Annotated in this window: 97 protein-coding genes, 1 tRNA gene, 2 pseudogenes and 3 riboswitches; of the genes and pseudogenes, 41 read left to right on the top strand and 59 right to left on the bottom strand. The window is 73.6% G+C overall.

All coding sequences use genetic code 11. The annotated features are described in order from the left end of the window. Positions 1-257: 257 nt before the first annotated feature. From ACIPSC_RS13740 to ACIPSC_RS13750, 3 genes are read right to left on the bottom strand one after another with little or no spacing between them, the layout of a single operon-like run. Positions 258-1337: a threonine aldolase family protein gene (locus ACIPSC_RS13740; RefSeq protein ID WP_400826080.1), complete on the bottom strand. Its 1080-nt coding sequence runs from the start codon at positions 1335-1337 to the stop codon at positions 258-260. Further along, positions 1334-2092, bottom strand: a complete 759-nt coding sequence (locus tag ACIPSC_RS13745; protein WP_400825542.1) for an SDR family NAD(P)-dependent oxidoreductase — start codon at positions 2090-2092, stop codon at positions 1334-1336. Before ACIPSC_RS13745 ends, ACIPSC_RS13740 begins: the two co-directional genes overlap by 4 nt. After that, positions 2089-3489, bottom strand: a complete 1401-nt coding sequence (locus tag ACIPSC_RS13750) for a DUF6421 family protein (RefSeq protein WP_400825544.1) — start codon at positions 3487-3489, stop codon at positions 2089-2091. Before ACIPSC_RS13750 ends, ACIPSC_RS13745 begins: the two co-directional genes overlap by 4 nt. Before the next feature lie 635 nt (positions 3490-4124). Here ACIPSC_RS13750 and ACIPSC_RS13755 point away from each other — a divergent pair. Next, complete coding sequence (locus ACIPSC_RS13755) at positions 4125-4682, top strand: DUF5134 domain-containing protein (RefSeq protein ID WP_400825546.1); 558 nt, start codon at positions 4125-4127, stop codon at positions 4680-4682. Positions 4683-4887: 205 nt separating this feature from the next. Further along, positions 4888-5835, top strand: coding sequence for a M56 family metallopeptidase (locus ACIPSC_RS13760; protein WP_400825548.1), 948 nt, complete (start codon positions 4888-4890; stop codon positions 5833-5835). Between the two features lie 46 nt (positions 5836-5881). On the opposite strand, the gene ACIPSC_RS13765 is transcribed toward ACIPSC_RS13760, so the two are convergent. Further along, complete coding sequence (locus tag ACIPSC_RS13765; RefSeq protein WP_400825550.1) at positions 5882-6304, bottom strand: MarR family winged helix-turn-helix transcriptional regulator; 423 nt, start codon at positions 6302-6304, stop codon at positions 5882-5884. An 87-nt stretch (positions 6305-6391) separates the two neighbouring features. On the opposite strand from ACIPSC_RS13765, the gene ACIPSC_RS13770 reads away from it, so the two are divergent. Further along, positions 6392-7909 carry an MFS transporter gene (locus tag ACIPSC_RS13770; protein WP_400825551.1) on the top strand — a complete coding sequence of 506 codons (1518 nt, stop codon included), beginning with the start codon at positions 6392-6394 and terminating at the stop codon, positions 7907-7909. A 215-nt stretch (positions 7910-8124) separates the two neighbouring features. Beyond that, entirely contained in the window at positions 8125-8730 is a 606-nt protein-coding gene (locus ACIPSC_RS13775; protein WP_400825553.1) for a TetR/AcrR family transcriptional regulator, read from the top strand. Between the two features lie 76 nt (positions 8731-8806). Here the strand turns inward: ACIPSC_RS13775 and ACIPSC_RS13780 are convergent, their stop codons facing one another. Beyond that, positions 8807-9673: a helix-turn-helix domain-containing protein gene (locus tag ACIPSC_RS13780; RefSeq protein ID WP_400825554.1), complete on the bottom strand. Its 867-nt coding sequence runs from the start codon at positions 9671-9673 to the stop codon at positions 8807-8809. Positions 9674-10090: 417 nt separating this feature from the next. Between ACIPSC_RS13780 and ACIPSC_RS13785 the strand changes: the two genes are divergently transcribed. Further along, positions 10091-10624 (top strand): ATP-binding protein, encoded by a 534-nt coding sequence (locus tag ACIPSC_RS13785; RefSeq protein ID WP_400825556.1) that lies wholly within the window; start codon positions 10091-10093, stop codon positions 10622-10624. A gap of 282 nt (positions 10625-10906) precedes the next feature. Here ACIPSC_RS13785 and ACIPSC_RS13790 read toward each other — a convergent pair whose 3' ends face one another. Next, positions 10907-11152 carry a DUF397 domain-containing protein gene (locus ACIPSC_RS13790; protein WP_400825557.1) on the bottom strand — a complete coding sequence of 82 codons (246 nt, stop codon included), beginning with the start codon at positions 11150-11152 and terminating at the stop codon, positions 10907-10909. A 512-nt stretch (positions 11153-11664) separates the two neighbouring features. On the opposite strand from ACIPSC_RS13790, the gene ACIPSC_RS13795 reads away from it, so the two are divergent. Next, on the top strand, positions 11665-12582 hold the full coding sequence (locus ACIPSC_RS13795) for a hypothetical protein (protein WP_400825559.1): 918 nt from the start codon (positions 11665-11667) through the stop codon (positions 12580-12582). A gap of 106 nt (positions 12583-12688) precedes the next feature. Here the strand turns inward: ACIPSC_RS13795 and ACIPSC_RS13800 are convergent, their stop codons facing one another. Next, positions 12689-14785, bottom strand: a complete 2097-nt coding sequence (locus ACIPSC_RS13800; RefSeq protein ID WP_400825560.1) for a hypothetical protein — start codon at positions 14783-14785, stop codon at positions 12689-12691. Positions 14786-15168: 383 nt separating this feature from the next. Then, positions 15169-15339, top strand: a riboswitch (cyclic di-AMP (ydaO/yuaA leader). On the opposite strand from ACIPSC_RS13800, the gene ACIPSC_RS13805 reads away from it, so the two are divergent. Then, positions 15326-16591 (top strand): transglycosylase family protein, encoded by a 1266-nt coding sequence (locus ACIPSC_RS13805; RefSeq protein ID WP_400825562.1) that lies wholly within the window; start codon positions 15326-15328, stop codon positions 16589-16591. (Overlaps the previous riboswitch by 14 nt.) A gap of 248 nt (positions 16592-16839) precedes the next feature. Continuing rightward, positions 16840-17040 (top strand): hypothetical protein, encoded by a 201-nt coding sequence (locus tag ACIPSC_RS13810; RefSeq protein WP_400825564.1) that lies wholly within the window; start codon positions 16840-16842, stop codon positions 17038-17040. 95 nt (positions 17041-17135) lie between these two features. On the opposite strand, the gene ACIPSC_RS13815 is transcribed toward ACIPSC_RS13810, so the two are convergent. The 7 genes from ACIPSC_RS13815 to ACIPSC_RS13845 form a co-directional block, all read right to left on the bottom strand. After that, the gene (locus ACIPSC_RS13815) at positions 17136-18155 is read right to left on the bottom strand and encodes a LacI family DNA-binding transcriptional regulator (protein WP_400825566.1); all 1020 of its coding nucleotides are present in this window, start codon (positions 18153-18155) and stop codon (positions 17136-17138) included. A 25-nt stretch (positions 18156-18180) separates the two neighbouring features. Further along, the gene (locus tag ACIPSC_RS13820) at positions 18181-19881 is read right to left on the bottom strand and encodes a glycoside hydrolase family 13 protein (protein ID WP_400825567.1); all 1701 of its coding nucleotides are present in this window, start codon (positions 19879-19881) and stop codon (positions 18181-18183) included. Positions 19882-19919: 38 nt separating this feature from the next. After that, a complete protein-coding gene (locus ACIPSC_RS13825; protein WP_400825568.1) occupies positions 19920-20831 on the bottom strand; it encodes a sugar ABC transporter permease in 912 nt (303 codons plus the stop codon). Positions 20832-20868: 37 nt separating this feature from the next. Further along, positions 20869-21873: a carbohydrate ABC transporter permease gene (locus tag ACIPSC_RS13830; protein WP_400825569.1), complete on the bottom strand. Its 1005-nt coding sequence runs from the start codon at positions 21871-21873 to the stop codon at positions 20869-20871. A 112-nt stretch (positions 21874-21985) separates the two neighbouring features. After that, positions 21986-23263 carry an extracellular solute-binding protein gene (locus ACIPSC_RS13835; RefSeq protein WP_400825571.1) on the bottom strand — a complete coding sequence of 426 codons (1278 nt, stop codon included), beginning with the start codon at positions 23261-23263 and terminating at the stop codon, positions 21986-21988. 488 nt (positions 23264-23751) lie between these two features. Further along, positions 23752-24834: an aldose epimerase family protein gene (locus ACIPSC_RS13840; protein ID WP_400825572.1), complete on the bottom strand. Its 1083-nt coding sequence runs from the start codon at positions 24832-24834 to the stop codon at positions 23752-23754. A 255-nt stretch (positions 24835-25089) separates the two neighbouring features. Continuing rightward, positions 25090-28095 carry an ATP-binding protein gene (locus tag ACIPSC_RS13845; protein ID WP_400825574.1) on the bottom strand — a complete coding sequence of 1002 codons (3006 nt, stop codon included), beginning with the start codon at positions 28093-28095 and terminating at the stop codon, positions 25090-25092. Between the two features lie 379 nt (positions 28096-28474). Here ACIPSC_RS13845 and ACIPSC_RS13850 point away from each other — a divergent pair, with 379 nt between their 5' ends. The 3 genes from ACIPSC_RS13850 to ACIPSC_RS13860 all read left to right on the top strand — a co-directional run bounded on the left by ACIPSC_RS13850 (position 28475) and on the right by ACIPSC_RS13860 (position 31819). Beyond that, a complete protein-coding gene (locus ACIPSC_RS13850) occupies positions 28475-29335 on the top strand; it encodes a terpene synthase family protein (protein ID WP_400825576.1) in 861 nt (286 codons plus the stop codon). 351 nt (positions 29336-29686) lie between these two features. Then, positions 29687-31210: an aldehyde dehydrogenase family protein gene (locus ACIPSC_RS13855; RefSeq protein WP_400825578.1), complete on the top strand. Its 1524-nt coding sequence runs from the start codon at positions 29687-29689 to the stop codon at positions 31208-31210. Between the two features lie 285 nt (positions 31211-31495). Then, entirely contained in the window at positions 31496-31819 is a 324-nt protein-coding gene (locus tag ACIPSC_RS13860) for a nuclear transport factor 2 family protein (protein ID WP_400825579.1), read from the top strand. A 96-nt stretch (positions 31820-31915) separates the two neighbouring features. Here ACIPSC_RS13860 and ACIPSC_RS13865 read toward each other — a convergent pair whose 3' ends face one another. Beyond that, positions 31916-33139: a serine hydrolase domain-containing protein gene (locus tag ACIPSC_RS13865; RefSeq protein WP_400825580.1), complete on the bottom strand. Its 1224-nt coding sequence runs from the start codon at positions 33137-33139 to the stop codon at positions 31916-31918. A 150-nt stretch (positions 33140-33289) separates the two neighbouring features. On the opposite strand from ACIPSC_RS13865, the gene ACIPSC_RS13870 reads away from it, so the two are divergent. From ACIPSC_RS13870 to ACIPSC_RS13885, 4 genes are all read left to right on the top strand, one after another. After that, positions 33290-33808, top strand: coding sequence for an NUDIX hydrolase (locus ACIPSC_RS13870; protein ID WP_400825582.1), 519 nt, complete (start codon positions 33290-33292; stop codon positions 33806-33808). A 167-nt stretch (positions 33809-33975) separates the two neighbouring features. Beyond that, positions 33976-34896, top strand: a complete 921-nt coding sequence (locus ACIPSC_RS13875; RefSeq protein WP_400825584.1) for a TetR/AcrR family transcriptional regulator — start codon at positions 33976-33978, stop codon at positions 34894-34896. A gap of 172 nt (positions 34897-35068) precedes the next feature. Beyond that, positions 35069-37054: a hypothetical protein gene (locus ACIPSC_RS13880; protein ID WP_400825585.1), complete on the top strand. Its 1986-nt coding sequence runs from the start codon at positions 35069-35071 to the stop codon at positions 37052-37054. Between the two features lie 319 nt (positions 37055-37373). Next, on the top strand, positions 37374-39659 hold the full coding sequence (locus ACIPSC_RS13885) for a glycoside hydrolase family 18 chitinase (RefSeq protein ID WP_400825586.1): 2286 nt from the start codon (positions 37374-37376) through the stop codon (positions 39657-39659). Between the two features lie 139 nt (positions 39660-39798). On the opposite strand, the gene ACIPSC_RS13890 is transcribed toward ACIPSC_RS13885, so the two are convergent. The 11 genes from ACIPSC_RS13890 to ACIPSC_RS13940 all read right to left on the bottom strand — a co-directional run bounded on the left by ACIPSC_RS13890 (position 39799) and on the right by ACIPSC_RS13940 (position 50876). Beyond that, on the bottom strand, positions 39799-40509 hold the full coding sequence (locus tag ACIPSC_RS13890; protein ID WP_400825587.1) for a spermidine synthase: 711 nt from the start codon (positions 40507-40509) through the stop codon (positions 39799-39801). A 70-nt stretch (positions 40510-40579) separates the two neighbouring features. Continuing rightward, positions 40580-41623 (bottom strand): YeiH family protein, encoded by a 1044-nt coding sequence (locus ACIPSC_RS13895; RefSeq protein ID WP_400826081.1) that lies wholly within the window; start codon positions 41621-41623, stop codon positions 40580-40582. Between the two features lie 13 nt (positions 41624-41636). Continuing rightward, complete coding sequence (locus tag ACIPSC_RS13900) at positions 41637-42203, bottom strand: cysteine dioxygenase (RefSeq protein ID WP_400825589.1); 567 nt, start codon at positions 42201-42203, stop codon at positions 41637-41639. A 167-nt stretch (positions 42204-42370) separates the two neighbouring features. Next, positions 42371-43285, bottom strand: coding sequence for a LysR family transcriptional regulator (locus ACIPSC_RS13905; protein WP_400825590.1), 915 nt, complete (start codon positions 43283-43285; stop codon positions 42371-42373). 138 nt (positions 43286-43423) lie between these two features. After that, positions 43424-44290 (bottom strand): amino acid ABC transporter permease, encoded by an 867-nt coding sequence (locus tag ACIPSC_RS13910; RefSeq protein WP_400825591.1) that lies wholly within the window; start codon positions 44288-44290, stop codon positions 43424-43426. Beyond that, positions 44287-44931 (bottom strand): amino acid ABC transporter permease, encoded by a 645-nt coding sequence (locus ACIPSC_RS13915; RefSeq protein WP_400825593.1) that lies wholly within the window; start codon positions 44929-44931, stop codon positions 44287-44289. Before ACIPSC_RS13915 ends, ACIPSC_RS13910 begins: the two co-directional genes overlap by 4 nt. A gap of 10 nt (positions 44932-44941) precedes the next feature. After that, on the bottom strand, positions 44942-45838 hold the full coding sequence (locus ACIPSC_RS13920; protein ID WP_400825594.1) for a glutamate ABC transporter substrate-binding protein: 897 nt from the start codon (positions 45836-45838) through the stop codon (positions 44942-44944). Positions 45839-45976: 138 nt separating this feature from the next. Next, positions 45977-46705 (bottom strand): amino acid ABC transporter ATP-binding protein, encoded by a 729-nt coding sequence (locus tag ACIPSC_RS13925; protein ID WP_400826082.1) that lies wholly within the window; start codon positions 46703-46705, stop codon positions 45977-45979. A 41-nt stretch (positions 46706-46746) separates the two neighbouring features. Then, positions 46747-46992: a LapA family protein gene (locus ACIPSC_RS13930; RefSeq protein WP_400825595.1), complete on the bottom strand. Its 246-nt coding sequence runs from the start codon at positions 46990-46992 to the stop codon at positions 46747-46749. A 292-nt stretch (positions 46993-47284) separates the two neighbouring features. Continuing rightward, complete coding sequence (locus ACIPSC_RS13935; RefSeq protein ID WP_400825596.1) at positions 47285-49057, bottom strand: ABC transporter ATP-binding protein; 1773 nt, start codon at positions 49055-49057, stop codon at positions 47285-47287. Between the two features lie 46 nt (positions 49058-49103). Continuing rightward, complete coding sequence (locus ACIPSC_RS13940; RefSeq protein ID WP_400825598.1) at positions 49104-50876, bottom strand: ABC transporter transmembrane domain-containing protein; 1773 nt, start codon at positions 50874-50876, stop codon at positions 49104-49106. 423 nt (positions 50877-51299) lie between these two features. Between ACIPSC_RS13940 and ACIPSC_RS13945 the strand changes: the two genes are divergently transcribed. Then, on the top strand, positions 51300-52163 hold the full coding sequence (locus ACIPSC_RS13945; RefSeq protein WP_400825599.1) for an aldo/keto reductase: 864 nt from the start codon (positions 51300-51302) through the stop codon (positions 52161-52163). Between the two features lie 159 nt (positions 52164-52322). Here the strand turns inward: ACIPSC_RS13945 and ACIPSC_RS13950 are convergent, their stop codons facing one another. Then, entirely contained in the window at positions 52323-53219 is an 897-nt protein-coding gene (locus ACIPSC_RS13950) for a MarR family winged helix-turn-helix transcriptional regulator (RefSeq protein ID WP_400825600.1), read from the bottom strand. Between the two features lie 446 nt (positions 53220-53665). Between ACIPSC_RS13950 and fabG the strand changes: the two genes are divergently transcribed. After that, complete coding sequence (fabG, locus tag ACIPSC_RS13955) at positions 53666-54433, top strand: 3-oxoacyl-ACP reductase FabG (protein WP_400825602.1); 768 nt, start codon at positions 53666-53668, stop codon at positions 54431-54433. Between the two features lie 231 nt (positions 54434-54664). Further along, positions 54665-55474: a phosphatase PAP2 family protein gene (locus ACIPSC_RS13960; protein WP_400825604.1), complete on the top strand. Its 810-nt coding sequence runs from the start codon at positions 54665-54667 to the stop codon at positions 55472-55474. On the opposite strand, the gene ACIPSC_RS13965 is transcribed toward ACIPSC_RS13960, so the two are convergent. Further along, complete coding sequence (locus tag ACIPSC_RS13965; RefSeq protein WP_400825607.1) at positions 55425-55613, bottom strand: I78 family peptidase inhibitor; 189 nt, start codon at positions 55611-55613, stop codon at positions 55425-55427. The genes ACIPSC_RS13960 and ACIPSC_RS13965 overlap by 50 nt on opposite strands. Positions 55614-55678: 65 nt before the next feature. Here ACIPSC_RS13965 and ACIPSC_RS13970 point away from each other — a divergent pair, with 65 nt between their 5' ends. Continuing rightward, complete coding sequence (locus tag ACIPSC_RS13970) at positions 55679-55951, top strand: DUF6343 family protein (protein WP_400825609.1); 273 nt, start codon at positions 55679-55681, stop codon at positions 55949-55951. A gap of 96 nt (positions 55952-56047) precedes the next feature. Here the strand turns inward: ACIPSC_RS13970 and ACIPSC_RS13975 are convergent, their stop codons facing one another. The 15 genes from ACIPSC_RS13975 to ACIPSC_RS14045 form a co-directional block, all read right to left on the bottom strand. Beyond that, a complete protein-coding gene (locus tag ACIPSC_RS13975; protein WP_400825611.1) occupies positions 56048-57454 on the bottom strand; it encodes an aspartate aminotransferase family protein in 1407 nt (468 codons plus the stop codon). Continuing rightward, positions 57444-59354: a 1-deoxy-D-xylulose-5-phosphate synthase gene (gene dxs, locus ACIPSC_RS13980; protein ID WP_400825614.1), complete on the bottom strand. Its 1911-nt coding sequence runs from the start codon at positions 59352-59354 to the stop codon at positions 57444-57446. The genes ACIPSC_RS13975 and dxs overlap by 11 nt, the downstream gene beginning before the upstream one ends. Positions 59355-59475: 121 nt before the next feature. Continuing rightward, complete coding sequence (gene hpnH, locus ACIPSC_RS13985) at positions 59476-60501, bottom strand: adenosyl-hopene transferase HpnH (RefSeq protein ID WP_400825616.1); 1026 nt, start codon at positions 60499-60501, stop codon at positions 59476-59478. Between the two features lie 2 nt (positions 60502-60503). Then, a complete protein-coding gene (locus ACIPSC_RS13990) occupies positions 60504-61193 on the bottom strand; it encodes a 1-hydroxy-2-methyl-2-butenyl 4-diphosphate reductase (protein WP_400825618.1) in 690 nt (229 codons plus the stop codon). Then, positions 61190-63280 (bottom strand): squalene--hopene cyclase, encoded by a 2091-nt coding sequence (shc, locus tag ACIPSC_RS13995; protein ID WP_400825621.1) that lies wholly within the window; start codon positions 63278-63280, stop codon positions 61190-61192. The genes ACIPSC_RS13990 and shc overlap by 4 nt, the downstream gene beginning before the upstream one ends. A 7-nt stretch (positions 63281-63287) precedes the next feature. Further along, on the bottom strand, positions 63288-64376 hold the full coding sequence (locus tag ACIPSC_RS14000; RefSeq protein WP_400825622.1) for a polyprenyl synthetase family protein: 1089 nt from the start codon (positions 64374-64376) through the stop codon (positions 63288-63290). Positions 64377-64513: 137 nt separating this feature from the next. Then, positions 64514-65947, bottom strand: coding sequence for a hydroxysqualene dehydroxylase HpnE (gene hpnE, locus ACIPSC_RS14005; RefSeq protein WP_400825624.1), 1434 nt, complete (start codon positions 65945-65947; stop codon positions 64514-64516). A gap of 175 nt (positions 65948-66122) precedes the next feature. After that, positions 66123-66980, bottom strand: a complete 858-nt coding sequence (gene hpnD / locus ACIPSC_RS14010; RefSeq protein WP_400826084.1) for a presqualene diphosphate synthase HpnD — start codon at positions 66978-66980, stop codon at positions 66123-66125. 41 nt (positions 66981-67021) lie between these two features. Further along, positions 67022-67951: a squalene synthase HpnC gene (hpnC, locus tag ACIPSC_RS14015; protein WP_400825626.1), complete on the bottom strand. Its 930-nt coding sequence runs from the start codon at positions 67949-67951 to the stop codon at positions 67022-67024. 367 nt (positions 67952-68318) lie between these two features. Continuing rightward, positions 68319-69128, bottom strand: a complete 810-nt coding sequence (locus tag ACIPSC_RS14020; protein WP_400825627.1) for an ABC transporter ATP-binding protein — start codon at positions 69126-69128, stop codon at positions 68319-68321. Beyond that, positions 69121-70062 (bottom strand): ABC transporter permease, encoded by a 942-nt coding sequence (locus tag ACIPSC_RS14025; RefSeq protein WP_400825629.1) that lies wholly within the window; start codon positions 70060-70062, stop codon positions 69121-69123. The genes ACIPSC_RS14020 and ACIPSC_RS14025 overlap by 8 nt, the downstream gene beginning before the upstream one ends. Positions 70063-70245: 183 nt before the next feature. Further along, complete coding sequence (locus ACIPSC_RS14030) at positions 70246-71091, bottom strand: glycosyltransferase family 2 protein (RefSeq protein WP_400826085.1); 846 nt, start codon at positions 71089-71091, stop codon at positions 70246-70248. 53 nt (positions 71092-71144) lie between these two features. Next, entirely contained in the window at positions 71145-71882 is a 738-nt protein-coding gene (locus tag ACIPSC_RS14035; protein WP_238862672.1) for a CDP-alcohol phosphatidyltransferase family protein, read from the bottom strand. Positions 71883-71973: 91 nt separating this feature from the next. Next, positions 71974-73035 carry an iron-containing alcohol dehydrogenase family protein gene (locus ACIPSC_RS14040; protein ID WP_400825630.1) on the bottom strand — a complete coding sequence of 354 codons (1062 nt, stop codon included), beginning with the start codon at positions 73033-73035 and terminating at the stop codon, positions 71974-71976. After that, positions 73023-73778: a sugar phosphate nucleotidyltransferase gene (locus ACIPSC_RS14045; RefSeq protein WP_400825631.1), complete on the bottom strand. Its 756-nt coding sequence runs from the start codon at positions 73776-73778 to the stop codon at positions 73023-73025. The genes ACIPSC_RS14040 and ACIPSC_RS14045 overlap by 13 nt, the downstream gene beginning before the upstream one ends. Before the next feature lie 531 nt (positions 73779-74309). On the opposite strand from ACIPSC_RS14045, the gene idi reads away from it, so the two are divergent. Then, entirely contained in the window at positions 74310-74966 is a 657-nt protein-coding gene (gene idi, locus ACIPSC_RS14050; protein ID WP_400825633.1) for an isopentenyl-diphosphate Delta-isomerase, read from the top strand. A gap of 90 nt (positions 74967-75056) precedes the next feature. Here the strand turns inward: idi and ACIPSC_RS14055 are convergent, their stop codons facing one another. Continuing rightward, positions 75057-75560: an ATP-binding protein gene (locus ACIPSC_RS14055; RefSeq protein ID WP_400826086.1), complete on the bottom strand. Its 504-nt coding sequence runs from the start codon at positions 75558-75560 to the stop codon at positions 75057-75059. Positions 75561-75897: 337 nt separating this feature from the next. Here ACIPSC_RS14055 and ACIPSC_RS14060 point away from each other — a divergent pair. The 3 genes from ACIPSC_RS14060 to ACIPSC_RS14070 all read left to right on the top strand — a co-directional run bounded on the left by ACIPSC_RS14060 (position 75898) and on the right by ACIPSC_RS14070 (position 78556). After that, positions 75898-75982 (top strand) — tRNA-Leu (locus tag ACIPSC_RS14060). Positions 75983-76387: 405 nt separating this feature from the next. Beyond that, complete coding sequence (locus ACIPSC_RS14065) at positions 76388-78073, top strand: APC family permease (protein ID WP_400825635.1); 1686 nt, start codon at positions 76388-76390, stop codon at positions 78071-78073. A gap of 105 nt (positions 78074-78178) precedes the next feature. Continuing rightward, positions 78179-78556 (top strand): DUF559 domain-containing protein, encoded by a 378-nt coding sequence (locus tag ACIPSC_RS14070; RefSeq protein ID WP_400826087.1) that lies wholly within the window; start codon positions 78179-78181, stop codon positions 78554-78556. Positions 78557-78666: 110 nt separating this feature from the next. Here ACIPSC_RS14070 and ACIPSC_RS14075 read toward each other — a convergent pair whose 3' ends face one another. Further along, positions 78667-79095 carry a hypothetical protein gene (locus ACIPSC_RS14075; protein ID WP_400825636.1) on the bottom strand — a complete coding sequence of 143 codons (429 nt, stop codon included), beginning with the start codon at positions 79093-79095 and terminating at the stop codon, positions 78667-78669. Between the two features lie 59 nt (positions 79096-79154). Between ACIPSC_RS14075 and ACIPSC_RS14080 the strand changes: the two genes are divergently transcribed. Continuing rightward, on the top strand, positions 79155-79622 hold the full coding sequence (locus ACIPSC_RS14080) for a MarR family winged helix-turn-helix transcriptional regulator (protein WP_400825638.1): 468 nt from the start codon (positions 79155-79157) through the stop codon (positions 79620-79622). 244 nt (positions 79623-79866) lie between these two features. Here ACIPSC_RS14080 and ACIPSC_RS14085 read toward each other — a convergent pair whose 3' ends face one another. Further along, on the bottom strand, positions 79867-80856 hold the full coding sequence (locus ACIPSC_RS14085) for a class I SAM-dependent methyltransferase (protein WP_400825639.1): 990 nt from the start codon (positions 80854-80856) through the stop codon (positions 79867-79869). A 441-nt stretch (positions 80857-81297) separates the two neighbouring features. Here ACIPSC_RS14085 and ACIPSC_RS14090 point away from each other — a divergent pair. Then, a pseudogene (locus ACIPSC_RS14090) lies at positions 81298-81576 on the top strand (aldehyde dehydrogenase family protein); the annotation flags it as partial. Positions 81577-81623: 47 nt separating this feature from the next. Further along, a pseudogene (locus tag ACIPSC_RS14095) lies at positions 81624-81740 on the top strand (aldehyde dehydrogenase family protein); the annotation flags it as partial. A 51-nt stretch (positions 81741-81791) separates the two neighbouring features. Here ACIPSC_RS14095 and ACIPSC_RS14100 read toward each other — a convergent pair. Next, complete coding sequence (locus ACIPSC_RS14100; protein WP_400825641.1) at positions 81792-83252, bottom strand: glycine hydroxymethyltransferase; 1461 nt, start codon at positions 83250-83252, stop codon at positions 81792-81794. Between the two features lie 29 nt (positions 83253-83281). Next, positions 83282-83378, bottom strand: a riboswitch (ZMP/ZTP riboswitch). Between the two features lie 291 nt (positions 83379-83669). On the opposite strand from ACIPSC_RS14100, the gene ACIPSC_RS14105 reads away from it, so the two are divergent. From ACIPSC_RS14105 to ACIPSC_RS14115, 3 genes are all read left to right on the top strand, one after another. Then, on the top strand, positions 83670-84272 hold the full coding sequence (locus ACIPSC_RS14105) for an EF-hand domain-containing protein (RefSeq protein ID WP_400825643.1): 603 nt from the start codon (positions 83670-83672) through the stop codon (positions 84270-84272). A 244-nt stretch (positions 84273-84516) separates the two neighbouring features. Then, entirely contained in the window at positions 84517-85581 is a 1065-nt protein-coding gene (locus ACIPSC_RS14110) for a PhlD (protein ID WP_400825645.1), read from the top strand. A gap of 195 nt (positions 85582-85776) precedes the next feature. Then, positions 85777-86280: a flavoprotein gene (locus ACIPSC_RS14115; RefSeq protein ID WP_400825647.1), complete on the top strand. Its 504-nt coding sequence runs from the start codon at positions 85777-85779 to the stop codon at positions 86278-86280. Between the two features lie 107 nt (positions 86281-86387). Here the strand turns inward: ACIPSC_RS14115 and ACIPSC_RS14120 are convergent, their stop codons facing one another. Both ACIPSC_RS14120 and ACIPSC_RS14125 read right to left on the bottom strand, forming a co-directional pair. Beyond that, on the bottom strand, positions 86388-86963 hold the full coding sequence (locus ACIPSC_RS14120; RefSeq protein ID WP_400825649.1) for a TetR/AcrR family transcriptional regulator: 576 nt from the start codon (positions 86961-86963) through the stop codon (positions 86388-86390). 110 nt (positions 86964-87073) lie between these two features. After that, positions 87074-88108 (bottom strand): EamA family transporter, encoded by a 1035-nt coding sequence (locus tag ACIPSC_RS14125; protein WP_400825651.1) that lies wholly within the window; start codon positions 88106-88108, stop codon positions 87074-87076. Positions 88109-88382: 274 nt separating this feature from the next. Between ACIPSC_RS14125 and ACIPSC_RS14130 the strand changes: the two genes are divergently transcribed. The 6 genes from ACIPSC_RS14130 (at position 88383) to ACIPSC_RS14155 (ending at position 92877) form a co-directional block, all read left to right on the top strand. Then, positions 88383-88796: a gamma-glutamylcyclotransferase family protein gene (locus tag ACIPSC_RS14130; RefSeq protein ID WP_400825653.1), complete on the top strand. Its 414-nt coding sequence runs from the start codon at positions 88383-88385 to the stop codon at positions 88794-88796. Positions 88797-89011: 215 nt separating this feature from the next. Continuing rightward, on the top strand, positions 89012-90265 hold the full coding sequence (gene cbiE / locus ACIPSC_RS14135) for a precorrin-6y C5,15-methyltransferase (decarboxylating) subunit CbiE (RefSeq protein ID WP_400825655.1): 1254 nt from the start codon (positions 89012-89014) through the stop codon (positions 90263-90265). Next, entirely contained in the window at positions 90262-91023 is a 762-nt protein-coding gene (gene cobM, locus ACIPSC_RS14140) for a precorrin-4 C(11)-methyltransferase (RefSeq protein WP_400825658.1), read from the top strand. The genes cbiE and cobM overlap by 4 nt, the downstream gene beginning before the upstream one ends. Further along, positions 91023-91790 carry a cobalt-precorrin-6A reductase gene (locus ACIPSC_RS14145; RefSeq protein WP_400826089.1) on the top strand — a complete coding sequence of 256 codons (768 nt, stop codon included), beginning with the start codon at positions 91023-91025 and terminating at the stop codon, positions 91788-91790. Before cobM ends, ACIPSC_RS14145 begins: the two co-directional genes overlap by 1 nt. 41 nt (positions 91791-91831) lie before the next feature. Next, on the top strand, positions 91832-92335 hold the full coding sequence (locus ACIPSC_RS14150; RefSeq protein ID WP_400825659.1) for a DinB family protein: 504 nt from the start codon (positions 91832-91834) through the stop codon (positions 92333-92335). Between the two features lie 35 nt (positions 92336-92370). After that, positions 92371-92877, top strand: coding sequence for a protein phosphatase (locus ACIPSC_RS14155; RefSeq protein WP_400825661.1), 507 nt, complete (start codon positions 92371-92373; stop codon positions 92875-92877). A 32-nt stretch (positions 92878-92909) separates the two neighbouring features. Here ACIPSC_RS14155 and ACIPSC_RS14160 read toward each other — a convergent pair whose 3' ends face one another. Continuing rightward, a complete protein-coding gene (locus tag ACIPSC_RS14160) occupies positions 92910-94439 on the bottom strand; it encodes a UDP-N-acetylglucosamine 1-carboxyvinyltransferase (protein WP_400825663.1) in 1530 nt (509 codons plus the stop codon). 139 nt (positions 94440-94578) lie between these two features. Then, the gene (locus tag ACIPSC_RS14165; RefSeq protein ID WP_400825665.1) at positions 94579-95718 is read right to left on the bottom strand and encodes a cobalt-precorrin-5B (C(1))-methyltransferase; all 1140 of its coding nucleotides are present in this window, start codon (positions 95716-95718) and stop codon (positions 94579-94581) included. A gap of 131 nt (positions 95719-95849) precedes the next feature. Here ACIPSC_RS14165 and ACIPSC_RS14170 point away from each other — a divergent pair, with 131 nt between their 5' ends. Continuing rightward, the gene (locus ACIPSC_RS14170) at positions 95850-96113 is read left to right on the top strand and encodes a type II toxin-antitoxin system Phd/YefM family antitoxin (protein ID WP_400825668.1); all 264 of its coding nucleotides are present in this window, start codon (positions 95850-95852) and stop codon (positions 96111-96113) included. Then, complete coding sequence (locus ACIPSC_RS14175; protein ID WP_400825671.1) at positions 96110-96370, top strand: type II toxin-antitoxin system RelE/ParE family toxin; 261 nt, start codon at positions 96110-96112, stop codon at positions 96368-96370. The genes ACIPSC_RS14170 and ACIPSC_RS14175 overlap by 4 nt, the downstream gene beginning before the upstream one ends. Positions 96371-96435: 65 nt before the next feature. Here the strand turns inward: ACIPSC_RS14175 and ACIPSC_RS14180 are convergent, their stop codons facing one another. The 3 genes from ACIPSC_RS14180 to ACIPSC_RS14190 are packed head-to-tail and all read right to left on the bottom strand — an operon-like array spanning position 96436 to position 99787. Then, positions 96436-97953 carry a precorrin-2 C(20)-methyltransferase gene (locus tag ACIPSC_RS14180; protein WP_400825673.1) on the bottom strand — a complete coding sequence of 506 codons (1518 nt, stop codon included), beginning with the start codon at positions 97951-97953 and terminating at the stop codon, positions 96436-96438. After that, a complete protein-coding gene (locus ACIPSC_RS14185) occupies positions 97950-98576 on the bottom strand; it encodes a precorrin-8X methylmutase (RefSeq protein WP_400825676.1) in 627 nt (208 codons plus the stop codon). Before ACIPSC_RS14185 ends, ACIPSC_RS14180 begins: the two co-directional genes overlap by 4 nt. Continuing rightward, positions 98573-99787, bottom strand: coding sequence for a hypothetical protein (locus ACIPSC_RS14190; RefSeq protein WP_400825679.1), 1215 nt, complete (start codon positions 99785-99787; stop codon positions 98573-98575). Before ACIPSC_RS14190 ends, ACIPSC_RS14185 begins: the two co-directional genes overlap by 4 nt. Positions 99788-99931: 144 nt before the next feature. Continuing rightward, positions 99932-100017, top strand: a riboswitch (cobalamin riboswitch). Positions 100018-100129: 112 nt separating this feature from the next. Between ACIPSC_RS14190 and cobN the strand changes: the two genes are divergently transcribed. Next, positions 100130-103744 carry a cobaltochelatase subunit CobN gene (gene cobN, locus ACIPSC_RS14195; protein ID WP_400825682.1) on the top strand — a complete coding sequence of 1205 codons (3615 nt, stop codon included), beginning with the start codon at positions 100130-100132 and terminating at the stop codon, positions 103742-103744. Between the two features lie 177 nt (positions 103745-103921). Next, the gene (lnt, locus tag ACIPSC_RS14200; protein WP_400825685.1) at positions 103922-105541 is read left to right on the top strand and encodes an apolipoprotein N-acyltransferase; all 1620 of its coding nucleotides are present in this window, start codon (positions 103922-103924) and stop codon (positions 105539-105541) included. On the opposite strand, the gene ACIPSC_RS14205 is transcribed toward lnt, so the two are convergent. The 5 genes from ACIPSC_RS14205 to ACIPSC_RS14225 form a co-directional block, all read right to left on the bottom strand. Next, a complete protein-coding gene (locus ACIPSC_RS14205) occupies positions 105517-106281 on the bottom strand; it encodes a VOC family protein (protein WP_400825688.1) in 765 nt (254 codons plus the stop codon). The genes lnt and ACIPSC_RS14205 overlap by 25 nt on opposite strands. A gap of 15 nt (positions 106282-106296) precedes the next feature. After that, complete coding sequence (locus ACIPSC_RS14210; protein WP_400825690.1) at positions 106297-107205, bottom strand: NADP-dependent oxidoreductase; 909 nt, start codon at positions 107203-107205, stop codon at positions 106297-106299. A 198-nt stretch (positions 107206-107403) separates the two neighbouring features. Beyond that, positions 107404-107907, bottom strand: coding sequence for a DinB family protein (locus ACIPSC_RS14215; RefSeq protein ID WP_400825693.1), 504 nt, complete (start codon positions 107905-107907; stop codon positions 107404-107406). A gap of 66 nt (positions 107908-107973) precedes the next feature. Further along, the gene (locus tag ACIPSC_RS14220) at positions 107974-108843 is read right to left on the bottom strand and encodes a GyrI-like domain-containing protein (RefSeq protein WP_400826090.1); all 870 of its coding nucleotides are present in this window, start codon (positions 108841-108843) and stop codon (positions 107974-107976) included. Positions 108844-108990: 147 nt separating this feature from the next. Continuing rightward, positions 108991-110265 carry a hypothetical protein gene (locus tag ACIPSC_RS14225; protein ID WP_400825696.1) on the bottom strand — a complete coding sequence of 425 codons (1275 nt, stop codon included), beginning with the start codon at positions 110263-110265 and terminating at the stop codon, positions 108991-108993. Positions 110266-110484: 219 nt separating this feature from the next. On the opposite strand from ACIPSC_RS14225, the gene ACIPSC_RS14230 reads away from it, so the two are divergent. Continuing rightward, complete coding sequence (locus tag ACIPSC_RS14230; protein ID WP_400825698.1) at positions 110485-111315, top strand: hypothetical protein; 831 nt, start codon at positions 110485-110487, stop codon at positions 111313-111315. A gap of 238 nt (positions 111316-111553) precedes the next feature. Further along, complete coding sequence (gene ribA / locus ACIPSC_RS14235; protein WP_400825701.1) at positions 111554-112198, top strand: GTP cyclohydrolase II; 645 nt, start codon at positions 111554-111556, stop codon at positions 112196-112198. The last annotated feature ends 144 nt before the right edge of the window (positions 112199-112342 follow it).

Here is a 112342-nt window from a genome sequence, read left to right on the forward strand (position 1 = left end):
CGCTGTTGAGTTCTCAAGGAACGGACACTTCCTTCAGGCGGCTTTCACACCGGCCCTCCGGGCGCTTCGTTCTTTCGTGTTTCCAGCTTATCAGACGATTTCCGCTCCGTTTTCCGGAGTTTCACTCACCCGACTTCGCTTTCCGCTTGTCCCCGCTCTCTCGCGGCGACTCCGGAACTGTACGGGGATCGACCTGCCACATGCAAATCGTCCCGCCCTGCATCAGCAGGACGGGACGATCCGCGGTCGAGGCGGCGTCAGCCGCGGCCCATCTCCTCGGAGATGGCGGCCGCGAAGGCGTCGATGTCGGCCTCGGTGGTGTCGAAGGCGCACATCCAGCGGACCTCACCGGTGTGCTCGTTCCAGAAGTAGAAGCGGTAGCGCTTCTGCAGCCGCTCGCTCACCTCGCGCGGGAGGATCGCGAAGACCGCGTTCGCCTGGACCGGGCGGACGACGGTGACACCGTCGATGTCCCGGACCGCCGCCTCCAGCCGGCTGGCCATGGCGTTGGCGTGGCCGGCGTTGCGCAGATAGAGGTCGCCGGCCAGCAGCGCCTCGAACTGGACCGAGACGAAGCGCATCTTCGACGCCAGCTGCATCGAGGTCTTGCGCAGGAACTTGATGTTCCGGACCTTCTCGGGGTTGAGCACGACCACGCACTCACCGAAGAGCAGGCCGTTCTTCGTGCCACCGAACGACAGCACGTCGACGCCCACGTCCGTGGTGAAGGCACGCAGCGGCACGCCCAGCGAGGCGGCGGCGTTGGCCAGGCGCGAGCCGTCCACGTGCACGAGCATGCCGTGCTGGTGGGCGTGCTCGACGATGGCCCGGATCTCCTCGACGGTGTAGAGGGTGCCGAGCTCGGTGCTCTGGGTGATCGAGACCGCGCACGGCTGCGCGCGGTGCTCGTCGCCGAAGCCCCAGGCCTGCTGGTCGATGAGCTCGGGCGTGAGCTTGCCGTCCGGGGTGGGGACGGTGAGCAGCTTGATGCCGCCCATCTTCTCCGGTGCGCCGCCCTCGTCCACGTTGATGTGGGCGGACTCGGCCGCGATCACGGCGCCCCAGCGCGGGAGCAGCGCCTGCAGGGCGACGACGTTGGCGCCGGTGCCGTTGAAGACGGGGTACGCCTCGGCCTTCTCGCCGAAGTGGCTGCGGAAGACGTCCTGAAGGTGGGCGGTGTAGTCGTCCTCGCCGTAGGCGACCTGGTGGCCGCCGTTCGCGAGCGCTATCGCGGCGAGGACCTCCGGGTGCACGCCGGCGTAGTTGTCGCTGGCGAAGCCGCGGACGGCGGGGTCGTGCCGCCGCACCGCGTCGGTACCGGGGGTGGGGTCGGTCATCGGGCTGTCAGCCACAGGTGCTGTCCGTTCAGTTCTGCTGCGGGGCGGTCCCAGAGGCCCGCCAGGGACACGGCGAGGTCAGCGGTGTCGGTGAAGCCCGGGAACTTCGCGTCCGGCTTCTCAGCCCGCATCTCGGGACTGACCAGCGCCTTGATCACCAGGATCGCAGCCGCGGCAGTGGGCTCGCCATCCTCGGCGGTGGTCTCCTTCTTGAAGGAGTCGGCCATCGCGAGGGTCCACGCCTCGGTGGCGGCCTTGGCGGCCGCGTAGGCGGCGCCGCCGGCGGTCGGCTTGTGGGCCGAGGCGGCGGAGATCATCGCGTAGCGGCCGGACTCGCTGCGGACCAGCGCGGGCTGGAAGGCCAGCGAGGTGTGCTGGAGGGTGCGCACCACGGTGTCGTGCAGGAAGTCCCAGTCGTCGATCCGGGTGTCGAAGAACTTCTTGCTGCCGCGCCAGCCGCCGACGAGGTGGAAGAGGCCGTCGACGTGGCCGTGCTCGGCCTCCAGGTGGTCGGCCCAGTCGTGGACCTCCTGCGGGTCGAGCAGGTCGATGACCTGGCCGCTGACCCGAGCGCCGGGGACGGCGATCCGGGTGGCGTCCAGCGCGGCCTCCAGGCGCTGGGCGTCGATGTCGGCGCCGATGACGGTGGCACCGTCGGCGGTGAGGCGGCGCAGCACCGCCTGGCCCGCCGGGCCGCTGGCGCCGGCGACGGCGATGACCTTGCCGGTCAGCGGCTTGTTGTCGGTGCTGGTCATGCGGCGACTCCCTGGGTGCTCGCGCCGGTGATGCCGGTGGTGGAGGCGATGACGCCACTGAGCTTCTTGTTGAGGGCCTCGTAGAACATGCTCAGCGGGAACTCGTCCGGGAGCACGGCGTCGCACAGCGCCTTGTTGAGCGCCTTGCCGTCGGTGATGTCGAGCGGCAGCGCGTCGGTGCCCTTCGCCCAGGTCGAGGCCGGGTGCGGGGTGAGGTAGCGGGAGACCAGCTCGTAGGCGGCGATCCAGTGGGCCGGCTTCGGGCGGTCGATGCCGTCCCGGTAGAGGGTCTCGATCTCGCCGCAGAGCGCGTTGGTGACCTGCGGCGCGCGCTCCCAGTCGATGCTGAGGCGGTTGTCGCGCCAGCGCAGCGCGTCGTGCTTGTGCAGGTACGCGAAGAGCAGCTGGCCGCCGAGGCCGTCGTAGTTGCGCACGCGGTCGCCGCTGACCGGGAAGCGGAACATGCGGTCGAACAGGATCGCGTACTGGACGTCGCGGGCGTGCTGGTTGCCCTCGGCCTCCAGCTTCACGGCCTCCTTGAAGGTCGTGAGGTCGCAGCGGAGCTCCTCCAGGCCGTACATCCAGAACGGGCTGCGCTGCTTGATCATGAAGGGGTCGAACGGCAGGTCGCCGTGGCTGTGGGTGCGGTCGTGCACGAGGTCCCACAGGACGAAGGTCTCCTGGGCGCGCTGCTGGTCCTGCAGCAGGCCCGCGGCGTCGGCCGGGATCTCCAGGCCGAGCTGCTGGACGGCGCTGGTGGTGACGGCGCGGAAGCGGGCGGCCTCGCGGTCACAGAAGATGCCGCCCCAGGTGAAACGTTCCGGCGCCTTGCGCACGGCCACGGTCTCGGGGAAGAGAACGGCGGAGTTGGTGTCGTAGCCGGCCGTGAAGTCGGTGAAGGTGATCGGCACGAACATCGGGTTGTCGAAGCGGGTGCGCTCCAGCTCGGCCAGCCAGTCCGGCCAGACGACCGTCAGCAGGACGGCTTCCAGGTTGCGGTCCGGGTTCCCGTTCTGGGTGTACATCGGGAAGACCACGAGGTGCTCCAGGCCGTCGACGCGCTGGTCGGCGGGCTGGAAGGCGAGCAGCGAGTCCAGGAAGTCGGGCTCCCGGTAGCCGGTGTCGGCCCACTTCGCGAGGTCGGCGTCGACGGCGGCGAGGTACTCGGCGTCGTGCGGGAAGTTGGGGGCGAGCTCCTCGACGGCGCCGCGGACCGTGGCGACCAGCGGGTCGACCGTGTGGCGCTGCACGGCGGCGAGGTCGATCGAGCCGTCCTTGGACTGGAGCGGGCGCAGGGCCTCGACGGCTTCCTTCAGGCGCAGCCAGGCCGGGTGGCCGGCGAGGTCGGAGACCGGGGCGTCGGCCGCCACGGCGAGCCTTGGCGAAAGATTCTGCATCGGGGACTCACTTCGACAGGAGGGTTTTCAACGGGACCACCATAAGTACGAAAGGTTCTCCTGTTCAAGGGGGGGCCTGGGCGAAGATGTCCCGCGGCCAGGGCCGATGGCCGGACGCTCCGGCCGGGGAGGCCGTTCGAATCTTGGGGACAGCGGCACTGTGGCGATGCGAACCTCCCGCCCTGCGCCCGGCGGTGGGCCTGGCGGCCCTCCCGGCCCTCGGCCCTTGCGAGCCTCGTGGGCCGGTGGCCCTCGTGGCCGCCGTGGCCCTCATGGGCTCGTGGCCCTCATGGCCGTCGAAGCCCACGCGGGCTCGTGGCCCGGGTGCACCGGCGGCCGCGGCGGAGCCGCCGGTCCCCGGCGCGCCTGCTCCGGTTCGGGGGCGTCGCGGACAGGCCCCCGTATGCCGACCATGCCGCCTGTGTTCCGGTGGCGCCACCGGGGAGGAGCGGAGCCGGCGGGGAAGGAGGTGACGGCGGAGGTCCGGTCCGGCCGGCGTCGCCCGTCACCGGCGTCCTGCGGAGGTCTCCACTCCGGCGCCCACCACCATGCGCCCCCGTGCGCGCCCTACTAGCCGTAGCCCCGAGCGGTGATCGTGGACGGTACGCACGTCCGCGCCGTCGGGGAGGCCTCCGTTGCACGGGCCAGTCCTGGTCAACTCGCTGCTGGCCGTCCTCACCGCGGCCGCCGGCGGCTACTGCCTCAGTCGGCTGCGCCGGGCCCCCGGCACCGCCGGGCCCGGGACGCACCGGCGCCACTCGCACGAGTCCGACGCCGCGGAGGCCCTGATGGGCTTCGGGATGGCGGCGATGGCCGTCTCCGGGGACGCCGTGCCGGCGGTCGTCTGGGCCTGGGTCTTCGGCGTGCCGGCGGCGGCCTTCCTGCTGGCCGCGGCGCTCGCGCCGGACCGCCGGGCGCACCGGCTGCACCACGCGATCGGCGGGCTGGCCATGACGTACGCGGCGCTGGCCATGGCGGCCGCACCCGCGCACGGCCACCACCACGCCGCGGCCGGGGGGACGCCGCTGCTGACCGGGGCCCTGTTGCTCTACTTCGGCGGCTACTCGCTCTGGGCCGGGACGCGGCTGCTCGGCACCACGGCGGGCCGGCTGACGGCGGCGACCGCCGGGCTCCCCCGGGCCTGCCGACTGTCGATGGGCATCGGCATGTTCGCCATGCTCCTGACGATGTGACGACGTGGCGATGCGACGACGTGGCGACGTGGCGATGCGACGCGCCGCCTCCGGACCCCTTCCCGACGCCCCGGACGACCCCCTGCCATGACCCGCGTGGCGTTGGTCACTGGGTGGCCGAAAGCCGTTCCCCGGGGCGCCGCCACGGCTTAGGTTGGCGGGGAGCGCGCTGTCGCGTTCCGTGCGTACTCGGGGAGCCCATGCCATGACGGCCCTGCTCGGCCTGCTGCTGCTCGGACTGCTGCTCTCGACCGTGGCGCCCCGGCTGCTGGCCCGGGCCGACTGGGCCGAGCGCGAACCCGTGCTGGCCCTGCTCGCCTGGCAGTGCCTGGTGGTGGCCGTGATGCTGTGCTGCGCGCTGAGCCTGTTGCTGGCCGCCTCGGCCGCCCTCCCCGGACTGCGTGACCTGGTCTTCGCCGGCGCCCCGCACGGCGTGGAGGCGGCGTACGGGCTGCAGGGCGGCGAGGGCTGGGGGCGGCTGTACGCCGCGGTGCTGGCCGCCGGCGGGGTGCAGACCGTGCTGGCGCTGACCCGTGAGGTCCGCTCCGCGACGGCCCTGCGCAACCGCCGTCACGCCCAACTGGCCGACCGGGCTCCCGAGTTGCCGGAGTCCATCGACACCGCACGGCACCGCAGGGAGCGGCTGGTGGTGCTGGAGAACGTCCGCCCCGAGGCCTGGTCGCTGCCCGGCCACAACTCCCGGCTGGTGGTCACCACCGGCGCCCTGCAGCAGCTGACCGACCGGGAGCTGGCCGCGGTGCTCAGCCACGAGCGCGGGCACGTCCGGGCCCGCCACCACTGGCTGTCCCAGTGCTCGCAGGCGCTGGCGTCGGGCTTCCCCGGGGTCGGGGTGTTCAGCGCCTTCCGGGACCAGGTGGGCGAGCTGGTCGAGCTGGCCGCGGACGACCGGGCGGCCCGCCGGCACGGCCGGCACACCACCGCCCTGGCGCTGGCCGAACTCAATCTGGGGCGCGGGGTGTTCGGCTCCTGCCCGCCCGGTCAGGCGCAGTCGCCGAAGCGGGTGGACCGGCTGCTCGCGGGGCGGCCGCGGCTGCCCGTGCTGCACCGGCTGCGGCTCACCGTGGCGGCGCTGGCCGCCCCGGCGGCCGTCGTGCTGGTGGCCGCCGCCCCGGGGCTCTCGGCGCTGATCTGACCGGCGCAGCCGGTCGCCGCCCCTCGCCCCCTGGGCCCTGTCCGGCCTAGGCGCAGCCGCCCTCCAGCGGGCCGCCGAGCGTGAGCGCGAGCACCTCGCGCTGGAGCGGGCGGGCCTCGGCGTAGCGCCGGCAGCCCTCCTCGGTGAGTGCGACCAGGATGCCCCGGCGGTCGTTGGGGCACATCGCGCGCGTCACCAGGCCGGCCTTCTCCAGCCGGCCGATCAGCCGGGAGAGCGCGCTCTGGCTCAGGTGGACGGTGTCGGCGAGCTCCTGCACCCGCAGGACGTGGGAGTTGTCCGCGTTCCGCTCCTCGACCAGGCGCTCCAGCACCTCGAACTCGCTCATGCCCAGGCCGTGCTTCTCGCCCAGCTCGCGGTCGAGCAGGCAGGACGCGGCGGCGTGCCGCGCCAGCAGGTCACGCCAGGACGCGACCAGCGCCGCGTCCGCGTCGGAGTCGAGTTCAGTCACGCCGCCACGCTACCACATGCACAGGAAGCTTATGCGTTCACATCTAATTCATTTGCATTGAATGCACGTGCATGTAGTGTCCTCCCCATGACCACCGCGCCTGCGACGACCTCTGACGATTCATCAACCGGCGGGCTGAGCTGGACTCCCCGCCTCTGGGGCACGCTGATCGTGCTCTGCGCCGCGATGTTCCTGGACGCCCTGGACGTCTCCATGGTGGGCGTCGCCCTCCCGTCCATCGGTTCCGAGCTCCACCTCTCCACCTCCACGCTGCAGTGGGTGGTCTCCGGCTACGTGCTCGGCTACGGCGGCCTGCTACTGCTCGGCGGGCGCGCCGCCGACCTGCTCGGCCGGCGCCGGGTCTTCCTGGTGGCCCTGGGCGTCTTCGCCGCTGCCTCGCTGCTCGGCGGGCTCGTCGACGACGGCGGCCTGCTGATCGCCGCCCGCTTCCTCAAGGGCGTCGCCGCGGCCTTCACCGCGCCGGCCGGCCTGTCGATCATCACCACCACGTTCGCCGAGGGCCCGGCCCGCAACCGGGCGCTGTCGATCTACACCACCTGCGGCGCCAGCGGCTTCTCGCTCGGCCTGGTGCTGAGCGGCCTGCTCACCTCGGTCGGCTGGCGCTGGACCTTCCTGATGCCGGTCCCGGTCGCCCTGATCGCCCTGCTCTTCGCCGTCCGGCTGCTCCCCCGCCCCACCGAGGAGCGGGCGCAGGGCGGGTACGACGTGCTCGGCGCGATCACCGGCACCGCCGCCGTGCTGCTGCTGGTCTTCACCGTCACCGAGGCTCAGGGCGCCGGCTGGCTGAGCGTGCGCACCCTCGGCTCGCTGGCCGTGGCCGCCGTGCTCGCCACCGCGTTCCTGGTGGTCGAGACCCGGACCGCACACCCGCTGGTCCGGCTCGGCATCTTCCGCAACGGCTCGGTCGCCCGGGCCAACCTGATCGCGTTCACGATCTTCGGCTCGTACGCCGGCTTCCAGTTCATCGTCACGCTCTACCTGCAGCGACTGCTCGGCTGGTCGGCCCTGGAGATGGCGCTCGGCCTGCTCCCGGCCGGCGCCCTGGTCGCCCTCTCGGCGACCCGGATGGGCGCGATCGTCGACCGCTTCGGCACCGGGAAGCTGCTGCCGATCGGCGTGCTCTCCCTGGTGCTCGGCTACACCGTCTTCCTCGGGCTCGACGAGCACAGCTCCTACCCGGCGCTGGTGCTCCCCAGCATGATCCTGCTCGGGATCGGCTTCGCCCTCGCGTTCCCGTCCGTCAACATCGCCGCCACCTCCGGTGTCGCCGACGAGGAGCAGGGGCTCGCCTCCGGCCTGGTCAACACGGCCTTCCAGGTGGGCAGCGCGGTGGTGCTCGCCGTGGCCACCGCGGTCATCACCGCGGGCAGCGGCGGCGGCGAGAGCCCGGCGGCCCAGCTGGACGGCTACCGCCCCGCACTGGTGCTGGTCACCGCGGTCGCCCTGGTGGGCTTCGCGGTCGCCGCGGCGGGCGCCGTACTCGACCGGCGACAGAAGCGGGCAACTCCAGTGTCGGTGCCGGACTATGATTATCCGTCAGTCGACCTGGCCGACCAGCAGGACGGGATGCTGACGAAGAGCTGAACGACGCCCGGGGCCCCCGCGCCCCCGGGCGGGCGCCGACTCCACCAAACCCCCGTGTTGGTGGAGTCGGCGCTTCCGTACCGGTCGGCCCGTCTGCGCCCGCCCGGTGCGGAAGACCCGGTGCGGCCGCTCGCCCCGCCAGTATATTGGCCGGGAGCCAACGAACGTACGGAGCAGACACGATGGCACCTCGCGGGGAATCGGTCAATGAGGAAATGCGCCAACGCTCCCGTCGGCGCATCATGCGCGCCACCGTCGAGCTCGTCGACCAGCGCGGCTACGCCGGCACGACGCTGGGCGACATAGCCGAGCGGGCCGGGCTGGCCCGCGGGCTGCTCTCCTACTACTTCGACGGCAAACGGCTGCTGATGCAGTCGGCGACCCACCGGATGATGCACAAGGCGCTCTCCAGCGCGCTGGGCAAGCTCGCGCCCGGGGCCTCGCCGGAGGCCCGGCTGGCCCGGGCGATCGACGCCGTGCTGGGTCTGGCGGTGGAGCACCCGCGGGTGATGCGCTCGCACCTGGCCCTGATTCTGGACCCGGACACCGGGGCGTTCGTCCAGGACCCGGAGCAGCGCCGGCTCGGCGCGATCCTCCAGGACCTGCTGCGGGAGTGGGGCGCGCCGGATCCGGTGGCCGAGCACGCGGTGCTGCGCAGTGCGCTGATGGGCGGCTGCATCGGCGTGCTGCTGCCGGGGGCCGAGCTGCCGCTGGCGCCGATCCGGGCGGACCTCTTCCGCCGCTACGGCCTGGACTGGCGGCTGGGCGTGCCGCCGCAGCCCCTGCCGCCGGAGCACGAACGGCCGACGGCCCGCGACTGACGCGCGGCGTCCGCCGGTCCCGGACGAACGACTCCCGGAGAACGACTCCCGGCAGAACGGCCCGGGGGCGGGCGCGTCAGCGCTCCTTGAGGATCGACGCCAGCAGGTCGATGGTGCGCTCGGGGGTCAGGCTGTCCACGCAGAGCCGCTCCATGACCTGGATGTAGGCGTCCACGTCGTCACGCTTGTCGAGGTAGAGCGCGCTGGTGAGCTGCTCCAGGTAGACCACGTCGGCGAGGTCCTGCTCGGGGAAGCGCAGGATGGTGAAGGCGCCGGACTCCCCGGCGTGCGCGCCGAAGCGGAACGGCATCACCTGGATCACCACGTTGGCCTGCTCCGCGATGTCGATCAGGTACTGCACCTGACCGCGCATCACCTCGGGCCCGCCCACCGGGCGGCGCAGCGCGGCCTCGTCGATGACGGCCCAGAGGCGGGGGCTGGCGCCCTCGGTGAGCAGCTTCTGCCGGCGCAGGCGCAGGCTGACCCGCCGCTCGACCTCCTCCTCGCTGATCACCGGCCGGCTCTGGCCGAAGACGGCCCGGGCGTACTCCTCGGACTGCAACAGGCCGGGGATGAACTGCACCTCGTAGGTGCGGATCAGCGCCGCGGCCTCCTCCAGGCCGACGTAGGTCTGGAACCAGCCCGGCAGGACGTCGTTGAAGCTGTGCCACCAGCCGGACTTGTTGGCCTCGCGGACCAGGCCGAGCAGGGCCTCGCGCTCGCCGCCGTCGTCCACCCCGTAGAGGCTGAGGAGGTCGGCGACGTCGCGCTCCTTGAAGCTGACGCGGCCGAGCTCCATGCGGCTGATCTTCGACTCGGAGGCGCGGATCGCGTAGCCCGCGTCCTCGCGGGTGATGCCGCGGGCTTCGCGCAGGCGGCGCAGCTGTGAGCCGAGGAGGATCCGGCGGACCATCGAGCCGCCGCCCGGCTGAACTGTGGTCATGCGTCGAAACCTCCACCTAGGGCAAACAGCGCACAGTCTGCCATCAGTTGAGCGCTCACGGTGCCGATACTGACGGATGTTCCTATCAGTTCTGCACCTCACACACCAGGATGCACGTGCATTCGGCGCTTGCATATGCCATTTGAACGACTGCACGTGAATCGACTCTTGCATCTGCAGTGAGCGCAGAGGACCATGGTGCACGTGCACCTGCACATCCCTGGCAATCCCGCGGGCTCCGCGTCCGACCCCACGCGCGACTCCGCGCACCAGCCCGGCAGCGCCCCGGCGCCACCGGGCGTTCGTGTGCGCGCGCGCCTGGTCGAGGGGGCGGCCGCGCGGCCGAGCGAGTCGGAGGTGACCGGCATGACCCCGGCGGGTCCAGCCGTGTCCGCCCCCTTATGGGAGGAGCTCTTCATGGGCACCGGTACGGCCTTGGCAGTCGATCCCCATGTGGTCACCTGTACGCTCGCCCCCCGCTACGAAGCCGTCAGAACCGCGCGCGACTTCGCCCGAACCGCTCTTCAGCGCTGGGGGCTGGACGAGCTGTTCGACGATGTCGCGCTGGTGGCCTCGGAGTTGGTGACCAACGCCCTCCGGCACGCGATCGGCGCGCGTCCGGGAACGGCGGGCAGCGCGCTCGACCAGTACGACTTTCCCACCCAGGCGGGCCCGGAGGGAAGACTTCCGATCCGGATCAGCCTGGTGCACCGCGCGCCGCAGGTGGTCTGCGCGGTGAGCGACCCCAGCAGTGCCGGCCCGGTGGCACGGGAGGCGGACTTCGTCGCCGAGTCGGGCCGGGGGCTGCACCTGGTGGACTCCTTCAGCCACTCCTGGGGCTGGCACCCACTGGGCAGCGGCAAGGTGGTCTGGGCACTCTTCGAGGCCGGGTCGGAGGCCGCACAGAGCCCGGCACCCGGACTCGGCGGCCGGCACCGGCGCTCGGCCTAGATCCCCGGCTCCGGACCGCGACCACCGCGGCACCCCGTTCGGAACGCGACCACGGCACCCGAACGAGCACCACGACTCCGGCGGCGGCGACCGGCGACCCTCGGGCAGCGGGCACCGGCCGGCCTCGCACCCCTCACGACCGCGACGGCGGACCGGACGGGCGGGCGAGGCGCACGAACCGCACGCGGGAGGCCCCCGGGCCCCGCAGAACCGCCGGCAAGACAAAGGCCGTCGTGGTGTCAGCACCCACGACGGCCCCCCGATGGTGAAGGCGACGGCCGGTCAGACCGCCAGGTGGTCGAACTCCCCGTCCTTGGCCCCCAGCAGCAGCGCCGCGATCTCGGCCCGGGTGTAGATGAGCGCGGGACCGTCCGGGAAGCGCGAGTTGCGCATCGCCACCTCGCCCCCCGGGAGGGCGGCGAACTCGACGCAGTTGCCCTGAGAGTTGCTGTGCAGGCTCTTCTGCCAGACCACGTCCTTGAGGTCCGCAGCCGCCATCCCGTTGTACGTGCCGTGCGTGTCGTGCATAGAAATCTCCCGAAGAGCTCCGGAGTGGTCGTCCAGCGCGGCGCCCCGGCCACAGCCGAACGACTGGACCGGCCCCGTACCGGCCCGGCACAACGCCTCACTTGACGCGATGATAGCTCCAGTGCACGTGCATCAGCACGGGACAGTGCAGGTGCACGGGCCCTTCGCCATCGAACCGCAACTCTTCACCACCTCGACACCTGACGGTACGTAAGCGGACAAAGCCGACTGAATCGGCGAGCTTCCGATAACCGCCCGTAGGCAGCTCCCCGCTGAATGTTGATCTTCGGACGCCCGGAGTCGCACTTCCGTGACCCTGCGTCAGACGGCCGCAGCCCTGTGAGACATCTCACGCGCCACCGGTGCAACAGAGGGCGGGTCCGGACGCGTCCGGGGCGACGCCCCCGCTCCGCGAGGACATTGCACCCTATGTCCGGTTTTGCGGCAGGCCGCCCCGCTCGGTTCGGTAGCCGACTGCAGGCAGGGCGGCCCGATGTCCTACGATCTCCGCCATGAGCACCGCAGCCATCCCGGGCGCGCCACTGCCCGTCCGCACCCCAGGCTCCCGTGCGCGGGGGCGCCACCGCCGCCCCGAGCGCCCCGAGATCCCGACCGGAGCCCCCGCCCTGGTGCTCGCTGTGCCCGCGACCGCCGGCCCGGAGTCCCGCCCGGTGGTCGAGGAACTCCTCTCCATCGTGCGCAGCGAGCAGACCGGCGTACAGACCGCCGCCGGTTACCTCCCGGCCGGCGAGGCCGGGGGCGAGGCCTCCACCGAGGACCGCACCGTCGCCGAGCTGCTGGCCGCGGCCGCCGAGGCCGGCCTGCCCGCGCCGGTCGTGGTGCCGCTGGCGCCGGGGCCGCACGGCTTCCTGACCGAGCTGCACGCGCTGGCCGCCGAGTACGGCGCCCAGGTGACCGACGTGCTGGGCCCGCACCCGCTGCTGGCCGAGGCCGTCCACGTGCGGCTCTCCGAGGCCGGCCTGGCCCGCGCCGACCGCGCCCGGCTGTTCGCCATCGCGACCGCCGCGGACGGCGTCGTGCTCACCACCGTCGGTGGCGAGGACGCCGCGGCCGCCGCCGGGATCACCGGTGTGCTGCTGTCGGCCCGCCTCGCCGTGCCGGTCGTCGCCGCCGCGCTCGACATCCCCGGCTCGGTGGCCGAGGCCGTCGCGCACCTCAAGGAGATGGGCGCGCAGAACCCGGCGCTGGCCCCACTGGTGATCGGCCCGGAGGCCGACTCCGAGCTGCTCGCCGCGGCCGCCGAGGAGAGCGGCTGCCCGTCGGCCGCCCCGCTGGGCGCGTACCCGACGGTCGGCCAGCTGATCGGCTCCACCTACCTGGCCGCGCTGCCGGCCCACGTCGTCGAGGCCGAGGAGGCCGCCGAGGAGCCCGCCGCGGGCTCCGGTGGCGGGCGGCACGCCGCCGAGTAGGCGGGAACGGCAGAACGCCGTGCGAGGCCCGGAACGGTGGCGTTCCGGGCCTCGCGCGTGCCGTGGGCGGCCGGGGAGCGGGCGGGCCTGCCCGCGGCCGGAACGATCAGGAGCCGCCGCCGACCCGTCCGGTGGGCGCGGCGGCGTCCTTGAACCGCAGCGTCGGCAGCTGCACCGGCCGGGACTGCGCGGCGAACGAGGCGAGCGGGGTGCTGCTCGCGTTCCACTGCGGCTGCGCGGTGCCGCCGTCCTCCGCCCGGCGCACCTGGAGCACCTCGGCCCGGCCGGCCCGGCGCAGCAGGACGTTCTTCGGCGGCCCGGCCTCCGGGTCCAGCCAGAGCTCGTTCCCGCCGAACTCGCAGTCCAGCACCAGGACGTCGTCCGGCTTGCCGTCGGGCGTGGCCCGGAAGGCCAGGCCGGCCCGGCGGTAGCCGGTGAACCGGCTGCGGCTGAAGGTGACGGCCTCGCCGGCCAGTTCGTGGTGGGCGGTGGAGACGGCGAAGTCGCTCTGCCCGGCGCCGTCGATCAGCAGCCCGTCGAAGACGGTGCCCTTCTCCCGGCCGAGCGCGTGCAGCGCCACTCCCCCGCCGGCGTTGCCGTAGAGGACGCTAGCGGTGTAGTCGAAGTCGTTGAGGTAGGCGCCGTGCTCGATGCCCCAGCCGCCGTTGTGGTAGGCCGCGAACTCGGTGACCACGTGGTGCTGCCGGGCGTTCAGCCAGACGAAGATGCCGTCCTGCAGGTTGTTGTGGGCCAGACAGCGCTGGAAGGTCCAGACCCCTTCGCTGTTCTCCGGCCACTCGAAGCCGGAGGCGCCGTTGGCGCCCTGGACGCCGACGGCCACGCAGTCCAGCGCCTTGCCGCCGGTGCCGGCGCCCAGGTTGAAGCCGGTCAGCCGGTAGGCCCGCGGGTTGGGCTCCAGCACGGTGCGGGAGGCGACGCAGGACTCGTAGACGATGTCGTCGGACGGCTGTTGCGGGGTGCGGGTGTCCAGCGGGCCGTCCCACCAGTAGGCGTCCTCCCAGGTGTCGTGGCTGATGCAGCTGCGGAAGGTGATGCCGTGGCTGGCGTGCGGGACGTACGCGTGGTTGCCGGCGTCGCGCACCACCACGCCCTCGACCACGGTGCCGCGGGTGGCGTCGCCGAGCATGTGGAAGTGGAGCCCGTACCGGCCGAGCACCGGCGCGGTGACCGGGACGGTACCGTCCGGGCCCTTCCAGCTCTCGCTGGTGTCGGTCCGCGGGCCGACCCAGCGCAGCGCGGCGTGCCGGACGTCGGCCCGGCGGGAGCTGGTGAGGTGGACGTGGGCGCGGCCCTTGGCGGAGCCCTCGACCCGGACGCTGCGGGTCAGGTTGAGCACCTCCGCCCCGACCGTGACGCCGCCGCCGACGGCGACCCGGGGGTGGGCGTACCGGAGCGGGGCCTCCAGGGTGACGGTGGATCCGCTGACGGAGCGCACCACGGCGAGGTCGTAGCGGGCGGAGAAGCCCTCCTCGTCCGGCGGACCGGTCGGGGTGACGGCCAGTTCGTCACCGGGCTGCCAACCCGCGGGCGGCGCGGCGAGGCTGACGGTGGTGGCGCCGGCCCGCAGCTCGCCGGCCGCGCGCACCCAGGCGGTCTTGGCGGCGCCGTCCAGCCGCAGGTAGCCGGCTCCGGTGACCCAGAGGCCGACGTCGGTGTCGACCACGTTCATGCCGTCGCCCCGGAAGCGCTTCTCGTCGACGGAGGGGAAGCGCAGGGTGTGCACGGCGCTGCCGCCGGGGGCGAGGGCGAGGGTGCCGCGGACCTCGACGTTGCCGGCCGAGCTGAGGGTGACGCCGCGGTCGGCGGCGAAGGTGAGCGAGCCGCCGGGCTCGACCAGCAGGGAGCCGACGGCGGCGTCGGTGTCGAGCAGCACCCGGTCGGTGATCCGGACGGCGCTCTGCGGTCCGGGGAGCCGGCCGCCCCAGCCGGCCGGGTCGGACCAGCGGCGGCCGCCCTGGCCGGGCGCGGGGGCGTCGCCCTCGGCGCCGTCGGCGGACGTGGGCGGTGCGCCGGGGCCGTGCTCCGGGCCGCCGTGCTCCGGGCCCCCGTCGCCGCCGGTGTCGGCCAGGCTGGTGGTGGTGCTCCCGGCGGTCGGCCCGGCCGAGCCGGTCAGTGAGCGCCGCAGGACCTCCTCGCCGCCGATCGCCGCGAACGCCGTGCCGACGGCGAGCCAGCGCAGCATTGTGCGGCGGCTTACGGGAGTTCGGGGTCGTTCGGGCGGGATGTCCGGTCTGCGATGCTTTGCCCTGCGATGCGCTCCGCGGGCTCCGTCGGCCGGCTGTCCGCCGCCCTGCTCCTCGTCCATGGCCATCGCTGCGTAGCCCTCCCCCCAGACGGCTCCGTCGGTCCCGACGTTCTGAAGCATAGGCAGTTGCGGCGGCCCGCACGGGCGTTGCCGGAAATCGGTCATTTCTGATCATGGTGGACACGCCACAGGCAGGTGGTTCGCAAACCGTGACGGGTGTCACACATGTTTGCGGTTTGAACTTGAGTCTGCTTAACGTGCTCCCCGTTCGTGGCCACACGGACCCAGCCCGTCCGCAACGCCGAGTCCTGCCGTCGGGTGTGCTGGCAGCGCAGAAACGCACCACGGCAGGAGCGGGGGAACCACAGGTAAGTCGCCCCGGGCCGGTCCTCGTACCGGTCCAGGGCTAGGGGTGAAGCCGCGTCCACAGCGCGGCCGGGCAACTCCAGCCCGAATCCGACAGCTCACCTCGCAGGCGTGGGAGAGGACCGCATCTTCATGCTGCCCACCAACGGCACCCGTCTGTCCGGCCGTACCCGCCGCGCCATCGCCGCGCTCGGAGTCGCGGGCATCGGCCTCACCATCCCCTGCCTGACCACCACCTCCGCCTCCGCCGCCTCGGTCGCGACCTGGGACAAGGTCGCCCAGTGCGAGAGCAGCGGCAACTGGAGCATCAACACCGGCAACGGCTTCTACGGCGGCCTGCAGTTCACCAACAGCACCTGGGCCGAGTTCGGCGGCACCGCCTTCGCCGCCCGCGCCGACCTGGCCACCAAGGACCAGCAGATCGCGATCGCCGAGAAGGTGCTCGCGGTCCAGGGCCCGGGCGCCTGGCCGGTCTGCTCCGTCCAGGCCGGTCTGACCAAGGGCGGCACCCCCGCCGCGGTCGACACCTCCACCGCCGCCAAGCCGGCCGCGCAGACCCCGGCCCCGGCCGCCAAGCCGGCCGCCCAGGCCCCCGCCACCAAGCCCGCCGCCCCGAAGGCCGAGACCCCGGCCGCCGCCGACTCCGCCAAGACCTGGAGCCAGAAGCGGTCCGACTGGTCGCAGAAGTGGCAGGAGAATGGCGGCGACTACACCGTCGCGGCCGGCGACTGGCTGTCCGCCATCGCCGACAAGCACCACGTCCAGGGCGGCTGGGAGCGGCTGTACGAGCTCAACCGCGACACCCTGACCGACGGCCCGAACCACATCTACCCGGGCCAGCACCTGAGCCTCGGCGACCACGCCAAGACCCAGGCCTCGGACGAGTCCGGCAAGGGCTTCGACTGGTTCGACCGCTCCTCCGGCGCGGCCGCGGGCAGCACCGCCGCCAAGCCGGCCGCGCAGACCGCCACCCAGGCCTCCCAGACCCAGGCCCAGGCGCCGGCCGAGGCCGCCACCGGCAGCATGGCCGCCGCGGTCTCCTTCGCCCTGTCGAAGGTCGGCCAGGCCTACGTCTACGGCGGCACCGGGAACGGCGGCTGGGACTGCTCCGGCCTGACCCAGGCCGCGCTGCGCGCCGCGGGCGTCTCCGTCCCGCGCGTCGCCGCCGACCAGGCCGCCGCCAGCACCCACGTGTCGCTGGACGCCCTCAAGCCGGGCGACCTGCTGTTCTGGTCCAACAACGGCCAGGACTCCGGCGTCTACCACGTCGCGCTCTACATCGGTGACGGCAAGTACGTCGAGGCTGCCAACCCGAGCGCGGGCGTGCGGACCCAGACCGTCGCCAACTGGGCCCCGGACTTCGCCGGCCGGGTCTGACCCACCGCACACGCCGCAGCCCCCGGGGAGAGTCTGGTCGCTCTCCCCGGGGGCTTCGGCCTGCCCGCCGCCGGCCGGACCCCGGCCCGCGGGCACCCGGACGGGGAGCCCCGGCCGGGGCGGCGCAGGCGGGCGCGGTGGGCCCGGCGCGGGCGGCGCGGTGGGCCCGGCGCCGGGCCCGCCCGGTCATGGTCAAATCGGGCCGCACCGGGCATGCTGCTGCTCTGCGCACCCGAGGAGGAGTCCCCATGGCCCAGGTCACCGTCACGCTCGACGCCAATCTCGCGATCGACGCGATGATGCTCTCCGGCACCAAGAACCCGCAGGACGCCGTCGAGCTGATCCTGCGCGACTACCTCGCCCGGGGCCGGCGCACCGAGACCCGGACCGGCGAGGCCGCCGACGGACACCGGCTGGAGCAGGGCCGCCCGGCCGCCCAGGAGGGCTGAACGGCGAACGGCCGGGGCCCGGGGAGCACATCGCTCCCCGGGCCCCGGCCGTTCGGGCCCGTTCCGGCCCGGACGCGGCGTCCGGGCGTGCCGTCTCAGCGGGCGCAGGCGCCCGTGGAGCCGCGCATCACGAGCTCCGGCTGGAACATGAACTCCCCGCGCTGGGCGGCGTTCCCGCCGACCTCCTCCAGCAGCGCGTCGACGGCCGCGGTGGCCATCGCCTCCACCGGCTGCCGGATGGTGGTCAGCGGCGGCTCGGTGAACGCTATGAGCGGCGAGTCGTCGAAACCGACCACCGAGACGTCCTGGGGGACGCTCAGCCCGCGCTGGCGCACCGCGCGGATGGCGCCGAGCGCCATCATGTCGCTGCCGCAGACGATCGCCGTGCAGTCCTTGTCCAGCAGCGCGCCGGCCGCGGCGTGCCCGCCCTCCACGCTGAACAGCGTGTGGTGGACGAGGTCCTGGGCCTCCTCCTCGGTCCGCCCGAGCACCTCGCGCATGGCCGCGGTGAAGCCCTCGATCTTGCGCAGCACCGGCACGTACCGGCGCGGGCCGATGGCCAGGCCGATCCGCTCGTGGCCGAGTTCGGCCAGGTGCTGGACGGCCATCCACATCGCGGAACGGTCGTCCGGCGAGATGAACGGGGCGTCGATCCGCTCGCTGAACCCGTTGATCAGCACGAACGGCACCTGCCGGCCGATGAGCCGGGCGTACCGGTCGTGGTCGGCGGTGGTGTCGGCGTGCAGGCCCGAGGCGAAGACGATGCCCGACACCCCCCGGTCGACCAGCATCTCCACCAGTTCGTCCTCGGTGGATCCGCCCGGCGTCTGGGTGCAGAGCACCGGCGTGTAGCCGTGCCGGCTCAGCACCTGCTCGATCACCTGAGCCAGCGCGGGGAAGATCGGGTTGCTCAACTCGGGGATGATCAGCCCGATCAGGCCCGCGCTGCGCTGGCGCAGCCGGGTCGGCCGCTCGTACCCGAGCACGTCGAGCGCCGCCAGCACGGTCTGCCGGGTGGCGGCCGAGACGTTCGCCTTGCCGTTGAGCACGCGGGAGACGGTGGCTTCGCTGACCCCCGCCTGTGCCGCGATGTCTGAGAGTCGCGCCGTAGTCACGGTCCCAGAGCCTATTGCAACCACGTCAGACCGCCCACCAGTCGGTGCTGTCCGGAGCGAGCACCGTCTCACCGCCGTCCACCACGGCGTCCGCGGAGGAGAGCAGCAGACGGCCGGGTGCCGGTATCCGGACCGGCTCGGCGGTGGTGTTCACGGTGCAGACGAAGGAGCCGCGGCGGAACGCCAGGGTGCCGGCCGGGCTGTCCAGCCACTCGACCTCGGTACCGGCGCCGAGGTCGGCCTGCCGGCGGCGGACGGCCAGCGCGCTGCGGTACAGCTCCAGGGTGGACGTCGGGTCGCCGGTCTGCGCCTCGACGCTGAGCTCGGCCCACTCGGCGGGCTGCGGCAGCCAGCTGGGGCCGCCGGCGGTCGGGCCGAAGCCGTACGGAGCCTCGGTGCCGGACCACGGGATCGGCACGCGGCAGCCGTCGCGGTAGCCGTCCTGACCGGCCTTGCGGAAGAACGACGGGTCCTGGCGGACCTCGTCCGGCAGGTCGGTGACGTCCGGCAGGCCGAGCTCCTCGCCCTGGTAGAGGTAGGCGGAGCCGGGCAGCGCGAGCATCAGCAGGGTGGCGGCACGGGCGCGGCGCAGGCCGAGCCCGCGGTCGCCGGGGGTGCGGATCTGGGTGCCGAGGCCGGGCTCGTTGGCGAACCGGGTGGCGTGCCGGGTGACGTCGTGGTTGGAGAGCACCCAGGTGGTGGGGGCGTCGACCGGGCGCATCGAGTCGAGCGAGAGGTCGATCACCTCGCGCAGCTCGGCCGCCGCCCAGGAGGTGCCCAGGTACTGGAAGTTGAAGGCCTGGTGCAGCTCGTCGGGGCGGACGTAGTTGGCGGTGCGCTGGACGGTCGGGGTCCACGCCTCGGCGACGCCGATCCGCTGGCCCGGGTACTCGTCCAGGATCTTCCGCCAGCTGCGGTAGATCTCGTGCACGCCGTCCTGGTCGAAGAACGGCATGATGTCGTTGCCGAGCAGCTTGAGCTGGTCGCCGCCGCCGATGTCCGGCAGGCCGGGGGCCTTGACCAGGCCGTGCGCGACGTCGATCCGGAAGCCGTCGACGCCCATGTCGAGCCAGAACCGCAGGATCGAGCGGAACTCGTCGGCGACGGCCGGGTTCTCCCAGTTGAAGTCGGGCTGCTCGGGGGCGAACAGGTGGAGGTACCAGTCGCCGGGGGTGCCGTCCGGGTTCTCCGAGCGGGTCCAGGCCGGGCCGCCGAAGATCGACTCCCAGTCGTTGGGCGGCAGTTCGCCGTTCTCGCCCTTGCCCGGACGGAAGTGGTAGCGCTCGCGCAGCGGGGACGCAGGACCCTCGCGCAGGGCGCGCTGGAACCACTCGTGCTGGTCCGAGGAGTGGTTGGGGACGAGGTCGACGATGATCCGCAGGCCCAGTGCGTGCGCGTCGCGGATCAGCGCGTCGGCGTCCAGCAGGGTGCCGAACATCGGGTCGACGGCGCGGTAGTCGGCGACGTCGTAGCCGGCGTCGGCCTGCGGGGAGGCGTAGAACGGGGAGAGCCAGACGGCGTCCACACCGAGGTCGCGCAGGTAGGGCAGGCGGCTGCGGATGCCGGGAAGGTCGCCCATGCCGTCGCCGTTGGAGTCGGCGAAGCTGCGCGGGTAGACCTGGTAGATGACCGCGTCCCGCCACCAGCCTCTGGACGCGCCGGCGCCGGCCTCGTGAGCGGTGGCGTCGGCGGCGGGCCGGGAGGTGTCGGCCAGGTTCTGGGTCATGGACGGTGTCCCTTGGGGATCAGAGGAGCGGGTGGCGGTCAGGACTTCGAGGCGCCGGCGGTCAGGCCGGTCACCAGGTGACGCTGCACCAGGTAGAAGAGGAGCGACGACGGGATCGCGATGAGCACCGCGGTCGCGGCCATCAGGTTCCACTGCGCGTCGTGCTCACTGACGAAGGTCTGCAGGCCGACGGCGAGGGTGTACTTGTCGGAGCTGAGCATGAAGGTGGAGGCGAAGGCGACCTCGGCCCAGGCGGTCAGGAAGGAGTAGAAGGCGGCCACCGCCAGGCCCGGCCGGGCGAGCGGCAGCACGAGCCGCCAGAAGGTGCCGATCGGGGTGAGCCCGTCGACCCGGCCGGCCTCGTCGATCTCCACCGGGATGGTGTCGAAGTAGCCCTTCAGCAGCCAGGCGCAGTACGGCACGGTGGTGGTCGAGTAGACCAGGACCAGGCCCAGGTAGCTGTCCAGCAGGTCGAGCTCGGAGAGGATCGTGTACATCGGCACGATCAGCACCGCGATCGGGAACATCTGGGTGACCAGCAGCGACCACATCAGCGGCCGGTGACCGGGGAAGCGCATGCGGGAGACGGCGTAGCCGGTGGAGGCGGCGATCATCACGCCGAACACGGTGGTGATGCCGGAGACCAGGAAGGCGTTGCCGAACCAGGTGAAGAAGTCGGTGTCGAACAGCACGGTGCTGTAGTTCGACAGCGTCATCTTGTCGAGGATGTCTCCCGGGTGGAGGTAGTCGGTCTTGTCCGGACCGAAGGAGACGTAGACGATCCACGCCACCGGGAAGAGCGCGATCAGGCTCGCCAGGATCAGCGCGCCGTGCGAGAGCGCCCGGGCCAGCGGGCTCGCCTCGCCGCGGCGGCGGGCCTTGGCCGGCCGGGCGGCGGGCGCCGCGGGGCGCGTGGTCAGGGGTGCGGGTCGGTCGGTCGTGGTGCTCATCGGGATTCCTGCCTTCGTGTCGCCGGGGTGGTCGGGATCAGCCGTTCGCCTGCTCGTTGCGGGCGAGCCAGCGCCGGTAGAAGGCGGTGAAGACGATCAGGATGGAGAGCAGGATGACGCCGTAGGCGGCGGACTGCGCGTAGTCGCGGGGCTGCTGGCCGAAGCCGAGGCGGTAGGCCCAGGTGACCAGCAGCTGGGCGTCGGGTGCGCCGTTGCCGCCGAACAGCAGGAAGATCACGGCGAACTGGTTGAAGGTCCAGATCACGCCGAGCAGGACGACGGTGGAAGAGACGGTGCGCAGCCCGGGCAGGGTGACGTGGCGGAACCGCTGCCAGGCGGTGGCGCCGTCCATCTCGGCGGCCTCGTAGAGCTCGGCCGGGATCGCCTGCAGGCCGCCGAGCAGCGAGATCATCATGAACGGCACGCCGACCCAGGTGTTGACCAGCACGGCGGCGGCCTTCTGCGCCAGCGGGTCGTCCAGCCAGCCGGGCTCGGGCAGGTGCAGGGCGGAGAGCAGGCCGTTGACGGCGCCGCCGTCGGCGAGCATGAGCCGCCAGGAGAAGACGGTGACGAAGGTCGGCACGGCCCACGGCAGGATGAGCATCATCCGGTAGAAGGCGCGGCCGCGCAGCTTCTGGTTGAGCAGCAGGGCGAGGCCGAGGCCGATGCCGTAGTGCAGAGCGACGCAGAGGGCCGTCCAGCTGATGGTCCAGACGAAGTGCGACCAGAAGCGGTCGTACGAGCCGGGGCCCCAGAGGATGTCGGCGTAGTTGTCGAAGCCGACGAAGTGGTAGCTGGCCGGGATCTCGTTGACGCCGATCTTGCGGGCGGCGTTGAGGCTGTTGGCGTCGGTGAGGGTGAGCCAGAGACCCTCGGCGAGCGGGTAGAGCACCAGGACGCCGAGCACCAGCACCACCGGCGCGATCATCGCGTAGGCGTACCAGTGCTTGGCGTACGAGCGCTTGAGGCGCTCCATCAGGCCCGGACGCGGATCGCGCTCCCGGCTGCCCTGGCCGGTGGCGCCCTGCACGGCGACTGACATGTTCGACACCTTCTCGGGGAGGTCCGCCGCCTCGCTACGGCGACTGCTGCTGCTACGGGTCGGCCGTCCGGCCCGCCGGGGAGGTGGCGGCGGGCCGGACGGCTGCGGGGTGTTACTTAGCGAAGCCCGGGAGGAGCTTGGCGTAGTCGGTGGCGACGGTGTTCAGGCCGTCCTGGGTGCCGGTGCCCTGGACCACCTTGCCGAGGTTGGTGCCGAGCGAGGCGAACAGCGAGCTGTACTCCGGCAGTTCGGGGCGGGGCTTGGCGCTGGGGAGGACCGCCTGGAAGCCGGCGATGCCGGGGTCGGCCTTGACCTCGGGGGTGAAGGCGTCGAAGCGGGTCGGCAGCGTGGAGTTCTTCTTCGCGATGAACGCCTGGCTCTCGGCCGAGGTCATGAAGGCGGCGAACTTCTCGGCGGCGGCCTTGTGGGCCTTGTCGGAGCCGGCGTAGACGGAGATGTTGTGGCCGCCGGTGGGGGCGCCGGCCTTGCCGGAGGCGCCGGCCGGGACGGGGGCGATGCCGAGGTTGGTCTTGTCGGCGAACGCGGAGCCCTTGTAGATGTTGGTGATCTCCCAGGGGCCCTGGATGATCGCCGCGACCTTGCCGCTGTTGAAGGCGTCCATCATGTGCGCGTAGGCGTCGGTGGTGACGTCGGCCTTGGCGGTGCCCGGCGAGGTGAACATCGACTTGTAGGTCTCGATGGCCTTGACGGCCTCGGGCGAGGCGACGGTGATCTTCTTGCCGGCGGCGTCGACGGTGTCGGTGCCCTCGCCGAACAGGAACGGCATCGCGTAGTAACCGTCGGCGGCCTTCAGCCAGAAGCCGTCCACGCCGGTCTTCTCCTTGACGGCGGCGGCGGCGGTCTTCAGCTCGTCCCAGGTCTTGGGGGCGGCGGCGACGCCGGCCTTGGTGAAGAGCTCCTTGTTGTAGAGCAGGCCCAGGGTGTCGGTGACCAGCGGGACGCCGTAGGTCTTGCCGTCGTACTTGGCCTGCTGGACCAGGGTGGGCTGGAAGGAGCCGGCGTCGGCGGTGGCCGGGGTGCCGTCCAGCGGCTCCAGGAAGCCGGCCTTGGCGAAGGCGGCGGTCCAGCCGACCTCGGAGCGGAACACGTCCGGAGCGCCCTTGGCCCCCATGGCGGTCTGGAGCTTGTTCTGCGCCTGGTCGAACGGGACGTTGACGAAGTCGACCTTGATCTCAGGATTGGCCGCCTCGAACTTCTTGACGAGCTCCTGGTAGTTGGGCGCCTCGTTGGTGGCGTTCGACGTGTCCCAGTAGGTGAGGGTGACCGGCCCGTCGGCCTTGCCGTCCGAGCTGGAGCCGCTGCTGCCACAGGCAGCCATCGAGACCGCGAGGGCCACAACGAGGGCAGAGGCCGCGATGCCACGCCGCATGAGAACTCCTTGGAGGGGTGGGGGTGCCCGAGATGTTGGGAGACAGGCGCATAATGGCTGCCTCGTGCCGACCGCACCGTTGCTGCCGTCGGGCTCGGAAGGAAGTTAACAGCGGGGGAATCCTTGCGGAAAGCCCTTGCAGCAAGTTTCTGCAAGAATCGGCGATCGTTACGATCGCGTGTCCTTGACGTTGCCGCACGGTAGTTGACCGGTGAAGCCACAGCGCCGATATGTCCGGTTCACCCGGGTATGGACAGCCCGATTAGTACGCTGCGTTGCAGAAAGGCGCTTGCAGCCGGGCACGCACGGAGCCCGGGCCGACGGCCCGGGCTCGCGTTCGACTCCCCCTATTGTGCCTGCCCGCGGTTCGTACCCGTTCGGTTCGTCCCCCGCGGTCCGCACCCCCGCGGTTCGTACCCCTCTCGGTCCGTACCCCTCGCGGTCCGTACCCCTCGCGGTCCGCGCCCCGGCGGTCAGGCCACCGGCGGTCAGGCCACCCCGAGCCGCAGCACGGTGGTCGAGCGGAACTCCTGCCCCGGCCGCAGCTCGGTGCCGGGGAACTCCGGGTGGTGCGGGGAGTCGGGGAAGTGCTGGGTCTCCAGCGCCACACCGGCGTAGGGCCCGTACGCCGTCCCGCTCGCCCCGGTCACCGCGCCCTGGAACTTGTTGGCCGTGTAGACCTGGATCCCCGGCTCAGTGGTCAGCACCTCCAGGGTGCGGCCGCTCACCGGGTCCTCCAGCAGCGCCGCACGGGCCGGGCCGCCCTCCGCCGGACGCGGGCGGAGCACCCAGTTGTGGTCGTACCCGCCGGGCCCGGCCAGCTGCGGGTGCTCGTCGTGCACCGACTTGCCGATCGGGCGGGCGGCGGTGAAGTCGAACGGCGTGCCGGCCACCGGCTCGATCCGCCCGTACGGGATCTGCCGCTCGTCGGCCGGGGTGTACCCGTCGGCGTCCACGGTCAGCAGGTGGCCGAGGACGTCACCACTGCCCTCGCCGGCCAGGTTGAAGTAGGCGTGGTTGGTGAGGTTGAGCACGGTCGGCCGGCTGGTGACCGCGTGGTAGGCGATCACCAGCTCTCCGGCGGCGCTCAGCGTGTAGTCGACGGTGACGTCGAGCCCGCCGGGGAAGCCCTGGTCGCCGTCCGGGCTGTGCAGCCGGAGCCGGACGCCCTCGGGCAGCGGATGCGCCTCCCACATCCGGTGGGCGAAGCCGTCCGGGCCGCCGTGCAGAGTCATGCCGCCGCCGGTGGGGGCGAGCGGGTGCTCCTCGCCGTCGATGGTCACCGTGCTGCCGTCGATCCGGTTGGCGTACCGGCCGACCACGGCGCCGTAGTGCCGGGCCGGGCCGAGGATCTCGGCGAGCCGGTCGGAACCGAGCAGCACCTGGGCCGGCCGGCCCGCCCGGTCGGGGGCGGTGAGGGTGTGCAGGGTGGCGCCGAGGTTCAGCACGGTCGCCTCGTAGGGCCCGGCCCGGAGCGTCCAGCGTTCGATCGCCATGCCGGCGCCCGAGGGTTCGAGGGGTCCGCGCCGCACGCTGGTCGCCTGTGACCCGTTCGCCGGGGGCGTCGCCATGGCCTGCTCCTCACTGCCGGCCGCGGACGCACCGCGGCCCCTGGGTACCCGGACGTCGGAGGCCCGCCGAAGGGCGGCCCCCCGGGGAGTGTCTTACGGATCGGAAGCCTAGTCACCGGGGGCGGCGCGGGGCCTCTTGCCGCGCCCGCGCGCCGCCCCCGTGCTCCCGGCCGCCGCCCCGTACCGGTTCGCCGTCACCGCTCACCGGCACTGCTCACCGGCACTGCTCGTCGCTACCGCTCACCGGCACCGCCGCTACCCGTCCGCGCGGCCGCCCGCGCCGTCGACCGGCTGCTCCGGCGGCAGGCCGAGCGCCGAGGCGAGCCCGTCGGGCCCGCTGCCCGCCTTGCGGTAGACCGCCGCCAGCCGGCGGTTGACCAGACTCAGGTGGACGCCCAGCTGGTCGGCGATCCGCGGCGCCGGCAGACCGCGCACGGCGAGCCGGGCGACGTCCCACTCGGGCTGGGAGAGCGTCTCGCGGGTGTCACCGAGCCGGTTCGGCCGCAGGCCGTAGTTGGCCAGCTCCCGGCGGGCCCGGACGACCAGGCCGTCGGCCGCGCAGTGCTGGGCAAGCTCGATGCCCTGGTACAGGTACTCCTGGGCGTCCTCCAGGCGGCCGACCCGGCGCAGCGCGGCACCGAGATCCACCAGGGCGACGGCGTGCTCGTAGCCGGCGGGCGACTGCCCGAGGTGGCGCACCGCGGCCTCCAGCAGCTCGACCGCCTGCTGCCCGTCCTCGATCTCGGCCTGCAGCCGCAGCGCGGTGCCGATCGCCGAGGCGGTCCCGAAGCGGCGGGCGTCGGCGACGGACTTCTGCGCGTACCAGCGGGCGCGCTCGGGCTCGTCCTTGGCCAGCGCGACGGCGAGGTGGCCGGCCCACGGCGCCCAGACGGTGTTGTGCCAGCCGCGCGCCTCCAGCTGGGCACCGGCGTCGGTGAGCGCGGCGGCGGCGCCGGCCTTGCGGCCCTTGGCGAGCAGCAGCTTGCCGTAGAGCGACGCCGCGTCCGGCAGGACCATCGCGGTGTCGTGGTACGGCGGGTTGAAGCCGAAGCCGCTCGCGACCTCCCAGGCCTCGTTGACCCGGCCGCGGGCGATCAGGGTGTCCACCAGGACGCCGACGGCGTCCCAGGCCAGGGGCAGCTTGGGGCCGATCCGCTCGGACAGCCGCAGCGCCCGGCGCAGGAAGTCCTCGGCCTCCGCGAGCAGGCCGCGGCGGAACCGGGCGAGGCCCATCAGGAAGTAGGCGAAGCCGCGGTGGGCGCCGCTCCAGCCGGCGATCTCGAACTGGACGATGGCGTCCCCGAAGAGCCGCTCGGCCTGGGCGATGCGGTCGTTGTAGGTGTAGGAGAGGCCGAGCGTGGCGGGCAGCTCGAAGCCCCAGGTGGAGTCCGTCCAGCCGAGGCCCTTGGGCAGCCGGCCCTGGTCGAGGACCTGGTCCGCGTGGCGCAGCACCTCGGCGGAGGGTTCGCCGCGCAGGGTGAGGTCCCAGGCGCGCAGCGCCAGGACGGCCCGGTCGGCGGCCTCCCGGCCGGTGAGGCTCGCGCAGAGCGCGCCCAGCCGCGCGGAGCGGGCGGGCCCGTCCTCCTCGGACTTGCGGTAGGCGTGCCACATGAACGCGGCGGCCTCCAGCCGGAGCCGGCCCGCCGTGTCGTCGAGGGTGTGCCGGGCCTCCTCCTGGCAGACCCGGGCGGCCTCGCCGAGCTGGCCGCTGTGCGCGAGCACCTCGGAGAGCCGGAAGGTGGCGTCCACCCGGAGCGAGGGGCGCAGCGGGCCCTCCTCCGGGTCGAGGGCGAGCTTGAGCTGGTTGACGGTGGCGGCCGGGTCGGTGAGCAGGGCGGAGCAGCCGAGCTCGTAGAGCACCTCGGCGCGGATGTCGTCGTCCGGCGGCTCGGCGAGGGCGCGGTGGAGGCAGCGCTGGGCCGCCTCGGGCGCGCCGATCAGCAGGTGTTCCTGGGCCGCGCGGCGCAGTTTGCGGACGGTCCGGTCGTCGCCCTCGCCGGGGAAGGTCTCCACCAGGTGCCGGGAGGCGGCGAGCAGGCCGAGCCCGGCGTTCTCGATCTCGGCGGCGGCCACGCCGTGCATGCCGGTCCGGGTGGACTCGGGCATGGTGTTGTAGATCGAACTGCCGATCAGCGGGTGGACGAACTCCAGGTTCCCGCTGGGCGACTGGGTGAGGATGCGCTGCTTGCGCAGTTGCTTGACGGAGTCGCGGGCGCCCTCGGTGCTCTGGGTGGAGATCCGGGCGGCGAGGTCCTGACGAATGTCGGTGCCGAGCATCGCGCAGGCCCAGGCGAAGCGCAGGGTGGCGGCGCCGAGCCGGTCCAGCCAGCCCTTGAGGGTCATCCCGATGACGTCGACGGCGAGTTCGCGCAGTTGCTGGGAGTTCTCCTCGACCGGGTCGAGCTCCTGGTCCCGGACCTGGTCGAGCAGGGCGACGGCCTCGAACGGGTTGCCGTTGACGACGTTCCAGAACTCGTAGCAGAAGGAGTCCTCGGCCTTGTCCCCGAGCTCGGCGCGGACCATGTCGGTGACGGAGACCAGGGTGAGCCGGCTCAGCTCGTGCCGGCGGGTGGCGAGGTCGGAGACGGCGATCCGGTGGTCGTGCGCCTCGGGCTGCCAGTCCGCGGCGTCCTCGCGGTAGGCGAAGACCAGCAGGACGGGCAGTTCGCGGGAGCGGACCGCGAACTGGGCGAGCCAGGCGAGCGATTCGAGGTCGGCCCAGTGCAGGTCGTCGACGATCATCACCAGCGGGGCGCGGCGCGGGGCGAGCTGGGTGAGGACGTAGTCGAGGCCGTCGCGGACGCCCTGCGGGTCGAGGCGGCGGGCGCCGGCCTTCGGCTGCTTGAGGCCCATGGCCGGCCCGACGACCTCCTCCCAGGTGCCCATGACCTGGCGGAACTCAGCCGGTTCGAGACTGCCGAGGACGGGCTGGAGCAGCTGGCGCAGCACGTGGTACGGCTCGTTGGACTGGCGCTCGCCGCCGCGGGCGAACAGCACGGTGGCGCCGTCGCGGAGCTTGGCGATCCGGCGGACCTCGTGCAGCAGGCTGGTCTTGCCGATACCGGGCCGGCCGGAGAAGGTGAGCAGCTCGCCGATCTCGGTGCCGCCGGCCCCGAACTCCCGGCAGAGCTTCTCCACCGCGGCTTCGGCGGAACGCAGTTCGGCGTCGCGGTCGCGCAGCCTGACCCGGGTCGACGTGGTGTCGGCCTCCCGTCCGCCGGCTCCCGCCCCCACCCGGAGTTCGTGTTCCTGCTCGGTCACCGTCGCGCCTCCGCCTCGCCGTTCCGTGCTCGTGGGAGCGAGGTTAGCGCCGCGGGGGGCGCACTGCGCGGCGTTCGCCCAGGCTGGGGCCGGAATTGAGGGTTCGGACGACTTGCCAAGGGCAATTGCCCTATATCCCTAACGTCCGATCATTGCATCGGATACTCTACGGCCCCCGAGCTTAGTTGATCTTGCCATACCGCTCCGCCCGCGTCGAGTACCGCAGCTCAACTCCCCACGACCAGCCCTCGTACCCTGTAGGCCCCCCACCCTCAGCCGCACCGGGAGTCCGATGTCTGACGACACCTCACTTCAGATTCCGTTCCCGCACCGTCGCAGTCCTCACGGACGGTACGCCGCCGAACTGCACCGCGCGTGGTTGTTGCGGCATCCACTGCTCTCCGACCCCGACCACCCCTCCTATGCGCACTGGGACGTGGTGTCCCTCGCTGCACTCGGTTACCCCGATGCCGGGCCGGACGAACTCGCGCTGGCCGCAGATCTGATGGGTTTCTACTTCCTCTTCGACGACCAGTTCGACGGGCCGCTGGGCCGGCGCCCCACCGAGGTGGCCCCGATCTGCGAACGGCTGATCGCCGTGCTGCACGGCGCCCGGCCGAACCGGTCCTCCGCGGTCGAGACCGCCTTCGCCGACCTCTGGGAGCGCAGCGTGCGGGGCATGCCCGCACGCTGGCAGGCGCGCGCCGCGTACAACTGGGAGTGGTACCTGGCCAGCCACCCCGCCGAGGCCGCCGGCCGGATCTCCGAACGGCCGCCCGACCGCGACGGCTACCTGGCCCTGCGCCGGGGCACCGCCGCGATGGAGACGATCTTCGACATGGTGGAGCGGCTCGGCAACTTCGAGGTCCCCGCCGCCGTCCTCCACCACCCGGTGCTCCGTCAACTCCGGCAGCTCTCCGCCGACATACCGTCGCTCAGCAACGACGTGCGGTCCTTCCCGCTGGAGGCGCCGCGCGGCGACGTCAACAATCTGGTGATGATCGTGCAGCGCGAGCGGGACTGCTCGGCCGAGGAGGCCTGCGCGGTGGTGATGGCCGAGGCCCAGCTGATGGTCGAGCGCTGCGGCGAGCTGCACGAGCGCCTGCCCGCCGTCCACCGGGAGCTCGGCCTGGCCCGGGTGGAGCGGATCCTCGCCCAGCGCTACGCCGACGGCCTGGTCACCTGGCTGGCCGGCTACCTGACCTGGGAGTCCCGCACCGGCCGGTACCTGACGGCCTGAGCGCGGCGCGCGACCGGCCCGGTGCGGCTCCGGCCCCGGCTCGGGCGCGGGCAAGGCCGCGGGCGGGTCCACCGGGGCGGGCCCGCGCCGTCCGCACCGCCGACGCCGCCCGGTCGGCCGAAAACGGCCGGAAACCACCACCCTCCGTACAGCGCCCGGGGACGGACCGTAGCCGGGCCCGCCGTCCCCGGCTAGGGTGCTCGACGGCGCGGGCGCCCCGGCGGTGCCCCGCCCACGTGCGCGTCCGTACCCTCCGCCGGACCGCCCGGGCCCCGGGTCCGCGGTCCGGAGCGCCGCCCGGCCCGCACGGCCGCGGCGGTGCCCCCCGACAACGCGAGGAGGCACCCGAGCATGACGGTCTACCAGCCCCCCGGGCGGCCCGGCTCCATCGTCCGCTACCGCTCCCGCTACGAGCACTGGATCGGCGGCGGCTGGACGCCCCCGGTCCGCGGCGAGTACTTCGAGAACCCCAGCCCGGTCACCGGTGAGGTCTTCACCGAGGTCGCCCGCGGCTCCGCCGAGGACATCGAGGCCGCGCTCGACGCCGCCCACGCCGCCGCCCCGGCCTGGGGCCGCACCTCGCCCGCCGAGCGCGCCCAGGTGCTGCTGCGGATCGCCGACCGGATCGAGGCGCACCTGGAGGAGCTCGCCGTCGCGGAGAGCTGGGAGAACGGCAAGCCGGTGCGCGAGACGCTGGCCGCCGACCTCCCGCTCGCCGTCGACCACCTGCGCTACTTCGCCGGTGCGCTGCGCGCCCAGGAGGGCGGCATCTCGCAGCTGGACGAGGACACCGTGGCGTACCACTTCCACGAGCCGCTCGGTGTGGTCGGCCAGATCATCCCGTGGAACTTCCCGATCCTGATGGCGGTCTGGAAGCTCGCCCCGGCGCTGGCGGCCGGCAACGCGGTGGTGCTCAAGCCCGCCGAGCAGACGCCGGCCTCGATCCTGCTGCTGATCGAGCTGATAGCCGACCTGCTGCCGCCCGGCGTGGTCAACGTGGTCAACGGATTCGGTCTGGAGGCCGGCCGGCCGCTGGCCTCCAGCAGCCGGATCCGCAAGATCGCCTTCACCGGCGAGACCACCACCGGCCGGCTGATCTCCCAGTACGCCAGCGGGAACCTGATCCCGGTCTCGCTGGAGCTCGGCGGCAAGAGCCCGAACCTGTTCTTCGCCGACGTCGCGGCCGAGCGGGACGCCTTCTACGACAAGGCGCTCGAAGGCTTCGCGATGTTCGCCCTCAACCAGGGCGAGGTCTGCACCTGCCCCAGCCGGGCGCTGATCCAGGCCGAGGTCTACGACCGGGTGCTCGCCGACGGCCTGGAGCGGGTGCGGGCGATGCGCCAGGGCAACCCGCTCGACACCGAGACCCAGATCGGTGCCCAGGTCAGCGACGACCAGCTGAAGCGGATCCTCTCCTACATCGAGGTCGGCCAGGCCGAGGGCGCCAAGGTGCTGGCCGGCGGCGAGCGCGCCGACCTCGGCGGGTCGCTCGCCGGCGGCTACTACGTGACGCCCACCGTCTTCGAGGGCGTCAACGGGATGCGGATCTTCCAGGAGGAGATCTTCGGCCCGGTCCTCTCCGTCACCCGGTTCGAGGACTTCGAGGACGGCATCGCCCTCGCCAACGACAGCCTGTACGGACTCGGCGCGGGCGTGTGGACCCGGGACGGCAACACCGCGTACCGGGCCGGGCGGGCCATCCAGGCCGGCCGGGTCTGGACCAACTGCTACCACGCCTACCCCGCCCATGCGGCGTTCGGCGGCTACAAGAACTCCGGGATCGGCCGGGAGAACCACAAGGCGGTGCTGGAGCACTACCAGCAGACCAAGAACCTGCTGGTCAGCTACTCCCCCGACGCCCTGGGCTTCTTCTAGGCGGCGCTCCGCCGCGCCGTGCCGACCCGGTCGGCGCCGGGCCGGTCAACGCCGAGCCGCGCCGGGCACGAGATCGCGGAGTGGGAAGTCGGGCCGGCCGACTTCCCACTCCGTCACCACTCCCCGTGGCCCGCAGGGCTCCCGTCAACGGACAAATCACCCGTAGCGGGATCTAAGCACAAGAAAGCCGAAAATCACCGACACGCCGCCGACACGCCCGGACACGCCCGGGCGACGCCCTAGACAGGAAGAGGCCCAACCCCTTCTCGTTCCAGGGAGACCTGAATGACCATCGCCACCGCCAAGCTCACCAACCCGGCTGTCCGCGCCTTCGTCACCGCGCTCAACGCCGGCGACCGGACCGCCTTCTTCGACGCACTCACCCCCGACGTCACGATGTCCGACGACGGCTCGGACCGGAACGTCGCGGACTGGACCGATCGGGAGATCTTCTCCAGCAGCGGTCACCTGGACGTCCAGTCCGAGTCCCAGAACGGACACGCGCTGGTCGCCAACTACCGCAACGACACCTGGGGCGAGATGCGCACCGCGTGGCGCTTCACCGTCGACGGCGGGAAGATCAGCCGCTTCGAGACCGGCCAGGCCTGACGGGCCTGACGGGCCTGCGACCCCACCGGACCTCCCCGGGCCCGACGGCCTCCCGTCGGAGCACTTGGCACAGTGGGAGCGCCCCCGGGAGGTCCGTCAGACGAGTCCGAGGCAGCCGCGCACCGCGCGGATCAGGTTGCGGGAGCGGACGTCCCCCGTGACGCCGGGCTGCATGCCGTTGGTGACGTAACCGAAGCCGATCCCGAGGTCCGGGTCGGCGAAGCCGAGCGAGCCGCCCCGGCCCGGGTGGCCGAAGCTGGCCGGCGAGGCCATCAGCGCGGTCGGGCTGTGCCGGAAGTAGCCGAGGCCGAACGTCGAGTTGACGATCAGTACCCGGTCCGGCCCGCTGACCACCGGTCCGACCGCGCGCGCCAGCAGCTCCGGCCCGAGCAGCGGCGGGTGCGTCTCGCCGGGCGCCCCGCCGTGGCGGTCCGCCGCGCCGATCAGCGCCGCGTAGAAGCGCGCCACCGAGCGGGCCGTGCCGATCCCGCCCGCGCCGGGGATCTCGGCGGCCTGTACCGCCGGGTCGTTGAGGTCCACGCCGGGGCGGACCGAGGCGAAGGCGCGGGCGGTCAGCGAGGTCGGGTCCTGGTAGGCGTCCCGCACCGCCTGCTTCGGGCGCAGCCGCAGCCCGCTCGGCCCGGTCCGGGCGGCCTCCGGCGCGGGCAGGTCCACCAGCCGGCCGACCCGGGGCGCGGCGCCGGCCGGGAGGCCGATCCACAGGTCCAGGCCGAGCGGGCGGGCGATCTCTTCGGCGAAGTACTGGCCGATCGTCCGCCCGCTCACCCGCCGGACCACCTCGCCGACCAGCCAGCCGAAGGTGTACGGGTGGTAGCCGTGTGCGGTGCCCGGCTCCCAGGCGGGCGCCTGGGCGGCGACGGCGGCCGCCGCCCGCTCCCAGGTGAGCACGTCCTCCAGGCGCAGCGGCACGTCGAGCGCGGGCACCCCGGCCCGGTGCGAGAGCAGCCAGCGCACCGGCACCCGGTCCTTCCCGGCCGCCTTGAACTCGGGCCAGTACGAGGCGACCGGCGCGTCCAGGTCGAGCTTCCCGCGCTCGGCCAGCAGCAGCGCGGTGGTCGCGGTGAGGCCCTTGGTGACCGAGCGCAGCACCTGCGCGGTGTCGGCCGTCCACGGCACGGCCGGCGCGGGCCGCCCGCCGACCTCGGGACGGGCGTCGCCGGCCCACAGGTCGACCACCTTGCGGCCGCGCAGGTAGAGCGCGAAGGCCGCGCCCAGCTCGCCGTACTCGCGGAAGTTGCGCGCGAAGGCCTCCCGTACCGGCTCGAAGCCCTCGGCCGTCTCGCCCCAGATCTCCACCACCGCGTGCCGTCCTGTCTCGTCCGACCGTCGTCCCGTGCCCGCGCCGCCCGCACGCGCCCGCCCCCGAGTCGTGGGAACGATCCGGATCGTCCGGGTCTTCCGCACCGTTCGAACCGTTCGAACCGGCTCCGAAACCCTAACCTGTCGGTCATGACCAACCCTGCCGAAGAGCTGCTGGACGTCGTCGACGAGCACGACCGGGTGATCGGGACCGCGCTGCGCGGGGAGGTGTACCGGGACGGGCTGACGCACCGCTGCGTCTTCATCCTGGTCCGCGACCCCGCCGGGCGGCTCTTCGTCCACCGGCGCACCGACACCAAGCTGTTCGCCCCCGGCGCGTACGACATGTTCGTGGGCGGCGTGGTGGGCGCCGGCGAGACGTACGCGAGCGCCGCCGTCCGGGAGGCCGAGGAGGAGCTGGGGGTGAGCGGGGTCGAGCCCCGCCCGCTGTTCAGGTTCCTCTTCAGCCGGGACCGGCTCTCCTGGTGGTGCGACGTCCACGAGGCCGAGTGGGACGGCCCGGTCGCGCCGCAGGAGTCCGAGGTCGCCTGGCACGCCTGGCTCACCCCTGCCGAGCTGGACGAGCGGCTGGCCCGTGACACCTTCGTCCCGGACGGGCTGGAGGCCTACCGGCGCTACCGCGCGTGGCAGGCCGGCCGGGCCGGGTGACGCCGGCCGGCCGGACCTCGCCCGGGCGGCCGGTCACGGCGCCACGGTCCGGCACGGCCACCCGGTCGGGCGGCGGCCACGCGGTGACGCCCGCCCGGCGCCGGCCCACCGCCAAGATCCGCCGCCAAGATCCACCGGCCGGGGCCCGGACGGATAGGGTGGCGCGCATGGTTTCCCGTACGCCGTCGGCCACGCCCCCGTCCGCGCGCGCCGACCGCGGCCCGGCCGCCGGCAAGGCTTCCGGAGCCGCCGCCGGCAAGCCCACCGGAAAGGCCGCCGCCCGCGCGGACAAGGGCGGTAACCGGCCGCGGCGCCGGCTCAGCGTGGACGAGCGGCGCGAGCAGCTGATCACGGTCGCCCTGGAGCTGTTCAGCTGCCACCCGCCGGAGGAGGTGTCGATCGACGACATCGCGGCCGCCGCCGGCGCCTCCCGGCCGCTGGTCTACCACTACTTCCCGGGCAAACAGGCGCTGTACGAGGAGTCGCTGCGCCGGGCCGGCCGGGAGCTGGCCGCCCGGTTCGAGGAGCCGGCCGAGGGCCCGCTCTCCGAACGCCTCCACCGGGTGATGGGCCGCTACCTGGACTTCGTGCAGAGCCACGGCCCCGGCTTCGCCGCGCTGCTGCGGGGCGGCTCGGTGGCCGCCAGCGCCGGAACGTCCGCGGTGATCGACGAGGTCCGGCAGGCGGCGCACGAGCAGATCCTGTCCCACCTGGCCGTCCCCTCCCCCAGCGCGGGCCTGCGGCTGACCGTGCGGGCCTGGATCGCCAACGCCGAGATCACCTCGCTGGAGTGGCTGGCCGAGCGCTCACTGCCGCTGGAGCAGTTGCAGCTCCAGCTGGTCCAGGAGTTCGTGGCCTCGCTCACCCTGACCGCCGCCCGGGAGCCCGCGCTGGCTGTCGAACTGGCCGGGTTCTTCGCCGGCGAGCGCCCCGAGGGCCCGGCCGGGCGGCTGGTGCGGGACCTCGCCGGGCTGTTCACCGTTCCGGGCATCGCCGAGGCGGTCACCGCGCTGGCCGTGCTGCCCCCGCCCGCCACGCCGGAACCCGTCGCGGAGGCCGGGCAGGCGGCCGGACCGGCTCCGGCCTGACGGACACCGGCCCGACGGACACCGGCGCGAACGGTGCCGGTCTGACGGGCCGCCTGTTCTGCGCCGACAGCGCCCTCTGATAGGAATGTGCACGGATCTGACGGCATGCCGGTCGAGCGCGTGCCCGAACCACCGGACCACCGAAGGCACGCTCAGAGCGGGGGCTCATCAGTTGACCCAGGACGGCCAGTTCACGACGGAGGCCAACGCCTTCGCCGCCGCGGAGCAGGTCTCCGCGACGCTCGGCTCCCTCGTGGACGCCCTCTTCGAGCCGCACACCTCGCGCCACCCGGCCGCCTCGCTGACCGCGCTGCGGCCCGGCGCGCACCCCGCCGCCGAGACCCTGTTCAACCTGCGGCTGGCGCCCAACGGCCCGGTGCACGACGCCGTCGACCGGCTCGGCACCGTGGTCACCGCCGGCACCGCCCGTCCCGGCACCGGCGCCCCGCTCTCCGCAGCGGTCGCCGACGCGCTGCTCGCCCGCTTCGGCGGCGGCGCGGTGCGCGGCGCCGTGACCGACCGGGGCACCGCCACGGCCGCCCTCTTCGAGCTGCCGGTGACCGGCGAGGCCGCCGACGCCAAGCTGCGCCCGCCGTTCGCCCCGGCGCTGGCCGAGCTCGCCGCCGGGCAGCAGACCCGGGAGCCGGTCGAGCTGGCCACCGGCGCCGGCGCCGAGGTCCGCCTGGTGGTGCCGCCCGGCTTCCACCCGCTGACCTCCCCGGGCGGCCCGCCCGGCGTCTCCGCCCGCACGGTGTCCGCCGACCCGGCGGCCGCGGACGGCCCGGCCCTCGCCAAGGGCACCGACCCGGTGACCGGCGCGGCCGCCGCCGAGCTGACCGCCCACCTGGCCGAGGTCGCCGAAGAGCTGTTCAGTGGCACCGGCCCGGCCCCGCGCCGGGACTTCGCGGTGGTCGCCGCCGCGCTGGCCGACACCGTCACCGCCTCGGGCACGGTCTACGCCGGCGTCTGCGCGGTCGAGGTGGACGGCCGCCCGAGCGAGGCGACCCTGACCGTCGCGCTCGCCCGGCACCCGCTGCCGATCACCGAGCTCGCCACCGAGCTGGCCACCGTCCGGCGGCACGCCGAGGTCTGGACGGTGCTGCTGCCGGCCGGGCCGGCCGCCGTCCTGGTCGAGGGCCGCAGCGTCCCGGTGCCCGCCGCGCTGGCCGCGGACGGTCAGCGCCGCTGGACGGTCACCTCGGTGGCGGAGGCGTTCGTCCCGCTGCCGGACGGTGTGACGGTGCTCTGCGTCCAGCTGGCCACCGGCCGGGCGCAGGACTGGGAGCTGTACACCGGGGTCTTCGCCGAGCTGCTGAAGAGCATCCAGTTCGGCTGGGACGGCGTGGCCGGGAAGCTCACCGCGCCGAACCCGGCCGCGACGGCTCCGGCCGCCCCTGCGACGCCGCCCGCCGGCGTTCCCGTGGCAGCGGAGGCGGCCGCGGACGCGGTCACCACCGACGTCCCGTCGCCGGCGTTCGCCGACCCGGTCCCGGCCGACGCCACCCCGCTGCCGGTGCACCTGCGCGGCACGCCGGTGCGCGTGCCCCCGGCCGACTTCAACCCCTTCGCCCCGGTCGCCGAGCCGACCCCCACCCAGCCGATCCTCGTCCCGGACGACGGTCCGGCGGCCGACTCCGAGCAGGCCCCCAAGGGCACGCCCGTGATGGTCCCGCCGCCGGACTTCAACCCGTTCGCGCCGCTGGCCCCGACCCTCACCGACACCACCGTGCCAGGCACGGAGGACGACCGGCCCAAGGGCACGCCGGTGATGGTCCCGCCGCCGGACTTCAACCCCTTCGCCCCGATGGCCGCCGACACCCTCGCCCCGGCCGCGCCCGCCGCGCCGGCCGCCGCACCCGTGTCCGACCCGTTCGGCACGGTGCTGCCGGAGCAGCACAGCGACCCGTTCGGCACCACGATCCCGCAGTCGTCCGCGCCCGTCCCGCCGCCGCCCTCGGTCCCGCCGGCCGTCCCGGCGCCGACCGTCACCCTGCCGGCCGAGGACAGCGCGGACGATCCGGACCGCAAGCCCAAGGGCACGCCGGTGATGGTCCCGCCGCCGGACTTCAACCCCTTCGCCCCGATGGCCGCCGACGCCCTCGCCCCGGCCGCGCCCGCCGCGCCGGCCGCCGCACCCGAGAACAGCCCGTTCGGCTAGGCCCTGTCCGGCCGAGGGCGAACCCACGGTGGAGCGACGGTGCCGGACCCGACGAGCGTGTCGTCGGGCCCGGCACCGTCGTTCCACCACCCGCCCGTCCCCGCCCCGGCTCGAACCGTCAACTGGTACAGACCTATTGCCAGTTGCCGGTCCGCTCCCTACCCTCGGCTCAGGATCCTCCGTGGCACCCCGACGGCCCGAGGTCCCCGGTTCCGCGCCGCCCCACGGCCCGGAGCACGCTGCTCCACGCACCTGACACCTCCCCACGGGTAACGGGGCGTCCGGGCCAGCCCGGGCCCCCAGGACAGGAGCCACATCCATGCGCAGACGTCGGATCAGCCTGCCGCTGATGGCAGCCGGGACCCTGCTCGTCCCGCTGCTCGCCGCCACCCTCCCCGCCGCCACCGCCCACGCCGCCCCCGGGTCCGCCGCCGGGTCCGCCACCGCGGCCTTCACCAAGGGCAGCGACTGGGGCTCCGGCTACGAGGGCGGCTACACCGTCACCAACGGCTCCAGCACCGCCCTCAACGGCTGGACGCTGGAGTTCGACCTGCCCTCGGGGAACACGGTCGCCTCGCTCTGGAACGCGACCTACACCACGGCGAGTTCGCACGTCACCGTGAAGAACCCGAGCTGGGCCGGCAGTCTGCCGCCCGGCGGCACGTACAACTTCGGCTTCAACATCGCCTACTCGGGCGCCTACAAGCCGCTGCTCAACTGCAAGCTGAACGGCCAGCCGTGCGAGGGCGGCGGCGGGGACGTGGTCGCGCCCAGCGTGCCGGGCAACCTCCGGGCCGGCACCACCACCCAGACCACCGTGGACCTCTCCTGGACGGCGAGCACCGACAACGTCGCGGTCACCGGCTACGACGTGTTCCAGGGCGGCGCCAAGGTGGCCACCACGGACGGCGCCACCACCGCGGTCACCGTCCAGGGCCTGACCGCCGGCACCGCCTACCAGTTCACCGTCCAGGCCTTCGACGCCGCGGGCAACCGCTCGGCCGCCGCCGGCCCGGTCGCCGCCACCACGAAGCCGCCGGTCGACCCTGACAAGCAACCGCCGACCACCCCCGGCACCCCCACCGTGACCGGCTCGGACGCCACCAGCATCTCGCTGGGCTGGGCGGCCAGCACCGACAACGTCGGCGTCACCGCCTACGACGTCTACAACGGCACCGCGCTCGCCGCGACCGTCACCACGCCGTCCGCCACCGTCGGCAACCTGGCGCCCGACACGTCCTACACCTTCACCGTGAAGGCCCGCGACGCGGCCGGGAACGTCTCGCCCGCATCCGGCCCGGCGACCGGCAAGACCAAGCCGGGCGGCACCGACCCCGGGGCGCTGAAGATCGGCTACTTCACCCAGTGGAGCATCTACGCCCGCGGCTACAGCGTGAAGAAGCTCGACACCTCGGGCTCGGCCGGCCGGCTCACCACGCTCAACTACGCCTTCGCCAACATCCACCCGACCACCAAGCAGTGCTTCATCACCAACAAGGCGGCCGGGAACGACTCCGACCCCAACGCGGGCGACGGCGCCGGTGACGCCTGGGCGGACTACGGCAAGGGCTGGGACGCCGGCAACTCGGTCGCCGGCACCACCGACACCTGGGACCAGAAGCTGGCCGGCAACTTCAACCAGCTGAAGCAGCTCAAGGCCAAGTACCCCAACCTGCGGATCCAGATCTCGATCGGCGGCTGGTCGTACAGCAAGTGGTTCTCCGACGCCGCCGCCACCGACGCCTCCCGCAAGGCACTGGTCAGCTCCTGCATCGACATGTACATCAAGGGCAACCTGCCGGTCATCGACGGCCGCGGCGGTGCGGGCAGCGCGGCCGGCATCTTCGACGGCATCGACCTCGACTGGGAGTGGCCGAACTCCGACGGGCACCTGGGCAACATCTTCAAGCCCGCCGACAAGGCCGACTACACGCTGCTGGCCCAGGAGTTCCGCCGCCAGCTGGACACGCTCGGCGCCACCACCGGCAAGCACTACACGCTGAGCGCCTTCCTCCCGGCCGACCCGGCGAAGATCACCGCGGGCATCGACGTCCCCGGGCTGTTCGGCGCCTTCGACTTCGCCACCATCCAGGGCTACGACTACCACGGCGCCTGGGAGATGACGACCAACCAGCAGTCCGCGCTCAAGGTCGCGGCCGGCGACCCGTCCACCCCGGACCGCCGGTTCAGCTCCGAGATCGCCATCAACGCGTACGTCAACGGCGGCGCCCCGAAGAGCAAGCTCACCCTGGGCATCCCGTTCTACGGCCGCGGCTGGACGGGCGTGCCGCGCGGCACCACCAACGGCCTCTTCCAGAGCGCCACCGGACCGGCGCCGGGCAGCTACGAGAACGGCTTCGAGGACTACCACAAGCTCAAGGACCTTGCCGCGAGCGGCGGTTACACCCTCTACCGGGATCCGGTGGCCGGCTTCGCCTACCTCCACAACGGCACGGTGCTCTACACCTACGACGACCCGACCGAGATCGCCCGCAAGACCGCCTGGATCAAGTCCCAGGGGCTGGCCGGCGCGATGGTCTGGTCGTTCGACGGGGACACCGCGAGCGGTGAGCTGATGGCCGCCGTGGACAACGGCCTGAAGTAGCGCAGGGCCGCCCGCTCAGCACCCCGCCCGGACCCGCCCGGTCCGCCGCCGCCCGCTCAGCCGGCGCGGCGGGCCGGGCGGCGACGGACCGGAACGGCGACGGACCGGAACGGCGCGCCCGGCCGGGCGGTGCAGCAGGTCAGCCGGCGCGGCGGGCCAGGTGCACGACGTCCGGCACTCCGCGGGCGACCGGGATCTCGTGGGTGGCCACGTCCGAGAAGCCCGCTGCGCGCAGCGCATCCTCGAAGGCCGGGGAGGGCTGTGCGCTCCAGACCGCCAGCACCCCGCCGGGCTGCAGCCGGTGCCGGAGCACCGCGAGCCCGTCCGCGCCGTAGAGACCGGCGTTGGAGTCGGTGACCGTCCAGTCGGGGCCGTTGTCGATGTCGAGGCAGAGCGCGTGGTAGCGCTCGCCGTCCGCCGCCGCGAGGTACTCCAGCAGGTCGGTGTGGAGCACCTCGACCCGGACGTCCTCCAGCGCACCGGCCGAGAAGGAGGCCAGCGGGCCGGTCCGGTGCCAGTCGATGATCGCGGTCTCGCGCTCGACGATCGCGATCCGGCCCCAGCGCGGCTCGGCCGCCGCGTACGCCAGGGAGAAGCCGACGCCGAGTCCGCCGATCAGCACCGAGGGCCGGGTCGGGGCCGTGCCGGCCCGGTCCAGCTCGTCCAGTGCGGCCTGGATCAGCAGCCGCTCGGAGCGGCCGTCGGCGGTGTCCATCAGGAAACAGCCGTTGGCGATGATCTCGAAATGCCGCCCCCGCTGCCGCAGGACCACCTCGCCGAAGGGGCCCTCGCGCCGGTCGAGCGTGACGACGGCGTCGTGGCCGTCCCGTCCGGGCAGTGCGGTGGACATGCGGGTTCCCTTGCAATCTCGGGTGCACGGACTACCCGCCCGACAATAGCCGAGGCGGGGCCCGGCCCGGTCATGTCGTGATCAGTACTCCCGCGTAGGAGACGCCGGCGATCATCACCCAGGAGGCCAGGCCGAGCAGGGCGATCCGCCCGCCGGTGCGCAGCAGGGTGGGCAGGTGGACGGCGCTGCCGAGGCCGAACAGGGCGGCGGCCAGGAGCAGCTCCTGGGCGTCCGCGGCCAGGGTGAGCGCCCGGTCGGGCAGCACGCCGGTGGTGCGCAGCACGATCATGGCGAGGAAGCCGGCCACGAACAGCGGCACGATCGGCGGGCGGGCGGCCTTGCCGTCGCCCTCGCCCCGGCCGGCCCGCGAGCGGCGCACCGTGACCACGACGCCGGCGACCAGCGGTGCCAGCAGCATCACGCGCATCAGCTTGACCAGGACCGCCTCGCGCAGCGCGCCGGCCCCGCCGGTCTGCGCGGTGGCGACCACCTGGCCGACGTCGTGCACGCTGGCCCCGACCCAGCGGCCGAACTCGGCCTCGCCGAGCCCGAGCGGGTGCTGGAGCAGCGGGAGGACGGCGATGGCGAGGGTCCCGCAGAGGGTGACCAGGGCGACGGAGGCGGCGGCGTCCTCCTCGTCGCTGCCGGCGGCCTGGCTGACCGCGCCGATCGCGGAGGCGCCGCAGATCGAGTAGCCGGTGGCGACCAGCAGCGGCTGGTCGCCGGGCAGGCCGAGCCGGCGCCCGAGCCACCAGGTGCCCGCGAAGGTGGCGGCGACCACGGTGAGCACCATGGCCACGGTGGCCCAGCCGAGCCCGAGCACGTCGCCGAGGGAGAGCTTGAGGCCGAGCAGGACGATGCCGATCCGCATCAGCCGCTTCCCGGCCGTGGAGAGGCCGGGGCGGGCGACGCCGCGGACGACCGGGCGCAGTCCGGGCAGGTGCGCGGCGCCGATGCCGAGCACCACGGCCGCGGTGAGCTTGGGCACGGCGGGGACGGCCTGGTGGACGGCGAGGGCTGCGGCAACGCCGAGGGCGGCGAGCAGCAGGCCGGGGGCGTCCCCGCCGAGCGGGGGGAGCAGGCGGGTGCGGACGTGCCGCTCCCGGACGGTCAGTGCCACGGGGTGCTCACCGCCGGCCGTCTGCGGGCAGCCGGTAGGTCCGGCGGACGCTCGTGCCCAGGCGGGAGATGTCGGCGCCGTAGATGTGGATCGAGTGGGCGATGGTGGTGCCCGTGTTGCGGACGACGTGGATGTCGCCGGGCGGGGCGAAGGCGGCGACGCTGCCGGCCGGGGCGACCACGTGCTCGGTCTCCACCAGGTGGGCGGTGCGGCCGTCGGAGACCAGCCGGTAGCGGGTCTCGCTCTCCTGGCCCTCGTGGACGCCGGCCACGCACCAGGCGACGTGGTCGTGGATCGGGGTGTACTGGCCGGGGAGCCAGACCAGTGCGACGACGGAGAAGCCGCCGTCGGGCTCGGCGTGCACCAGGTGCTGGCGGTAGCGGTCCGGGTCACCCTCGCGCTGGTCGTCGGTGAGCAGGTCGCTCTCGCGCAGGTGCGGGGCGAGCCGCTCGCCGACCAGGTAGGCGGTGAGCTCGGGCGGCAGTCCGCGGTCCACGACCGCGCGGACCTCGCCGACCAGGGCGGTCATACGCTCGGTGAGACGGCCGCTGCCGACCGTGGCTGAGGGTGTCATGGCAGCAGGTTGGCGGCACCCCACCTATCACGTCCAACGATGGTTCGTTAGGCGTCCGCAAAATCCCGCTTATGGATCGCGGCGGCGTCGGCGGCGGGAGTTGTAACGGCGGGCGTCGGAACGGCGTCGGCGGGTATCGGCGGGCCCCAGCAGTCCGCGGCAGGCCGTCAGCAGCCGACCCGGGCCGCGGCCGCCGATCGCAAGTGGTCCAGCACCAGGGCGGTCGCCGGGATCCGGCGGTGCTCGCGGAGCACGTACGCGCTCACCTGGCGGCGCAGGTGCGGTTCGACCGCGCGCCCGGTGACCTTGCGGTGGCACATGAAGGAGAGCACCAGCGCCGGCATCAGGGCGATCCCGACCCCGGCCGCGACCAGGCTCTGCACGGCGAGGTTGTCGTCGGTGGAGAAGACGATGTCGGGCGCGAAGCCCTCCTCGGCACAGACGTGCAGCAGGTTGGCCCGACATCGCGGACAGCCGGCGATCCACCGCTCCCCGTCGAGGTCGGACAGCCGGACGGCGTGCCGGCGCCCGAGCGGGTGGCCGACCGGCAGCAGGACCGTGAGCAGGTCCTCCATCAGGGGTATCTCGTCCACGCCGTCCGGCAGTTCGGTGACCACGCCGGGGTAGCGGAAGGCCAGCGCGATGTCGCACTCGCCGCGCAGCAGCCGCTGGACGGAGTCGGGCGGCTCGGCCTCCAGCAGCTCCACCCGGACGCCGGGGTGCTCGGCGAGCAGCCGGGCCATCGCCTCGGGGATCAAGGTGGCGTTGGCGCTCGGGAACGCGCAGACCCGGACCCGCCCGGCACGCAGCCGGGCCAGCGCGGCGAGCTGCTGCTGGGCGGCCGAGAGGCTGCCGAGGATCTGTTCGGCGTGCCGGGCCAGCGCCTCGCCGGCCTCGGTGAGCCGCAGTCCGCGCCCGGCCCGGGTGAAGAGCGGGAGTCCGACGGAGCGCTCAAGCGCCTTCATCTGCTGGGTGATGGCGGGCTGGGTGTAGCCGAGTTCTCGGGCGGCCGCCGAGTAGGAGCCGACCCGGACGACCTCGTGGAACGTCCTGATGTGCCGCGAATCGAATACCGGCTCCACTGCCCCTCCGCCCGTCCGCTCCGCTGCAGTCCGGCAATCATAAGCAGACTTTGGAGGAGACCGACCTGACCCCGTGTGCACCTATGGTTTACGGCCGAATCACCCGCCCCGCCGGAACCACGCCGCCCGGCCGGGGGGCTACCGCGCCTCGGTCGGCAGGCCCAGCGCCACCCCCGCCTTCGCCACCGGCGCTCCACCGCGCATGCTCGGGCTGCGCCGACTGCGGCGCTCGACCCAGCGGGCCAGCCAGGAGAGCAGCAGGCACATCCCGATGTAGACCGGTGCGATCACCATGACCACCGGGATGAACGGCAGGTCGTAGTCCAGGTTGGTCGCGATCAGCTTGCCCGCGTGCAGGAACTCCTCGTAGGTGATCAGGAAGCCGAGCGAGGTGTCCTTCAGCGCCACCACGAGCTGGCTGATGATGGCCGGCAGCATCGCCCGGTTCGCCTGCGGCACCAGCACGTAGGCCATCACCTGGGTCTTGCGCATGCCGAGCGCGAACGCCGCCTCCCGCTGCCCGGCCGGCACCGCCAGCACACCGGCCCGGAACACCTCGGCCAGCACCGAGCCGTTGTAGAGCACCAGGCCGGCCACCAGCGCCCAGAGCGGCTCCACCTTGAGCGCCACGAAGATGAAGAAGATCATCACCAGCAGCGGCATCGCCCGGAAGAACTCCACCACCACGGTGCAGAGCAGACGCACCGACCGGTGGTCGGAGAGCCGCCCGGCGGCGAACAGTGCGCCGAACGGCAGCGCGAGGAGCACCGTCCAGCCGAAGGCCTTGAGCGTGTTGCCGAGCCCGCGCAGCAGCAGCTCCTGCACGCCCTCGTACTCGAACGCCATCCACTTCGCGTGGGTGAACTGCTCGGTGTGGAACAGCATGTAGACGATCCACCCGATCAGGGCGGCGATCGCCAGCAGCGCGATCCCCCCGTACAGGCGGTGCCGGGCGATCGCCTTCGGCCCCGGGAGGTCGTAGAGCGCCGAGGCTTCCACCGTCATCGCGACACCGCCACTCGTCGTTCCAGCAGGTTGAAGAGGGCGCTCACGGCCAGGGTGATCACCAGGTACCCGACGGCGATCCAGACGAAGGTCCAGACGATGCTGTAGCCCAGCTCGTTGATGGTCCGGTAGGTGCCGAGCAGTTCGTTCACGCTGAAGGCGCCCGCGATCGCGGTGTTCTTCGCCAGTGCGATCATCACGCTGCCGATCGGCGCGACCACCGACCGGTACGCCTGCGGCAGCACCACCAGGCCCATCGTCTGGCCGAAGCTCATCCCCAGGCTGCGGGCCGCCTCGCCCTGCCCGGTCGGCACGGTGTTGACGCCCGAGCGCATCGCCTCGCAGACGAACGCCGAGGTGTAGCAGCCGAGCGCGAGCACCGCGAAGGTGAAGAAGGGCAGGGTGATGTCGAACCTCGGCAGGCCCAGCACCACGATGAAGAAGAGCAGGGTCAACGGGGTGTTGCGCAGCAGCGTCACCCACGTGGTGCCGAACACCCGCAGCGGCCTGACCGGCGAGACCCGGAAGCTCGCGATCAGCACACCGAGCACCAGCGCCAGCACGGCGCTCACCACGAACAGCGCGAGGGTGCCGAGGAACCCGTGCCAGTAGGTCGACCAGTTGTCGATCAGCGTCTTCACAGCGGCCCTCTCAGTACCGGTCGATCGGCGGCGGGGCGGGGGCGGGCACGCCGGAGAGGCCGAGGGTGGCGTCGTAGGCCTGCTGCCAGTCGCCGTTCTCCTCGTGGCGTGCCAGGGCGTCGTTCAGCGCGCCGCGCAGCACGGTGTCGTCCTTGGGCGTCCCGATCCCGTAGGGCTCCTGGGAGAACGGCGGTCCGACCACCTTGAGCTCCTCCGGAACCTTGGCCGCGTAGCCCATCAGGATGGTGTTGTCCGTGGTGACGGCGTCCACCTGGCCGGTGATCAGGTTGTCCACGCAGGCCGAGTAGGTGTCGTAGCCGATCAGCCGGGCCTGCGGGTACTGCTTCTGGATCCGCTGGTACGGGGTCGAGCCGGCCGCCGAGCAGACCTTCTTCCCGTCCAGGTCCTCGGGCCCGTGGATGCGGTCGTCGTTCTTGCGCACCAGCAGCGACTGCCCGGCCAGGAAGTACGGGCCGGCGAAGCCGACCAGCTTCTTCCGGTTGTCGTTGATGGTGTACGTGCCGACGTAGTAGTCCACCTGGCCGTTCTGCAGGGCGGTCTCGCGGTTGGCGGAGGCGATCGTCCGGAACTCGATCCGGTCCGGGCCGAAGCCGAGGTCGGCGGCCAGCATCTTGGCGATCTCGATGTCGAAGCCCGAGTACTCCCCGGTGGCCGGGTTCTTCTGCCCCAGGTACGGCTGGTCCTCCTTGACGCCGACCACCAGGTGGCCCCGGCTCCGTGCGGCGTCCAGGGTGGGCGAGCCGGTGACGGCGTCGCCGCTCTCCACCCGGTAGCTGGGCAGGGCGCTGGGCTGCGGCCCCTTCGGCGGCGGGGTGCCGGGCCTGCCACAGCCGGCCAGCAGCACGGTCAGGGCCGCGAGGACCGCGAGGACCGCGGTCGCGGCCACCGCAGGGCGCTTCCGTCCCGTACGGCCCTTCCGCGCAGCGCGGCTCCGCTCCGCAGCACAGCTCTTCGCGGCGCAGCACTTCGGGGCACAGCTCTTCGCGGCGCAGCTCTCCAGGGCGCAGCTCTCCACGGCGCCGCCTCAGTGCTTAAGGATCTTGGACAGGAAGTCCCGCGCGCGCTCGCTCTCGGGCGCGCCGAAGAAGGCCTCGGGGCTGCGGTCCTCGACGATCCGCCCGTCGGCCATGAACACCACCCGGTTCGCCGACGCCCGCGCGAACCCCATCTCATGGGTGACCACCACCATGGTCATGCCCTCGTGGGCGAGCTGACGCATGACGTCCAGCACCTCGTTGATCATCTCGGGGTCGAGGGCGGAGGTGGGCTCGTCGAAGAGCAGCGCCTTCGGGTCCATCGCCAGGGCGCGGGCGATCGCGACCCGCTGCTGCTGCCCGCCCGAGAGCTGGGCCGGGTACTTGTCGGCGTGCGCGGCCAACCCGACCCGCTCCAACAGCGCCCGGGACTTCGCGTCCGCCTCCGCCCGGGACCGGCGCCGGACCTTGACCTGGGCCAGCGAGACGTTCTGCAGGACGGTCTTGTGCGCGAACAGGTTGAAGGACTGGAAGACCATCCCGACCTCGGCGCGCAGCCGGGCCAGCCCCTTGCCCTCCTCGGGCAGGGGGCTGCCGTCGATCACGATGGTCCCGGCCTCGATCGGCTCCAGCCGGTTGATCGCCCGGCAGAGGGTGGACTTCCCCGAGCCGGAGGGTCCGATCACCACCACCACCTCGCCGCGGCCCACCGTCAGCTGGATGTCCCTAAGGACGTGCAGCTCGCCGAAGTGCTTGTTGACCCCGCGCAGCTCGATCAGCGGCGCGAAGACCGGGGCCTGCGGGCCGGCGGCCGGGGCGGTCACTTGGCGCGCCGGCCCTTCAGCAACCAGCCGAGCGCACCGCCGGCCACCAGCGTGGCGAGCAGGGCGATCCAGAGCGGTGTGGTGACGGTGAACACCCAGAACTGGATCTGGACGCTGTCGAGGTTGGCGAAGAGGAACCACACCGCAAGCACGACGATGACCCCGATCCCGATGTACCGGGTGGGGATACCGGCGATCTCGCTGCGCTTGGCGCCGGACGAGCCGTTTGAAATCTTGGTCACACGCGCAGTCTGCGATCCGATCGGCGGATTTCTCCGGTTACGCGCCAGGGAGTAGCCCGCACGGGGCAACTCGCCGCGCGGGCCCCCGACCGTGTCGCAGCAGCCGCCCACCGGGCCTCCACCACGGCCGCCACCACAGCCGGACCAGGGCCGGGCCAGGGCTGGACCAGGGGCGGAAAGCCCAGGATCCCGGCCGGCGACGGCCGGCCGGAGACAACCGCGGTGGCGACCGGGGTGGCGACCGGGGTGGCGACCGGGGACGGCCCAGGAGGCCGCCCCCGGCCCGGCCGGCTCAGCGCTCGTCGCGCCAGGACCGCCAGAGCGCCGCGTACGGACCGCCCGCCGCCACCAGCTCGGGGTGGCTGCCGTACTCACTGATCCGGCCGCCCTCGACCACGGCGATCACGTCCGCGTCGTGCGCGGTGTGCAGCCGGTGCGCGATCGCGATCACCGTCCGCCCCTCCAGCACCCGGGAGAGCGAACGCTCCAGGTGCCGGGCGGCCCGCGGATCCAGCAGCGAAGTGGCCTCGTCCAGCACCAGGGTGTGCGGATCGGCCAGCACCAGCCGGGCCAGCGCCAGTTGCTGCGCCTGCGGCGGGGTCAGTGCCGTGCCGCCCGAGCCGACCTCGGTGTCCAGACCCTCCGGCAGCGCGTCCACCCACTCGCCGGCGTCCACGGCGTCGAGTGCGCCGCGCAGCTCGGTGTCGTCCGCCTCCGGTGCGGCCAGCCGCAGGTTGTCCCGCAGGGTGCCGACGAAGACGTGGTGCTCCTGGTTGACCAGCGCGACCTGCGCCCGGACCCGCTCGGCCGGCATCCGGGCCAGCGCGGCCCCGCCGAGCGTGACGCTGCCCCGGCCGGGGGCGTAGATCCCCGCCAGCAGCCGGCCGAGGGTGGACTTGCCGGCGCCGGACGGCCCGACCAGGGCCACCCGGCTGCCCGGGGCGACGTCCAGGCTGATGCCGTGCAGCACGTCGGCGCCCTCGCGGTAGCCGAACCGGACGTCCGTCGCCTCGACCCGGCGGCCGCTCGGCCTGGCGTCCTCGTCGGTCTCCTGCTCGGGCACCTCGCGGACCCCGACCAGCCGGGCCAGCGAGGCCTGCCCGATCTGGAGCTCGTCGTACCAGCGCAGGATCAGGTCGACCGGCGCGGTGAGCGCCTGGGCGTAGAGCACCCCGGTGGTCAGCTGGCCGACCGAGATCCAGCCCTGCAGGGTGAACAGGCCGCCGAGCACCAGGGTGCCGAGCACGGCCAGCGCGTACACCGCGTCGATGGTCGGGAACCAGACCGAGCGCAGCCAGAGGGTGTACCGCTCCCAGGCGAGCCACTCGCCCAGCTTGCGGTCGGTCAGCCGGACCCGGTCGTCGCCCAGGCGCAGCGCCTCGACCGTCCGGCCGGCGTCGACCGTCTCGGCCAGCACGGTGTTCACCGCGGCGTAGCCGGCCGACTCGTTGCGGTAGGACTGCGGGGCGCGCCGGAAGTACCAGCGCGAGGAGGCCAGCAGCAGCGGCAGGCCGATCAGGGCGGTGAGCGCGAGCAGCGGCGAGGTGAGTACCAGGGCGCCCATGACCAGCAGCAGCGACACCACGGCGACGGCCAGCTCGGGCACCGCCTCCCGGACCGACTTGTCGAGCCGGTCGATGTCGGTGGTGCCCCGGGAGACGAGGTCCCCCGTGCCGGCCCGCTCCAGGACGCCGGTGGGCAGCGCCACCGAGCGGACCAGGAAGTCCTCGCGCAGGTCGGCCAGCACCCGCTCGCCGAGGATGCTGCCGCGCAGCCGCGACCACCAGGTGAACGCGGACTGCACCACCAGGGCCAGCAGGTACCAGGCCACCGCGACCGCGATGGTCGACTCCGCGGTGCCGGTGGCCAGCGACTCGACCAGGGTGCCGAGCACCCACGGCCCGACCAGTCCGGCGACGGTGGCCACCGAGTGCAGCAGCACCACCGAGGAGAAGCCGGCCCGGTGGCGCCGGGCGAGCAGCCGGAGGTAGGCGCGGACCGCGGTCGGGGAGCCGACCGGGAGGGTGGTGGCCGGCCCCTGTTCCCGTTGGACGGGGGGCTTCATGTCAGGCTCCTCAGCGGGTTGGTCGTCCGGTACGCGGGGTGGTCGGTCACACGCCCTCCCCGACCGGGGCCGGCTCCTCGTCGCGGGTGACCACGGCGCGGTAGACCGGCTCGGTGTGCATCAGTTCGCGGTGGCGGCCGGCCGCGACGGCCCGGCCGTCCTGGACCAGCACCACCCGGTCCGCCTGGTCGAGCAGCAGCGGGCTGGTCGCGAACACCACGGTGGTGCGGCCCTCCCGGTTCTTGCGCAGCCCGGCCGCGATCCGTGACTCGGTGTGGGCGTCCACCGCGCTGGTGGGCTCGTCCAGGACGAGCACCGGCGGGTCGGCCAGCAGCGAGCGGGCGAGCGCCAGCCGCTGGCGCTGTCCGCCGGAGAGCGAGCGGCCGCGCTCGGTGATCCCGGCGCGCATCGCGTCCCCGCCGCAGTCGGGCGAGCCGTCCACCAGGGCGTCCAGGACGTCCTCCGCCCGGGCGGCGGCCAGCGCCTCGGCCGGTGCGACCCGGCCCGAGGAGGGGATGTCCAGCAGCGCGGCGAGGGTGCCGGAGAGCAGCACCGGCTCCTTGTCGTGGACCAGGACGGCCGCGCGCGCCTCTTCCAGCGGGACGGCGTCCAGCTCGGTGCCGCCGAGCCGGACCGAGGGCTGCGGCTCCTCGCCCTCGGCCAGCGGGACGTGCCCGCCGAGCCGATCGGCGAGCGCCCCGGCGAAGTCCGGATCGCCGCAGACCACCGCGGTCAGCTCGCCGGCCCGGGCGGTCAGCCCGGTGGCCGGGTCGAAGAGGTCGGACTGGCCGGGGCCGGCGAGCCCGGCCCGGGCGGTGGCGGTCGTCCGGCTGAGCGAGAGCACCCGGACGGCCCGGCCGGCCGAGACCCGGGCGACGCTCCAGGCGTGCGCGGCCTCCCCGAGGATGCGCAGCGGCGCGGCCAGGAAGGCGGTGGCGCCGTAGACGGCGACCAGGGTGCCGACCCCGATCCGGCCGGAGGCCGCCAGGTGGGCCCCGTACCAGCTGACGCCGACCACGAACAGGCCGGGCAGCAGGATCTGCTGGGCCTGCATCAGGGACCAGACCCGGGCCGACCGGACGGCGGCGGCGCGGACCTTCTGGGAGGCCGCCCGGTAGCGGTCGAGGAACAGCTCCTCGCCGCCGATGCCGCGCAGCACCCGGAGCCCGGCCACGGTGTCGGCGGCCAGCTCGGTGGCCTTGCCGCCGAGCGCGCGCTGCTCCGAGTAGCGCCGCTCGAACGGGCCGAGCAGCGGCCAGACGGCGGCGGCCAGCACCGGCACCCCGAGCAGCACGGTGAGTCCGAGCAGCGGCTCGGTGACCAGGACGGCGCTGCTCACCGCGAGCCAGACGATCACCGCGCCGCGCACCCGGGCGACCAGCTCGACGTACCAGCCGATCTTCTCGACGTCGCCGCTGCCGACCGCGACGATCTCGCCGGTGGCGATCCGCCGGGCGAGCCCGCTGCCGAGCCGGGAGGCCTGGCGGGCCACCAGCTGGCGGACCTGGGTGGCGGCGTGGATCCAGTTCCACACCGCCTGGCGGTGCAGCAGGACGGTGCCGAGCGCGGCGACGGCGGCGAGGGCCAGGGCGAGGCCGCCGGCCCGCCAGATGCCGGCGGCGTCGCCGTCGACGGCGGCCTGGACGCCCAGGCCGAGCGGGACCGGGAGGGCCGCCTGGCAGCCCATCTCCAGCACGGACCAGCAGGTGGCCAGCGCCTGGCCGCGGCGCTGGCTGCGCTGGAGCCAGCGCAGGAAGGCGAGGGGGGAGGACAGATCGGGACCGCCGGGGTCGGCCAGCGGCAGGGTCTTGAGCGGCATGACGCTCCGTTGCGGATGGTACGGGCGGTTGACGCGGGAGTGCGGCGACGCGGGTGGCGTGCGAAGGCGGCCGCGCGGGTGGCGCGGGGCGACGGGGAACAGGCCGGCGGGGTCACGGCCGTGACGAGCTGATCAGGAGGTCATGGCAGCGAGACTGCCAACCCCGGTGTGACCTGCGCAACAGGTTTTCCCGCCGCGCGCGCCCCCTGCCCGCCCCCGTCCGCACCCGAACGCCCCCGGCCGCGCCCGTCGTACCACCCCGTCGGAGGACCCCGCCGGACACCCCGCCCGGACGACCCTCCACAACCCGCTGCGCACGCTGGTACCACGCGTCCGAAATTTCTTTCCGGAACCGGGAACAATCCGGACACCGAGCCGGTTCTGCCGGTGGAAGTACTTGGACAACCCGGAGGCACCCTTCCCGTGAGCAGCATCCCGAGCGTCACCCTCAACAACGGTGCCCAGATCCCGCAGCTCGGCTTCGGCGTCTGGCAGGTCCCGGACGCGGAGGCCACCGCCGCCGTGCACGCCGCCATCCAGGCCGGCTACCGCTCGATCGACACCGCCGCGATCTACGAGAACGAGGCCGGCACCGGCCAGGCGATCGCCCAGGCGCTGGCCGGCGGCGTGGCCCGCGAGGACCTCTACATCACGACCAAGCTGTGGAACTCCGGCACCCGCGACTGGTCGGGCGAGCAGGGCCGCGACGCGGTGCTGCGCGAGTTCGATGCCTCGCTGGAGAAGCTCGGCCTGGAGTACGTGGACCTCTACCTGATCCACTGGCCGCGCCCGATGCACGGCAGCTACGCCAACGTCTGGAAGGCCTTCGAGCAGCTCGCCGCCGACGGCCGGGCGAAGTCGGTCGGCGTCTCGAACTTCGGCCCCGAGCAGCTCACCCGCCTGCTCGACGAGTCCTCGGTCGTCCCGGTGCTGAACCAGGTCGAGCTGCACCCCTACTTCCCGCAGGAGGAGCTGCGCGCCTTCCACGCCGAGCACGGCATCGCCACCGAGGCCTGGAGCCCGCTGGGCCAGGGCAAGGACCTGCTCGCCGAGCCGGCCCTGGTGCAGATCGCCGAGAAGCACGGCCGCACCGTCGCCCAGGTGGTGCTCCGCTGGCACCTGCAGAGCGGCGTCATCGCGATCCCGAAGTCGGTCACCCCGTCCCGGATCAAGGAGAACCTGGACGTCGCCGGCTTCGAGCTGGACGCGGCCGACCTCGCCGCGATCGCGGGCATCGCCACCGGCCGGCGGATCGGCCCGGACCCGCAGGGCTTCGACTGGAACTGACGCCCCACCCGGTCGCGGTCGGCCGCCGGCCGCGACCGGCCGGCGGTCACCGCGACCGCCGACGGTTCGTCAACCCCGAAGGCCGCCTGCCCTCTTACGGGTCGGCGGCCTTCAGTACGTTGGCGAATCGTTTTGGCTGGAGATTCCAGTGCTGCCCAGCTAGAACCGGGCCGCCTTGGCGAGCAGCGCCAGCGCGGTCTCGTGCTCGTGCTCCTCCAGCGGAGCGAGCAGCAGCCGCTGGACCTGGGCGACGCCCGCGGCCGAGCGGTGCAGCAGGTCCTGGCCCGCCGGCGAGAGCGACAGCAGGTTGCGACGCCCGTCCGAGGGGTCGCGCCGGCGCTGCACCAGGCCGCGCCGGACCAGCCGGCTGACCATCTCGGCCATCGTGGCCTTGTCCAGCGAGGCCAGCTCGCCGACCGTGCGCTGGTCGGCACCCGGCTCCATTTCGAGCGCGTCCAGCACCGCGTACTGCGGCGCCGTCAGCTCCGAACCGACGTGCTCCGACCAGAGCTTGGTGTGCACCTGCTGGCTCACCCGGATCAGGTAGCCGATCGCCCGCTGGGCGTCCAGCATCGGTCGCGCGTCACTGAGGACGGCGACCTGGGCCGGCTCCAGCCTGGCTATCTTGGCCATCACCCGCACGATCTCCAGCTGCTCCTCCGGAGAGAGCGGCTCGAACAGCGTGCGCTGCACGCGGACCACCCCGCCAGTGGCCTCGCGGACCGCCTGGGCACCGCTCTGCGAGAGCGCGAGCAGTTTGCGCCGGCCGTCGGCCGGGTCGCGGCGTCGCAGCACCAGGCCGCGCCGGACCAGCCGGGCGACCATCTCGGCCATCGTGGCCTTGTCCAGCGAGGCGCGCTCGCCGACCGTCCGCTGGTCGGCACCCGGTTCGAGGGCCAGGACCAGCAGTACGGCGAACTGCGGAGCCGTGAGGTCGGCTCCGACGTGTTCGGACCACAGACGGGTGTGTACCTGCTGTGCAACGCGGATCAGGTGCCCGGGCGACTGCTGCAGTCGCCCGGACACACGGGTCGTCGGGATCTCCCCCAGCACCATGTATCCGTCCCGATGTCACACCCGGTGTGTGTGGGACACCCGGGTGGGGCAGTAACGGCGAGTGGGCGTCCCGCTGTGAGGGAGGGCGCTCCAGCCGTGCAGCCGGTGGCTGCTGGCGGACACTATACAAACGGCAGGCCCTCGCTGGCAGGCGGGGGCGGATAGTAGACGCAGGTTCGGCAACATTGGCATATTTACGCGCCGTGCCGACTCGACAGTAACCCGAACGCAGGAGAAAGCCGACCGGCCGGTCCTTACCCTCGGTCACCTGCGGCTTCGCCCTGGCCGCGCACCCTACCCGCCGGTAGGGTGTGGCCACTCGACGGTCCGCCCCGAGCCGCCGCTCCGCGCGACGCCCGCGCGGACCCCGCGACGCTCCGCACCGGATCCGGCGAGACCCGAGCGGGATCGACGATCCCGCAGATCCGAGAGAGACGAGAGCGAGCATGACCGAGCAGACCACCGCCCCCCGGGTCGCCGTCGTCACCGGCGCCGCACGCGGACTGGGCGCCGCCACCGCCGAGCGCCTGGCGGCCGACGGCTACGCCGTCGCCGTCCTCGACCTGGAGGAGACCGCCGGCAAGGACACCGTCGACCGGATCACCGCGGCCGGCGGCCGGGCGATCGCCGTCGGCGCGGACGTCTCGGACGCCGAGCAGGTGCAGGCCGCGGTCGACCGGATCGTCGCCGAGCTCGGCGCCCCGGTCGTTCTCGTCAACAACGCGGGCGTTCTGCGCGACAACCTGATCTTCAAGATGTCCGAGTCCGACTGGGACACGGTCATGAACGTCCACCTCCGCGGCGCCTTCCTGATGACCCGCGCGGTCCAGAAGCACATGGTGGACGCCGGCTTCGGCCGGATCGTCAACCTGTCCTCCTCCTCCGCCCAGGGCAACCGCGGCCAGGCCAACTACTCCGCCGCCAAGGCCGGACTCCAGGGCTTCACCAAGACCCTGGCGATCGAGCTCGGCAAGTTCGGCATCACCGCCAACGCCGTCGCCCCCGGCTTCATCGCCACCGACATGACCGCCGCCACCGCCGCCCGGGTCGGCATGGACTTCGAGGACTTCAAGCGCGCGGCCGCCACGCAGATTCCGGTCCAGCGGGTCGGCGTGCCCGAGGACGTCGCGAACACCATCGCGTTCCTGGCCGGCGAGGGCGCCGGATTCGTCTCCGGCCAGGTCATCTACGTGGCCGGCGGCCCCCTCGACTGAGGCACCGGACCTACACAGGGTGACCACGGAGTGGGAGCCGGCCAGGCCGGTCTCCCGCTCCGTTCGCTTTGCCTGCCCTTGGGAATGCCTGCCCGAATACCGGACACACGAGCGATCGAAGAATATCGGAAAAGCATCTCCGTATGACCGGATTCCGGCCGCATCGATGCTTTCCGGAGAATTCCGAATTCCCCGGCGGGCGGCCCGGACCCCGTAGGTATGGTCACCGGCGTGCAAGCGCCGAGTGAATTGCCGGAGAACCAGACCAGCCGCCGTGAGCGCGCGCGCCGCACCCCCGCCCAGCCCGGCCGGGACGCCGGCTGGCCGCCGCTGAGCCGGCGCCACGCCGGCCTGCTCGCGCTGACCTGCCTCGGCTACCTGCTGGTGGTGGCCGGCGTGCTGCTGGACACTGCCCTGGTCGACCTCGACTGGTCGCTCCGCCTGCTCCGCCCCTCCGAACGGTGGCCCGGCCTGCAACCACTGCTCGACAACTGGGTGGTGGCCGGGCAGCGCGGTCCCTCCGCGATCGCGGCCTTCGCCTGGCTCGGCTGGCGCGCCCACCGGCTCCGGCGGCTGCGCCCGCTGCTGGTGATGGGCGCCGCGCTGCTGCTGCTCAACGTCACGGTGGGTGCGGTGAAGATCGTCACCGGCCGGCTGGGCCCGCACTACGCCCACTACGTCGGCTCGCCCGAGCTGTTCTCCGGCGGCACCATATTCCCCTCCGGCCACACCGCCAACGCCGTCGTCACCTGGGGCGTCCTCTCCTACCTGGCCGTCCGCTGGGGGCGAACCGGCGCGGTGCTCGCCGCCACCACCGCCTGCTCGGTCGGCCTGACCACCGTCTACCTGGGCACCCACTGGGTGTCCGACGTGCTGGCCGGCTGGACCGCCGGGCTGCTGGTGCTGCTCGCGCTGCCGCTGCTCGAACCCCTGGTGACCGCCGCCGAACAGCGGGTGGCCGCCCGCCGGGCCCACCGGACGGCTCCGGCGGTCATCCCTCCCAGGAGCGTTCCACGACCCCGTCGCGAACCGCGAGGTTGAGCCGGCCCTCCCGGAAGTCCATCGTCATCGGCGCCCCGGGCGCCAGCACCCGGACCGAGGCCCAGCCGTGCCGGCGGGCCAGCTCCTGCGCCCGCTCCACCCGCAGCCCCGCGTAACCCTCCGCGTCCGCCTCGGTCATCGCGCCTCCCCGCCTCCGCCCCGGACGTACGCTGGAATCGTAGACCGCCGAAGGAGGTGACGGGCGTGCGCACCACGACTCCGCGCCGGTGGCGGAGCGGCACCGAACCCGCCACCGCCCGCAGCGATCTCAAGCTGCGCTACCTGCTCTCGCTGACGTTCACCCCGCTGTTCGCCATCGCCACCGTGGCCTTCGCCGTCTGGGCCGCCAACGCCCCCGAGTACGGCGCCCCCAGCCGGGGCACGCTCATCGGCTTCGCGGTGGCCTGCGGGATCCTCACCCTGTTCGCCGTCGTCGATCTCGTCATCGTCGTCCGGCGCCGCCGGACCGAGCTCTGACGCGGTGTCTCCCCCGGAGGGGGAGGCCGGGCGGGGGCCGGCCTCCCCCTCCACGGCGTCCGCGGGACGGAGCTCCGGACGCTCCCCGGACAGGGCCTAGCGGTTGCCGACCGCCTGCTTCACCAGGGTCCGGCCGAAGTCCCACATCAGCCCGCTCCCCCGGTGGGCGTCGTCCATCACGTCGACGAAAGCGTCCATGAAGCGGTCGACGTCCCGCTCGGTGATGATCAGCGGCGGGATCAGTTTGATCACTTCCAGGTGGTCCCCGGACACCTGGGTGAGGATCCGGTGCCGCTGCAGCAGCGGGACGACCACCATCTGCGCGAACAGGCCCTTCCGGGCGGCCTGCAGCGCCGTCCAGCCGGTCCGCAGCTTCAGCGACTTCGGCCGGCCGAACTCGATGCCGATCATCAGACCGCGGCCGCGGACCTCGGCCAGCAGCTCGTACCGCTCGACCAGCGCCGCCAGCCGCTCGCGGAACAGGTCGCCGATCCGGCCCGCGTTCTCGACCACCTTCTCGTCCCGCATCACCTCCAGGGTGGCCAGTCCCGCCGCCATCGCCTGCGCGTTGGAGCCGAAGCTGGCCGAGTGCACCAGCACCCGGTCCATCGAGGAGTACACCTTCTCGAAGATCCAGCTCTTGCCGAGCGTCGCCCCGACCGGCACGTAGCCGCCGGAGAGCGCCTTGGCCGCGCAGACCAGGTCCGGCAGCACGCCCTCCTCGTGCTGGTAGGCGAAGAAGTCGCCGGTCCGGCCGACGCCGGTCTGCACCTCGTCGCAGATCAGCAGCGCCTTGTGCGCGTGCAGCAGCTCCTGCGCCTCGCGCAGCCAGCCCGGCGGCGGCGCCTGCACGCCCTTGCCCTGGATTGGCTCCACGATCAGCGCCGCGACGTCGCCCTTCTTCAACTCCTTGGCCAGGGCCGCGAGATCGCCCAGCGGGACGGCGGTGTCCGGCAGCAGCGGGTCGAAGCCCTTGCGGAACCCGCTCTCCCCGTTGACCGAGAGCGAGCCGGTGGTCAGCCCGTGGAAGGCGTGGTCCGCGTAGAGGATCCGCCGGCGCCCGGTCGCGTACCGCGCGAACTTGAGCGCCGTCTCGACCGCCTCGGTACCGCTGTTGCCGAAGAAGACGCGGTCCAGGCCGGGCGCGTACGAGAGCAGCCGTTCGGCGAAGAGGCCCGGCAGCGGCGAGCAGTCGAAGCGGACCAGGTCCGGCAGGTCGAGGTCCATCACCTGCTGGATCGCCGAGCGCACCACCGGGTGGTGGCGGCCCAGTGCGAAGATGCCGAACCCGGCCAGCATGTCCAGGTACTCGTTGCCCTCGGCGTCGTAGAAGTACGGCCCCTCGGCGCGCTCGTAGTACTTGTCGAAGCCGATCGTGTGCAGCATCCGCGGCAGCTGCGGATTCAGGTAGCGGCTGTGCAACTCGTACCGCTCGGCGCCGCGTTCGGCGATCAGGGCGGCGAGGTCGAAGCGGGGACCGGTTCGGTCGGGGTCAGCCGGCATGGCGCTGTTTCGCTCCTCGGGTCGGTAGCAGGTTCTTGGCGAAGGCGGCGGTCTGGGCGGCGACCCCGGTACCGGTCAGGCCGGTCTCCTCCAGGATCTCGCCGCGCGCGGCGTGCCCGAGGAACTCCTGCGGCAGGCCGAGCACCCGTACCGGGACGTCCACGCCGGCGTCCTGCAGTGCCTGGGCGATCGCTGCGCCGACGCCGCCGGTGCGGCCGTTGTCCTCGACGGTGACCACCAGCCGGTGTTCGGCGGCCAGCACGGCGAGGGCCGGGTCGACCGGCTTCACCCAGCGCGGGTCGACGACGGTCGCGGTGAACCCCTCGGCCAGCAGCAGCCGGGCCGCGTCCAGCCCGGCACCGGCCGTGGTGCCGACTGCGACCAGCAGGATCTCCGGCAGCTCGCCGGTGCGCAGCAGCACGTCCACGCCGCCGATCCGCTCCACCGCGGGGACGGCCGGCCCGATGTTCGCCTTCGGGAAGCGGACCACGGTCGGGGCGTCCGGGACGTCCACCGCCTCGCGCAGCTGTGCCCGCAGCTGGTCGGCGTCGCGCGGCGCGGCGAGCCGCAGGCCGGGGACGACCTGGAGGATCGACATGTCCCACATGCCGTTGTGGGAGGCGCCGTCCGGGCCGGTCACGCCGGAGCGGTCCAGCACGAAGGTGACGCCCAGCCGGTGCAGGGCGACGTCCATCAGCACCTGGTCGAAGGCCCGGTTGAGGAAGGTCGCGTAGACCGCCACCACCGGGTGCAGTCCGCCGGTGGCCAGCCCGGCCGCGCTGGTCACGGCGTGCTGCTCGGCGATGCCGACGTCGAAGGTCCGCTCCGGGAACGCCTTGGCGAACTTGGCGAGCCCGACCGGTTGGAGCATGGCGGCGGTGATCGCGACCAGGTCCGGCCGCTCCGCGCCCAGGGCGTACATCTCGTCGCCGAACACGGACGTCCAGGAGACCCCGCCGCTGGGCGAGATGGGCAGGCAGGTGTACGGGTCGATCGGGCCCACCGCGTGGAAGCGGTCCGCCTCGTCCTGTTCGGCCGGGCGGTAGCCGCGGCCCTTGACGGTCAGGCAGTGCACGATCACCGGACCGCCGAAGCCGCGTGCCTGGCGCAGCGCCTGTTCGATCGCGGGCAGGTCGTGCCCGTCGATCGGCCCGAGGTACTTGAGCCCGAGGTCCTCGAACATGCCCTGCGGGGCGAAAGCGTCCTTGAACCCCTTCTTGGCACCGTGCAGCGCGTCGAAGATCGGCTGGCCGACCAGCGGGGTCCGCTGCAGCGCCCCCTTGCCGAGCGCGAGGAAGCGCTCGTAGCCCTGGGTGGTGCGCAGCGTGGCGAGGTGGTTGGCCAGGCCGCCGATGGTCTTGGCGTAGGAGCGCTCGTTGTCGTTGACGACGATGACCAGGGGCCGGTCCCGGGCCTCGGCGATGTTGTTGAGCGCCTCCCAGGCGAGCCCGCCGGTGAGGGCGCCGTCGCCGATGACCGCGACGGTCTGCCGGTCGTACTGGCCGAGCAGGCGGGCCGCCTTGGCCAGGCCGTCCGCGTAGGACAGCGCGGTGGAGGCGTGCGAGTTCTCGACCAGGTCGTGTTCGGACTCGGAGCGCGAGGGATAACCGGAGAGCCCGCCCCTGCTGCGCAGTTTCGAGAAGTCCTGCCGCCCGGTGATCAGTTTGTGGACGTAGCTCTGGTGGCCGGTGTCCCAGACGATCCGGTCGTAGGGCGAGTCGAAGACCCGGTGCAGGGCGATGGTCAGCTCCACCACGCCGAGGTTGGGGCCGAGGTGGCCGCCGGTCCGGGTGACGGCATCGATCAGGAAGTTGCGGATCTCGTCGGCGAGGAGCGGTAGCTCGGCGGCCGGGATCTTCCGCAGGTCGGCCGGGGACTTGACGCTGGAGAGCAGTGACATGTGTTCACCTCACGACTCGGGGTGGTGCGGTGGTTCGGGTGGTACCCGTGGTGCGGCGGTACGCCCGGTGCAGGGGCCGCCCGGCCCGGGAGGCCGTTCCCGTGCCGGGCAGGGGGTGCGATCAGCGGCCGCGGTTGGCGCCGACGGTGTCGGTGATCGCGCGCAGTGATTCCTTGAGCGAGCCCATGGTGGCGAGGACCGCGGTCGGCTCGTAGCCGCAGTGCGCCATGCAGTTGGCGCAGCGGGCGTCCCGGCCGCGGCCGTACTTCGACCAGTCGGTCTCCTCGATCAGCTCGCGGTAGGTGGCGACGTAGCCGTCCGCCATCAGGTAGCAGGGGCGCTGCCAGCCGAACAGCGAGTAGTTGGGGATGCCCCAGGCGGTGCACTCGAAGTCGACCTTGCCCTCCAGGAAGTCCAGGAAGAGCGGGCTGTGGTTGAGCCGCCAGCGGCGCCGGTTGCCGCCGGCGAAGGTCTTGCGGAAGAGCTCGCGGGTCTGTTCGACGCCGAGGAAGTGCTCCTGGTCGGGGGCCTTCTCGTAGGCGAACGCCGGGGAGATCATCATCTCGTCGACCTGGAGTTCGTCGTTGAGGTAGTCCAGGACGTCGATGATGGTCTGCGGGGTGTCGGTGTTGAAGAAGGTGCTGTTGGTGGTGACCCGGAAGCCGCGCCGCTTGGCCTCCTTGATCGCCTCCACCGCCTCGTCGAAGGTGCCCTCCTTGGCCACCGAGGCGTCGTGCCGCTCGCGCAGCCCGTCGATGTGCACGGTGAAGGTGAAGTAGGGCGAGGGCGTGAACCGGTCGAGCTTCTTGCGCATCAGCAGCGCGTTGGTGCAGAGGAAGACGTACTTGCGGCGCGCGACCAGCTGCCGCACGATCTCGTCGATCTGCGGGTGCATCAGCGGCTCTCCGCCGGCGATCGAGACCATCGGCGCACCCGACTCCAGCACCGCGCCGACCGCCTGCGCGACCGGCATCCGCTGCTTCAGCACGCCCGCCGGGTGCTGGATCTTGCCGCACCCCTCACAGGCCAGGTTGCAGGCGAAGAGCGGTTCCAGTTCGACGATCAGCGGGAACTTCTCCCGCCGCCTGAGCTTCTGCTGCATGAGATAGGTACTGACCCGCACGGTCTGGCGCAGCGGCATGGCCATGGCTAGCTCGCCTCCTGGGGGATCGAGGGTGTGGGGTGGGTGAGGGCGCCGGGTGCCGGGCGCCGCCGGTCCGGCCGGTTCTGTTCGTGCCAGTCGACCAGCGCGGGCACGGCGGCCCGCAGCGTGCGCCAGGCCCGGACGCCGGCCGGCAGGGTGCCCGGCCGCAGCAGTTCGTGCTCGGGGGTGTCGACCACCACCCGCAGGACGGCCGCGGGCAGCACCGGGCGGAGCTCGTGCAGGGCGGCGAGGACGGCGGCGGCCTCCATGTCGACGGCGAGCGCCCCCTGCAGGTGCAGGGCGCGCCGCTCCAGGCCGCGCACCACGTGGTCGGCGGTGTGGTGGGTGCCGGTGTGGGCGGTGAGGCCGCGCGCCCGCAGGGCCCGGGTGAGGTCGGGGCCGGAATCGACGGCGAAGTGGTTGCCCTCGGCGTCGCGCACCCCGTCCGCGACGATGATGTCGGCGGGGGCCACGCCGGGCCCGACGGCGGCGCCGAAGCCGGCCACCACGACGGCGCCGTAGCCGCCGGGGGCCGAGGTGAGCAGCCGCCGTACGGCGTGCGAGGCGCGCCGGCGCCCGACGCCGGTGCGCACGAGCACGGGTGGACCGCCGGCCGCGCCGCGCCAGTCCCCTCCGCGCAGGGCCCAGACCTCGGGGCCGAGCGCGCAGAGCACCAGCAGCGGGGCAGGGTTCACCGGGCCGCCCCGATCGCCGGGGCGCCGGTGGCCGGGCGGCCGGTGGCGGGGTTGCCGTGCAGGTACCGGCCCAGTGCGGTGACCGGGAAAACCAGCCGGTACAGGTGGTAGTTGATGGAGAAGTCCCACGGGAAGCCGGTGCCGGTGAACTGCGGTTCGTCCCAGGTGCCCTCGGGCAGCTGAGTGCGGACCAGCCAGTCGACGCCGCGTTCGACCGCGGGGTTGGCCCGGCCGTCGGGGCCCTCGCCGGCCGCGAGCAGGGCCATCAGGGCCCAGGCGGTCTGCGAGGCGGTGGAGTCGCCGCGCCCGGCCCAGCGGACCGGGTCGTCGTAGGAGCGCATGTCCTCGCCCCAGCCGCCGTCGGTGTTCTGGCGGTCCTCCAGCCAGCGGACGGCGCGGCGGATCGCAGGGTGCTCGTCCGGGACGCCGACGGCGACGAGGGCGGGCAGCACCGAGCCGGTGCCGTAGATGTAGTTGGTGCCCCAGCGGCCGAACCAGGAGCCGTCGGCCTCCTGGTTGCGCAGCAGCCACTCGACGCCCCGGCGGGTGCTCGGGTCCTTGGCCCTGCCGACCTCGGCGAGCATCTCCACCACGTGTGCGGTGACGTCGGCGGACGGCGGGTCGACCACCTCGCCGAAGTCGCAGAACGGCAGCTTGTTGGGCAGGGTGCTGGTGTTGTCGACGTCGAACGCGCCCCAGGCGCCGTTCTTGGACTGCATGCCGAGGTTCCAGCCGACGCCGCGGTCGACCGCTCCGCCGACCTTGGCGGGGTCGGGGTGGCGGACCCGGCGCAGTGCGAGGACCACCTCGGCGGTGTCGTCGATGTCGGGGTAGGTGTCGTTCTCGAACTCGAAGGCCCAGCCGCCGGGGGCGAGCGAGGGCCGTTGCACGGACCAGTCGCCGCGCCGGGTGATCTCCTCGGCGAGCATCCAGTCGACGGCGGAGACCAGGGCGGGGTGGTCGGCCGGCAGCCCGGCGTCGACCAGTGCGATGGTGGCCAGGCAGGTGTCCCAGACCGGGGACTGGCAGGCCTCCAGCCAGCGGCGGCCGTCCTCGGTGTGCACGGTGAAGCGGTCGAAGGAGGAGAGTCCGGCCTGCATCACCGGGTGGTCGAGCTCGTAGCCCTCCAGGTGCAGGGCGATCAGTGAGTAGACGGCGGGCGGTTGGATGCCGCCCCAGCAGCCGTCCGCCTCCTGGCGTTCGACGATCCAGCGGCAGGCCTGGGAGACGGCGAGCCGGCGCAGCGGGCGCAGGGCCCGGCGGTGGTAGGCGTGCAGGACCTTGTCCAGGCGTTCGAAGACGCCGTCCCAGCTGGTGGCGGGGGCGAGCGGGCGCTCGGGGAAGGGGTGGTCCGGGTCGGTGTGCAGCTCGGTGAGCGGGAAGGGCGCGGGGCGGACCGGGCGGTGGGCCGAGACGATGGTCAGCGGCACGATGGTCTGGCGGGCCCAGCAGCCGAAGGCGTAGATGTTCAGCGGGAGCCACTTGGGCAGGAACATGATTTCGGGCGGCATCTCGGGCAGCCGTTCCCACGGCCACCAGCCGAAGAGCGCGAGCCAGATCCGGGTGAAGACCCGGGCGGCCGCGATGCCGCCGGCGGATCTCACGTAGCGGGCGGCGGCGGCCATGTGCGCGTCGTTCGGGTCGTCGCCGGCGAGTCTGAGGGCGACGTAGGCCTCGACGGTGGTGGAGAGCTCGGGCGGCCCGCCGTGGAAGGTGGACCAGGTGCCGTCCTCCCGCTGTTGGGAGCGGATCCACTCCGCGGTGGCCTTGGTCTGGTCCTCCGTCCGGATCCCGAGGAACTGCCGGAGCAGTAAGTCCTCCGCGTCCATGGTGACGTTGGTTTCCAGGTCTCCCTTCCACCAGCCCTCGGAGCTCTGCAGCGATAGCAGGTGGGTGGTGGCCCGGGCCAGGGCCTCCTCGGCGGAGGCGGGCCCGGGCGGCTGGTCGGGCGCCTCGGCCGCCCGTACCGGCTCGGGCCCCGCGGGCTGCCACCGGCCGGCGCTCAGCAGCGCCGGCGGGCGGTCGCCCACCGCGACCGGCTCGGAATCGTACTCAGGGTCGAGCCGGCCGTCCGCGGTTGCTGTCAACGTAACGTCACCTCTCTCGTACCACCACGAATTCGGCGAGTGCGACGAAGTGCTCGCGCACTGCGTCGGGCATGGGCACCTCGTCCAGGGCGGCGAGGGCAGTCGTGTGCTGGCGGCGGGCCTCTTCCTGGGTCCAGGCGCGGCCGCCGGCCTCCTCGATCAGGGCGGCGCGGGCGGCGAGCTCGGGCTCGCTCTCCTCGCCGCGCCCGGTCGGGTCGGCCAGCTGCTCGGCGAGCTTGCGGGAGGCGGCACCGCCGTCCGCGAGGGCAGCGGCGACCGGCAGGGACTTCTTGCGCTGGCGCAGGTCGCCCCAGTGCGGCTTGCCGGTGACCTCGGTGGCGCCCCAGATGCCGAGCAGGTCGTCCACCGCCTGGAAGGCCAGGCCCAGGTGGTGTCCGTAGCGCTCCAGCGCACCCGAGACGCGGTCGTCGGCACCGGCCAGGACGGCGCCGATCGCCGAGGCGGCGGCGAGCAGGGCGGCGGTCTTGCCTCCCTCCATCTCCAGGCACTCGTTGACGGTGACGCTGTCCCGCTGCTCGAAGGCGACGTCCATGGCCTGGCCGTCGATGAGCTTGCGGGTCGCGGTGGTGAGCAGGCGGACGGCGCGCGCGGCGTCGGTGGCGCTCGCGTCACCGGAGGTGGCCGCGTCGAGCAGCACCTCGGTACCGAGCGTCGCCAGTGCGTCGCCGACCAGGATCGCCTGGGCCGGACCGAAGACCGTCCAGGCGGTGGCCCGGTGCCGTCTGGTCTCGTCACCGTCCATCAGATCATCATGGAGCAGGGAGAAGTTGTGCACCAGTTCAACAGCCACCCCGCCGGGCACTCCGGCCTCGGACGGAGCGCCCACGGCCTGGGCGGAGAGCAGCGCCAGGGCCGGGCGGACGGCCTTGCCGCCGTCCCCCGCGGACGGCGTGCCGTCCCGGTCGATCCAGCCGAAGTGGTACGCGGCGACGGTGTCCATCGGTGCCGCCAGACGGGCGACGGCGGCCTTCAGCGGCGGGGTGCAGAGCGTTCGGCTACGGGCGAGCAGTTCCGGCACCGAGACCGGTTCGGCGTGCGCCGTGCCTCCGACGGCAGTGCCGGTGCGTGACTCCACGTGCGTTCCCTCTCCCTGGTGGTGCCGGGCCGCACGGGACGGCCGGGCGCTTGCGATGTCGATGAGACCGGTACGGCCGACGGCGACGGACCCGCCGGCTCTCGCGGGGTCGCCGGGGCCGGCGGCGGGGCCCTGGGTCACCTGGGCCACCTCCCGTCGCCCCGGTCCACCGGGAGCCGGGTGCCGGCGGCGGCCGGCGCGGCGTCGGCCGCGGCGTGGCCGCTGCGGACGGCGCCTTCCATGGTGGCGGGCCAGCCGGTGGCCGTCCACGCGCCGGCCAGCAGCAGGCCCGGGACCCTCGTCCGGGCGGACGGGCGCAGGGCGGCGGTGCCCGGGGCCGGGTCGAAGGTGGCGGTGCGCTCACGGGTGACGAAGAAGTCCAGCACCTCGGCGCCGCCGGCGGCCGGGAGCAGGCGGGCCAGCTCCGGCAGGTAGCGGCGGCGCAGCTCCGCCACCGGCAGGTCGATCTCGTCCTGCACGGCGGACTGCGAGAGGGCCAGGTACTGGGCGCCTGGGTGCGCCCGGCCGAGCGCGGTGCCGGCCAGGCCGGAGTGCCCGGTGCGGTCGAAGACCCACTGCACCGGCGAGCCGAGCGCGGCGAAGAACGGGCGGCGCAGCACCTTGCGGTCGTAGACCACGTGGACGTTGAGGATCGGCGCGGTGCCGAAGCCGGCCAGCCGGTCCTGCCCGGGGACGGCGTCCGGCGGCAGCAGTGCGGCGGCGGTGTCCTGGGCGCCGGCCAGCACCACGGTGTCGGCGGTGAGCAGCTCGCCGCCCTCCAGCCGGACGGCGTGCTGCGGCGAGGCCGGCTTGAGCTCGGCGGCCCGGGCGCGCAGCAGCACCGTGACTCCGGCGCGCTCCAGCTCGGCGAGCGCCCGGTCGTGGTGGATCCGGCCGAGCGGGACGGCCGCCATGCCGATGTCGGAGGCTCCCGGATCGGAGAGCAGGCCGGTCTTGAACACCATCGCGGCCAGCGCCAGCGACACCTGGTCGGCCCGGGCGTTCAGGGTGGCCACGCCGACCAGGTCCCAGAGGGCGGCGACGGTCCGGTCGTTCTGCCCGTTTCCGCGCAGCCAGGCGCCGAAGGAGACGGCGTCCAGCGCCGGGTCGGCGAGGTCCAGCCCCTGCAGCGCGAGCGCGCCGCGGACCACCCGGGCGCGGTCGGCCGGGCCCAGGTGCGGGTAGCGGGCCAGGCTGCCGGCCAGGTGGAGCGGGACGGGCAGGCCGGCCCGGCGCAGCCGGCCCAGGGTGCGCTCGGGGGCGCCCTCGGGGCCGGAGACGCCGAGCACGGGCACGTCCAGCCGGTCCTGGAGGTGGACCAGCCGGCCCGCGCCGAGGCGGTCCAGCAGACCGCGGTAGGCGGTGCAGCAGCGCAGGTAGACGTGCTGGCCGTTGTCGACGGTCAGCTCGCCGCGCTGGAACGAGAAGGCCAGGCCGCCCAGCCGGGGGCGCCCCTCGACCAGGGTTACCCGGTGGTCGGCCTCGGCCAGCCGCAGCGCGGCGGTGATGCCCGCGAGGCCGCCGCCGACGACCACGGCGGCCGGGCGCGCGGCATCGGCTCGCCCGGTCATCGGCCCTCCCCCTCGCATCCGGCGCCCGGCCGGACGGCGGCCGGGGCACTCGTGGTCAACCCGGTCGTGGCCGAGGCGGCCGCGCCCGGCACGGTCGTGCCCAACACGGTGGACAACACGGCTCCACCCATCAGTGATTCCCCGCTGACACAGCGTGACAGAACTGCGGCAAGAATCAAGAACGCCCCCCGGCGAGCCCGGAAAGCGCCACGTACGCCTTCTCCCAGCCCGGCAGCGAGACCCGGCCGCGCAGCACCGACTCCGGGTCGGCGGCGATCCGGCCGAGCAGCCGGTGGTAGATGCCGGCCATCGCCGCGGTGCAGGCGCGGCTGCGGCGGTCGAGCATCGGCAGCAGCCGCAGGCCCTCCTCGAAGGCGGCCTGGGCCCGGGCGGCCTCGAACGCCACCAGGCCGGCGAAGTCCGCTCCGGCCGGCGGCCTGGACAGCGCGAAGCCCTGCTGGCAGCCGAACCGCACGAGGTCCTCGGCGGGCAGGTACGTCCGGCCGTTCAGGGCGTCCTCGCGCAGGTCGCGCAGGATGTTGGTGAGCTGCAGCGCCAGGCCCAGGGTGTCGGCGTAGTCCGCGCCGCGCTCCGGGTCCTCGCAGCCGTAGACGCCGAGCGAGAGCCGGCCGATCGCGCCCGCGACGCAGCGGCAGTAGACCTTGAGCTCCTCGTACGTCTGGTACTCGGCGCCCTTGAGGTCCATCTCGACGCCGTCGATCAGCTCGTCGAAGCCGCCGAGCGGGATCGGGAAGCGCCGCGCGGCGTCGGCCAGGGCGACCTTGATCGGGTCGGTGTCGTCCTCGGCGACCACGCCGGCCCGGATCTCGTCCAGCAGCTCGCGGGTGCGCAGCAGCGCCTCGGCCTTGCGGTCGTCGGGGAGGTCCCCGTCGCCGATGTCGTCGACCCGGCGGGCCAGGGCGTACAGGGCCGACATGGCCAGCCGCTTCGGCTCCGGCAGCAGACGGATGCCGTAGCTGAAGTTGCGGGCCTGCAGTCCGGTGACTGCCTCGCAGTACCGGTACGCCGCCATGACCTGCGCCGACGCCAGTGGTGATGCCGCCACTCGGGCGTTCACCTTCCCTTCGCGAAGATGGCCGCCGCCTTCGCTGCGAGGCGGCGCTTGTCCGGCTTCGCCTGCTGGGCGAGCACGTCGTACCCGGCGTCCTCGATGGCCGCCAGGGCCGCGTACCCCCCGGCGGTGAATCCCGCCAGGAGCAGTCGAAGCCTCCCCCGAACCGTACCTACCAATGGCGCGCCGCGGTCGAGCAGGGTGCGGGCCCGGTCGGCCTCGAAGGCGATCAGCTCGCGTACGGCGCCGCTGGCGGTCGGCGCGGCGAGCTCGGCCTCGGTGACGCCGAACCGGGCGAGGTCCTCGGCCGGCAGGTAGATCCGGCCGTGGGAGAGGTCCTCCGCGACGTCCTGGAGGTGTTCGACCACCTGGAGGGCGCTGCAGACGGCGTCCGAGAGCTCGATCCGCTCGGGGGTGGAGACGCCGGCGATGGCCAGGACGAGGCGGCCGACCGGGTCGGCGGAGAGCGTGCAGTAGCCGATCAGGTCGTCGTAGGTGGCGTAGCGGGTGGTGGTCTGGTCCACCCGGTTGGCCTCGATCAGACGGCGGAACGGCTCCGGGGTCAGCCCGTGCCGGTCCACCACGGGGACGAGGGCGCGCAGCAGCGGGTGGCGGGGGGCCTCGGCGGCCGCGGGGTGCAGGGCGGACTCGAAGACCCGGTCGAGGTCCTGCTCCAGTCCGTCGAGCAGCGCGAGCCGGAAGGCGGTCTCCGCCGGAGTGGGCGGGCCGCTCTGGGCCGAAGGGGTGGCGGGGGGCCGCTCGGCCACCCCGAGCAGCCGGGCGGCACCGGCCGGGTCGGCGAGGTCGCCGTCGCCGGCGTCGTCCACCAGTCGGGCGAAGCCGTAGACGGCCATCAGGTCGCCCCGCCAGGCGGCGGGCAGGAAGAACGGGGCGACCGGGAAGTTCTCCGCGTTCGCCTTGTCCAGCGTCACCCCCGTCGAACGGTCCGCTGGCTCACTACTGGGCTGGGCCGAAGCCGACACTGCAGTCACTCCCCCGTTCTACACCGCTCCGCACGTCCGGCCCGAGTCGGACACGCGTCCGATACCGGGAGTCCCGTGCGACACACCACCCCCGCGCCTACAGCCTGACACCAGCGGCCGCGCCGGAGAAGGGCGCCCCGCCCGGCACACGGGGCGCTCACCCGGGCAGCGGCGGGCCACCCGGGCGACCGCCCGACGCCGGCTCGAACGCCCGCCCGACCGCCCGCCCGGCGCCCCGGACGGGCCCGGGAACGCCGCAAGGGCCGGTGACCGGGGTGTCCCGGTCACCGGCCCCGCGCGTGCGGGCCGGGCGGCGCTACGGGCGCTCGCCGCGCTCGTACCGGCCGACGACCTCCTCGGTCGGACCGTCCATGACCAGCTCGCCGGCCTCGATCCAGATGGTCCGCTCGCAGACCTCGCGGATCGAGGCGTTGTCGTGGCTGACCAGGAAGACCGTACCGGCGGACTTGCGCAGCTCGTCGATCCGGGCCTTGCTGCGCTGCTGGAACGACTGGTCGCCGGTGGCCAGCGCCTCGTCGATCAGCAGCACGTCGTGGGTCTTCGCCGCCGCGATGGAGAACCGCAGACGGGCACCCATGCCGGAGGAGTAGGTGCGCATCGGCAGGGAGATGAAGTCGCCCTTGTCGTTGATCCCGGAGAAGTCGACGATCTCCTGGTAGCGCGCCCTCACCTGGGCCGGGGTCATCCCCATCGCCAGGCAGCCGAGGACGACGTTGCGCTCACCGGTGAGCTCGTTCATCAGCGCCGCGTTGACGCCCAGCAGCGAGGGCTGGCCGTTGGTGTAGATGGCGCCGCGCTCGGTCGGCAGCAGGCCCGCGATGGCCGCGAGCATGGTCGACTTGCCCGAGCCGTTGGAGCCGATCAGGCCGATCGCCTCGCCCTTGTAGGCGGTGAAGCTGATGCCCTTGACCGCGTGCACCTCGCGCACGCCGGCGGCGCGCTTGCGGCTGATGATGCGGCTCATCGCGGAGGTGGCGCTGCCCTTGCCGGAGCCGGCGCCGTGCACCTTGTAGACGATGTGCACGTCGTCGACGACGACGGTGGGCTCGCGCGCGACGTCGGTGTCGTTGACCAGGTTCGCCTTGCGCAGGTCGGTGTCAGCCACGGCCGTACTCCTCCTCGGCCTTCCAGAAGAAGACGTATCCGATGACGAACATCCCGACCGCCCAGGCGATGCCGAACTTCCACTGGTGCGCCGGGAACTCCTGGTGCGCCGGGAGGTGCTTGTTGTAGATGACGGGGGCGAAGGCGTGCCGGACCAGGTCCATGTAGACCGAGGCCGGGTTGAGCTGCATCACCTTCTGCCAGAACGGCGGCCAGGTGTTGATCTTGTCCTGGATGCTGAACATCACGCCGGACAGGAACATCCAGGCCCGCATCGCGAACGGGATCAGCTGGGAGATGTCGCTGGTCTTGGAGCCGATCCGGGCCATCACCAGGGCGATGCCGGTGTTGAACATCGACTGCAGCAGCAGCGCCGGGACCACCAGGACCCAGGTGCGGCCCGGCGCGATCCCGCTCGCCAGCACGACGCCGACCAGCACGACCATCGAGATCAGCAGCTGCTGGAGCTGGATCACGGTGAAGGCGATCGGCAGCGAGGCGCGGGGGAAGTGCAGGGCGCGGATCAGCCCGAGGTTGTCGGCGATCGCCCGGGTGCCGGACTGCACGGCGTTCTGGGTGAACTGGAAGACGAAGACACCGATGCAGAGCCAGGCGGTGTAGGTGCCCTCGGGGAAGTTGTCCTTGCTCTTCAGGATCACACCGAAGACGAGGTAGAAGACCGCGCAGTTCAGCAGCGGGGTCACGACCTGCCAGAGCTGACCGAGCTTGGCGTCGGTGTACTGCGCCACCAGGCGGGCGGTGGCGAAGGCCCAGATGAAGTGCCGGCGGGCCCAGAGCTGCTTGGTGTAGGCGACCAGGCCGGGTCGTCTGCCACTGACCGCCAGGCCGTACTTGTCCGCAAGCTGCTTGGGGGTCAGGCCTGCGTCCGCCCCCCTCGGGGCCGAGAGGCTGACGGGTTCACTCACTGTCGACACATTCGTCCTTCGCGCGGGATCGGGTCGGGGCGGGCCGGTCGGCGGGGGTCCGCCGGCCTTTCGCCGATGGGGATCCACTCGGATCACGGGGGTTGCGGCCGGTGCTGGTCCACCGGCCGGTGCGATCGGCCTGCCCTGCGGCTCGCGACGCAGGGCAGGCCGTCGCTTCTGTCGTCCGACGGATCAGACGACCGGCGGTCGGCCCAGCCTGGTCAGTTGCCAAACGGTACGCCATCGCATGGGCCGCCGCTTACCGCAGGGTTCGCGCCAGCCCGCCCGGAACCCGCCCCACCAGGCCTTCAGCGCCTCCTTGGACGGGCGGCGGGCCAGCGTGAGCAGGAACCAGGTTCCCAAGTAGAGAGGCACCAACAGGGCCGGAAGGTTCCGCCGGGCCAGCCAGACCCTGTTCCGGGCCACGTTGTGGAAGTACGCGGCGTGCCGGGCGGGCGAGGTCGCCGGGTGGTACAGCACCACGTCGGCCCGGTAGTCGATGGCCCAGCCGGCGTCCGCTGCGCGCCACGCGAGGTCGGTCTCCTCGTGCGCGTAGAAGAACTCGGCGGGCAGCTGCCCGGCCTGCTCGAACACCGTGCAGCGCACCGCGCTCGCACCGCCCAGGAAGGTGGTCACCCGGGACGAGCGCAGCGGGTCGCTCGCCCGCAGCCGGGGGACGTGCCGGCGCTGGGTGACGCCGGTCTCGGGATCGGCGATCCGGAAGCTGACGATGCCCAGCCGCGGGTCGGCCGTGAAGGCCTCGCGCAGCAGCCGGGCCGAGTCGGTGCCCGGCAGCAGGCCGTCGTCGTCCAGGAAGAGCACCGCGTCGACGTCCCGGCCGTCCTTGCCGAACAGCTCGATGCCGACGTTGCGCCCGCCCGGGATGCCGAGGTTCTCCGGCAGCTCGACGCTGCGCACGTCGGCGGGGAGGGACGGCAGCGGGGCGCCGTTGGCGACCACGGCCAGCTCGACCCGCGGGCCCTCCTGGGCGCGGACCGAGGCGATCAGGGCGTTGAGCTCCTCCGGCCGGTTGCCCATGGTGATGATGACCGCGCCGAGCCGGAAGGTGTCGGCCCCGGTCTGCACGGCGCTCACCGCAGCCTGCTCGAAAGGACGATGCTCAGCAGGTGGAGCACGGTCTGCAGCATCGCGATCGCGGCCAGCACGACCACCGCGAGCCGGGTGAAGAACAGCCCGCCGTGCACGGCGTCCGCGACGCCCGCGGCGAGGATGAACAGCGAGGCCTCGACCGCGCCCACCAGGCGGTGGAACTTGAGGACGGAGGCCGCCCGGCGGGCCTTGGCGACGCCGGCCGAGCGCGGCACCGAGGCGCTGTCCTCGACCGCGGTCATGCCGCTGCGGGCGCGGGCCACGTCCACCAGGTCCGTCTCGGACTTGATCAGGATCGCGCCGAGCGCGGCCAGGGTGCCGAGGAAGGCCCACTCCCAGTGCGAGCCGCCGCCCTCGCGGTGCAGCAGGTCGGTGGCGCGCAGGCCGAGGCCGGTGAGCAGGGCCGCCTCGGACATGTAGTGGCCGACCCGGTCCAGGTAGACACCGGTGAGCGAGGTCTGCCGGCGCCAGCGGGCGACCTCGCCGTCGACGCAGTCCAGCAGCAGGTAGACCTGGATGAGCAGGGCGCCGAGGACCGCGCCGACGAGGCCCGGGACGACGAGCGCGGCACCGGCCAGGATGCCGGTGAACATCATCAGGTAGGTCAGGCCGTTGGGCGTGATCGCCGTCATGGTGGAGAGCACGCGGGTGATCCGCAGCGAGATCTTCCGCATGTAGAGGCGGCCGGCCCAGTGCTCCGCGCTGCGGCGCTGGAGCATGCCCTCCGGGTGGATCACCGCGCGCAGCTCCTCGATGGAGGGGCGGCGGGTGAGGTCCACCGGGGCCGGGGGAGAGCCCTTCGTGGCGGGGTCAGCTGTTGACGGCTTGGACATAGTCGGCGTACGCGTCCCTGATGGCTGAAGGGGAGAGGTCGAGGTGCTCAAGGATGGTGAAGCGGCCCGGACGGGTGTTCGGAGCGTAGTGCACCGCTTCGGTGAACTCCGCCTCGGTGAAGCCGATCTGAGCTGCGGTCACCGGCAGCCCGTGGAGCGCCAGGCGCTCCACGATCAGACCGGTCAGCTCGCGCTCGCCCCGCAGGAAGCTGGCGAAGGCGGCCCCGAGGCCGACCTGCTCGCCGTGCTGGGCGGACCGCTTGGGATACAGCACGTCCAGGGCATGCGAGATCTCGTGGCAGGCGCCCGAGGAGGGCCGGGTGCTGCCCGCGATGTTCATCGCGATGCCGGACAGTACCAGGGCTTCCGCGAGCGCAGTAAGGAGGTCCTGATCCTGAAGGTTTCCTGGGTGGCGCAGCAGGTTCTCGCCGGCCGAGCGGGCCATCGCGACGGCCAGTCCGTCCACCGGTTCACCGGTCACGGCCTGCGACAGCTCCCAGTCGGCGCAGGCCGAGATGTTGGAGATGACGTCGCCGATCCCGGCCGCCACGAAGCGCGGCGGGGCCTGCCGGATCACGTCCAGGTCCACCACGATCCCGATCGGGCCGGGCACCCCGTAGGAGCCCCGGCCGGCGTCGTTGTCGAGGGTGGAGACGGGCGAGCAGATGCCGTCGTGGGCGAGGTTGGTCGCGACCGCGACCAGCGGCAGGCCGACCCGGGCGGCGGCGTACTTGGCGGCGTCGATGATCTTGCCGCCGCCGAGGCCCACGATCGCGTCGTAGTGCCCGCCGCGCATCGCCTCGGCCAGCCGGACCGCGCTGTCCAGGCTGCCGTCGTCGACGTTGTACCAGTCGGCACCGGGCAGGGCCGGCTCCAGCCGCGCGCGCAGCACCGCCCCCGAGCCGTTGCTGATCGCCACCGCGATCCGGCCCGAGGCGGAGAGCCGCTGGTCGGCGAGGATCCCGCCGAGCGCGTCCAGCGCGCCCGAGCGGATCTCCACGAAGACCGGCGACGGCACCAGCCGGGTCAGTACTGGCACGCGATCTCCCGCGCCTTGGCCAGGTCGTCGTGGTTGTCGACCTCGACCCAGGACACCTCGCCGATCGGCTGCACGTCGATCCGCAGGCCGCGGTCGACCATCTCCTGGTAGCCGTCCTCGTAGTACAGCTGCGGGTCGCGCTCGTAGGTGGTGCGCAGCGCGTCGGTGAGGTCGGCGGCGGCGGCCGGGTTGATCACGGTGACGCCGATGTACTCGCCGGTGGCCTCGGACGGGTCCATCAGCTTGGTGATGCGGCGCATGCCGGCGGCGGGGTCGACGACGACCTTCATCTCCTCGTCGGCGAGCTTCTTCACCGTGTCGAGGGCGAGCAGGATGCCGGGGGCGTTGCCGCTCTCGACGAGCCGGGCGTTGCCCTCCAGCATGGTCCGCTGGACGGAGGCCGGGTGGACGGTGTCGCCGTTGGCGAGCAGCAGGCCCTCGGTGAAGAGCTCGCGGGCGCACCAGAGGGAGTAGGCGTTGTTCCACTCCTCGGCCTTGTCGTTCTCGACCAGGGTGAGCTTGACGCCGTACTTCTGCTCCAGCGCCGCCTTGCGGTCGTACACCGCCTCCTTGCGGTAGCCGACGACGATCGCCGCCTCGCGCAGGCCGACCTCGGCGAAGTTGCCGAGCGTGAGGTCCAGGACGGTCCGCTCTCCGTCGACCGGCACCAGCGCCTTGGGCAGGGTGTCGGTGTACGGGCGCAGTCGGCGGCCGGCGCCGGCTGCCAGGACGAGGCCGATCATGCGGGGGTCTCCTGATCCGTCGTGCTCTGGTGATCCGTTGATCCGTCGTGTCCGCTGGTCCGTCGGTCCGGTGCGGGCCGTGCGGTCCCTCGGTGGGTGCGCTGCCGCCCGTCCGCCCCTCGGGGTCGGAGCGCCGCCGGCGCGCGGGTGGGCGCGCCGGTGCCGGCGGGGATGCGGGCACCGCGTCGTATGTGATGGTAGGCGACCGTGGCGACCAGCCCGAACGGGGCCGGGGCCCGGCGGACACCGGGCCAAGGGCGGGCCGCGGCCGGGCCGGGCCGGTGCGGCGGGGGTTGTGAAGGAGGAGTGCCGCCGGGGTGCCGGTTTCGCCGTGCGTGCACCATCGGATCGAACGCCGGCCGAACGGGACCCGAACGGTTCTGCTAATCCACTGCCCGTTCCGGGGACGGGATCGGACCGGGTTCGGTCATGATCGGCCCGGTTGTGCGTGGGACCCCTGTGCACCGCCACCCGTACGGCAGACTGGAGCACGACGCCACCGGTGCTCCCTTTGCCCCCGAAAGAGGCCTCATGCCCCAGAGTCTGCCGACCAGCCCGACGCACTTCACCTCCGAGATCGACACCGGTCTCGACGTGGAGACCGACGTGACGGCCGACCCGACTGCCGCGGCCGGGACCGGAGCCGCCGGGCCGGAGATCCTGCTGGAGCTCGTCGACGACGAGGGCGTGACCATCGGCACCGCCGAGAAGCTCTGGGCCCACCAGCAGCCTGGCCGGCTGCACCGGGCGTTCTCGGTGTTCCTCTTCGACCGCCAGGGCCGCCTGCTGCTGCAGCGCCGCGCGCTGGGCAAGTACCACTCCCCCGGCGTCTGGTCGAACACCTGCTGCGGCCACCCCTACCCCGACGAGCAGCCGTTCGTCGCCGCCGCCCGGCGCACCGCCGAGGAGCTGGGCGTCGCCCCGGCGCTGCTCTGCGAGGCGGGGACGGTCCGCTACGACCTGCCGGACGAGGCCTCGGGCCTGATCGAGCGGGAGTGGAACCACCTGTTCGTCGGGCTGGTCACCGCGCCGGTGCGGCCGAACCCGGAGGAGGTGGACGACTTCGCCTTCGTCACCGCGCAGGAGCTGCGCGAGCTGCAGGAGGAGCGGCCGTTCTCGGTCTGGTTCCGGACCGTCTTCGAGGCGGCCCTGCCCGGTATCCGCGAGATCGCCGGCCGCGACTGGTAGGCACCCGACCGGCGTCCGGTCATTCCGGCTCCGGGCCGGCCGTCCGGCTCCGGGCGGTCACTCGGGCCGATCGCTCGACCGCCCGGGCGGTCACTCGGCCCCGGGCCGGTCCGCGTCCTGCCCGGGGATGGGCAGCGAGGCCCAGATGACCTTGCCGCCCTCCCCCGTGCGCTCGACGTCGCAGATCCCCCCGGCCTGCAGCGTCACGCTCTTCACCAGCAGCAGCCCGCGCCCCCCGGTCCGTCCGGTGTCACTCTCCAGCGCCTTCGGCCGGTACGGGTCGCCGTCCTCGACCGAGACCCGCACCCAGCCGCCCCGCACCGCCAGCTCGGTGGTCACCTCCGGCGAGAGCTCCGCAGCGTGCGTCACGGCGTTGCCGACCAGCTCGGAGACGATCAGCAGCACGTCGTCCACCAGCTCCTGGTAGCGCACCCCGGCCATCCCCTGGGCCAGCAGCCGGTCCCGCACCGCGTGCCGGGTCCGCGGCACGGAGGCCTCGGCGGCCGGCACCGCGAACCGCCACACCCCGTCGACCGGCTGCCCGGCCCCGGCCCGTCTCGGCTCGGCCTCCGCCGTCCCGCTGATCTGCTCCAGCTCCACGTCCAGCCGCCCTTCGTCCGCGACCCCGGGAATCAGGCGTTCCGCTCATGGCGCCCTCGGTCCACAGAGGCTAGGAGAGCCGCCGGGGGGTCCGGGGCACCGTCGACAACTTGCCCGTGTCGGATCGTTCCCGCCCGATTGCGATCGCTCCACCCTCTCAACCCGACCGCTTCCCGCCCCCGAAACCACCGCTTCGCTCAGATCATCGACCCGTCCCGGCCACCCCCGCGATCCCCACCGGGGAAACGCAGGTGAGAAGCACTCCAGAACCCTGGTAATGTTCTCTCTGTCGCCGAGGGGGCGAGAGAAAAGCCCCCGAAGCACACACCCCGTCCGGGTGGCGGAATGGCAGACGCGCTAGCTTGAGGTGCTAGTGCCCTTTATCGGGCGTGGGGGTTCAAGTCCCCCCTCGGACACCGGCGATTCCCCGTGGGAACTCGAAAGAGATCCCACGGGGAATTTCTCTTTGTGGGCCCGCTTTTGCGGCTCTGCGGCGCATTGCGGTGGGGGCATTGCGGTGGGGGCACTGCCGCCGCACCGCAAATTCCGCCGCGGCCTCGGGCCCTGCCTCCGGCCTCGGCCCGTTCCCGGCCTCGCGGCACGCGACTGCGCGCCGGCGCGTACGCCACTCCCCCGACCGGCCCCGTGCCGCAGCCGTGCGCCGCCGCCACGCCCCTGACCTGCGGGCATCGTGCTCCGATAGTCGGACACGAGATGGCAACGATCGAACAATCTGAGCTTCATCTGAGGCTTTCGCCCGATTTCGCACCATAGTCTGCTCTGCGTTTGTCCTGGCCCCGACGAGAGAGAGGACCGATTCGTTGAGCGCGCCCGATTCGACGACGGCATCGACGGCCTCCCATCAGAACTACCGACGTTCGCTCGGCACCATCAGCCTGACCGCGGTCGGGCTCGGCTCGATCATCGGGTCGGGCTGGCTGTTCGGAGCCGAGCGCGCGGCCAGACTGGCGGGCCCCGCGTCGATCGTGGCGTGGGTGATCGGGGCCGCGGTCGCGCTCACCATCGCGCTGACCTACAGCGAGCTCGGCTCGATGTTCCCCAAGGCCGGCGGCATGGTCCGGTACGGCCAGTACTCGCACGGGTCGCTGGCGGGCTACCTGGCCGCCTGGGCCAACTGGATCGCGATCGTCTCGGTGATCCCCGGCGAGGCGACCGCCTCGGTCCAGTACATGAGCTCGTGGGACTTCGGCTGGGCCAAGGGCCTCTTCGACGGGCAGGAGCTGTCCGTCAGTGGCGTGGCCCTGGCCAGCGTGCTGCTGGTCGGCTACTTCGCGCTGAACTGGTTCGCGATCACGCTGTTCGCCAAGACCAACACCGCGATCACCGTGTTCAAGGTCGTCGTGCCGACGCTGACGGCGGGCGCTCTGCTGCTCGCCCACTTCGACACCGCCCACTTCACCGACCACGGCGGCTTTGCGCCGAACGGCTGGAGCGCGGTCTTCACCGCGGTCGCCGTCTCCGGCATCGTCTGGGCCTTCAACGGCTTCCAGTCCCCGCTGAACCTGGCCGCCGAGGCGCGCAACCCCGGCAAGTCGCTGCCCAAGGCCGTGATCGGCTCGATCCTGATCGCCCTGGTGATCTACGTCGCGCTGCAGGTCGCCTTCCTGGGCGCCATCCCGTCCGCGGACCTCTCCGGCGGCTGGGGCTCGCTCGGCTACACCTCCCCGCTGGCCGACCTCTCCATCGCCTGGGGCCTGAACTGGCTGGCCCTGCTGCTCTACGCGGACGCCTTCGTCTCCCCCAGCGGCACCGGCATGATCTACGCCGCCACCACCTCGCGCATGATCCACGGCGTGCAGGAGAACGGCCACCTGCCGTCCCTGTTCGGCCGGGTGGACCCGAAGACCGGCATCCCGCGCCCGGCCCTGCTGCTCAACCTGCTGATCGCCTTCCTCTTCCTCGCGGTCTTCCGCGGCTGGGGCTCGCTCGCCGAGATCGTCTCGGTGGCCACCGTGATCTCGTACATCACCGGGCCGGTCGCCGTCATGGCGCTGCGCCGACTGGCCCCCGAGCTGCCGCGCCCGGTCCGCCTGCGCGCGATGCCGGTGGTCGCCCCGGTCGCCATGGTCTTCGGCTCGCTGGTGCTCTACTGGGCCCGCTGGCCGCTGACCGGCAAGGTCATCCTGCTGATGGCGGCCGGTCTGCCGATCTGGGCCTGGTACGAGCTGCGCAAGCCGTTCGCCGAGCTGAAGCCGCACCTCAAGGCGGGCGCCTGGATGGTCGCCTACCTGTTCGTGATGGCCGCCGTCTCCTGGGCCGGCTCCGCCGACTTCGGCGGCCACGGCTACCTGCCGGAGGGCTGGGACCTGCTGATCGTCGCGGCTCTCGGGCTCGCCTTCTACCGGTGGGGCGTCGCGAGCGCCTGGGACAACCCGTCCCTCGCCGCCGTCAAGGCCGAGCTCGCCGCGGAGGCCGCGGAAGCCGACGGCACCCCCGACGCCACCGCCCACCTGCCCCACCAGGCCGGCGAAACGTCGCGCGTCTGAGCGGCCCGCGCACCGACAAAGGAGAGAGGGGCGCGTCGAGCATCGAGCTCGACGCGCCCCTCTCCCCTGTCGCCCGGTGCATCCTCATGGCCCGAGAAGGCGTCGATCGCTGTCGGTGCCTTGCGGAATACTGGACGGCTCCTCCATCAGTGGGGACTCCGCTACCGGGTCAACACCAAGGTGCCCGGGATGCCACGGCGGACGGTCGACATACTCTTCCTCGGCCCGCGCGTCGCCGTCTTCCTCGACGGGTGCTTCTGGCACGGGTGCCCCGACCACGCAACCAGCCCGAAGGCCAACGCCGACTGGTGGCGCACCAAGCTGGACAAGAACCTCGCGCGGGACCTGGAGACCACCGAGCACCTCACCGGAACCGGCTGGACCGTTCTGCGCTTCTGGGAGCACGAGCTGCCGGAGGACATCGCGCACACCGTGTACCGACACGTGCGGCCGGACAGCCTGCCGCCGATGCCGCCCTCCTGAGAGGCCTCCTGGCAGAGGCCGGGGGCACCCCGGCAGGTCTTCGGAGCGTCGGTCGAGTGGACTCGGCCGGCACTTCGGCGTGGGGAGGGGTGTTCCCGGCGCCGGGGTGGTCAGGCGGTTGCGGGGTCGGCGGTACGGGCGGCCGCGGTGCGGGCGAGGCGGGCGGCGAGGCCCAGGTGGAGGACGGCGAGCACGGTGCCGCCGGCGGCCATCCCCGGATTGTGGGCCGCCAGGCCGATGGCGGCGTCGCCCGCCTGGACCGCTCCCGCGACCAGCAGCAGCGGCGCCAGACCACGCCCCGTCCGGCTGACGAGCAGCTGGTGCAGCAGGGCCGCGCCGAGCGGCAGGGCGCGGGCCACGTACGCCTGGACGTACAGCCCGGTGAGCGGACCGGCCTGCTCGGCGGTGCCGGGCAGGGCCAGCTCCGGGGAGAGCAGGCCGACGACGGCGGACGCCATGGAGAGCGCGGCCCCGGCCGCGTTGGCGACGGCGAGGGCGCGCATGCCCCCGGTGGCGGCGAGCGTGGAACGGCGCAACATTGAGTCACTCCTCGAATCGTTCTGCCTCTGAATGGTTCCCGCATGCTAGCGTTCCCAGCATGAACGATGTCAACCCCCCACCGGCCTCCTCCCCGCCCCTGACGGCCTCCGTGGTGTTCCGGCTCGGCACCCTCGGCAGTGTCGTCACGGCCCGGTACACCGAGGCGCTGGCGGAGATCGGGCTCAAGCCCAAGCACGTCGGCCTGATGGTGGCGCTGGACTCCGGAGCGCCGCCGTCGCAGCTGGAACTGGCGCGGACCATGGCGGTCGCGCCCAGCCTGGTGGTCTCGCTGGCCGACCACCTGGAGCAGATCGGCGCGGTGGACCGGGTCCGCGACCCGGCGGACCGGCGGCGCCAGGTGCTGGCACTGACCGGTACCGGGCGGGCGCTGCTCGCCGAGTGCGCGGCACTCGCGCACCGGCTGGACGAGGAGGTCACCGCCGCGCTGGGGGCTACGGAGCGCGAGGCGCTGCGGCGCACGCTCGGGGTACTGGGCGCCGAGGTGGGGCTGCCGACCCTGGACTGAACCCGGTGGCGGCCGGCCTTCCGGCGCGGACCCGGGCTGTAGGCTCCGCCCGGGAGCGGGAACGGCGAGAGCCGCGCGGCACAGGGCCACGCGGCTCTCGGGCGCACCGCCGGGTACGCGGGCGACGGACGCGGTTCGGCGCCCGTTCGGCGCCCGGCGGATCGGTGCTTCGGCGACTCGGTGGCTCAGTGACCTGGTGGTTCAGCGGATCACGGCAACCGAGGGGGGTCGGGCGTCGACGCCGTCAGCCGCGGCGGGCGCGGCGGATGGCGGAGGTGACGACCGGGGGGAGGAGGTCTCCGGCGACGCGCTTGGCGACGTTGACCGGGCGCCGGCGCTCGGCCGCGCGGACGCGGCGGGCGTCGAGGTCGGCCGCGGCCGCGCGCTGTGTCCGCAGCTTCTCCTCCTCCGTCTGCTCGGCCTCGCGGCGGGTGGCCTCTGCGGCCAGCCGGTCGTGGTGGCGGGAGGGCCGGAACGGGGCGATCCGCAGCGGATTGTTGCCGATGCGCACCAGGCGCCGGCCGTTCAGCAGCTCGACCGTGATGTCGCAGTCCTCGGACAGGTCCACCCGGTCCAGCAGGTCGCGCTGGGCCGGCTCGGGGTCGCCCCAGGTGCCGTAGAACTTGCCCTCGGTCAGCACGATCGGCTTCAGGCCGTGGTTGAACACGGCCTCCCAGGTCGCGGCGGCCACGCCGGGCGTGTGCGCCGAACGGTAGTCGTCCAGGACCACCACGCCCTCCGGCTGCAGCGCCACCCGGGCCACCTGAAGGTCGCCCACCACGTGCTCGTACAGGTGCGAGGCGTCGATGTGGATGAAACGGAAGGCGCCGGCCGGGATCCGGCCGCCGGCCAGGGTGGAGGTCGGCGCCTGGATGATCTCGGGCAACTCGTCGTGGAAGGAGAGGTAGTTCTCCTCGAACGCGGACCTGGTCAGCGTCTTCCGGTAGGACATCTCCATCTCGGCGGCGTTCTCGTCGTCCGGGGCGTCCGAGTCGAAGAGGTCACAGACGGTGAAGCTCTCGGACGGCTGCAGGTGGTTACCGATGACGATGGCGCTGCGCCCCAGGTAGGCGCCCATCTCCAGCAGGTCGCCGGTCACCCCCGCCTTCTCCTGCCGGGTGAGGAACCACTCGAACAGGTGGCGGTCGTGGTCCCAGAACCAGCCGGGGACGTCATCGAGCACGGCTGGTTCGGCGGGCCGGTGCTGCTCGGTGCGCAAGGCGGCGTCTGTCACGAGGTAGCTCCTTACACGGTACGGACGACCGATGGGAACGGTCCCTGGACTCGGGGCGGCGGGTCCCGGACCGCGAACGGTCTCCCACCCATCATCCGGAGGAGCCGGCGGACCGGCACGGCGAAAGCCCGCCCGGACTCGCCACCGGCACCACTGCCGAAGGCCCGAGTGCGCTGCAATCTACCCTCCGGTGACCGGAGTTGAGGAGCTTTTGCACAAGGAATCGGCCGCGACCCGTCAATCCGCCGGGAAGGGGCGAACGGTGGCATGGAAACGAAGGGGAACGCGCACCACCCGTCGCACGCCAACCTCCTGCGGCACCTGCGCACGCCGACGATCCGCCCGCGCGGGGCGGCGGAGGCGGTCTCCGGCCAGGTGGGACGCCGGATCCGGCTCTTGCGCAGGTCTGCCCGGCCGTCCTTGACCGGCCTCCGACCAGCGATGTCAGGAGAACCGCCGATCACACGAAAGGACCAGCCGGTGCAGCAGCACACGGACCACCAGCGCACGGAGGACGCCGTCCCGTACGGAACTCACGGCGACCAGTACATCGACGGCGGCTGGCACCCCTCGCTGGACACCGGCTCGATCACGGTGCTGAATCCGGCTACCGAGCGGGTGCTGGCCACCGTTGCGGCCGGCGGCGCGGCCGACGTGGAGCCCGCCGTCGCGGCCGCCCGCCGGGCCGCTCGGGCCTGGGGCGCGACCACCCGGGAGGAGCGGCTGGTCCCGCTCACCCGGCTGCGCGACGGCCTGGCCGCGCACCAGGAGGAGATCTCCGCCCGCTGGCCCCGTTCGGCGGTTACAAGAGCTCCGGCCCCGGCCGCGAGCTGGGCCGGCACGGCCTGGAGGAGTTCCTGCAGTGCAAGTCCCTGCAGTACTGAGCCGGCCGGCGCCGCCGGACGCAGGGCCCCTGCGTCCGGCGGCGCCGGGCGTCAGACCAGGTCCACGCCCGGGTAGAGCGGGAAGCCGGACAGCAGGTCGGCGGCGCGCTTGGCGACGCCCTCGCTCAGGGCGGCGTCCAGGGTGTACTGGGCCCTGGACGGGGCGCCCGCGGCGGTGGTGACCGGGGAGGTGCCGCGCAGGACGGTGTCGACCAGGGCGGCGACCTCGTCCATCTCGGCGGTGCCGAGGCCGCGGGTGGTGAGCGCCGGCGTGCCGAACCGGACGCCGGAGGTGTACCAGGCGCCGTTCGGGTCCTGCGGGACGGAGTTGCGGTTGGTGACGATGCCGGAGTCCAGCAGCGCGGCCTCGGCCTGGCGCCCGGTCAGGCCGTAGCCGGTGACGTCGGCGAGGACGAGGTGGTTGTCGGTGCCGCCGGTGACCAGCTTGCCGCCGCGCCGCAGCAGGCCCTCGGCGAGCGCCCGGGCGTTGTCGACCACCTGGTGGGCGTAGGCCCGGAACTCCGGGCGGCGGGCCTCCGCGAAGGCGACGGCCTTGGCGGCCATCACGTGCGAGAGCGGGCCCCCGAGCACCAGCGGGCAGCCGCGGTCGACGTGCTCGGCCAGCTCGGCGGCGCAGAGCACCATGCCGCCGCGCGGGCCGCGCAGGGACTTGTGGGTGGTCGTGGTGACGATCTGGGCGTGCGGCACCGGGTCGTGATCGCCGGTGAGCACCTTGCCGGCGACCAGGCCGGCGAAGTGGGCCATGTCGACCATCAGGGTCGCGCCGACCTCGTCCGCGATCTCGCGCATCCGGCGGAAGTTCACCAGCCGCGGGTAGGCCGAGAAGCCGGCCACCAGGATCAGCGGGCGGAACTCCTTGGCGGTGGCGCGCAGCGCGTCGTAGTCGATCAGGCCGGTGGCCGGGTCGGTGCCGTAGCTGCGCTGGTCGAACATCTTGCCCGAGATGTTGGGCCGGAAGCCGTGGGTGAGGTGGCCGCCGGTGTCCAGGGACATCCCGAGCATCCGCTGGTTGCCCAGCTCCCGGCGCAGCTCGGCCCAGTCCTGGTCGGTCAGGTCGTTGACGTTGCGCACCCGGGCGCGCTCCAGGGCCGGGCTCTCGACCCGCTGGGAGAGGACGGCCCAGAAGGCGGTCAGGTTGGCGTCGATGCCCGAGTGCGGCTGGACGTACGCGTGGTCGGCGCCGAAGAGGGCGCGGGCGTGCTCGGCGGCGATGGTCTCGACGGTGTCGACGTTGCGGCAGCCGGCGTAGAAGCGGCGGCCGGCGGTGCCCTCGGCGTACTTGTCGCTGAGCCAGTTGCCCATGGCCAGCAGGACGGCCGGGGAGGCGTAGTTCTCGCTGGCGATCAGCTTGAGCGAGGAGCGCTGGTCCTCGATCTCCTGGCCGATCGCGGCGGCGATCCGCGGCTCGACCTCGCGGACGGTGTCCAGGGCGCTGCGGAAGGCGGTGTTGGCGACGGCGCTCGCGGTGGTGTGGGGCTGCTGGGCGGCCAAGGCGGTCTCCTCGTGTCCTCGTGACGCGTTCGGACGGCCCAGGCGCTCGGCAACTTGACGTGGCGTTCCACGGAGCCGCTTCCCGATGGTTGATTCCATCCGTGCGCGCCAGTCGCGGCTCGCCCGGATCGTATCAACACCGGGGGAACGGCGGCGGCGGTCTCAGACTTCGGGACGGGCCGCCACTGTTGCCCCCCTGTTGCCGCCCCGGTTGCCCTCCCTGTTGCCGCTCCGGCCGCCCCCTGCCGCCCCCGTTCCCCGCCCCCGCCGGCCCGTGGCCGCGCCCGGCCGCAGCGCACCGCGAGGGTGCCCGGGACGTGCGGGGGCGGGCCGGGACGTGCAGGCGGGAGGCGGTGCGCCGGGCGTGCGTCCGCTCCCCCGGCGTTCGGCTGCGCGGCCGCCCCCGGAGGCACTAGCGTGCGAGCAGGAGTGATCACCAACCCCGAGGGGCCACTTGTGTCGGACGACCTGCTCATGGCGAAGATCCACCACGGCTTCGACCACCTCGACGCCGACGGCGACGGACTGCTGACCGAGCGGGACCACGTGCTGATGGGCCACTCGGTGGCACGTTCGCTCGGGCACCCGGAGGGGTCGGAGGCCGAGGCCTGGATCGTCCGCGCCTACCTGACGATCTGGCACGACCTGCACCTGGCCCACCTGCCCGCCGACACCCAGGCGATCACCCGCGAGCAGTTCGTCACCTCGACCAGCTCGCTCGCCGACGACCCGGAGGCCGCGCAGGCCAGCCTGGGCGCGCTGGCCGGGGCCTTCCTCGCCGTCGCCGACACCAGCAAGAGCGGGACGGTCGACGCCGGCGAGTTCTTCGTCTTCCAGCGCGGCCACTTCGCCGGGCTCTCCCGCGACGACGCCGACGAGGCCTTCCGGCGGCTCGACCGCGACGGCGACGGCCGGCTCTCCGCCGCCGAGTTCACCAGCGCCATCATCGAGTTCTGGACCAGCCGCGACCCCGAGGCGCCCGGCAACTGGTGGACCGGCCGGCCCCCGTTCGCGCGGTAGGGGCCGGCGGCGGCAAGGCCCCTCGGCCCTGTCCGACCCGCGTCCCGGGATGCGGGACCCGCGCGGCCGTCCGGCCGGGGCGGGCGGGACGGCCGGGTAGCGTGGGAGCGTCTGTGTCCGGGCGGGGGCAGCCGAGGACGGCACGGTGCGAGGCGGCGCACCGGCATTCGTCCGGCCGCCGCACCGGCGCCGGCTGCCGTGCCCGACCGGGCGCGGTACCGACCGCCTCCGAGGACTCCGCGCCATGCCTACCACCGCCTACCTCAGCCGTCCCGCCCTGATCGTCGGCCAATACGTCGTCCGGGCCGAACGGATCCGGGACGACATCCTCGCCCGCAACCCCGGCTACTCGGCGCGCCAGGCCCAGACCGTCCGGATGGCCCTGGGCAACCTGCCCGGCACCAGGCGGTACTTCCAGCCGTACGAGCTGGTCACCTCCCCCGACCGCACCGCCGCCGAGCGCAAGACCACCGTGATGGCCGACCTGCTGGCCGCCGCCGAGCGCGCCGTGGCCACGGCGATGGCGGACGCCGGGGTGACGGCCGACGACGTCGACTGCGTCATCGTCACCAGTGCCACCGGCGACGGCGTACCGGGTCTGGACGTCCAACTGCAGCAGCGAATCGGGCTGCGCCCCGACATCAGCCGCCGGCCGCTCACCCAACTGGCCTGCGCGGGCGGCGCGCACGTGCTGATCATGGCCGAGGAGTACCTGGCCCGGCACCCCGGGGCGGTCGTCCTGGTGGTCGCCGCCGAATCGCTCTCCTCGCTCTACCAGGACAGCCAGACCTCGATCGAGGACCAGATCTACAAGGCGCTCTGGGGTGACGCGGTGGCCGCGGCCGTCGTCACCGCGGAGCAGCGCACGCCCGGGCTCCGCCTCGACCACGCCTTCGAGTACACCATCCCGCAGACCACCGACCGGTACCGGAAGCTGACCGACGGGCGGGGGGACCACTTCGCCTCCACCCGCGCCTCGCTGCGCTCCGTCACCGACCTGGGCCCGGCGCTGCTCGACTGGCTGGACAAGCACGGCGGCCGGGAGCTGGACTTCGGCGTGCTGCACCCGGGCGGACCGGCGATCCTCGACCGGCTCGGCGTCCTGCTCGGCCTGGACGAGGAGTTCCTGCGCCACTCCAAGGGGGTGCTCGGCGAGGAGGGCAACCTGGGCGGCGCGACGATCTTCTCCGTGCTCGCGCGCACCCACTGCGCGCCCCCGGCGGACGGAGCGCGCGGGCTGGTCTTCGGCCTCGGACCGGGCGTCGCGCTGAGCGCCCTGCTCGTCGGCTGGGTCGGTCCGGCCGTCTGAGCGCGACAGCCCGCGTCGGCGGGCGGGCGCCGGGGTCCTGGGGTCGGGGTCATGCCGCCGCGGGGCCTGGGGCGGGCGGGCCGGGACCAGGATGATGGACCCGGCGGCGGCCCGCGAACGGCGCCGCCGGCCACGGCACCAGCACCAGCACCACCCACCCGAACCACCGCCGCCACCACGCCAGGGAGCCGACCCGTGCCCTTCCTCTACGTCGTCGTCTGCGCCTCGGGCCGCGCGCCCGAGGCGCCGGCGCTGATCGCCGCCGCCCAGGCCGAGGGCTGGGAGGTCGGCGCCGTCGCCACGCCCGACGCGCTCGCCCTCGTCGACGGGGCCGCGCTCGCCGAGCGGACCGGATATCCGGTCCGCTCGGCCTGGCGCAAGCCCGGCGAGCCGAAGCCGCTGCCGCCGCCGGACGCGATAGCCGTGGCGCCCGCGACGTTCAACACCGTCAACAAGTGGGCCGCCGGGATCTCGGACACACTGGCCCTCGGCATCCTCTGCGAGGCGTACGGGCTGGGCGTGCCGACGGCCGTGCGCCCCGTCCTCAGCCCGGCCCAGGCCGCCCACCCCGCGTACGCGGACAGCCTGGCGCGGCTGCGGTCGATGGGTGTGCTGGTGAGCGAGGACGGCGGCCTCACCGAGGTGCTGGGCCTGCTGCGGCCGGTCCTGGCGGCGGCCCGGGAGCGGGCGGAGGGCTGAGCTCCCGGGCAGGGTGCCCGGGGCACCGGCGCCGCGCGCCCGCAGGCTCAGGCGCGCGCCCGCAGGCTCAGGCGCATGCCCGCGGGCTCAGGCGCATGCCCGCGGGCTCAGGCTGCCGGGACGATCCGCTCGACCAGCGAGTCGATCAGCGCCCCGAGCCCGTCCGTGCCCAACACCTCGGGCAGCGTGAGGTGTTCGAGGATCAGGCCGGTCATCGCCAGGTAGAGCGCGACGACGGTCTCGCGGCCGCCCGGCATGCCTTCGCTCAGGTGGTAGGCGATGTTGGCCTCCAGCTCGTCCCGGATCGTGGCGGTGAGGGCGGTGCGCAGTCCGGGCCGGCGGGTGGCCTCCAGACGCAGCTCCAGCATGGCCAGGTAGCCGGCCCGGTCGGCGGTGATCCGGCGCATCAGATCGTGCATCAGGGCGGCCACCAGGGCGCGGTCGCGCGGGGCCCGCAGCAGTTCGGCGATGACGGCCGGGTCCGGGGTGAGGCGGTGGTGGATCTGCCGGGCCGTCTGGTCGAGCAGGTCCTCGCGGTTGGCGAAGTAGTTGGACGCCGTCCCGGTCGGGACGCCGGCCTGGACGTCGACCGCGCGGAAGGTGAGGCCGCGGGCGCCCTCGCGGGCCAGGACGTCGATGGCGGCATCGGTGAGGGCGGCACGGCGGGCAGGGTTCTGGGCCACGGCGCGGATTCTCCTTCAGCAGGCACGGGACAACCACTACAGCCAAAGCACTATAGCTGCAGTGGTTGAGTACGGGGCGCCGGGCTCGCCCGGGCAGCGCTCCCCGCCCCTCAGCCGCCGGAAGGCGTCCGCCGCAGTCCCCGCCACGGGGCCCGCCACGGCGTCCGGTCCGATGTCCTCGGCGCGCGGCTGCCGCTGACCACCAGGCAGACGCCCATCACCACGATCGCCCCGCCCGCCAGCGTGGGGCCGGTCAGCGGCTCGGCCAGGACCAGCCAGCCCAGCGCCACCGCCACCACCGGGTTCACGTACGCGTAGGTGGCCACCAGGGTGAGCGGTGCGGACTGCAGCAGCCAGGCGTACGCGGTGAAGGCGACCAGCGAGCCGACCAGCACCAGGTAGCCGAGCGCCAGCCAGGAGCGCGTGGAGAAGGCGGCCGGGTCCAGCCCGCGCTGTTCACCGCGCGCCAGTCCGAGCAGCACGTTGCCCAGCCCGCCCACGAGCATCTGGTAGGCGCTCGCCGTGAAGACGTTGCCCGGCATCGGGAGCCGCTTGGCGGCGAACGAGCCGGCCGCCCAGGTCAGGGTGCCGCCGATGACCGCGACCACGCCGACCGGCGCGATGCCCCCGCCCATCGCCGGCGCGGAGAGCACCGCGAGGCCGACCAGCCCGAGCAGCACTCCGGTCAGCTCGGCCGGCTTCGGTCGGTTCCCGGCCGCCGCCGTCAGCAGCACCATCCAGAGCGGGACCGCCGCGACCAGCAGCGCGGCCAGCCCGGAGGAGATGTAGTTCTCGCCGAGCACCACCAGACCGTTGCCACCGGTCAGCAGGAGCACGCCGACCAGGGCCGACGAACCCAGCTGCCGGACGTTCACCCGGAGTGCGGCCGTGCCGTGCCGGACCAGGACGACGCCGGCCAGCACCGACCCGGCCAGCACGAAGCGCGCCCCGGCGGAGAGGAAGCCGGGCATCGTCTCCAGCGTGATCCGGATCGCCAGATAGGTCGACCCCCACACCACGTACACCACGGCGAGCGCCGCCCAGACCGCACCGCCCAGCCGAACCGGCCCGCCCGCCGGGCCTCCGGCCTTCCCCGGGACGGCGTCGACGGGGGTGCTCGAAGGGCGCGAAACGGGAGCTGTCATGGGTGTCCCCCTCGGACGGTGCTGGCGGTTCACCCGTCATGACAGCGCATCAGCGCCGCGAGCGCCAGTAGATATCACCAGATGATCCGACCGGCCGGGCCGGCGACGCGACGCGGCGGGCGTACCGTGGGGCCCCGGAGCGCCGAGCCCGCGCGCTCGGGCCCCGTTCCCGCTCCTGTTCCCGCTCCTGTTCCCGCCCCTGCCTTCGCCCCCGTCACGACTCCTGCTCCGACTCCCCTCCCACTCCCGACCGGCCATCGGAGGTCCGCGTCCCGTGACCGCCCTGCCCTTCTTCGTCTACGGCACGCTGCGCACCGGGGGCGCCAACCAGGCCGTCCACCTCGCCGGGCGGTGCGCCGACGTCCGGCCGGCCGTGCTGGAGGGAGCGGTGCTGCACGCAGGGCCGGGGTACCCGTACGCGGTGCCGGACCCCGACCCGGAACAGCGGATCACCGGCGAGCTGGTGGCGATCCGCCCCGGCGCGTACGCCGCCGCGCTCACGGCGCTCGACCGGCTGGAGGACTGCCGGGACGACGGGACCGGCGAGTACGTGCGGCGTCGGCTGCCCGTCCGGCTGCCGGACGGGCGCACCGCGGACGCCTGGGTCTACCTGGCGGGCCCGGCGGTCGCCGCCCGGTTGCGGCTCCGCCCGGCGCCGGTCTCCTCCGGGGACTGGTTCCGGCGCTGACGGCCCGCCGGCGCTGACGGCCCGCCGGGGCGCCGCGCCCCCGCCGGGAGAGCCGCGGCCCGGAACGCCCGCAGTCGGGAGGGCCACGGTCCGGAGAGCCGCGGTCCCCGACCGGCGGGCGTACGCACCCTGACCTGCCCGAGGCCGTCTACCGCCAGGTAGGCTGCCCCGGCCACCCTTCGCCGACCCTTCGCCGACCCCCGAGGAGCCTCCCGGTGCCCGAGCTGCCCCCTCCGGTCTCCGTCGTCGGGATCGGGGCCGACGGCTGGCCCGGCCTCGCCGGCACCTCGCGTGCCGCCCTGCGCGCCGCCCAGGTGGTGATCGGCGGCCCGCGGCAGCTCGCGCTGCTCCCCGAGGACGAGGTGGCCGCCGCCCGGGTGCCGTGGCCGTCCCCGCTGCGCCCGGCCGTGCCGGGACTGCTCGCCGAGCACGCCGGCCGCCGCATCGCCGTACTGGCCAGCGGCGACCCGATGTTCCACGGCATCGGCCGCACCCTCGCCGAGACGGTCGGCGCCGACCGGCTGCGCATCCTGCCGCACCCGTCCTCCGTCTCCTACGCCTGCGCCCGGCTCGGCTGGCCGCTGGAGGCCACCGAGGTGGTCAGCCTGGTCGGCCGGCCCCTGGAGACCCTCGCACTCGCCCTGCACCCCGGCCGCCGGCTGCTCGTCCTCAGCGCCGACGCCCGCACCCCCGCCGCCGTCGCCGCCCTGCTCACCGCGCGGGGCCACGGCGCCGCCCGGCTCCGGGTGCTGGAGCAGCTCGGCGGGCCCGGCGAGCGGCAGACGGACGGCCGGGCCGACGACTGGCCGCACCCGCCCGGCGACCCGCTCAACCTGATCGCGGTCGAGCTGCCCGCCGACGGCCCCCGCGGCTCCCTCGTGCCCGGCCTGCCCGATGCCGCGTACGAGAGCGACGGCCAGCTGACCAAGCGCCACGTCCGCGCCGCCACCCTCGCCACGCTCGCCCCCGCGCCGGGCGAACTGCTCTGGGACGTCGGCGGCGGCTCCGGCTCGATCGCGATCGAGTGGCTGCGCGCCCACCGCGACAACCGGGCCGTCAGCATCGAGCGGGACCGCACCCGGGCCGAGCGGATCGCCCGCAACGCGGCCGCGCTCGGCGTGCCCCGGCTCCAGGTGGTCACCGGCCCCGCGCCGGCCGCCCTGGCCGGGCTCCCCACCCCCGACGCGGTCTTCGTCGGCGGCGGCCTCACCGCGCCCGGCCTGCTGGAGGCCTGCTGGGCCGCGCTGCCGGCGGGCGGCCGGATGGTCGCCAACACCGTGACGCTGGAGTCCGAGGCCCTGCTCACCGAGTGGTACCGCCGTCACGGCGGCGAGCTGCTGCGGATCGCCACCGCGCACGCCGTCCCGGTGGGCGGCTTCACCGGCTGGCGGCAGGCGATGCCGGTCACCCAGTGGTCCGCCGTCAAGCCCCACGACCCCCAGCACGACCTCCAGGAGGACGCCTCGTGACCGTCTACTTCATCGGAGCCGGCCCGGGTGCCGCCGACCTGATCACCCTGCGCGGCGCGCGCCTGCTGGCCCGCGCCGAGGTCTGCCTCTACGCGGGCAGCCTGGTGCCGCGCGAGCTGCTGGACGAGTGCCCGCCGGACGCCCGGCTGGTCGACACCGCCAACCTGGACCTGGACGCCATCACCGCCGAGCTGGTCGCCGCCCACCGGGCCGGCCAGGACGTGGCCCGGCTGCACTCCGGCGACCCGTCGGTCTTCAGCGCCGTCGCCGAGCAGATGCGCCGCCTCGACGCGGCCGGCGTCCCGTACGAGGTCGTCCCCGGCGTGCCCGCGTTCGCGGCGGCCGCGGCCGCGCTCAAGCGCGAACTGACCGTGCCGACCGTCGGCCAGACCGTCATCCTCACCCGGATCGCCAAGCGCGCCACCCCGATGCCGGAGGGCGAGGACCTCGCCACCCTCGGCCGCAGCGGCGCCCTGCTGGTGCTGCACCTGGCCGCCGGCTACGTGGACGACGTGGTGGAGCAGCTGCTGCCGCACTACGGCGCCGACTGCCCGGCCGCCGTGGTCGCGATGGCCAGCCGGCCCGACGAGCTGGTGCTGCGCGGCACGCTCGCCGACATCGCCGGGCAGGTGAAGGAGGCGGGGATCGTCCGCACCGCCGTGATCCTCGTCGGCCGGACGCTGGCCGCCGAGCAGTTCCGCGACAGCCACCTCTACTCCGCGGACCGCGAGCGGCCGCACGAGCCCTGCGGGGCGTGATGGCGCGTCACCTGCTGATCCTCGGCGGGACGACCGAGGCGCGGGCGCTGGCCGCCGCGCTGGCCGGATCACCGCTGCGGGTCACCAGCTCCCTCGCCGGGCGGGTCGCCGAACCGCGGCTGCCCGCCGGCGAGGTCCGGATCGGCGGCTTCGGCGGGCCGGACGGGCTGGCCGCCTGGCTGCGCGCCGAGCGGGTGGAGGCCGTCGTGGACGCCACCCATCCGTTCGCCGCGGCCATCTCCGGCAACGCGGCGCTGGCCGCCGCGGCGACCGGTGTGCCGCTGCTGGCGCTGCGCCGGCCGGGCTGGACCGCGGTGGCCGGGGACCGCTGGCACCCCGTGGCCGATCTGGACGCGGCCGCCGCCGCGCTACCGGCGCTCGGCCGGCGGGTCTTCCTCACCACCGGCCGGCAGGGCATCGGCACCTTCGCCCACCTGGACGGCCTGCACTTCCTGGCCCGCTCGGTCGACCCGCCCGAGCCGCCGATGCCCACCGCCCTGGACGTCCTGCTGGACCGCGGCCCGTTCACCCTGGACGGCGAGCGGGCGCTGCTGCGCGAGCACCGGATCGACGTCCTGGTCACCAAGGACAGCGGCGGCGCCGCCACCGCGCCCAAGCTCACCGCCGCCCGCGAACTCGGCCTGCCCGTGGTGGTCGTGCAGCGCCCGGCCCCGCCGGCCGGCGTCCCGGTCGCCGAGTCCGTACCGGCGGCTCTGGGCTGGCTCGGCGCTCACGGGTTGGACGGGAACGGGTCCGACATCCGATAAACCGCCTGCAGATGCCGGTTCCGGGCTGCCACGATGCTGCGATGAGCGACTTTCCACGCACCCGGACCGAGCAGACCGCCGACGAACGGGCCACCCTGGCCAGCTTCCTGGACTTCCAGCGGGACACCCTCGCCATGAAGTGCGCCGGGCTGACCACCGAGCAGCTGCGGGCGCGGGTGTTGGCGCCGTCCGATCTCTCGCTGCTCGGGCTGGTCCGCCACCTCGCCGAGGTCGAGCGCGGCTGGTTCCGGAACACCTTCAACAACGAGGCCCTGCCCGGCTTCTGGAAGCACCCGGACGGCAGCTTCGCCGAGTTCGACGTCGACACGGCCGATCCGGAGGAGGCGTTCGCCGTCTGGCGCGGCGAGTGCGACCACGCCCGGGAACTCGTCGCCGCCGCCGATTCGTTGGACGTCCTCGGACACCACGGCGAGGAGGCCTTCTCGCTGCGCTGGATCCTCACCCACATGATCGAGGAGTACGCCCGCCACAACGGCCACGCCGACCTGCTGCGCGAACACCTGGACGGCGAGACCGGCGAGTAGCCGGGGCGCACCGGAACGAGCGACGGAGAACCGAAATGCCGACCCGCCAGAAGGACCGCGACACCCCGGGGCCGACCGGGCGGTGGAGCGAGATCGCGCCCGGGCTCTGGATGGGCGGGCACTTCATCACCCCGCCCGGCCGACCGCTCGAACCGGTGCTCGTGGAGCGGGAGTTCGACCTGGTGGTGAGCCTCTTCACCCGGGCCGGGCACGGGCCGGCGCCCGGGGTGGAGCACCTCGTCCGGGAGGTGCCGGACGGGCCGCTCTCCGCCGGGCAGCTGCTGGCCGTCGGGGAGGCGGCGACGCACACCGCCGAGGCCGTCCGGCAGGGACGGCGCGTCCTGGTCCGGTGCCACTCCGGCTACAACCGCTCCGGACTGGTGGTCGCCCAGGCACTGGTGGAGCTCGGCCACCCGGCCGACCGGGCGGTGGAGCTGATCCGCGAGCGGCGCTCACCGTGGGCGCTGAACAACCGGCTGTTCGTGGAGTACCTGGCCAGCGGATTGAGCACAGCCGCGCTGCCAGCCGGCCTCGACGGGTGAGGCCGGCCGGCAGCAACAGGATTGACGTGCCGTCAGATGTCGCGGAAGGTCTCGATCTGGGCGCCGATCGAGTTGAGGCGCTCGGCGAGGTCCTCGTAGCCGCGGTTGATGACGTACACGTTGCGCAGCACCGAGGTGCCCTTGGCGGCGAGCATCGCGAGCAGGATGACCACGGCCGGGCGCAGCGCCGGCGGGCAGACCATCTCGGCGGCGCGCCAGCGGGTCGGGCCCTGGATCAGGACGCGGTGCGGGTCGAGCAGCTTGATGTCCGCGCCGAGCCGGGTGAGTTCGGTGAGGTAGATGGCGCGGTTGTCGTAGACCCAGTCGTGGATCATCGTGGTGCCGTGGGCGGCCGCCGCGATCGCGGCGAAGAACGGCACGTTGTCGATGTTGATGCCCGGGAAGGGCATCGGGTGGATGGTGTCGATCGGCGCCGTCAGCTTGGACGGGCGCACGGTCAGGTCGACCAGCCGGGTGTGGCCGTTGTGGGCGCGGTACTCGGGGGTGCGGTCGTAGTCGAGGCCCATGCCCTCCAGCACCGCGAGCTCGATCTCCAGGAACTCGATCGGCACCCGGCGGACGGTCAGCTCGGAGGAGGTGACGACGGCGGCGGCGAGCAGGCTCATCGCCTCCACCGGGTCCTCGGCCGGGGTGTAGTCGACGTCGCAGGTGATCTCGGGCACGCCGTGCACGGTGAGGGTGGTGGTGCCGATGCCCTCGATCTTGACGCCCAGCCGCTCCAGGAAGAAGCAGAGGTCCTGGACCATGTAGTTGGGGCTGGCGTTTCGGATGACGCTGACGCCGTCGTGCCGGGCGGCGGCGAGCAGGGCGTTCTCGGTGACGGTGTCGCCGCGCTCGGTCAGCACGATCGGCCGGTCCATCGGGGTGCCGGGCTCGACCGAGGCGTGGTAGGCGCCGCCGGTGGTGGCGACCTCCAGGCCGAACCGGCGCAGCGCGGTGAGGTGGGGCTGGACGGTCCGGGTGCCGAGGTCGCAGCCGCCGGCGTACGGGATGGCGAACTTGTCGGCGCGGTGCATCAGCGGGCCGAGGAACATCAGGACGCTGCGGGTGCGGCGGGCGGCCTCGACGTCCATCGCCGCGAGGTCGAGCTCGGCGGGCGGGGTGAGTTCGAGGTCGCGGCCGTCGTTGGTCCAGCGGCTCTTGACGCCGATGCTGGTGAGCACCTCAAGGATGCGGTAGACCTCTTCGATCCGGGCGACCTGCCGGATGGTGGTGCGGCCGGTGGTCAGCAGCGAGGCGCAGAGGATCGCCACGCAGGCGTTCTTGCTGCTGCGGACGTCGATCGCGCCGGAGAGCCGGGTGCCGCCGGCGACCCGCAGGTGCATCGGACCGGCGTAGCCGAGCGAGACGATCTCGCTGTCCAGTGCTTCGCCGATGCGCGCGATCATCTCAAGGCTGACGTTCTGCTTGCCCTGCTCGATGCGGTTGACCGCGCTCTGGCTGGTGCCGAGGGCCTCGCCGAGCTGGGCCTGGGACCAACCACGGTGCTGACGCGCGGTACGGATGAGGGTGCCGATACGGGTGAGGTAGTCGCCTGTCACCCGGCAGACCATATCTCATGGCTGAGATAGCACCAGAATCAAGGGCGGACACCGCGCCACATTTGTCCGTTTCTCACCCCGTATGGACGTCAGATCTTCACATCATGGCGATGGTTCATACCCTCCGGCAAAGGGACGGTCAGGCCGGCGCGGGCCCCAGCGGCTCCGCCCGGCCGACGACGGTGCCGGCCCGGTCGATGCAGATGACGTCCACCGCGACCGGCGAGCCGAGCAGCACGCCGAGCGCGGTGGCCCGGGCCGCCTCGGCGACCAGGTCGCCGAGCGGCACGCCGGCCGCGCGGCAGAGCTGGATGGCCTCCAACGCGGTGTTGGCGACGGCCACCGCCTGCACCAACTCCGGGCCCGCGCCGCCCTGGCGGGCCAGCTCCGCCAGGTAGCCCTTGTCCACCTGGGAGCGCGCCGAGTGCAGGTCGAGGTGGCCGGCGGCGAGCTTGGAGAGCTTGGCGAAGCCGCCCGCGATGGTGAGGCGGGGCACCGGGTGGCGCTTGAGGTACTTCAGGACGGCGCCGGCGAAGTCGCCCATGTCCAGCAGCGCGTCCTCGGGCAGGCCGTGCTCGGCGACGGCGACCTTCTCCGAGGTGGAGCCGGTGCAGCCGGCGACGTGGGTCCGCCCGGCGGCCCGGGCCACGTCGACCCCGCGCCGGATGGAGTCGATCCAGGCCGAGCAGGAGTAGGGGACGACGATGCCGGTGGTGCCGAGGATGGAGAGGCCGCCGAGGATGCCCAGCCGGGGGTTCCAGGTGGAGCGGGCGATCTCCTCGCCGTGGTCCACCGAGATCTCCACCACGACGTCCCCGGCCGCGCCGAACTCGGCGGCCACCTCGGCCACCGCGTCCCGCATCATCTGCCGGGGCACCGGGTTGATGGCGGGCTCGCCGACGGGCAGCGGCAGGCCGGCCTTGGTCACCGTGCCGACCCCGGGCCCGGCCCGGAAGACCACCCCGGAGCCGGGCTCCCCCGCCCACACCGTGGAGCGGATCAGCGCGCCGTGCGTCACGTCCGGATCGTCCCCGGCGTCCTTGACCACCCCGGCCGTCGCCCGCGGGCCGCCGGGCCCGTCCGCCAGCCGCTCCGCGGCCAGGGCGAAGGCCGGCTGCTGGCCCTTGGGCAGCGTGATCACCACCGGGTCGGGGAACTCCCCGGTCAGCAGCGCCTGGTACGCCGCCCTGGTCGCCGCGGTCGCGCACGCCCCGGTCGTCCACCCGTGCCGCAGTCCGCTGCTCCGCAGCTGCCCGGCCCGACCACCGACCTCACTCACGACCGCTCCTCGCCACGCACCCTGTTCCCGGACGCCCCCATCTTCCCTGCCCGGCCGGGCATCGACCCAGCTGGGGCGGCCGTCCACGCGGGAGCTTTTGTACACATGGAACACTTCCTACACTTGGCTCCATGAGCGAGCAGCCCGTGGAGTCGGTGTCCGTCCGTGAAGCCCGGGAGCACTTCGCCCGGGTGATCGATCGCGCCGAGCACGACGAACCCACGGTCATCACTCGGCGCGGTCGCGAGGTGGCCGCCGTCGTCCCGATAGAGCTACTGCGCGAGTACCGGCAGTGGGAGGAGCGGGAGCTGGCGCGTCTGATCGAAGAGCGCCGGAACGAGCCCACGTACTCGCTGGACGAGGTCATGGCCGAGACCCTGGCCAGGCCCGAGTGAAGTACACGACACGGTTCACGGAGTCCGCACGAAGCGAGCTGCAGAAGCTCTCGCGAGCCACCGCCATCACGATCCTGCGGAAGCTGGCCGAGCTGGAGCAGGACCCCTACGGCTTCCACACCACGGCCTTGGTCGGCTTGCCCGAGCACAGGCGGCTCAGGGTCGGCGACCACCGCCTGATCTACACCGTGGACAGCGGGCGGCTGGTCGTGTTGGTGATCCGGATCGGCCGTCGTTCAGCGGTCTACCGCGACTGAGAACCACTCCGGGACCGCCGCGGCCGGGGCGGGCCGGGGCGACGGCCCCGGCCCGCCCCCGGTGCTCACGCCTCCGGGTAGCGGCGCGGCGTCCAGACGACCTCGGTGGCGTTGCCGCGTTCGACGGCCCGGGTCTGGGAGGAGCCGATCAGCAGGATGGTGCGCATGTCGACCTGCGCGGGGTCCAGGTCGCCGAGGCGGACCGTGCGGATCCGCTCGGTCGGGCCGCCGACGTCGCGGGCCATGACCACCGGGGTCTCCGGCGCGCGGTACTCCAGCAGGAGGTCCCGGGCGCGGCCGACCTGGGTGGTGCGGGACTGCGAGCCGGGGTTGTAGAGGGCGAGCACCAGGTCCGCCTCGGCGGCCGCGCGCAGCCGCTTGGCCACCACGTCCCAGGGCTTGAGCCGGTCGGAGAGCGAGACCACCGCGTAGTCGTGGCCGAGCGGGGCCCCTGCGCGGGAGGCGGCCGCGTGGGCGGCGGTCATCCCAGGCACGATCCGGACCGGGACGTCCCGGTAGGCCTCCTCGCAGGCCACCTCCAGGACGGCGGTCGCCATCGCGAACACGCCCGGGTCGCCGGAGGAGACCACCGCGACCCGGTGGCCGCGGCGGGCCAGGTCGAGGGCGAACTCGGCCCGCTCGGACTCCACCTTGTTGTCGGAGCCGTGCCGCTGCTGGCCGGGGCGGACGGGCACCCGGTCCAGGTAGGTGGTGTAGCCGACCAGGTCGGTGGCGGCGGCCAGGGCGCCGCGCGCCTCGGGGGTGAGCCAGAGCGGGCCGGCCGGGCCGGTGCCGATGACGGTGACGCTGCCCGTGCCGTCGGTGAGCCGCACCTGCGGCTCCAGCGGCGCGACCTTGCTGGGCAGCACGGCCACCGAGAAATACGGCACGGTCTCCGCGTCCACCTCGGCCAGCGGCGCGGTGCGCTCGCCGTCCATGAAGGCGCGCTCGACGTACCGGGCGTCCTCCAGCCGGCCGGCCCGCTCCAGGGCGCGGCGGACGGCCGGGAAGGTCCGGCCCAGCTTCATGATCACGGCGGAGTCGGCGGAGGCGATCCGGGCGGTCAGCTCCTCCTCGGGCAAGGTACCCGGGATGACCGTGAGGGTCTCCTCGGCCTCGGTGAGCGGCTGGCCGAGCCGGGCCGCGGCGGCGCTGACGGAGGTGACGCCGGGGACCACCTCGGTCGGGTAGCGGTGCGCCAGGCGCTTGTGCATGTGCTGGTAGGAGCCGTAGAAGAACGGGTCCCCCTCGGCCAGCACGACGACGTCGCGGCCGGCGTCCAGGTGGGCGGCCAGCCGGGCGGCGGCCTCCTCGTAGAAGTCGTCGAGGGCGCCGCGGTAGCCGCCGGGGTGGTCGGTGGTCTCGACCGTGATCGGGTAGACCAACTTCTCCTCGATCTGGCCGCCCGTCAGGTAGCGCTCGGCGATCGACCGGGCGATCGAGCGGCCGTGCCGGGCGCTGTGGTACGCCACCACGTCGGCCTTGCCGATCAGTTCGGCGGCGCGGACGGTGACCAGGGACGGGTCGCCCGGGCCGAGCCCGACCCCGTACAGCCGGCCGGTGGTTGCCTGATCGTCCGTCACTCTTCCTCGCTCGCAATCGCGTTGATGGCGGCGGCGGCGATCGCGCTGCCGCCGCGCCGGCCGCGCACCACCAGGTGCTCCAGGCCGGACGGGTGCACGGCCAGGGCCTCCTTGGACTCGGCCGCGCCGATGAAGCCGACCGGGACGCCGATCACCGCGGCCGGGCGCGGCGCGCCCGCCTCGATCAGCTCCAGCAGCCGGAACAGCGAGGTCGGCGCGTTGCCGACGGCGACCACCGCGCCCTCCAACCGGGGCAGCCACAGCTCCATGGCGGCGGCGCTGCGGGTGTTGCCCATCTTGCGGGCCAGCTCCGGCACCGACGGGTCGGTGAGGGTGCAGACCACCTCGTTGTCGGCGGGCAGCCGCTTGCGGGTGACGCCGCTGGCGACCATGTTCACGTCGCAGAGGATCGGCGCGCCGGCGTGCAGCGCGGCGCGGGCCGAGGCGACCACGCCCGGCGAGTACACCAGGTCCTCGACCAGGTCGGTCATGCCGCAGGCGTGGATCATCCGCACCGCGACCTGGGAGACGTCCGCGGGCAGGGCGGCCAGCTCGGCCTCGGCCCGGATGGTGGCAAAGGACTGGCGGTAGATTGACGCGCCGTCCTTCTCGTACTCGATCACTTCGTGGTCCTCCGGGCCTCGGCGACCGCCTCGGCCATCTCCTCGTTCGTCACATCCACGGCGGTGCCGCGCCCCTGCGGCGCGCCCGCCACCGTCACCCGGTATCCCTGCCCGGTCGCGAGTGCGTCGACCCACTCCCCGGCCGGGTGGCCGCAGCGCCGCTCGCACCCCGACCAGTGCACCGGCAGGCCGGCGGCCGGGGCCGCCGCCAGCGCCCGGGCCGCGTCGGCCCGGACGTCGGCCAGGGACTTCGCGCAGCCCGGCAGGCCGGTGCAGGCGCTCGCGCCGTCCCAGGCCGTGCCGGTCGCGGTCCGGAAGCCGGCCGCGCCGAGGCCGGCCAGCCGCTCGGCGGGCGCGCCGGGCAGCACCACCGCGCGCCACGGGGTGAGCCGCAGCTCGCCCTCGGCCGCGTCGACCAGCGCCCGCCACGCGGCGGCGCCGCAGCGGCCGAAGCGCAGGCCGACCGCCAGGCCGCCGGGCAGTGCGCCGAGCGCCGGGGGCGCGGCGGCGAAGGCCGGCAGCTCGGCGGCGCCCGGTTCCAGCAGCTCGGGGACCTCCCGCAGGTGCCAGGCGGTACGGCCGGCGGCGCGCAGCGCGTCCAGGAACTCCCGGGCGGCCGCCAGCGCCGCGTCCACCGCCCGGTCGGCCGGCACCGGGCGCGCGGTGGGCGCGTTCCCGAGGCGCAGCAGGGCGGTGCCGGCCGGGCCTGCGATCAACGTCACATCGGCGTTCAGTGCGGCCACGTCCCCGCGCCCGTCATCCAGGACGAACAGGAACTTGCCGGACAGTCCGGTCGCCCAGGGGCTCGTGCAGAGCTTCGCGTCCAGCTCGCGCGCCCAGGCCCGCACGTCGGCGTGGCCGGTGCCGGGGCCGGGGGAGGCGACGATGTTGCGCACCCGCTCGTGGGTGTCCGAGGGCAGCAGTCCCACCGCCCGCAGCCGGGCACCGAGCTCGGCACCGCAGCCGGCGGCGAGGCCGCGCAGCTGGACGTTGCCGCGCGAGGTGACCTCCAGCCCGCCGTCACCGAGCGCCACCGCGGCCTCGGCCAGCGCGAGCGCCTGAGGTTCCGTCAGCAGACCGCCGGGCAGGCGGACCCGCGCCAGGGCGCCGTCGTCGGCGGTGTGCAGACGAAGGGCCCCCGGACAGGCGTCCGCGCGGCCCCGGTCGGGCGCGCCGGCGCCCGGCAGCGTGGCGTCGGGAGTCGGTGGCATGGCCGCGAGCATACAGATGATCCGATCGGTTGCCCCCGTACTCCAGGTCACACTCTCGGTCGCACTCCCCCAGCTCAGCCGCACCCCGTACGATGCTGCCGGGCGCCCCTCGCGGGCCGCCCGCACGCCAGCGACGGCGCAGGGGAGGAAACCGGTGCAAGCCCGGTGCGGTCCCGCCACTGTGACCGCGGTTCACCGGAGTTCCGGGCGGCCGCGGGAGCCAGGAACTCCTGCCGTCCTCCACCGCCCGGGGCGCGGACCCCGAGGAAGGCTTGAAGCCATGCGCCGCCGCATGCCCGCACTCGCGGTCCTGTCCACCGACAAGGCCGGGAGGGCCTTCGCATGATTCTGCTGCTGTCGACGTCCGACACCGACCTGCTCAGCGCCCGTGCCTCGGAGGGCCCGGTCCGCTACCGCCTCGGCAACCCCGCCCGGCTCACCGCCGAGGAGCTGCCCGAGCTGCTGGAGGGCACCGACCTCGTGGTCGTCCGCCTGCTCGGCGGCCGCCGGGCCTGGCAGGAGGGCCTGGACGCACTGCTGGCCGGCCCCCGCCCGGTGGTGGTGCTCACCGGCGAGCAGGCGCCCGACGCCCAGCTGATGGAGCTGTCCACCGTCCCGGCCGGCATCGCCGCCGAGGCGCACGCCTACCTCGCCCACGGCGGCGCGGCCAACCTGGCCGAGCTGGGCTCCTTCCTCTCCGACACGGTGCTGCTCACCGGCCACGGCTTCGCCCCGCCCGCCTCCGCGCCGGCCTGGGGGCCGCTGGAGCGCGAGGCCCGCACGACCGAGGGCCCGACCGTCGCGGTGCTCTACTACCGCGCCCACCACATGAGCGGGAACACCGCCTTCGTCGAGACGCTCTGCCGCGCCGTCGAGGACCGGGGCGCACAGGCCCGCGCCTACTACTGCGCCTCGCTGCGCGGCGCCGAGCCCGAGCTGCTGGCCGCGCTCGGCGAGGCCGACGCGATCGTCACCACCGTGCTCGCGGCCGGCGGCACCCGCCCGGCCGACGCCCAGGCCGGCGGCGACGAGGAGGCCTGGGACGCCGGCGCGCTCGCCGCGCTCGACCGCCCGATCCTCCAGGCGCTCTGCCTGACCTGGTCGCGGGCCCAGTGGGAGGCCAGCGACGACGGCCTCTCCCCGCTGGACACCGCCACCCAGATCGCGGTGCCCGAGTTCGACGGCCGCCTGATCACCGTCCCGTTCTCCTTCAAGGAGCTGGACGAGGACGGCCTGACCGTCTACGCCGCCGACCCCGAGCGTGCCGCCCGGGTGGCCGGCACCGCCGTCAAGCACGCCCGGCTGCGCCACGTCCCGGCCGCCGAGCGCCGGCTCGCCCTCGTCCTCTCCGCGTACCCGACCAAGCACGCCCGGGTCGGCAACGCCGTCGGCCTGGACACCCCGGCCAGCGCCGTCCGGCTGCTGGAGCGGCTGCGCGCGGAGGGCATGGACCTCGGCAACGCCCTCCCCGGGCTGGACGGAGCCGGCGAGGACGGCCACGAGGGCGACGCCCTCATCCACGCGCTGATCGCGGCCGGCGGCTACGACCAGGACTGGCTCACCGAGGAGCAGCTGGCCCGCAACCCGGTCCGCATCCCCGCCGCCGACTACCGCCGCTGGTACGCCACGCTGCCGCAGGCGCTGCGCGAGCAGGTCGAGGAGCACTGGGGCCCGGCCCCCGGCGAGCTCTACGTGGACCGCTCGCAGAACCCGGACGGCGACATCGTGCTGGCCGCGATCCGCTCCGGGAACCTGCTCGTGCTGATCCAGCCGCCGCGCGGCTTCGGCGAGAACCCGGTCGCGATCTACCACGACCCCGACCTCCCGCCGTCCCACCACTACCTGGCCGCCTACCGCTGGATCGAGGCCGCGCGCGAGGACGGCGGCTTCGGCGCCGACGCCGTCATCCACCTCGGCAAGCACGGGAACCTGGAGTGGCTGCCCGGCAAGACCGCCGCGCTCTCCGCCGAGTGCGGCCCGGACGCCGTCCTCGGCGACCTCCCGCTGGTCTACCCGTTCCTGGTCAACGACCCGGGCGAGGGCACCCAGGCCAAGCGCCGCGCCCACGCCACCCTCGTCGACCACCTCGTGCCGCCGATGGCCCGCGCCGACTCCTACGGCGACATCGCGCGCCTGGAGCAGCTGCTCGACGAGCACTCCAACATCGCCGCGATGGACCCGGCCAAGCTGCCCGCGATCCGCGCCCAGATCTGGACGCTGATCCAGGCCGCCAAGCTGGACCACGACCTCGGCCTGGACGAGCGCCCGGAGGACGACGGCTTCGACGACTTCCTGCTGCACGTCGACGGCTGGCTCTGCGAGATCAAGGACGCCCAGATCCGCGACGGCCTGCACGTCCTCGGCCAGGCGCCGGCCGGCACCGACCGGGTGAACATCGTGCTCGCCATCCTCCGGGCCCGGCAGATCTGGGGCGGCGTCAGCGCCCTGCCCGGCCTGCGCGAAGCGCTCGGCCTGGACGAGGCGGCGCTCACCCTGGGCGCCACCGACGCGGCCGAGGCGCAGGCCCGCGCCCTGGTCGAGGCGATGGAGGCCGAGGACTGGGCGCCCGCGGCGGTCGAGAAGGTGGCCGCCGGACTGCCGGCCGCCGTCGCCGAGGTGCTGACCTTCGCCGCCACCCAGGTCGTCCCCCGCCTGGCCGCCACCACCGACGAGCTGGACGCCGTGCTGCACGCACTGCAGGGCGGCTTCGTCCCGGCCGGCCCGTCCGGCTCGCCGCTGCGCGGCCTGGTCAACGTGCTTCCGACCGGCCGCAACTTCTACTCCGTCGACCCCAAGGCGGTGCCCAGCAAGCTCGCCTGGGAGACCGGCCAGGCCCTGGCCGCCTCGCTCGTCGAGCGCTACACCGCCGACAACGACGGCGCCTACCCGCCCTCGGTCGGCCTCTCGCTCTGGGGCACCAGCGCGATGCGCACCGCCGGCGACGACATCGCCGAGGCCTTCGCCCTGCTCGGCGTCCGCCCGGTCTGGGACGACGCCTCGCGCCGGGTCACCGGCCTGGAGGCGATCCCGCTGGAGGAGCTGGGCCGCCCGCGCATCGACGTGACGCTGCGCATCTCCGGTTTCTTCCGCGACGCCTTCCCGCACGTGGTCGCCCTGCTGGACGACGCGGTGCGCCTGGCCGCCGCCCAGGAGGAGCCGGCGGCGGACAACTTCGTCCGGGCCCACGTCCAGGCCGACCTCGCCGTGCACGGCGACGAGCGCAAGGCGACGGTCCGGGTCTTCGGCTCCCGCCCGGGCACCTACGGCGCCGGCCTGCTCCAGCTGATCGACAGCCGGGACTGGCGCACCGACGCCGACCTGGCCGAGGTCTACACGGTCTGGGGCGGCTACGCGTACGGCCGCGGCCTGGACGGGCGGCCGGCCCGCGAGGAGATGGAGACGGCGTACAAGCGGATCACCGTCGCGGCCAAGAACACCGACACCCGCGAGCACGACATCGCCGACTCGGACGACTACTTCCAGTACCACGGCGGCATGGTGGCCACCGTGCGCGCCCTCACCGGCAAGGCGCCGACCGCCTACATCGGCGACTCGACCCGCCCGGAGACGGTCCGCACCCGCACCCTGACCGAGGAGGCGGCCCGCGTCTTCCGCGCCCGGGTGGTCAATCCCCGCTGGATCGAGGCGATGCGCCGGCACGGCTACAAGGGCGCCTTCGAGATGGCGGCCACCGTGGACTACCTGTTCGGCTACGACGCCACCACCGGCGTGGTCGCCGACTGGATGTACGAGAAGCTGACCCAGGAGTACGTGCTCGACCCGACCAACCGGGAGTTCCTGGCCGAGGCCAACCCGTGGGCGCTGCACGGCATCAGCGAGCGGCTGCTGGAGGCGGCGAGCCGCGGGCTGTGGGAGCAGCCGGACCCGGAGCTGATCGAGCAGCTGCAGGCCGCGTTCCTGGAGACCGAGGGCGACCTGGAGGGCGACGAGGGCTGAGCCCGGCGCGCTCCGGGCGGGGCGGGGGCGGGGCGGAGGGCGGGACTGCCGGGCCCCGGCCGCCCCGCCCGGAGCGCGTTCGCCGCTCCCCGCTCATCCGGCCGTCCGCATTCCCGTCATCCATTCGGGTGACGGGAATGCTGGTGGCACCCCCCTGCCGAGCGGACAATACGGGGCATGTCCCGCCGCCTCGCCCTCGCCCGGCCCGCCCACGGTGCGGCGCCCGCCGCACCGGACCGCGACACCCGGGCCCACCGCTACCGGGCCCGGGCGGCCGCGCTGGCCGCCGGGGCGCTGCCCGTGCTCGCCTTCCCGGCCCCCGGCCAGGCCTGGCTCGCCTGGGTCGCACTCGTCCCCGGGCTGCTGCTGATGCAGCGGGCCCCCGGGTCCCGGGAGGCGGCGGTGCGCGGCTGGTGGTTCGGCGCCGGGTTCATCCTGACCGGGATGTACTGGCTGCTCCCGTCCATCGGGCCGGCCCTGCCGCTGCTCGCCGTGGTCTTCGGCGTCCTCCAGGCCGGCTTCGGCTATGCCGCCCACCGGCTGCTGCACCCGCCGCTGACCGCACGCCGCGCACTGCTCGCCCTGGCCGTCCTCCCGGCGGTCTGGCTGACCACCGAGTACGCGCGCTCCTGGCACGCCCTCGGCGGGCCGTGGGCGCTCCTCGGCGCCACCCAGTGGCAGCACCCGGCCGTCCTCGCACTGGCCTCGGCGGGCGGGATCTGGCTGGTCAGCGCCGCCGTGGTGGCCGTCAACACCGGCGTGCTGATCGCGCTCACCGCCGTCCGGTGGCAGCCGCGGGCCGTCGCCGCCCTGGCCACCGTGCCGGTGCTGGCGGCCGGCCCGGCACTGTTCGCGCTCCGCGACGCGCCCGCCCACGCCGGGGAGGCCACCGTGGCGCTGGTGCAACCCGGCATCGTCGAGGATCCGCAGGCCCGGTTCGAGGCGAGCGCCGCGGCCACCGCCGCGCTGGGCGGCCGACCGGTCGACCTGGTCGTCTGGGGCGAGTCCAGCACCACCGCCGACCTGGACCGCGACCCGGCCGCTCTGGCCGAACTGCGCCGGCTCTCCGCGCTGACCGGCGCCGAGGTGCTGGCCGGCGAGGACGCCCGCAAGGCCGACGGGCGGATCTCCAAGGACGCGGTGCTGATCTCGCCGGACGGGATCGTCGACCGCTACCGCAAGATCCGGCTGGTGCCGTTCGGCGAGTACATCCCGCTGCGCCCGGCGCTCGGCTGGATCGCCGGCGTGAGCCGGGCGGCCGGGGAGAACCGGGCACCGGGTACGGCGTTCCACCTGCTGCCGTCGACCGACCGCACGGGTGCGCCGCTGCCGGTCGGGGCGCTGGTCTGCTTCGAGTCGGCCTTCCCCGACATGGCCCGGGCGGCCGCGAACGACGGTGCCCGGGTGCTGGTCTACCAGTCCTCGACCTCGACGTTCCAGCGCACCTGGGCCCCCGAGCAGCACGTCTCGCTGGCCGCGATCCGCGCCGCCGAGACCGGCCGCCCGGCCGTCCAGGCCTCGCTCACCGGGGTCTCTGCCGCGTTCGACGCGCAGGGGCGCGAGCTGGCCCGGCTCGGCACCGGGGGCACCGGCACGCTGACGGTCCGGCTGCCGCTGACCGCCGCCACGACGGCGACCTGGTACGACCGGGTCGGCGACGTGGTGCCGGCGGCGGCGCTGCTGGTCACCGCCGTGGCGGCGGTGACCGCCGCAACGGCCCGGTTCCGCCGGCCGTCGGAGGGGGAGGCGGAAGGGGCAGGGGCAGAGCCGGATCAGCCCTCGGGGCCGGCCGCGTAGATGCCGAAGGCCGCGCCCATCGGGTCGCGCAGGACGGCGATCCGCCGCTCGTTCGCCATCGAGACCGGCGGCATCAGCACGTCGCCCCCGAGGTTCCCGGCCCGGAAGGTCGCCACATCGGCGTCCGCGACCGCGAAGTACGGCAGCCAGTGCGGCGGCACCTGCGGCGGGAAGCGGTCGTCCATGGTGAGCATGCCGCCGAAGTCCTCCCCGGACAGGCCCCACTGGGTGTACTGCTCGGACGGGTTCACCGACCAGCCGAAGACCGCCGGGTAGAAGGCGCGGGCACCCTCCGGGTCGCGGGTGAGCAGCTCCACCCAGCCGAGCGCGCCGGGCTCGTTGAGCACCTCGGCGCCCAGCAGCGCGCGCGGCTGCCAGAGCGCGAACACCGCGCCGGACGGGTCGGCGGCGATCACGAACCGGCCGAAGTCCAGGGCCTCCATCGGCGCGACGATGAGGCTGCCGCCGGCCTCGGTGATCCGGGCCGCGGTGGCGTCCGCGTCGTCGACGGCGAAGGAGATCGTCCAGGCCGTCGGCTGCCCCTCCCCGTAGAGCGGGCTGATGGCGGCGGCGACCTTCCCGTCCAGCTTCATGAAGGTGTAGCCGCCGGCCTCGGGCCGCTCGTCGGGCTCGGCCTGCCAGCCGAAGATCTCGCCGTAGAACCGCTGGGCGGCGAGCGGGTCGGCGCTGCCGTGCTCGACCCAGCACGGCCCGCCGACGGTCACGCTGTTCTGCTTCATGTCGTCGCTCCGCTCTCAGCCGACTTCGAGGATCAGTTTGCCGCGCGCGTGCCCCGACTCGACCAGCGCCATCGCCTCGGCGGCGTGGGCGAGCGGGTAGCGGCCGGTGATGTGCGGGTCCAGCTCGCCCGCCGCCACCAGGTCGGCCAGCGCGGCGAGCGTGGCCGGGGTGGTGGAGCGGGTGATGTAGCGGCCGCCGAGCTCGGCGGCGGTGTCCGGGTCCGCGGTGGACACCAGCTTCGACCGGTCCGCCAGCGTCGCGGCGGCGGCCCGCAGGGCCTCCCCGCCGACCAGGTCGAGGATGCCGTCCACGCCGTCCGGTGCGGCCGCCCGGATTCGCTCGGCCACGCCGTCGCCGTAGCGCACCTGCACCGCGCCCAGGGATTCCACGTGGGCGCGGTTGGCGTCGCTCGCCGTACCGAGGACCCGGATGCCCCGGCTGCGGGCGATCTGGGCGGCCGCGCTGCCGACACCGCCCGCGATGCCGAGGATCAGCAGCGTCTCGCCGGAGCCGACCCCGACGTCCCGGACGCCGTCGTCGGCCGTGGCGGCCGCCACCGAGAGCGTGGCCGCCTCGGCGAACCCGATCCCGCGGGGTTTGACCGCGCTCATGTCGGCACGCAGCAGGGTCTGCTCGGCGAAGGCACCGGTGGCGGCCACCCCGAACACCTCGTCGCCCGGGGTGAAACCGGTGACGCCCGGCCCGATCCGCTCGACCACGCCCGAGGCCTCCTGCCCGAAGACGGCCGGGAGCTCCCGGTTACGGCCCAGCAGCCCGCGGCGGATCTTCCAGTCCACCGGGTTCACCCCGGCCACCCGCACCGCGATCCCCAGCCGGCCCGGGCCGGGCTCCAGCACCGGGCGGTCCAGGAACTCCTGAGTCTCCGGCCCGCCGTAGTCGACGAACCCGAACGCCTTGGCCATCCTCGATCCACTCCTCGCTCGGCCGCACTCCCCCGGCCCAGCATGCGGCCCGGCCGCGGCCCCGGCCTGCCGGTGATGCGCTGAACGGGCGGAGGGCGGAGCCGCGGACGGCGGAAGGGCGGACGGCGGTGCGAGCGGGAGCGCCGGCGCGAGCGGCGGCGGGAGCGGCGGTGCGAGCGGGAACGGAGGCGCGGGCCGTCACCCCCGGTAGTGGTCCCCCGTCCGGCCGTCTATCAGCTCGCGCAGGATGTCCATGTGGCCGGCGTGGCGGGCGGTCTCGGTGGCCATGTGGATGAGCACCCAGCGCAGCGACACCTCGTCGCCGAACCAGGCCCGGCCGAGGTCGTCGAGCTCCTGCTCCTCGACGACCTGGTCGGCCGCCGCCCGGGCCCGGGCGTAGAAGGTGAGGACGTCGGCGGTGGACTCGTCCGGGCGGATCCGCAGGTCCGACTCCGCGTCCTCGTCGAGGTCGAACGGCAGCGGCCCGGTCTCCCGGCCGAACGTCCCGCAGAACCAGCCGAGTTCGGCCCCGCCGAGGTGCTTCACCAACCCCAGCAGGGTCGTCCCGGACGGCGCCACCGGCCGCCGCAGCTGCTCGTCGTCAAGCCCTTCGAGCTTCCACAGCACCGCGTCCCGGTGCCGGTCGAGAGCCACGAACAGGCTCTCCTTCTCCGCCCCCCGAAAGGGCACGCGCTTCGTCATGCGCGGACCCTAACAAACCGTCGATCAATCTGTCGCTCAGTCAGATTCCTTCGCCGGGAGCTCAGTTCATCGAGCGACCCGGTCCACCGGGATCCAGAGCTCGGCCTCCGCCTCGTCCCCGGACAGGAAGCTCGTCCGCAGGATCTCCGGACCGAGCTTGGTCTCGTACGGGTTGGACGGGAACCAGAGGGTGTAGACGTCCCGCCACATCTCCTGCAGCGCCTTCGGGAACGCCCCCCGGTTGACGAAGACGGCCCAGGTGCCGGCCGGCACCTCGCGCACGTCCAGCCCGTCCGGCACGACGGTGTCCGCACCCGCCACCACCGCGTGGTAGTAGTCGAGTTCGACACCCTCCTCGCGGTTGTCCGAGAAGAACTCGGTGACCGAGACGACGCCCCCGGGCTCCTGGTCGGAGAGCTCGGCGATCCGCGTGATGCCCTCCTGGCCGATCTCCCGGATGAACGCGGCGATCGCCGGGTTCACCCCCTCGTGGACCAGGGGCACCCGCGCCCTCCGGCCGACCACCTTGAACGCCGGCTTCTCGACGATCCGGTACTCCATGCTGCTGCTCCCTTCGACGACGAGCCGGAAGGAGATCCGGGGCTGGGAGCGCAGCACCAGGCCACCGCGCCGGGCCTCGCCCGGCCCGACGCCGTGCATCGCCCGGAACGCCCGGGCGAACGCCTCGCCCGAGGTGTAGCCGTAGCGGACCGCCACCTCCAGCAGCGTCCGCTCACCGGCCAGCACCTCGGCCCCGGCGACGGTGAGCCGCCGGCGTCGCACGTACTCCGACAGCGGCATCCCGGCCAGCGCCGAGAACAGCCGCCGGAAGTGGTACTCCGACGTCACTGCGATCCGCGCCAGCTCGGCCGCGTCGAGCGGCTCGTCCAGGTGCTCCTCGATGTGGGCGATCGCCCGGTTGAGCTGCTCCAGCATCCCGACCTCGTCCTTCCTCCTGTTGATCACCACCATAGGAAGGACCCACCCTGCCGCACCCGACATTCTGTGCCCACTCCGGTCGGGTAGGGCGGAGACGGCGGGTGCGGCGGATACGGGGTGCGGCGGGGATCGCGACGACGGGGCTCAGGAGCCGTCGGCCCGCACGGCGTAGACGTACCTGGTCCCGGCGTACTCGCTGAGGTTCCAGATCACCGACTCGGTGTAGGCCCAGTCGGTGGTGGCCGCGCCGTGGAAGCTCAGGTCCTCGCTGCCCACGGCCAGCCTGGCGACGGTGGACGGCGTGTCCGATCCGGAAGTCACCGCGCGCAGGCTGCCGTTGGCGGAGCCGTTGCTGGTGGAGAGGTAGTGCTTCGACTGCTGTGAGACGACTCCCTGGATCTTGCCCTGCTTGACGGTGACCGCCTCCGAGGCGGCGGTCGAGCCGAGCCGGCGGTCGGTGTGGTCGAGGTTCCAGCGCACCACCTTGGGCGTGCCGATCTTCGTCCCGTTGCCGTTCCACCCGGTACCCGAGTAGTCCACCACCGGGTCGGCGAGGTCCGCCGCGTACTCGCTGACGGTCAGGCTGTCCGGTGTACTGGCGCGGTCGAGCCCCAGGCAGGAGAAACGCAGCAGCGTGCCGGTGTTGTCGTACGCGGCGCTCTGCGGCAGCACGTAGCGGTAGTCGTGGGCGTAGTACCTGCCGTCGGCGTCCAGCCCGCAGACGTCGGACTTGCCGGTGGCCACCTCGAAGAGCGTGTCGAGGTCGAAGACCCGCAGGCCCTTGGTGGTGTCCACCATGTAGAGCAGGTTGCCGTACCAGAGGATGCCGCCCGCGTGCCGCTGCACCGGGGCGTAGGAGTACGCGCCGGCGGCGGTCTTCACCGGTTCGACCAGCAGCACGTGCCGGTACTTGGGCGCGAGCCGGTCGGTGTGGTCGACGAAGGAGACCCGGACGCCCTTGTTGATCGTGAAGTCGGGGGTGCCGTCGCCGTTCGGGTCGGTGTCGAAGTACCAGGACACCAGGACCACCCGCTTGCCGCCCCAGACACCGGAGCCCAGGGCGTCCGCGCTGGTGGTGACGCCCTGCGGCACCCACTCCGCGACGCCCTGGTCCCCGGGGTTCCAGGCGAAGCCGTCCTGGAAGGCCCCGACTCCGCCCGGCGCCCCCGTCAGGTGCTTGGCGTCCCGGTTCGCGCTCGCCAGCACGTCGGCCACGGTCGCCCCGGGCAGCGCCCGGGCCAGACCGGCGGCGAGGTCCGCGTACGAGCCGTGGCTGTTGCCCACCCGCTCGGCCAGGGTGAACTGGCCGGGCGTCAGCGTCCCGGCCTCGGCCACCGCCGGGGCGAAGGCCGCGCCCGCGATCGCCGCGAGGGGCGCGGCGGCCATTCCCTTGATGATCGTCCTGCGTGACGTGGTCATGTGGCGAGAACGTAGGCGCAGCGCACGGCATCTGACAAGACGTAACTCCGGCGGTACCTCCGGTGACCCGGCACCCGCCCGGTCCGCGAGGGCGGCGCGGATCGGCCGACGAGGATGCGCGGAAAGCCATTTGACGGTGCGGTGCTCCAGGGCCCATTGTTCCGTGCCGAAGCGTCCGTCCACTGTGGGCGGGCCGCCACCAGGGGGACTCCGATCAGCATGCCCAGACCGGGTGACGAAGCCGCGGCCGAGACCGCGGCACCCGTCGAGACCGCAGCAACCGCAGCGACCGCCGAAACCACCGACGCCGTCGGCGCCGTCGGCGCCGTCGCGGAGCGGGCCGCCGAGCCCGCCGCCGGGAGTGCCGCCGAAGACGCCAAGGCCCGGCTGCGGGCCCACTGGGCCGCAGCGCCGGCACCGGTGCCGCCGTGGTACCGGCGGGTGTCGCCGCGGCTCTGGAAGGTGGCCGGTGGTGCGGTCGCCGCGGTGACCGCGATCGTCGTGCTCGCCGCCGTCCTCGGACCGGACGACCCGGCGCGCTACCGGCTGGACGTCCAGCAGCAGGTCGGCGACCTCACCCGCGACCCCGACACCTCGGGTGCGTACGCCGCCCAGAACACGGAGATGTTCCCCGACACGCTCGGCTACATCCGCTTCCGCGAGCACTTCGTGGCCGGCTACCGCCTGCCGGGCTCCAAGGACGCCGACTTCGTGGTGGTCGGCGCCACCGGCGCCTTCGCCAGCCCGGTGCGGGAGTTGGACGACCTGCTCGGCGGCGTGGACCCGGCGCTCCACCCCGACGCGGCCGGCGACCCGCACGCGCCCGCCGCGTACACCGCCTTCCCGCCCGGCCCGCTCGGCGGCGCCCTCAAGTGCACGGCGCAGCCCAACGGGAACCGCGACGTGACCGCGATCTGCGCCTGGGCGGACTCCACCACCGTCGGCAGCGTCACCGACCTCAACCAGGGCCCGCAGAACCTCGACCTCGCCGCCCTCGCCGAGCGCACGCGCACCGTCCGCGCCGCCATGACCCGCCGCGTCGACGGTTAGGCCCTGTCCGGCCCAGGTATCGAGCTCTCCCCACACCGACCGCCCGTTCCGCGCGCCGTGCGCGCGGGACGGGCGGTTCGTCGTGCGGTGGCCGGGAAGATCCGCCGCCTCCGCGGTGTTGCCGTCCTCCGCCGCAGCTCACGCCGCCACCCCGACGGCACCGAGCCCTGTTGTTCAAATTGGAACTACCTAGTACGGTCGACACCCGACCACCACACCGGTAACGGAGGCCCCGCCCATGCCGCACCCTGCCCCACCGCTGCCCGGGACCGCCACCGTGCGCGCCCGGGTCCGCATCCCGCTGACCTTCCCCGACGGCTACCGCGCCGAGGCCGAGGTCTTCACCTTCCACGGTCTGGCCGACGGCGCCGAGCACCTCGCGCTCACCCTCGGCACGGTTCCGGACGGCGGGACGCCGCTGGTGCGGCTGCACTCCGAGTGCCTGACCGGCGACGTGTTCGGTTCGGACCGGTGCGACTGCGGCCCCCAGCTGCGCGAGTCGGTGGAGCGGATCACCGAGGCCGGCGGCTACCTGCTGTACCTGCGCCAGGAGGGCCGGGGCATCGGCCTCTACAACAAGCTGGACGCCTACGCCCTCCAGGACTCCGGTCTGGACACCTACGACGCCAACACCGCGCTCGGCCTGCCCGAGGACGGACGCGACTACACGGCCGCCGCCCAGATGCTCGGCGCGCTCGGCGCCGGCACCGTCGACCTGCTGAGCAACAACCCGGACAAGGCAGCGCAGTTGGCCGCCCTCGGGATCGCCGTCGAGCGCCGGGTCCCGACCGGCGTCCACCTGTCCGCCAGCAACGTCCGCTACCTGCGCGCCAAGGTCGAGCGCACCGGCCACTCGATCGAGCTCTCCCGCCTGGTGGGCTGAGCCGGCGGCGGCCCGTCGGCTCGTCGGCTCGTCGGCTCGTCGACGCGGGAAGCACGACGGCCGGGAAACACGACGGCGGTCCGGCGCCGCGGAGGGATTCCGCGGCGCCGGACCGCCGTTCGGACCGTTCGGACCGGTCCGGTC

The organism is Kitasatospora sp. NPDC090091, assembly GCF_044747365.1.
In the GTDB taxonomy this organism is placed as follows: Bacteria; Actinomycetota; Actinomycetes; order Streptomycetales; family Streptomycetaceae; genus Kitasatospora.

Excerpts from the sequence above, each read along its gene's own strand:
- ACIPSC_RS13830 (WP_400825569.1), bottom strand. The coding sequence starts at position 21,873 with ATGTCAGTCGCCGTGCAGGGCGCCACCGGCCAGGGCAGCCGGGAGCGC.
- ACIPSC_RS14045 (WP_400825631.1), bottom strand. The coding sequence starts at position 73,778 with ATGATCGGCCTCGTCCTGGCAGCCGGCGCCGGCCGCCGACTGCGCCCG.
- hpnD (WP_400826084.1), bottom strand. The coding sequence starts at position 66,980 with ATGGCGGCGTACCGGTACTGCGAGGCAGTCACCGGACTGCAGGCCCGC.
- ribA (WP_400825701.1), top strand. The coding sequence starts at position 111,554 with ATGCCGCACCCTGCCCCACCGCTGCCCGGGACCGCCACCGTGCGCGCC.
- ACIPSC_RS14145 (WP_400826089.1), top strand. The coding sequence starts at position 91,023 with ATGGCGCGTCACCTGCTGATCCTCGGCGGGACGACCGAGGCGCGGGCG.
- ACIPSC_RS13760 (WP_400825548.1), top strand. The coding sequence starts at position 4,888 with ATGACGGCCCTGCTCGGCCTGCTGCTGCTCGGACTGCTGCTCTCGACC.
- ACIPSC_RS13975 (WP_400825611.1), bottom strand. The coding sequence starts at position 57,454 with ATGCCGGCTGACCCCGACCGAACCGGTCCCCGCTTCGACCTCGCCGCC.
- ACIPSC_RS13965 (WP_400825607.1), bottom strand. The coding sequence starts at position 55,613 with ATGACCGAGGCGGACGCGGAGGGTTACGCGGGGCTGCGGGTGGAGCGG.
- ACIPSC_RS14035 (WP_238862672.1), bottom strand. The coding sequence starts at position 71,882 with ATGCTCCAGCGCCGCAGCGCGGAGCACTGGGCCGGCCGCCTCTACATG.
- ACIPSC_RS13785 (WP_400825556.1), top strand. The coding sequence starts at position 10,091 with ATGGGCACCGGTACGGCCTTGGCAGTCGATCCCCATGTGGTCACCTGT.
- ACIPSC_RS14150 (WP_400825659.1), top strand. The coding sequence starts at position 91,832 with ATGAGCGACTTTCCACGCACCCGGACCGAGCAGACCGCCGACGAACGG.
- ACIPSC_RS13935 (WP_400825596.1), bottom strand. The coding sequence starts at position 49,057 with ATGAAGCCCCCCGTCCAACGGGAACAGGGGCCGGCCACCACCCTCCCG.
- ACIPSC_RS13855 (WP_400825578.1), top strand. The coding sequence starts at position 29,687 with ATGACGGTCTACCAGCCCCCCGGGCGGCCCGGCTCCATCGTCCGCTAC.
- ACIPSC_RS13940 (WP_400825598.1), bottom strand. The coding sequence starts at position 50,876 with ATGCCGCTCAAGACCCTGCCGCTGGCCGACCCCGGCGGTCCCGATCTG.
- fabG (WP_400825602.1), top strand. The coding sequence starts at position 53,666 with ATGACCGAGCAGACCACCGCCCCCCGGGTCGCCGTCGTCACCGGCGCC.
- idi (WP_400825633.1), top strand. The coding sequence starts at position 74,310 with ATGCCCCAGAGTCTGCCGACCAGCCCGACGCACTTCACCTCCGAGATC.
- lnt (WP_400825685.1), top strand. The coding sequence starts at position 103,922 with ATGTCCCGCCGCCTCGCCCTCGCCCGGCCCGCCCACGGTGCGGCGCCC.
- ACIPSC_RS13780 (WP_400825554.1), bottom strand. The coding sequence starts at position 9,673 with ATGACCACAGTTCAGCCGGGCGGCGGCTCGATGGTCCGCCGGATCCTC.
- ACIPSC_RS13910 (WP_400825591.1), bottom strand. The coding sequence starts at position 44,290 with ATGACGGTGGAAGCCTCGGCGCTCTACGACCTCCCGGGGCCGAAGGCG.
- cobN (WP_400825682.1), top strand. The coding sequence starts at position 100,130 with ATGATTCTGCTGCTGTCGACGTCCGACACCGACCTGCTCAGCGCCCGT.
- ACIPSC_RS13840 (WP_400825572.1), bottom strand. The coding sequence starts at position 24,834 with ATGGCGACGCCCCCGGCGAACGGGTCACAGGCGACCAGCGTGCGGCGC.
- ACIPSC_RS13825 (WP_400825568.1), bottom strand. The coding sequence starts at position 20,831 with ATGAGCACCACGACCGACCGACCCGCACCCCTGACCACGCGCCCCGCG.
- ACIPSC_RS13750 (WP_400825544.1), bottom strand. The coding sequence starts at position 3,489 with ATGCAGAATCTTTCGCCAAGGCTCGCCGTGGCGGCCGACGCCCCGGTC.
- ACIPSC_RS14030 (WP_400826085.1), bottom strand. The coding sequence starts at position 71,091 with ATGGGCAACCGGCCGGAGGAGCTCAACGCCCTGATCGCCTCGGTCCGC.
- ACIPSC_RS14215 (WP_400825693.1), bottom strand. The coding sequence starts at position 107,907 with ATGACGAAGCGCGTGCCCTTTCGGGGGGCGGAGAAGGAGAGCCTGTTC.
- ACIPSC_RS14230 (WP_400825698.1), top strand. The coding sequence starts at position 110,485 with ATGCCCAGACCGGGTGACGAAGCCGCGGCCGAGACCGCGGCACCCGTC.
- ACIPSC_RS14075 (WP_400825636.1), bottom strand. The coding sequence starts at position 79,095 with ATGTTGCGCCGTTCCACGCTCGCCGCCACCGGGGGCATGCGCGCCCTC.
- ACIPSC_RS13795 (WP_400825559.1), top strand. The coding sequence starts at position 11,665 with ATGAGCACCGCAGCCATCCCGGGCGCGCCACTGCCCGTCCGCACCCCA.
- hpnE (WP_400825624.1), bottom strand. The coding sequence starts at position 65,947 with ATGACCGGGCGAGCCGATGCCGCGCGCCCGGCCGCCGTGGTCGTCGGC.
- ACIPSC_RS14170 (WP_400825668.1), top strand. The coding sequence starts at position 95,850 with ATGAGCGAGCAGCCCGTGGAGTCGGTGTCCGTCCGTGAAGCCCGGGAG.
- ACIPSC_RS14210 (WP_400825690.1), bottom strand. The coding sequence starts at position 107,205 with ATGGCCAAGGCGTTCGGGTTCGTCGACTACGGCGGGCCGGAGACTCAG.
- ACIPSC_RS13870 (WP_400825582.1), top strand. The coding sequence starts at position 33,290 with ATGACCAACCCTGCCGAAGAGCTGCTGGACGTCGTCGACGAGCACGAC.
- ACIPSC_RS13835 (WP_400825571.1), bottom strand. The coding sequence starts at position 23,263 with ATGCGGCGTGGCATCGCGGCCTCTGCCCTCGTTGTGGCCCTCGCGGTC.
- ACIPSC_RS13740 (WP_400826080.1), bottom strand. The coding sequence starts at position 1,337 with ATGACCGACCCCACCCCCGGTACCGACGCGGTGCGGCGGCACGACCCC.
- ACIPSC_RS14225 (WP_400825696.1), bottom strand. The coding sequence starts at position 110,265 with ATGACCACGTCACGCAGGACGATCATCAAGGGAATGGCCGCCGCGCCC.
- ACIPSC_RS13790 (WP_400825557.1), bottom strand. The coding sequence starts at position 11,152 with ATGCACGACACGCACGGCACGTACAACGGGATGGCGGCTGCGGACCTC.
- ACIPSC_RS13860 (WP_400825579.1), top strand. The coding sequence starts at position 31,496 with ATGACCATCGCCACCGCCAAGCTCACCAACCCGGCTGTCCGCGCCTTC.
- hpnH (WP_400825616.1), bottom strand. The coding sequence starts at position 60,501 with ATGGCCATGCCGCTGCGCCAGACCGTGCGGGTCAGTACCTATCTCATG.
- ACIPSC_RS13770 (WP_400825551.1), top strand. The coding sequence starts at position 6,392 with ATGACCACCGCGCCTGCGACGACCTCTGACGATTCATCAACCGGCGGG.
- ACIPSC_RS14110 (WP_400825645.1), top strand. The coding sequence starts at position 84,517 with ATGCCTACCACCGCCTACCTCAGCCGTCCCGCCCTGATCGTCGGCCAA.
- ACIPSC_RS13745 (WP_400825542.1), bottom strand. The coding sequence starts at position 2,092 with ATGACCAGCACCGACAACAAGCCGCTGACCGGCAAGGTCATCGCCGTC.
- dxs (WP_400825614.1), bottom strand. The coding sequence starts at position 59,354 with ATGTCACTGCTCTCCAGCGTCAAGTCCCCGGCCGACCTGCGGAAGATC.
- ACIPSC_RS13820 (WP_400825567.1), bottom strand. The coding sequence starts at position 19,881 with ATGACCCAGAACCTGGCCGACACCTCCCGGCCCGCCGCCGACGCCACC.
- ACIPSC_RS14125 (WP_400825651.1), bottom strand. The coding sequence starts at position 88,108 with ATGACAGCTCCCGTTTCGCGCCCTTCGAGCACCCCCGTCGACGCCGTC.
- ACIPSC_RS13890 (WP_400825587.1), bottom strand. The coding sequence starts at position 40,509 with ATGTCCACCGCACTGCCCGGACGGGACGGCCACGACGCCGTCGTCACG.
- ACIPSC_RS14155 (WP_400825661.1), top strand. The coding sequence starts at position 92,371 with ATGCCGACCCGCCAGAAGGACCGCGACACCCCGGGGCCGACCGGGCGG.
- ACIPSC_RS14190 (WP_400825679.1), bottom strand. The coding sequence starts at position 99,787 with ATGCCACCGACTCCCGACGCCACGCTGCCGGGCGCCGGCGCGCCCGAC.
- ACIPSC_RS14220 (WP_400826090.1), bottom strand. The coding sequence starts at position 108,843 with ATGCTGGAGCAGCTCAACCGGGCGATCGCCCACATCGAGGAGCACCTG.
- ACIPSC_RS13775 (WP_400825553.1), top strand. The coding sequence starts at position 8,125 with ATGCGCCAACGCTCCCGTCGGCGCATCATGCGCGCCACCGTCGAGCTC.
- ACIPSC_RS13900 (WP_400825589.1), bottom strand. The coding sequence starts at position 42,203 with ATGACACCCTCAGCCACGGTCGGCAGCGGCCGTCTCACCGAGCGTATG.
- ACIPSC_RS14080 (WP_400825638.1), top strand. The coding sequence starts at position 79,155 with ATGAACGATGTCAACCCCCCACCGGCCTCCTCCCCGCCCCTGACGGCC.
- ACIPSC_RS13950 (WP_400825600.1), bottom strand. The coding sequence starts at position 53,219 with ATGGTGCTGGGGGAGATCCCGACGACCCGTGTGTCCGGGCGACTGCAG.
- ACIPSC_RS13810 (WP_400825564.1), top strand. The coding sequence starts at position 16,840 with ATGGCCCAGGTCACCGTCACGCTCGACGCCAATCTCGCGATCGACGCG.
- ACIPSC_RS14205 (WP_400825688.1), bottom strand. The coding sequence starts at position 106,281 with ATGAAGCAGAACAGCGTGACCGTCGGCGGGCCGTGCTGGGTCGAGCAC.
- ACIPSC_RS13800 (WP_400825560.1), bottom strand. The coding sequence starts at position 14,785 with ATGCTGCGCTGGCTCGCCGTCGGCACGGCGTTCGCGGCGATCGGCGGC.
- ACIPSC_RS13875 (WP_400825584.1), top strand. The coding sequence starts at position 33,976 with ATGGTTTCCCGTACGCCGTCGGCCACGCCCCCGTCCGCGCGCGCCGAC.
- ACIPSC_RS13885 (WP_400825586.1), top strand. The coding sequence starts at position 37,374 with ATGCGCAGACGTCGGATCAGCCTGCCGCTGATGGCAGCCGGGACCCTG.